This window comes from Streptomyces sp. NPDC051219 (assembly GCF_040682335.1).
In the GTDB taxonomy this organism is placed as follows: domain Bacteria; phylum Actinomycetota; class Actinomycetes; order Streptomycetales; family Streptomycetaceae; genus Streptomyces.
Genome location: NZ_JBFBAS010000020.1, coordinates 1 through 113868, shown reverse-complemented (window position 1 = coordinate 113868; position 113868 = coordinate 1). Strand labels below are relative to the sequence as shown.

At 70.5% G+C, this 113868-nt stretch carries 102 protein-coding genes (1 of these 102 only partly in view); 57 read left to right on the top strand and 45 right to left on the bottom strand.

What is annotated here, in order from left to right; genetic code table 11:
- Both AB0M62_RS22535 and AB0M62_RS22530 read left to right on the top strand, forming a co-directional pair.
- On the top strand, positions 1-1255 hold the 3' portion of the coding sequence (locus AB0M62_RS22535; protein WP_366076071.1) for a DUF3516 domain-containing protein. It extends 1259 nt beyond the left edge of the window; the window shows 1255 of its 2514 coding nt (coding positions 1260-2514); its start codon lies beyond the left edge, outside the window; it ends in the stop codon at positions 1253-1255.
- Between the two features lie 51 nt (positions 1256-1306).
- Positions 1307-2197: an acyl-CoA thioesterase II gene (locus AB0M62_RS22530; protein WP_366076070.1), complete on the top strand. Its 891-nt coding sequence runs from the start codon at positions 1307-1309 to the stop codon at positions 2195-2197.
- A 3-nt stretch (positions 2198-2200) separates the two neighbouring features.
- Here AB0M62_RS22530 and AB0M62_RS22525 read toward each other — a convergent pair whose 3' ends face one another.
- Positions 2201-3418: a helix-turn-helix domain-containing protein gene (locus AB0M62_RS22525; protein ID WP_366076069.1), complete on the bottom strand. Its 1218-nt coding sequence runs from the start codon at positions 3416-3418 to the stop codon at positions 2201-2203.
- A gap of 26 nt (positions 3419-3444) precedes the next feature.
- Positions 3445-3609 carry a hypothetical protein gene (locus tag AB0M62_RS22520; RefSeq protein ID WP_366076068.1) on the bottom strand — a complete coding sequence of 55 codons (165 nt, stop codon included), beginning with the start codon at positions 3607-3609 and terminating at the stop codon, positions 3445-3447.
- Between the two features lie 166 nt (positions 3610-3775).
- On the opposite strand from AB0M62_RS22520, the gene AB0M62_RS22515 reads away from it, so the two are divergent.
- The 10 genes from AB0M62_RS22515 to AB0M62_RS22470 all read left to right on the top strand — a co-directional run bounded on the left by AB0M62_RS22515 (position 3776) and on the right by AB0M62_RS22470 (position 15616).
- Positions 3776-4741 (top strand): DUF3068 domain-containing protein, encoded by a 966-nt coding sequence (locus AB0M62_RS22515; RefSeq protein ID WP_366076067.1) that lies wholly within the window; start codon positions 3776-3778, stop codon positions 4739-4741.
- Between the two features lie 163 nt (positions 4742-4904).
- Positions 4905-6062 (top strand): glycosyltransferase family 4 protein, encoded by a 1158-nt coding sequence (locus AB0M62_RS22510; RefSeq protein ID WP_366076066.1) that lies wholly within the window; start codon positions 4905-4907, stop codon positions 6060-6062.
- Between the two features lie 5 nt (positions 6063-6067).
- Positions 6068-6838 carry a class I SAM-dependent methyltransferase gene (locus tag AB0M62_RS22505; RefSeq protein ID WP_366076065.1) on the top strand — a complete coding sequence of 257 codons (771 nt, stop codon included), beginning with the start codon at positions 6068-6070 and terminating at the stop codon, positions 6836-6838.
- Between the two features lie 103 nt (positions 6839-6941).
- On the top strand, positions 6942-11147 hold the full coding sequence (locus AB0M62_RS22500; protein WP_366076079.1) for an alpha-(1->3)-arabinofuranosyltransferase: 4206 nt from the start codon (positions 6942-6944) through the stop codon (positions 11145-11147).
- Positions 11144-12544, top strand: a complete 1401-nt coding sequence (locus AB0M62_RS22495) for a condensation protein (RefSeq protein WP_366076064.1) — start codon at positions 11144-11146, stop codon at positions 12542-12544. Before AB0M62_RS22500 ends, AB0M62_RS22495 begins: the two co-directional genes overlap by 4 nt.
- Positions 12541-13260, top strand: a complete 720-nt coding sequence (locus AB0M62_RS22490; protein WP_366076063.1) for a methyltransferase domain-containing protein — start codon at positions 12541-12543, stop codon at positions 13258-13260. Before AB0M62_RS22495 ends, AB0M62_RS22490 begins: the two co-directional genes overlap by 4 nt.
- A 4-nt stretch (positions 13261-13264) precedes the next feature.
- Entirely contained in the window at positions 13265-14173 is a 909-nt protein-coding gene (locus AB0M62_RS22485) for a DMT family transporter (protein ID WP_366076062.1), read from the top strand.
- A complete protein-coding gene (locus tag AB0M62_RS22480) occupies positions 14163-14372 on the top strand; it encodes a Trm112 family protein (protein WP_366076061.1) in 210 nt (69 codons plus the stop codon). Before AB0M62_RS22485 ends, AB0M62_RS22480 begins: the two co-directional genes overlap by 11 nt.
- The gene (locus AB0M62_RS22475; protein ID WP_366076060.1) at positions 14369-15172 is read left to right on the top strand and encodes an FkbM family methyltransferase; all 804 of its coding nucleotides are present in this window, start codon (positions 14369-14371) and stop codon (positions 15170-15172) included. Before AB0M62_RS22480 ends, AB0M62_RS22475 begins: the two co-directional genes overlap by 4 nt.
- Before the next feature lie 12 nt (positions 15173-15184).
- Positions 15185-15616, top strand: coding sequence for a YchJ family protein (locus AB0M62_RS22470; protein ID WP_366076059.1), 432 nt, complete (start codon positions 15185-15187; stop codon positions 15614-15616).
- Here the strand turns inward: AB0M62_RS22470 and AB0M62_RS22465 are convergent.
- Positions 15580-16425, bottom strand: coding sequence for a DUF6397 family protein (locus tag AB0M62_RS22465; protein ID WP_366076058.1), 846 nt, complete (start codon positions 16423-16425; stop codon positions 15580-15582). The genes AB0M62_RS22470 and AB0M62_RS22465 overlap by 37 nt on opposite strands.
- An 86-nt stretch (positions 16426-16511) precedes the next feature.
- Positions 16512-16910 (bottom strand): roadblock/LC7 domain-containing protein, encoded by a 399-nt coding sequence (locus AB0M62_RS22460; RefSeq protein ID WP_366076057.1) that lies wholly within the window; start codon positions 16908-16910, stop codon positions 16512-16514.
- A gap of 100 nt (positions 16911-17010) precedes the next feature.
- Here AB0M62_RS22460 and AB0M62_RS22455 point away from each other — a divergent pair, with 100 nt between their 5' ends.
- Entirely contained in the window at positions 17011-17439 is a 429-nt protein-coding gene (locus AB0M62_RS22455; RefSeq protein ID WP_366076056.1) for a PPOX class F420-dependent oxidoreductase, read from the top strand.
- A 19-nt stretch (positions 17440-17458) separates the two neighbouring features.
- Here AB0M62_RS22455 and AB0M62_RS22450 read toward each other — a convergent pair whose 3' ends face one another.
- The 5 genes from AB0M62_RS22450 to AB0M62_RS22430 form a co-directional block, all read right to left on the bottom strand.
- Positions 17459-18076: an ATP/GTP-binding protein gene (locus tag AB0M62_RS22450; protein WP_366076055.1), complete on the bottom strand. Its 618-nt coding sequence runs from the start codon at positions 18074-18076 to the stop codon at positions 17459-17461.
- Positions 18057-18470, bottom strand: a complete 414-nt coding sequence (locus tag AB0M62_RS22445; protein ID WP_366076054.1) for a DUF742 domain-containing protein — start codon at positions 18468-18470, stop codon at positions 18057-18059. Before AB0M62_RS22445 ends, AB0M62_RS22450 begins: the two co-directional genes overlap by 20 nt.
- Before the next feature lie 4 nt (positions 18471-18474).
- Positions 18475-18912 (bottom strand): roadblock/LC7 domain-containing protein, encoded by a 438-nt coding sequence (locus AB0M62_RS22440; protein ID WP_366076053.1) that lies wholly within the window; start codon positions 18910-18912, stop codon positions 18475-18477.
- Entirely contained in the window at positions 18909-21527 is a 2619-nt protein-coding gene (locus AB0M62_RS22435) for a nitrate- and nitrite sensing domain-containing protein (RefSeq protein ID WP_366076052.1), read from the bottom strand. The genes AB0M62_RS22440 and AB0M62_RS22435 overlap by 4 nt, the downstream gene beginning before the upstream one ends.
- 106 nt (positions 21528-21633) lie before the next feature.
- Positions 21634-22410 carry an MHYT domain-containing protein gene (locus AB0M62_RS22430; RefSeq protein WP_366076051.1) on the bottom strand — a complete coding sequence of 259 codons (777 nt, stop codon included), beginning with the start codon at positions 22408-22410 and terminating at the stop codon, positions 21634-21636.
- Between the two features lie 149 nt (positions 22411-22559).
- Here AB0M62_RS22430 and AB0M62_RS22425 point away from each other — a divergent pair, with 149 nt between their 5' ends.
- A complete protein-coding gene (locus AB0M62_RS22425; RefSeq protein WP_366076050.1) occupies positions 22560-23159 on the top strand; it encodes a class I SAM-dependent methyltransferase in 600 nt (199 codons plus the stop codon).
- Positions 23160-23183: 24 nt separating this feature from the next.
- Here AB0M62_RS22425 and AB0M62_RS22420 read toward each other — a convergent pair whose 3' ends face one another.
- Positions 23184-24086: an oxygenase MpaB family protein gene (locus tag AB0M62_RS22420; RefSeq protein ID WP_366076049.1), complete on the bottom strand. Its 903-nt coding sequence runs from the start codon at positions 24084-24086 to the stop codon at positions 23184-23186.
- A gap of 110 nt (positions 24087-24196) precedes the next feature.
- Here AB0M62_RS22420 and AB0M62_RS22415 point away from each other — a divergent pair, with 110 nt between their 5' ends.
- Both AB0M62_RS22415 and AB0M62_RS22410 read left to right on the top strand, forming a co-directional pair.
- Positions 24197-24487: a hypothetical protein gene (locus tag AB0M62_RS22415; protein WP_366076078.1), complete on the top strand. Its 291-nt coding sequence runs from the start codon at positions 24197-24199 to the stop codon at positions 24485-24487.
- 461 nt (positions 24488-24948) lie between these two features.
- Positions 24949-25776, top strand: coding sequence for a hypothetical protein (locus AB0M62_RS22410; protein ID WP_366076048.1), 828 nt, complete (start codon positions 24949-24951; stop codon positions 25774-25776).
- Positions 25777-25793: 17 nt separating this feature from the next.
- Here the strand turns inward: AB0M62_RS22410 and AB0M62_RS22405 are convergent, their stop codons facing one another.
- Genes AB0M62_RS22405 through AB0M62_RS22395 form a run of 3 tightly spaced genes read right to left on the bottom strand, consistent with a single transcriptional unit; the run spans position 25794 to position 27367 of the window.
- Positions 25794-26339, bottom strand: a complete 546-nt coding sequence (locus tag AB0M62_RS22405) for an MOSC domain-containing protein (RefSeq protein WP_366076047.1) — start codon at positions 26337-26339, stop codon at positions 25794-25796.
- 42 nt (positions 26340-26381) lie between these two features.
- The gene (locus tag AB0M62_RS22400; protein WP_366076046.1) at positions 26382-26564 is read right to left on the bottom strand and encodes a hypothetical protein; all 183 of its coding nucleotides are present in this window, start codon (positions 26562-26564) and stop codon (positions 26382-26384) included.
- 41 nt (positions 26565-26605) lie between these two features.
- Positions 26606-27367 carry an acyl-CoA desaturase gene (locus AB0M62_RS22395; protein WP_366076045.1) on the bottom strand — a complete coding sequence of 254 codons (762 nt, stop codon included), beginning with the start codon at positions 27365-27367 and terminating at the stop codon, positions 26606-26608.
- A gap of 309 nt (positions 27368-27676) precedes the next feature.
- On the opposite strand from AB0M62_RS22395, the gene AB0M62_RS22390 reads away from it, so the two are divergent.
- Both AB0M62_RS22390 and AB0M62_RS22385 read left to right on the top strand, forming a co-directional pair.
- The gene (locus AB0M62_RS22390; RefSeq protein ID WP_366076044.1) at positions 27677-28315 is read left to right on the top strand and encodes a hypothetical protein; all 639 of its coding nucleotides are present in this window, start codon (positions 27677-27679) and stop codon (positions 28313-28315) included.
- A gap of 99 nt (positions 28316-28414) precedes the next feature.
- Complete coding sequence (locus AB0M62_RS22385) at positions 28415-28783, top strand: VOC family protein (RefSeq protein ID WP_366076043.1); 369 nt, start codon at positions 28415-28417, stop codon at positions 28781-28783.
- Between the two features lie 24 nt (positions 28784-28807).
- Here the strand turns inward: AB0M62_RS22385 and xylA are convergent, their stop codons facing one another.
- Positions 28808-29980, bottom strand: a complete 1173-nt coding sequence (gene xylA / locus AB0M62_RS22380; RefSeq protein ID WP_366076042.1) for a xylose isomerase — start codon at positions 29978-29980, stop codon at positions 28808-28810.
- Positions 29981-30093: 113 nt separating this feature from the next.
- On the opposite strand from xylA, the gene xylB reads away from it, so the two are divergent.
- The 6 genes from xylB (at position 30094) to AB0M62_RS22350 (ending at position 38331) form a co-directional block, all read left to right on the top strand.
- The gene (xylB, locus tag AB0M62_RS22375; protein ID WP_366076041.1) at positions 30094-31548 is read left to right on the top strand and encodes a xylulokinase; all 1455 of its coding nucleotides are present in this window, start codon (positions 30094-30096) and stop codon (positions 31546-31548) included.
- Complete coding sequence (locus AB0M62_RS22370; protein WP_366076040.1) at positions 31545-32723, top strand: ROK family protein; 1179 nt, start codon at positions 31545-31547, stop codon at positions 32721-32723. Before xylB ends, AB0M62_RS22370 begins: the two co-directional genes overlap by 4 nt.
- Positions 32724-32775: 52 nt before the next feature.
- Positions 32776-33375, top strand: a complete 600-nt coding sequence (locus tag AB0M62_RS22365) for a peptidoglycan recognition family protein (protein WP_366076039.1) — start codon at positions 32776-32778, stop codon at positions 33373-33375.
- A gap of 347 nt (positions 33376-33722) precedes the next feature.
- Positions 33723-35192, top strand: a complete 1470-nt coding sequence (locus AB0M62_RS22360) for an aldehyde dehydrogenase family protein (RefSeq protein WP_366076038.1) — start codon at positions 33723-33725, stop codon at positions 35190-35192.
- Positions 35189-36751, top strand: a complete 1563-nt coding sequence (locus AB0M62_RS22355; RefSeq protein ID WP_366076037.1) for an APC family permease — start codon at positions 35189-35191, stop codon at positions 36749-36751. The genes AB0M62_RS22360 and AB0M62_RS22355 overlap by 4 nt, the downstream gene beginning before the upstream one ends.
- A 14-nt stretch (positions 36752-36765) precedes the next feature.
- Positions 36766-38331: a GMC family oxidoreductase N-terminal domain-containing protein gene (locus AB0M62_RS22350; RefSeq protein ID WP_366076036.1), complete on the top strand. Its 1566-nt coding sequence runs from the start codon at positions 36766-36768 to the stop codon at positions 38329-38331.
- Between the two features lie 49 nt (positions 38332-38380).
- Here AB0M62_RS22350 and AB0M62_RS22345 read toward each other — a convergent pair whose 3' ends face one another.
- Both AB0M62_RS22345 and AB0M62_RS22340 read right to left on the bottom strand, forming a co-directional pair.
- The gene (locus AB0M62_RS22345; RefSeq protein WP_366076035.1) at positions 38381-39028 is read right to left on the bottom strand and encodes an MEDS domain-containing protein; all 648 of its coding nucleotides are present in this window, start codon (positions 39026-39028) and stop codon (positions 38381-38383) included.
- A 13-nt stretch (positions 39029-39041) separates the two neighbouring features.
- Positions 39042-40748, bottom strand: a complete 1707-nt coding sequence (locus AB0M62_RS22340; protein ID WP_366076034.1) for a helix-turn-helix domain-containing protein — start codon at positions 40746-40748, stop codon at positions 39042-39044.
- Positions 40749-40979: 231 nt separating this feature from the next.
- Between AB0M62_RS22340 and AB0M62_RS22335 the strand changes: the two genes are divergently transcribed.
- Genes AB0M62_RS22335 through AB0M62_RS22295 form a run of 9 tightly spaced genes read left to right on the top strand, consistent with a single transcriptional unit; the run spans position 40980 to position 50507 of the window.
- Positions 40980-41474, top strand: a complete 495-nt coding sequence (locus AB0M62_RS22335) for a general stress protein (protein WP_366076033.1) — start codon at positions 40980-40982, stop codon at positions 41472-41474.
- Between the two features lie 58 nt (positions 41475-41532).
- Entirely contained in the window at positions 41533-43446 is a 1914-nt protein-coding gene (dnaK, locus tag AB0M62_RS22330) for a molecular chaperone DnaK (protein ID WP_366076032.1), read from the top strand.
- Positions 43447-43455: 9 nt separating this feature from the next.
- Positions 43456-43980 (top strand): nucleotide exchange factor GrpE, encoded by a 525-nt coding sequence (locus AB0M62_RS22325; RefSeq protein ID WP_366076031.1) that lies wholly within the window; start codon positions 43456-43458, stop codon positions 43978-43980.
- 6 nt (positions 43981-43986) lie between these two features.
- The gene (locus AB0M62_RS22320) at positions 43987-44955 is read left to right on the top strand and encodes a DnaJ C-terminal domain-containing protein (RefSeq protein ID WP_366076030.1); all 969 of its coding nucleotides are present in this window, start codon (positions 43987-43989) and stop codon (positions 44953-44955) included.
- Positions 44952-45365: a chaperone modulator CbpM gene (locus tag AB0M62_RS22315; RefSeq protein WP_366076029.1), complete on the top strand. Its 414-nt coding sequence runs from the start codon at positions 44952-44954 to the stop codon at positions 45363-45365. The genes AB0M62_RS22320 and AB0M62_RS22315 overlap by 4 nt, the downstream gene beginning before the upstream one ends.
- Entirely contained in the window at positions 45356-47998 is a 2643-nt protein-coding gene (clpB, locus tag AB0M62_RS22310) for an ATP-dependent chaperone ClpB (RefSeq protein WP_366076028.1), read from the top strand. Before AB0M62_RS22315 ends, clpB begins: the two co-directional genes overlap by 10 nt.
- A 5-nt stretch (positions 47999-48003) precedes the next feature.
- Positions 48004-48447 (top strand): thioredoxin, encoded by a 444-nt coding sequence (gene trxA, locus AB0M62_RS22305; protein WP_366076027.1) that lies wholly within the window; start codon positions 48004-48006, stop codon positions 48445-48447.
- Positions 48448-48474: 27 nt separating this feature from the next.
- The gene (locus AB0M62_RS22300) at positions 48475-48738 is read left to right on the top strand and encodes a UBP-type zinc finger domain-containing protein (RefSeq protein ID WP_366076026.1); all 264 of its coding nucleotides are present in this window, start codon (positions 48475-48477) and stop codon (positions 48736-48738) included.
- A complete protein-coding gene (locus AB0M62_RS22295) occupies positions 48738-50507 on the top strand; it encodes an FAD-dependent oxidoreductase (RefSeq protein WP_366076025.1) in 1770 nt (589 codons plus the stop codon). Before AB0M62_RS22300 ends, AB0M62_RS22295 begins: the two co-directional genes overlap by 1 nt.
- Here AB0M62_RS22295 and AB0M62_RS22290 read toward each other — a convergent pair.
- The 6 genes from AB0M62_RS22290 to AB0M62_RS22265 form a co-directional block, all read right to left on the bottom strand.
- The gene (locus AB0M62_RS22290; RefSeq protein ID WP_366076024.1) at positions 50477-51556 is read right to left on the bottom strand and encodes a hypothetical protein; all 1080 of its coding nucleotides are present in this window, start codon (positions 51554-51556) and stop codon (positions 50477-50479) included. The genes AB0M62_RS22295 and AB0M62_RS22290 overlap by 31 nt on opposite strands.
- 161 nt (positions 51557-51717) lie before the next feature.
- Entirely contained in the window at positions 51718-51912 is a 195-nt protein-coding gene (locus AB0M62_RS22285) for a hypothetical protein (RefSeq protein WP_366076023.1), read from the bottom strand.
- A gap of 134 nt (positions 51913-52046) precedes the next feature.
- Positions 52047-52568 (bottom strand): hypothetical protein, encoded by a 522-nt coding sequence (locus AB0M62_RS22280; protein ID WP_366076022.1) that lies wholly within the window; start codon positions 52566-52568, stop codon positions 52047-52049.
- Between the two features lie 181 nt (positions 52569-52749).
- Positions 52750-53889, bottom strand: a complete 1140-nt coding sequence (locus tag AB0M62_RS22275; RefSeq protein ID WP_366076021.1) for an acyl-CoA dehydrogenase family protein — start codon at positions 53887-53889, stop codon at positions 52750-52752.
- Positions 53886-55097, bottom strand: coding sequence for an acyl-CoA dehydrogenase family protein (locus AB0M62_RS22270; protein WP_366076020.1), 1212 nt, complete (start codon positions 55095-55097; stop codon positions 53886-53888). Before AB0M62_RS22270 ends, AB0M62_RS22275 begins: the two co-directional genes overlap by 4 nt.
- The gene (locus AB0M62_RS22265) at positions 55097-56062 is read right to left on the bottom strand and encodes an NADPH:quinone oxidoreductase family protein (protein ID WP_366076019.1); all 966 of its coding nucleotides are present in this window, start codon (positions 56060-56062) and stop codon (positions 55097-55099) included. The genes AB0M62_RS22270 and AB0M62_RS22265 overlap by 1 nt, the downstream gene beginning before the upstream one ends.
- Positions 56063-56266: 204 nt before the next feature.
- Between AB0M62_RS22265 and AB0M62_RS22260 the strand changes: the two genes are divergently transcribed.
- Positions 56267-58105, top strand: coding sequence for a glycoside hydrolase family 15 protein (locus tag AB0M62_RS22260; RefSeq protein WP_366076018.1), 1839 nt, complete (start codon positions 56267-56269; stop codon positions 58103-58105).
- A 62-nt stretch (positions 58106-58167) separates the two neighbouring features.
- Here the strand turns inward: AB0M62_RS22260 and AB0M62_RS22255 are convergent, their stop codons facing one another.
- Genes AB0M62_RS22255 through AB0M62_RS22240 form a run of 4 tightly spaced genes read right to left on the bottom strand, consistent with a single transcriptional unit; the run spans position 58168 to position 61921 of the window.
- Positions 58168-58902, bottom strand: a complete 735-nt coding sequence (locus AB0M62_RS22255) for a PIG-L deacetylase family protein (protein ID WP_366076017.1) — start codon at positions 58900-58902, stop codon at positions 58168-58170.
- A 21-nt stretch (positions 58903-58923) separates the two neighbouring features.
- On the bottom strand, positions 58924-60225 hold the full coding sequence (locus tag AB0M62_RS22250) for an alpha/beta fold hydrolase (protein ID WP_366076016.1): 1302 nt from the start codon (positions 60223-60225) through the stop codon (positions 58924-58926).
- Positions 60222-60839 carry an MBL fold metallo-hydrolase gene (locus AB0M62_RS22245; RefSeq protein WP_366076015.1) on the bottom strand — a complete coding sequence of 206 codons (618 nt, stop codon included), beginning with the start codon at positions 60837-60839 and terminating at the stop codon, positions 60222-60224. Before AB0M62_RS22245 ends, AB0M62_RS22250 begins: the two co-directional genes overlap by 4 nt.
- On the bottom strand, positions 60836-61921 hold the full coding sequence (locus AB0M62_RS22240; protein WP_366076014.1) for an S-(hydroxymethyl)mycothiol dehydrogenase: 1086 nt from the start codon (positions 61919-61921) through the stop codon (positions 60836-60838). Before AB0M62_RS22240 ends, AB0M62_RS22245 begins: the two co-directional genes overlap by 4 nt.
- 125 nt (positions 61922-62046) lie before the next feature.
- On the opposite strand from AB0M62_RS22240, the gene AB0M62_RS22235 reads away from it, so the two are divergent.
- Entirely contained in the window at positions 62047-63210 is a 1164-nt protein-coding gene (locus AB0M62_RS22235) for a betaine/proline/choline family ABC transporter ATP-binding protein (RefSeq protein ID WP_366076013.1), read from the top strand.
- A gap of 21 nt (positions 63211-63231) precedes the next feature.
- Here the strand turns inward: AB0M62_RS22235 and AB0M62_RS22230 are convergent, their stop codons facing one another.
- The 3 genes from AB0M62_RS22230 to AB0M62_RS22220 are packed head-to-tail and all read right to left on the bottom strand — an operon-like array spanning position 63232 to position 65530.
- A complete protein-coding gene (locus AB0M62_RS22230) occupies positions 63232-64179 on the bottom strand; it encodes an ABC transporter substrate-binding protein (RefSeq protein WP_366076012.1) in 948 nt (315 codons plus the stop codon).
- Positions 64176-64850: an ABC transporter permease subunit gene (locus AB0M62_RS22225; RefSeq protein ID WP_366076011.1), complete on the bottom strand. Its 675-nt coding sequence runs from the start codon at positions 64848-64850 to the stop codon at positions 64176-64178. The genes AB0M62_RS22230 and AB0M62_RS22225 overlap by 4 nt, the downstream gene beginning before the upstream one ends.
- Positions 64847-65530: an ABC transporter permease gene (locus tag AB0M62_RS22220; protein WP_366076010.1), complete on the bottom strand. Its 684-nt coding sequence runs from the start codon at positions 65528-65530 to the stop codon at positions 64847-64849. The genes AB0M62_RS22225 and AB0M62_RS22220 overlap by 4 nt, the downstream gene beginning before the upstream one ends.
- 237 nt (positions 65531-65767) lie before the next feature.
- Between AB0M62_RS22220 and AB0M62_RS22215 the strand changes: the two genes are divergently transcribed.
- The 5 genes from AB0M62_RS22215 (at position 65768) to AB0M62_RS22195 (ending at position 70278) form a co-directional block, all read left to right on the top strand.
- Positions 65768-66526 carry a class E sortase gene (locus AB0M62_RS22215; protein ID WP_366076009.1) on the top strand — a complete coding sequence of 253 codons (759 nt, stop codon included), beginning with the start codon at positions 65768-65770 and terminating at the stop codon, positions 66524-66526.
- A gap of 314 nt (positions 66527-66840) precedes the next feature.
- Positions 66841-67179, top strand: coding sequence for an antibiotic biosynthesis monooxygenase family protein (locus AB0M62_RS22210; protein WP_366076008.1), 339 nt, complete (start codon positions 66841-66843; stop codon positions 67177-67179).
- Entirely contained in the window at positions 67176-68060 is an 885-nt protein-coding gene (locus AB0M62_RS22205) for an NAD(P)-dependent oxidoreductase (RefSeq protein WP_366076007.1), read from the top strand. The genes AB0M62_RS22210 and AB0M62_RS22205 overlap by 4 nt, the downstream gene beginning before the upstream one ends.
- The gene (locus AB0M62_RS22200; protein ID WP_366076006.1) at positions 68057-69037 is read left to right on the top strand and encodes an amidohydrolase family protein; all 981 of its coding nucleotides are present in this window, start codon (positions 68057-68059) and stop codon (positions 69035-69037) included. Before AB0M62_RS22205 ends, AB0M62_RS22200 begins: the two co-directional genes overlap by 4 nt.
- Entirely contained in the window at positions 69034-70278 is a 1245-nt protein-coding gene (locus tag AB0M62_RS22195) for a cytochrome P450 (protein WP_366076005.1), read from the top strand. Before AB0M62_RS22200 ends, AB0M62_RS22195 begins: the two co-directional genes overlap by 4 nt.
- A 121-nt stretch (positions 70279-70399) precedes the next feature.
- Here the strand turns inward: AB0M62_RS22195 and fxsT are convergent, their stop codons facing one another.
- Positions 70400-73327 carry an FxSxx-COOH system tetratricopeptide repeat protein gene (gene fxsT / locus AB0M62_RS22190; protein WP_366076004.1) on the bottom strand — a complete coding sequence of 976 codons (2928 nt, stop codon included), beginning with the start codon at positions 73325-73327 and terminating at the stop codon, positions 70400-70402.
- A gap of 291 nt (positions 73328-73618) precedes the next feature.
- Here fxsT and AB0M62_RS22185 point away from each other — a divergent pair, with 291 nt between their 5' ends.
- Both AB0M62_RS22185 and AB0M62_RS22180 read left to right on the top strand, forming a co-directional pair.
- Entirely contained in the window at positions 73619-75796 is a 2178-nt protein-coding gene (locus tag AB0M62_RS22185) for a glycogen debranching N-terminal domain-containing protein (RefSeq protein ID WP_366076003.1), read from the top strand.
- A gap of 108 nt (positions 75797-75904) precedes the next feature.
- Entirely contained in the window at positions 75905-77077 is a 1173-nt protein-coding gene (locus AB0M62_RS22180; RefSeq protein ID WP_366076002.1) for a glycosyltransferase family 4 protein, read from the top strand.
- A gap of 580 nt (positions 77078-77657) precedes the next feature.
- Here AB0M62_RS22180 and AB0M62_RS22175 read toward each other — a convergent pair.
- Positions 77658-77942: a hypothetical protein gene (locus AB0M62_RS22175; RefSeq protein ID WP_366076001.1), complete on the bottom strand. Its 285-nt coding sequence runs from the start codon at positions 77940-77942 to the stop codon at positions 77658-77660.
- 89 nt (positions 77943-78031) lie between these two features.
- Between AB0M62_RS22175 and AB0M62_RS22170 the strand changes: the two genes are divergently transcribed.
- From AB0M62_RS22170 to AB0M62_RS22160, 3 genes are all read left to right on the top strand, one after another.
- A complete protein-coding gene (locus tag AB0M62_RS22170) occupies positions 78032-79939 on the top strand; it encodes an MFS transporter (RefSeq protein WP_366076000.1) in 1908 nt (635 codons plus the stop codon).
- Between the two features lie 35 nt (positions 79940-79974).
- On the top strand, positions 79975-80469 hold the full coding sequence (locus AB0M62_RS22165) for an Hsp20/alpha crystallin family protein (protein WP_366075999.1): 495 nt from the start codon (positions 79975-79977) through the stop codon (positions 80467-80469).
- Positions 80470-80558: 89 nt separating this feature from the next.
- Complete coding sequence (locus AB0M62_RS22160; RefSeq protein WP_366075998.1) at positions 80559-80987, top strand: DUF2267 domain-containing protein; 429 nt, start codon at positions 80559-80561, stop codon at positions 80985-80987.
- A gap of 201 nt (positions 80988-81188) precedes the next feature.
- Here AB0M62_RS22160 and AB0M62_RS22155 read toward each other — a convergent pair whose 3' ends face one another.
- From AB0M62_RS22155 to AB0M62_RS22140, 4 genes are all read right to left on the bottom strand, one after another.
- Positions 81189-82421, bottom strand: a complete 1233-nt coding sequence (locus AB0M62_RS22155) for a cytochrome P450 (protein ID WP_366075997.1) — start codon at positions 82419-82421, stop codon at positions 81189-81191.
- Positions 82422-82444: 23 nt separating this feature from the next.
- Positions 82445-83839 carry an FAD-dependent oxidoreductase gene (locus tag AB0M62_RS22150; RefSeq protein WP_366075996.1) on the bottom strand — a complete coding sequence of 465 codons (1395 nt, stop codon included), beginning with the start codon at positions 83837-83839 and terminating at the stop codon, positions 82445-82447.
- Entirely contained in the window at positions 83829-84059 is a 231-nt protein-coding gene (locus tag AB0M62_RS22145; RefSeq protein ID WP_366075995.1) for a ferredoxin, read from the bottom strand. The genes AB0M62_RS22150 and AB0M62_RS22145 overlap by 11 nt, the downstream gene beginning before the upstream one ends.
- 98 nt (positions 84060-84157) lie before the next feature.
- A complete protein-coding gene (locus tag AB0M62_RS22140) occupies positions 84158-84790 on the bottom strand; it encodes a hypothetical protein (RefSeq protein WP_366075994.1) in 633 nt (210 codons plus the stop codon).
- Positions 84791-85007: 217 nt separating this feature from the next.
- Between AB0M62_RS22140 and AB0M62_RS22135 the strand changes: the two genes are divergently transcribed.
- On the top strand, positions 85008-86675 hold the full coding sequence (locus AB0M62_RS22135; RefSeq protein WP_366075993.1) for a multicopper oxidase family protein: 1668 nt from the start codon (positions 85008-85010) through the stop codon (positions 86673-86675).
- A 120-nt stretch (positions 86676-86795) separates the two neighbouring features.
- On the opposite strand, the gene AB0M62_RS22130 is transcribed toward AB0M62_RS22135, so the two are convergent.
- The gene (locus AB0M62_RS22130) at positions 86796-88514 is read right to left on the bottom strand and encodes an acyl-CoA dehydrogenase family protein (RefSeq protein WP_366075992.1); all 1719 of its coding nucleotides are present in this window, start codon (positions 88512-88514) and stop codon (positions 86796-86798) included.
- 86 nt (positions 88515-88600) lie between these two features.
- Complete coding sequence (locus AB0M62_RS22125) at positions 88601-89167, bottom strand: PadR family transcriptional regulator (protein WP_366075991.1); 567 nt, start codon at positions 89165-89167, stop codon at positions 88601-88603.
- A 981-nt stretch (positions 89168-90148) separates the two neighbouring features.
- Between AB0M62_RS22125 and AB0M62_RS22120 the strand changes: the two genes are divergently transcribed.
- The 5 genes from AB0M62_RS22120 to sbnA all read left to right on the top strand — a co-directional run bounded on the left by AB0M62_RS22120 (position 90149) and on the right by sbnA (position 99202).
- On the top strand, positions 90149-92668 hold the full coding sequence (locus AB0M62_RS22120) for a Pls/PosA family non-ribosomal peptide synthetase (protein WP_366075990.1): 2520 nt from the start codon (positions 90149-90151) through the stop codon (positions 92666-92668).
- A complete protein-coding gene (locus tag AB0M62_RS22115) occupies positions 92668-95916 on the top strand; it encodes an amino acid adenylation domain-containing protein (RefSeq protein WP_366075989.1) in 3249 nt (1082 codons plus the stop codon). Before AB0M62_RS22120 ends, AB0M62_RS22115 begins: the two co-directional genes overlap by 1 nt.
- A gap of 21 nt (positions 95917-95937) precedes the next feature.
- On the top strand, positions 95938-96930 hold the full coding sequence (locus AB0M62_RS22110) for a TauD/TfdA family dioxygenase (RefSeq protein WP_366075988.1): 993 nt from the start codon (positions 95938-95940) through the stop codon (positions 96928-96930).
- Positions 96927-97997, top strand: a complete 1071-nt coding sequence (sbnB, locus tag AB0M62_RS22105; protein WP_366075987.1) for a 2,3-diaminopropionate biosynthesis protein SbnB — start codon at positions 96927-96929, stop codon at positions 97995-97997. The genes AB0M62_RS22110 and sbnB overlap by 4 nt, the downstream gene beginning before the upstream one ends.
- Before the next feature lie 164 nt (positions 97998-98161).
- Entirely contained in the window at positions 98162-99202 is a 1041-nt protein-coding gene (gene sbnA / locus AB0M62_RS22100; protein ID WP_366075986.1) for a 2,3-diaminopropionate biosynthesis protein SbnA, read from the top strand.
- Positions 99203-99275: 73 nt separating this feature from the next.
- Here sbnA and AB0M62_RS22095 read toward each other — a convergent pair whose 3' ends face one another.
- On the bottom strand, positions 99276-99815 hold the full coding sequence (locus AB0M62_RS22095; protein WP_366075985.1) for a helix-turn-helix domain-containing protein: 540 nt from the start codon (positions 99813-99815) through the stop codon (positions 99276-99278).
- An 87-nt stretch (positions 99816-99902) separates the two neighbouring features.
- On the opposite strand from AB0M62_RS22095, the gene AB0M62_RS22090 reads away from it, so the two are divergent.
- Positions 99903-100814, top strand: a complete 912-nt coding sequence (locus AB0M62_RS22090; RefSeq protein ID WP_366075984.1) for an oxidoreductase — start codon at positions 99903-99905, stop codon at positions 100812-100814.
- Between the two features lie 49 nt (positions 100815-100863).
- Here the strand turns inward: AB0M62_RS22090 and AB0M62_RS22085 are convergent, their stop codons facing one another.
- Both AB0M62_RS22085 and AB0M62_RS22080 read right to left on the bottom strand, forming a co-directional pair.
- A complete protein-coding gene (locus AB0M62_RS22085) occupies positions 100864-101967 on the bottom strand; it encodes a histidine kinase (RefSeq protein WP_366075983.1) in 1104 nt (367 codons plus the stop codon).
- The gene (locus AB0M62_RS22080; RefSeq protein WP_366076077.1) at positions 101964-102629 is read right to left on the bottom strand and encodes a response regulator transcription factor; all 666 of its coding nucleotides are present in this window, start codon (positions 102627-102629) and stop codon (positions 101964-101966) included. The genes AB0M62_RS22085 and AB0M62_RS22080 overlap by 4 nt, the downstream gene beginning before the upstream one ends.
- A 173-nt stretch (positions 102630-102802) precedes the next feature.
- Between AB0M62_RS22080 and AB0M62_RS22075 the strand changes: the two genes are divergently transcribed.
- From AB0M62_RS22075 to AB0M62_RS22065, 3 genes are all read left to right on the top strand, one after another.
- A complete protein-coding gene (locus tag AB0M62_RS22075; protein ID WP_366075982.1) occupies positions 102803-104041 on the top strand; it encodes a DUF418 domain-containing protein in 1239 nt (412 codons plus the stop codon).
- A 128-nt stretch (positions 104042-104169) separates the two neighbouring features.
- Positions 104170-104826: a histidine phosphatase family protein gene (locus AB0M62_RS22070; RefSeq protein ID WP_366075981.1), complete on the top strand. Its 657-nt coding sequence runs from the start codon at positions 104170-104172 to the stop codon at positions 104824-104826.
- A 240-nt stretch (positions 104827-105066) separates the two neighbouring features.
- Positions 105067-105297 carry a helix-turn-helix transcriptional regulator gene (locus AB0M62_RS22065; RefSeq protein WP_366075980.1) on the top strand — a complete coding sequence of 77 codons (231 nt, stop codon included), beginning with the start codon at positions 105067-105069 and terminating at the stop codon, positions 105295-105297.
- A 224-nt stretch (positions 105298-105521) separates the two neighbouring features.
- Here the strand turns inward: AB0M62_RS22065 and AB0M62_RS22060 are convergent, their stop codons facing one another.
- The 3 genes from AB0M62_RS22060 to AB0M62_RS22050 all read right to left on the bottom strand — a co-directional run bounded on the left by AB0M62_RS22060 (position 105522) and on the right by AB0M62_RS22050 (position 109550).
- Positions 105522-107000, bottom strand: a complete 1479-nt coding sequence (locus AB0M62_RS22060) for a SulP family inorganic anion transporter (protein WP_366075979.1) — start codon at positions 106998-107000, stop codon at positions 105522-105524.
- Between the two features lie 62 nt (positions 107001-107062).
- The gene (locus tag AB0M62_RS22055) at positions 107063-107656 is read right to left on the bottom strand and encodes a carbonic anhydrase (RefSeq protein ID WP_366075978.1); all 594 of its coding nucleotides are present in this window, start codon (positions 107654-107656) and stop codon (positions 107063-107065) included.
- 928 nt (positions 107657-108584) lie between these two features.
- Positions 108585-109550, bottom strand: a complete 966-nt coding sequence (locus tag AB0M62_RS22050) for a pirin family protein (protein ID WP_366075977.1) — start codon at positions 109548-109550, stop codon at positions 108585-108587.
- Between the two features lie 101 nt (positions 109551-109651).
- Between AB0M62_RS22050 and AB0M62_RS22045 the strand changes: the two genes are divergently transcribed.
- The gene (locus tag AB0M62_RS22045) at positions 109652-110806 is read left to right on the top strand and encodes a methyltransferase (protein ID WP_366075976.1); all 1155 of its coding nucleotides are present in this window, start codon (positions 109652-109654) and stop codon (positions 110804-110806) included.
- Between the two features lie 47 nt (positions 110807-110853).
- Here AB0M62_RS22045 and AB0M62_RS22040 read toward each other — a convergent pair whose 3' ends face one another.
- Together AB0M62_RS22040 and AB0M62_RS22035 are read right to left on the bottom strand one after the other, a co-directional pair.
- Positions 110854-111651, bottom strand: coding sequence for a VOC family protein (locus AB0M62_RS22040; protein ID WP_366075975.1), 798 nt, complete (start codon positions 111649-111651; stop codon positions 110854-110856).
- A gap of 99 nt (positions 111652-111750) precedes the next feature.
- Positions 111751-113184 (bottom strand): NAD(P)/FAD-dependent oxidoreductase, encoded by a 1434-nt coding sequence (locus AB0M62_RS22035; protein ID WP_366075974.1) that lies wholly within the window; start codon positions 113182-113184, stop codon positions 111751-111753.
- A 116-nt stretch (positions 113185-113300) separates the two neighbouring features.
- On the opposite strand from AB0M62_RS22035, the gene trxA (AB0M62_RS22030) reads away from it, so the two are divergent.
- Positions 113301-113663: a thioredoxin gene (trxA, locus tag AB0M62_RS22030; RefSeq protein WP_366075973.1), complete on the top strand. Its 363-nt coding sequence runs from the start codon at positions 113301-113303 to the stop codon at positions 113661-113663.
- The last annotated feature ends 205 nt before the right edge of the window (positions 113664-113868 follow it).

Below are 113868 nucleotides of genomic sequence, written 5' to 3'. Positions count from 1 at the left end.
CTCCGACCCGGAGCCGCTGACCTCGCGCTTCCGGGTCACCCACACCATGCTGCTGTCGGTGATCGCCCGGCCCGGCAACGCCTTCGAGGCGATGCGGCGGCTGCTGGAGGACAACCACGAGCCGCGCCGGAACCAGCTCCGCCACATCCGCCGGGCGATCGCCATCTACCGTTCGCTGCTGGACGGCGGGGTGGTCGAACAGCTCGACACACCCGACGCGGAGGGCCGGACCATCCGGCTGACCGTGGATCTCCAGCAGGACTTCGCGCTCAACCAGCCGCTGTCGACCTTCGCGCTCGCCGCCTTCGACCTGCTGGACCCGGAATCGCCCTCGTACGCCCTGGACATGGTTTCCGTCGTGGAGTCCACACTCGACGACCCCCGGCAGATCCTGGCCGCCCAGCAGAACAAGGCGCGCGGCGAGGCGGTGGGCGCCATGAAGGCCGACGGCATCGAGTACGAGGAGCGGATGGAGCGGCTCCAGGACGTCTCTTACCCCAAACCGCTGGAGGAGCTGCTCTTCCACGCCTACAACCTGTACCGCAAGAGCCATCCGTGGGTCGGCGACCACCCACTCTCGCCGAAGTCCGTGATCCGGGACATGTACGAGCGGGCCATGACCTTCACCGAGTTCACCTCGTACTACGAACTCGCCCGCACCGAGGGCATTGTGCTGCGCTACCTGGCGAGCGCGTACAAGGCGCTGGAACACACCGTTCCGGACGACCTGAAGTCCGAGGACTTCCAGGACCTCATCGCCTGGCTCGGCGAGATGGTCCGCCAGGTCGACTCCAGCCTTCTCGACGAGTGGGAGCAACTCGCGAACCCGGAGGTCGAGACGGCCGAGGAGGCGCAGGAGAAGGCCGACCAGGTCAAGCCGGTCACCGCCAACGCCCGTGCTTTCCGCGTCCTGGTGCGCAACGCCATGTTCCGCCGGGTGGAGCTGGCGGCTCTGGACAACGTGGCCGAACTCGGCGACATGGACGCCGAGTCCGGGTGGGACGAGGACGCCTGGGGCGAGGCGATGGACGCGTACTGGGACGAATACGACGACCTCGGCACCGGCCCCGACGCCCGTGGGCCGAAGCTGCTGATGATCGAGGAGGACCCGGCGCACGGTCTGTGGCGGGTCCGGCAGACCTTCGCCGACCCCAACGGCGACCATGACTGGGGCATCGGCGCCGAGGTCGACCTCGCGGCGTCCGACGAGGAGGGCCGGGCAGTCGTCCGGGTCACCGCCGTCGGCCAGCTCTGAAGGCCCCGAAAGCTCTGCGAGTGTGAAGGTTCCGGGAGTGGAGAACTGCGGATGACGAACCCCGCCGAACGGCTGGTGGACCTGTTCGACCTCGAGCAGATCGAAGTGAACATCTTCCGCGGGCGCAGCCCGCAGGAGTCCCTGCAGCGCGTCTTCGGCGGCCAGGTCGCCGGCCAGGCCCTGGTCGCCGCGGGCCGTACGACCGAGGGCGACCGCCCGGTGCACTCGCTGCACGCCTACTTCCTGCGGCCCGGCCGTCCGGGAGTGCCGATCGTCTATCAGGTCGAACGGGTCAGGGACGGGCGTTCCTTCACCACCCGCCGGGTCGTCGCCGTGCAGCAGGGCCGCACCATCTTCAACCTGACGGCCTCCTTCCACAGTGCGGAGGCGGGCAGTATCGAGCACCAGCTGCCGCCCCGGCTGGACTTCCCCGACCCCGAGTCGCTGCCCACGGTCACCGATGAGATCCGCGAACATCTCGGCGCACTCCCCGAGGCACTGGAGCGCATGGCCCGGCGCCAGCCCTTCGACATCCGGTACGTGGACCGGCTGCGCTGGACCCCGGAGCAGGTCAAGGACGCCGACCCGCGCAGCGCGGTGTGGATGCGCGCGGTGGGGCCGCTGGGCGACGATCCGCTGGTGCACACCTGCGCCCTGACGTACGCGAGCGACATGACGCTCCTCGACGCGGTACGCATTCCGGTCGAGCTGCTGTGGGGCCCGCGCGGTTTCGACATGGCCTCGCTGGACCACGCGATGTGGTTCCACCGCCCGTTCCGGGCGGACGAATGGTTCCTGTACGACCAGGAGTCCCCCATCGCCACCGGCGGCCGCGGTCTCGCCCGCGGCCGGATCTACGACCGTGAGGGCAGGCTGCTGGTCTCGGTGGTGCAGGAGGGGCTGTTCCGCCCGTACGACCCGAGCCGGGCGGACGGGCAGTAAGGCTCACCGCCCGCGTCCCGGGGCGGCGCGTGCGGCGCGCAGGCGGCGGGCCCGTAACACCAGCTCCAGTTCGAAGCGCCGGTCCGGATCGTCCACCTCGTCGCCGAGCAGTTCGCGGATCTGGCGTAATCGGTAGCGCACGGTTTGCGGGTGGACCCCGAGCCTGGCGGCGATCTCGGGGGCGCCACCACGTGTCTCCAGCCAGGCGAGCAGGGTCTCGACGAGCCGCCGGCTGTGCGCCGGGGCGCACTGGTCGAGCGGTGCCAGGCAGCGCCGGGCCAGGTCCTCGATCAGTTCCTCCGGCGGCAGCAGCACCAGCGCCTCGGTGTGCTCGGTGCAGTGCAGGACCTGACCGGCCGGGAGGAGCCCGCGTTCCATCAGGCGTACGGCGGCCCAGGCCCAGTGCAGCGACTTGGCCGCCTCGACGAGCGGAACGGGCGGTCCTATCGCCCCGGACCAGCCCGTCATGGCGCGCCTGAGGAGTTCGGGGCGTCCGGCCGCGTCCGGCTCGGCGACGACCATGCGCGGCTGCTCGTACTCCATGTCGAGCAGCACGTCCTGCCCCACTGCCGGGGCGACGGACTCGGGGGCGGGGCGCAGGAGGACCCCGACGGCGACTCGTTCGGGCAGCGGCCAGCCGATGCGCCGGGCCTGCTCGGCGAGGGCGTCGGTGGGGTCGGTGCGGTGTTCGCTGAGCATCAGGGTGATCAGCCGCCGTTGCAGCCGCAGCCGTTCGCCGGCCTGGCGGGCGGCGGCCTCGGCGTAGCCGCGTACGGACTGCGCGACGAGCCCGTCGAGGTACTCGAAGCCCGACTCCACCAGCTCGTACATGGCCGGCGGCGGGATCTCGACCTGCTGCCCGATCTCGGCGAGGCGGCGCCACGCGAGCCGGACCCCGAGGCGGTAGATGGCCTGGAGCGAGTCGAGGCTGCGGCCCTGGAGCACCTCGCCGCGGCCGAACTCCTGGAAGACTTCGAGCCGTCGTCCGTTCGCTCCGTCCTCCTCCACGAGGTGGTCCACGAAGTCCTCCAGGGCCCGGCGGATGCCGACCAGGGCCATGGGCTCGCCCGAGTCGTCGACGGCGAGCGGCAGTCCCGGGTACTCCTTGCGGATCTCCGTCAGGATGGCCTGGGCCAGGGCGGGCACTTCAGCCATGGCGAGGGCGGCGAATCTGCGCGCACGCAGGCGGGGAACGTCCCGCCAGGCCGGGCGGACGGCCATGGGTTCCTCCCTCGCTGCTTGGTCGGCTACGGCTGCGGGGATGTCGGGGGCCGGCCCGTCTCGAAGGAGACGAGGGGCACATTGGGCTGCTCGGGGGTGGCGCTCAGGGCGGCGACAATGCCGAAGGCGGCCCCCACGGCGAGAACAGCGGCGGCCATGGTGGTCAGCACGGCAGCGGTCAGTCTGTGCATGGTTCAGCGAGCCTCTCGGTCGGAAGGCACCCCGCCCCGCGGCACCGGCTCGGCGACTGCCCAGTCTGTGAGGCCCATTGACACTCCGTCAAGAGGGCGCCTACGGTCCCTGGCCCGTACAGACGCACACCGTCCTGAATCCACCCTCGCGCCCGGGAGTACCCGAATGCGTCGTACCGCTTCGCCGTTGTCGCTGGTCCTGCTGGGTGTCGGCGTCTTTCTGCTCGTACTGGCTCCGTTGCTGGCCTGGTACGTGGAGCCCCGTGCCAAACGCACCCCGACCGATGTCGATGTCACCACCGTGTTCACCGGCAGCGGCGAGTACTTCGACACCAGGACCCTCAGACCCGTCAAGGCGCAACCGATCACCATCACCCGGCGGGTGCTGGGCGATGTCGCCGCGAGCGAGAGCAGCGGGCGGGCGGTGTGGGACGTCTCCACGACGATCGACACTCCCGACACGCTGGCCTTCCGCGATCCGCGCCGGTCGTACCAGTGGACGTTGGAGCGCTGGGTGACCGACCGCCGGACCAACGCTCCGGTGCACTGCTGCGGGGAGAGGCCGGAGTATCAGGGCGAGGCGTACCTGAAGTTTCCCTTCGATGTGCAGAAGCGGGGTTACCGCTGGTGGGACAGCACGCTGGGAGCGACCGTGCAGCTGGAGTTCAGTGGCACCAGGCGGGTGGCGGGGTACGAGGGCTACCGCTTCACGGGGGCCGTGAAGGACACCCGGACGGGCACGCGACAGGTTCCCGGGCGGCTGGTGGGCCTGCCGAAGCAGAGCCAGGTCCATGCCGAGGAGTGGTACGCCAACGCCGGTATCGAGCTTGTCGTCGACCGGCGTACCGGCCGCATCATGAACGCCACGATCGCCCCTCGCAAGACGCTGCGCGCCCCTGGTGCCGCTGAGGCCAAGGTGGTCCTGCTGGACAGCGCGGGACTGGAGTTCACCCCCGGCACCCAGCGCGAACAGGTGGACATGGCGAAGGCGGACAGCGGCAGACTGCGGGTGGTCGGGGTGACGGCACCGAGCGCCGGCGGAGCGGCCGGTCTGGTGTTGGCGGTCTTCGGGGCCGTACTTGTCACGCGCGGCAGGGAACGTCCGAATCCGCAGCAATCCGTCACAATATGATGATGTGTCAGCTCCCGGGCGGGTCAAATTTGTCACCGGGGTGAGTAGCGGCATCGAACAGCGGGGCGAACACTACGAACCCCAGGACCCCACCCCGCCGCAGCCCGCTCGCGCCGCTCACCCTCACCGACGTCCCCGCACCCCGAGACGAGTTGGAGCTCGAATGCCCCAGCACGTACCCCCCACGTTGCGCGCTCCACACCCGCACCGCCCCCTGAAGTCCCCCGAGTACGAAACGCCGTCCGGCCCTCCCCCGCATCCCCGCCGGATCGTCTTCCTCGCCCGCCGCGACCTGGGCAACCCCGCCGCCGGCGGCTCCGAACTCCTCATCGACCGCATCGCCGACGGGCTCACCGCCCACGGACACCAGGTCACGCTCCTGTGCGGCGGCCCCGCCGCCTTCCGCGACTACCGAGTGGTCTCCGCCGGCGGCGACGCCGGACACTTCCTGCACGCCCGCCGCGCCTTCGAACGACAGGTCGGCGACTGCGACCTGTTCGTCGAGGTGTGCAACGGCATGCCGTACCTCGCCCCGCTGTGGCACCGCGGACCGACGCTCTGCCTGGTCAACCACGTCCACACCGACATCTGGGGTGAGCGTTTCCCGGGCCCGGCCGCCCGGATCGGCCGAAAGCTCGAACGCTGGGCGCTGACCCGCGCTCACAGCGGCAGCCTGCTGGTCGCCGTCTCCGGTTCCACGGCTGACGCGCTCCATGGCCTCGGCGTCCCGCGCGACCGGATCCGCCTCGTCCACAACGGAGTCGAGGAGCCGGGACCGCTCGCCCCCAAGTCGGCGGAGCCGCTGTTCCTCGCGATGGGACGCCTCGTCGAGTACAAGCGGATCGACCTGCTGCTACGGCTGTGGGAGAGGGTCAGACCGGTGACCGGTGGCCGGCTCGTCATCGTCGGTGACGGGCCGGAACGAACCCGGCTGGAGGCCCTCGCGGGTCCGGATGTGACCTTCACCGGCCGGGTGACCGAGGCGGAGAAGCACCGGCTGCTGTGCGCGGCCTGGGTCCTGCTGCACCCCTCCCTCGTCGAGGGCTGGGGCCTGGTGGTGACCGAGGCGGCAGCCCGCGGTACACCCGCCGTCGGCTTCGACGTGCCCGGACTCAGAGACTCCATCGACGACGGGGTCACCGGTGTACTCGCCCGCGGCGAGAGCTCGTTCGCCGCCGCCTGGTGCACGCTGGCACTCAGCCCCGAGCGGCGTACCGCGCTCGGCCGCGCGGCCGGACGGCGGGCCGCGCACTTCCGCTGGGGCGCCACGGTCCGGCAGTTCCGGGCGGCGGCCGCGGAGGCCGCAATGCTGCGGAGGTGAACGGCTTGAGGGATCCCTCCATCCGTAGATCCGTCGCTCTGTTCCGGGCGTTCATGCGCGAGCAGACGGACCCCGAGCGCTGCTACACCCTGCTCGCCCAGGACGCGGCCGAGCAGATCGAACGCCGCATGCCGTTGCACAACCGGCTGGTGGTGGACGTCGGCGGCGGACGGGGCCACTTCACCGAGGAGTTCCGCCGGCGTGGCGCACAGAGCTACTTGTTCGAGCCCGATCTGCGGGAACTGGGCGCGCGGGGCAGCATTACGGCGGGCTCGGTGGTCGCCGACGGCTATCTGCTGCCTCTGGCCGACGGCGTCGCCGACGTCTGCTTCTCCTCCAATGTGCTGGAGCACGTCGCCGACCCGCAGACGTTCCTCAGTGAGCTGGTGCGCGTCACCCGGCCGGGCGGGCTGATCTATGTCTCGTTCACCAACTGGCTCTCGCCTTGGGGCGGTCACGAGTGGGCCCCCTGGCACTACCTGGGCGCGGACCGCGCCCGCGCCCGGTACCGGAGGCGGACCGGACACCCCGCCAAGCACACCCTCGGCGAGAACCTCTTCGCGATCCATATCGGTCCGACCCTGCGGCAGGTCCGCGCCCGCGACGACGTGAGCGTCGTATCGGCCCGCTCCCGGTACTGGCCGTTCCTCGCCGAGGCAGTCACCCGGGTCCCGGGCCTGCGCGAGATCGCCACCTGGAACCTCCTCCTCATCCTGCGGCGCCGTACACAGACGGCGGCAGCCATGAACAGCCCACTGGGAGGCACCCGTGGCTGAGACGACGACTCTCCCCCCGGGCGGCCGGCCAGGGCAGCCCCGGTCGGCTGCTGCACCCCCGCCACCCCCGCCGCCGGCCGGCCGGCCGCGGCGCAGATCGTGGCTGCTGGGCTTCTGGGCGGCGGTCTTCGTCGCGTTCCTCTCCGTGTCACCGGGCAGGATGACCTTCGAGACCAAACTCGGGGTGGTCGCCGACCCATGGAGGTTCATCGGCGACCTCGGTGAACTGTGGCAGAGCCGCGCCGGTTTCGGCGGGCTCTCCAACCAGTACGCCGGATACGCCTTCCCCACCCTCCCCTACTACGCGCTCACCGACCTCGCCCACATCCCGGTGTGGCTGGCCGAGCGGCTGTGGCTCTCGCTCATCGTGGCGACCGCGTTCTGGGGCGCGCTGCGGCTCGCCGAGCGGCTGGACATCGGCAGCGCGCGGACCCGGCTGCTCGGAGCCGCCTGCTATGCGCTGTGGCCGATGTTCACCATCGTCGTCGGCTCCACCTCGGCGGCCGCGCTGCCGGGCGCGCTGCTTCCGTGGGTGCTGCTGCCGCTCACCGGCACCCGCACCGGTCCCCGGGTGGCCGCGGCCACCTCCGCGCTGCTGATCCCCTTCATGGGCGGGGTCAACGCGGCGTCGACGCTGGCCTCGCTGCTGCCCGTCGGCCTCTATCTGCTGAGCCGGCCGGCCGGTCCCCGCAAGCGGGCCCTGATCGCCTGGTGGATACCCGGTGTCCTGCTCGCCACTGCCTGGTGGGTGGTCCCGCTGCTGCTGCTCGGCGTCTACGGCGAGGACTTCATGCCGTACGTCGAGCAGTCCGACACCACGACCGGCACCATGTCGGCGACCGAACTGCTGCGCGGCGCCGGCAACTGGGTCGCCTATCTCCACTTCGGCGAAGCGTGGCTGCCCGCCGGCTGGACCGTGGCGACCGCGGCGGTCACCATCCTCGGCTCGGCGTTCGCCGCGGCGCTGGGCCTCGGGGGCCTGGCCCGGCGCGATCTGCCCGAGCGCCGCTGGCTGTTCCTCACGGTGCTCGCCGTGGTCCTGATCGCGCTGGCGGGATACGCCGGCTCCTTCGGCGCCCCGTTCCACGACACCGTCCGGGACTGGCTGAACGGGCCGCTCAAGCCCTTCCGGAGCATCTACAAGTTCCAGCCGGGGCTGGCCCTCGCGCTCGCCTTCGGGTTGATGCACCTGGTGGCGGCGGCAGGGGTGAGCCGCGGGGCGCGGCCGTTCCCAGCGCGGCGCCACGCCCCCTTGATCGCCGCGCTGCTGGTCCTGCCGGGGCTGGCCTGGCCGTACGCCAACGGGTCGATCCTGCAGCCCGGCGCGTTCAAGAAGCTGCCGAGCCAGTGGACCCGGGCCGCCGACTGGCTGGAGAAGAACGGGGCCGACAGCCGGGCCCTCGTCGTCCCCGCCACCGCCCACGGCCTCTACACGTGGGGCTCTCCCATCGACCAGCCCTTCGACGTGCTCGCCGAATCCCCCTGGGCCCAGCGCGACTTCGTGCCCTTCGGCACGCCCGGCTCGCGGCGCGCCATGGACGCGGTGGAGCAGGCGCTCATGAGCGGGAGTGAAGTGCCTGGCCTGCGCGACTACTTGTCTCGCGCCGGCCTCCATCACGTCGTCGTACGGAACGACCTCGACCCGGACCAGATCGGTTACGTTCCGCCGATCACCGTGAAGCGCACCCTGGAGGCCTCCGGGTACCGCAGGGTCGCCGGGTTCGACCCGGTGCTCACCGGCGGCCGCATCCCCAGCGGCACGCCGTTGCAGGTCCAGGGCATCTTCCCGCGGATGCAGGCCGTCGAGATCTACGAATCGGCCGACGGGACCGGGCGGCCCGGCCCGGTCGGCCTGCAGGCGGTCGCCGACACCGCCGTGGTCAGCGGCGGCCCCGAGGCGCTGCTGCAACTTTCCGCCGATCCGCGGCTGCGGGACCGGCCCACCGTGCTCACCGGTGACAACCATCCGGGGCTCGGCGCACCTGCGGCGCAGTACGTCGCGGACGGGCTGCGCCGCGCCGACACCCGGTTCGGCCTGGTCAACAGCAATACCTCGTACACCTACACCGCCGACGAACGGAACCACCCGGGGAGTCTGCAGGACCCGGGCGAGCGCCCACGGCAGATCCTGCCCGCGCGGGGCATCGGCCACCAGACGACCGCCGTACTGCGGGGGGCCGACTCGGTCACCGCCTCCAGCAGCGGCAACTGGCTGTTCCACCTGCCGCAGTACGACCCGGTGAACGCCTTCGACGGCAACCCCCAGACCGCGTGGGCCGAGGGAAGTGCGGGAGACGCCGCAGGCCAGTGGCTGCGCATCGACTTCTCCTCGCCCACCGGCATCCCGGCCTCGCTGCAGCTCACTCCGCTGCCCGGCGACGGCATGCGGGCCGCTCCCACCCTCGTACGGGTCGAGACCGACCAGGGCTCCGAGGACAGCCCCTTGCAGCCGAACGGAAACCCGCAGCCGGTCACAGCTCCCGCCGGGCAGGCCGAGTGGCTGAAGATCACTGTACTCGCGGCGCAGTCCCCGAAGGCCGGCCTGGCAGGCGCGGGCTTCAGCGAGGTGTCCGTACCCGGTGTCCAGGTGACCCGGCTGCTCCGGCTGCCCACCGACGCGGGCGACACCGACGCCCGGGCGGACGTCTTCTCCCTCCACCGAGGCAGCGACCCCGGCGGTCTGTCGCCGGTATCTGCCGAGGAGGGCCTGCACCGCCGGCTCAGCGTCGGCCGGGGCGGGAATTACGCCGTCACCGCTCAGGCCCTGCCGGTCCCCGGTGAAGCACTGGACCGGCTCGTCACCAGTGCCGATCCGCGGCAGCGCCGGCAGATCACGGCGACCGCCGACTCCACGAGCCGGCTGGGGAACGGCCTCAGCCCACGCAATCTCGTCGACGAGGATCTGACCACCGCCTGGATCGCCGGCGACCGGCCCGTCATCCACCTGACCTGGCCCGGCCGGAAGACGATCGACGAGATCGTGCTCGCGGCCGCGGGCGGGCTCTCCACCCGTCCCGAGCAGATACTGATCAGCACCCCGAACGGCGCGGTGACGGCGGCCGTCGACGAGAACGGCCTCGCCCGCTTCGAGCCGATCACCACGGACCGGATCGACATATCCATCAGCCGGGCCGCGCCCCTGACCGTTCACAACCCCATTGCCGACAACCGGATGCAGCTGCCGGTCGGCCTCAGCGAGGTCTACATTCCGGCACTCGCCGAGCTGCGGACGCCCCCGCCGGCCCCGGAACTGCAGTTCTCGGTGCCGTGCGGCGAGGGCCCGCCGGTGGCCGTAGACGGCACCCTGCACGCGACGGGTGCGTCGGGCACGGTGCGGGATCTGACCGAGCGCAGGCCCGTCGAGGTCATGCTCTGCCGGACACCGGACGGCACTCTCCCGCTGGGCCGAGGGCTGCACGAGGTGGAAGCGGGCGACGAAGGTCCCCTCGCCCTCACCGACATCACGCTGACCCGCGGTGAAGTCCCGCCGCCCGCCGGGAGCGGACGGCGGGAGGCCACCGCGGCCGACTGGCACGGCGACCGGCGGTCCGTCACCGTCGGTGCCGGCGAGGCCGGGTACCTCCAGATGTACGAGAACGCCAACGACGGCTGGAAGGCAACCCTCGACGGCAAGAAACTGATCCCGTTGCGGATCGACGGCTGGCAGCAGGCCTGGCTGATTCCCGCGGGCGCGGGCGGCACGGTCGAGCTCGAGTACGAACCCGCGGTGCTCTACAAGGCGGGGCTGATCGGCGGCGCCGCGGCGGTGACTCTGCTGGCCGGTCTCGCATTGGTGCGCCGCCGTACGGGCACACCGGACGGGCCCGGGACCGAGCCGCCGGCGCCCGGATGGGTGCTGGGCTGCGTCACCCTGACCCTCGTGGTGGCGGTCGTGGCCGGCCCCTTCGCGCTGATCGTGCCCGCACTGGCGGTGGTTGCCCGCCTGCGGCACGCCCTGTTGGTGCCGATCGCACTGGTGGCGATGGCGGGCGCCGGGATCGTGGCCGCGGCGGGGGCCGGCGACCCGGTCTCCGCCGGCCGCGGCGCGTTCGGCCCGGCCGCCCAACTGCTGGCGCTCACCGCGCTGTGCGCGGCCCTGGTCACCCTGGACCGGCGGGTCCGCGGCGGGACACCGGTCCCCACGGCCGGCGAGCCGGATCCGCCGGCCCCGAGGCCCTCGCGGCCCCCGTGGTCTTCGGGGGCGCCGTACGCCAACGGCCCAGCCGCGCCACCCGGTCCGGGCACCGCACCCACCCAGGACCCGCCCGCCACCGCACCGCCCCGGCCGAGGGAGGCTCCGCCGAAATGACCGCCCTGCAGCCCGCCCGCCCCGGTCCACCGGCCGAGCCGTCCCCGGGCCGGACTCCGCGCCGGATCCCGTTCCCGACCGTGGACGAGGTCTCCCGGCACTGCCTCCGGGAGGACGAGCCCGAGACCGTACACATCGAGGTGCATCTGCCCCGGCAGCCGGATCCGGACCGGCTGCGGGCGGCGTTCGGCGAGGCGCTGCGCCGGCACCCGCGGATTCTGATCCGCGAGTCTCCCGGCCGCTGGTACCGGCGGCGCTACGAGTGGGAACTGACCGGCACCCCGGACGTGGATCCGGTTCGTTTTCCGGAGCCCCAGCCCGGCTCGCTGGAGCGGGCGAGGGCCGGAGCCCTGGCCGAGGCCCCACCGTTGTCCGCTTCCCCGCCGGTGCGGCTGGAGGTGGTGAGGCCGTCCGTGACGGACAGCGCGTGCGTGCTGCTGCTGACGCTCAACCACACCGCCCTTGACGGGCCCGCGTGTCTGCGCGTCCTGGCCACAGCCGCCGAGTTGTACGGCGGTGCGGCCGACTCCACGGCGCCACCCGTACGGAATCCGGCCGGCGCGGCAGGGCAGGCCGGGCCTTCGCTGCCCGCCCCGGCGGGCGGGCGGGCGCGCCCCGCCCGGGTGGCACCCGCGCGCGACGCCCGGGAGGACGGCGGAAACGGCCTGCTGCTGGCCGACCTGCCGGTGCCCCGCCGGCCGGCAGGTGTGGACTACACCGTCAACGACCAACTCCTCGTCGCCACCTGCCTGATGATCGCCCGCTGGAACCGGCTGCAGGGCGCGCCACCTCGCCCCATGCGCATCACCATGCCCGTCGACGACCGGCCCCGCGGCGCCGGGATGCCCATCGGAAACGGCACCCGTCTGGTCGAGGTCGCATTCGGGACACAGGAGTGCGCTCCGGAGCCGGGCCCCGAGGAAGTGGCCGCCCTGCTCCACCGCACCGCCGGGCGCACCCGCGCACTGAAGTCCGGGCCCCGCCCCCAACTCGGCTACGCGGCGGGCCTCCTTACGGCCCCCGTCCTGCCCGTCGGGCTACGGGCCGCCCTGACCCGCGGCCTCCGGCGGGCCGCCGCTCCATGGACGTCGACGACGCTGCTCAGCAACATCGGGCGGATCCCCTATCCGCTGGACTTCGCGGAAGCGGGCCGCGCTTCGGCCGTCTGGTTCTCGGCTCCCGCACGCATGCCCCGCGGGCTGACCGTCACCACCGCCAGCACGGGAGGACGGCTGCATCTGGCGCTGCGCTGGTCGCGGGTTCTGCTCGACGACGCGGCCGGGCAGCGCCTGTGCGACTTCTTCACCGAGTCCCTGGCGGCCGTATCGGCCCCGACCTCAACGGACTCAACGGCCGAGCCGACCAAGCCGGCCACTTCAGGAGGTGACGGGCCATGACGGGAGCCCTCCCGGCGGGCCTGCGCGGGTTCTACGAGAACCCGTCCGTTCCCGTCGCCTCCGGCGACGAGCGCAGCCGCCGCCAGGCACTCATGCTTGCCCGGGTACTGACCCATGAGCCCTCCCTCGTCGTGGACGTCGGCTGCGGCGACGGCTCGGCTGCGGCCACGGCCGGTCCCCTGCTGGCCGGTCACCGAGTGGTCGGCATCGACTGGTCCCAGGACGCCCTGCGCCGGGCAGTCACCCGGATGGACCATGTCGTGCGCGGTGAACTGACCGCGGGAGGTCTGCCGTTGCCGGACGCTACGGCCGACGCTGTGCTGTTCAGCGAGGTGGTCGAGCATCTGGCGGATCCCGACAGTGCCATGGACGAGCTGCGCCGGGTCCTCAGACCGGGCGGCCACCTGATGCTCTCCACCCCCAACCTGGCCGCCTGGTACAACCGCGTCCTGCTGTCCGCCGGGGTGCAGCCGGTCTTCTCGGAGGTCAGCCTGCGCGGCATCCACGGCCGGCCGGGGTCCCAGGTGGTGGGCCACCTGCGCCTGTTCACCGCCCGCGCTCTGCGGAGCTTCCTGACCGCAGCCGGGTTCGAGGTGGTCACCCTGGCCGGCGCCCCCTTCCATGGTGTCCCCCGACCGCTGCGCCTGCTGGACCGGGCCGCCTGTGCCGCGCCGTCCATGGCCTCCATCCTCCTGGTGCACGCAAGGCGGGTGTAGGGCCGTGTGGTGGGGGGTGGCCTCGGCCCTGCTGGCCAACGTCTTCTACAGCACCGGCTTCGTACTCGAGAAGCGGGCACTGTCCGCACTGCCACGACTGAGTACGGGGCGGCCCGCCCGGGTGGTACGGCTGCTCATCGGCAGCCCGTTGTGGCTCGGCGGTTCGCTGGCGCTGGCGGCAGGCTTCGCGGCGCAGCTCGCCGTCTACCGCACCCTTCCCATCGCCGCCGCGCAGGGCATCTTCGTCTCCGGTCTCGTGCTGCTCCTGCTCCTCTCCTCGGTGGTGCTGGGTGAGCGCCCCAGTGGCCGCGAGCGGCGGGGAGTGGTCATGATCACCGTGGCTCTGCTGATGGTCGTGGCCTCCCTCCAGGACTCCGACGCGGTCGGCGGTCATGCCTCGGCGAGCCGGGTCCTGCTGATCTGCCTGCCGGCACTCGCGGCGGGACTCTGGCTGTACTGGGCCGTGGAGCGCCGGGCCCGTCGCCGTCACCGGCTGCCCACCGCAGGCGTCGAATACGGCGTGGCTGTCGGCCTGTTGTACGGGGTCAGCTCGCTCGCCATCAAGGGCGTATCGGGTCATCTGACGACCCGTGGTGTGGGGGACGCGGTCTTCGCCCTGCTGAGGTCCCCGTATCCGTACATCCTGTTCTTTACCGGAGTCACCGGGCTGGTGCTGTCCCAGACCGCGCTCCAGCGCTGCCGGGCGTCTCTGATCGTGCCGGTGTGCACCACGGTGACCTGCCTGTTCACGGCCGCGCTCGGCACTTTCGCCTTCGGCGAGTCCCTGCCGGAGGACCCGCTGCGGCTGGCGCTGCGGCTCGGCGGCACCGCGCTCGCCGTCTCCGTGCTGCTGATGCTTCCACGCCACGACGAACCCCCTGCACCTGCGAAGGAACTGGCCCATGAAGCCTGACGACCCGCTGCTCCGGATCATCGCCTGCCCGATCGACAAAGGGCGGCTGACACTCCTCCTGCCGGAGGAGGTCCTCTACAACCCGAGGCTGCACCGCCGCTATCCGATCATCGACGGGATTCCCCAGCTGCTCCCGTCCTCCGGCGTCCGGGTGCCCGACGAGGAGCACGAGCAGATTCTCAAACGGATCGCCCCATGACGCTCGCCGCCCGGATCGCCCCTCGTCTGCCGCCCCGGCTTATCGCCAGGTGCGCCGATCTGCTGTATCCGCGGTATGAGCCGGAGCTGCGCCGGCTGGCCGACTTCTGTCCGCCGGGGGGCACGGCTGTCGATATAGGCGGCTGGTACGGCCCCTGGTCCCGGCGGCTCGCCCGCAGGGCCCGCCGGGTGGTGGTCGTCGAGCCGGTCCCCCACCTCGCCGGTCTGCTGGCCGCGACCACACCCCCCAATGTCGAAGTGGTGCACGCGGCGGCCACCGACCGCGACGGCGGCACGGTGCGACTGTGGCTGCCACCGGGCGACCGCGGCAACCGCGGTGTCTCGTCGCTCGTACGCAGGGACCTGCACGCCCGGTCGATACCGGTGCCCTGTGTCCGAGTCGACAGTCTTGGTCTGCACGGCATCACCCTGATCAAGATCGATGTGGATGGAAGCGAACTGAACGTGCTCCGCGGCGCCGAGGAGACCCTGCACGGTGTCCGGCCCGCGCTTCTCATCGAGCTGGAGGCCCGGATCGGGCCACTGGAACCGGTACTGAACCTGCTGGCCGCCCACGGCTACCGGGGCTGGGTGCTGCCGGGCCGCGACTGGCTGCCACTCTCCGCATTCGACCTGTACGGCCACCAGTCCCGCACCGCGCACGTCGCCGAACACGGCATTCTGCGGCGCACCCTCACCCCGTTCCGGCGGCGCTACGTCAACTCGGTGCTCTTCCTCCACGGTTCCCGACGCCCCGGCAGCGTGGAGGCAGCGGCTGACGCAGGAGGCCGGCAACGTTGACATAATCGCGGCGTGGCCAGACAGAACGCGCGCCGGCGGACGGCGATCGCCCCCGAGGTGCCCTGTCCATGCGGGCTGGGCATGCCCTACGAGAGCTGCTGCGGCCGCTTTCACCGTGGACAGGCCAAGGCGCCCACCGCCGAACTGCTCATGCGCTCGCGCTTCAGCGCCTTCGCGGCCGGCGACGCCGCGTATCTGCGACAGACCTGGCACCCCACGACGAGGCCGACCCACCTGGTACTCGACCCGGAACAGCGCTGGGTCCGGCTGGAGATCCTCGGCACGAAGGACGGCGGGCCGTTCGACAGCGAGGGCGCCGTGGAGTTCCGCGCCCATTACCAGGAAGGCGCGCACTCCCGGTCACTGCACGAGCGGAGCCGCTTCCTCCGTGAGGGCGGCAACTGGCTCTACGTGGGCCCCCTGTCCTCCGTCGTCGTGGTGTAGTTGCCCTGCTGCGCCCGGCCCGCCCCGCCGTCACCCGGCCGAGGGGCGGGGCGGGCGGAGCGCGCGTCGTCCACGGCGAGAGCGACGCTGACCCGGTGCCAGAGCAGCTCGTCCGGGTCGTCCGCGTAGAGCAGCCGTGCCGAGACCGCTTGGGCGGCGGGCGAGTCGGGGCTCCCCGGATCCGGAGGCGGGGCGAGCCGCTGCAAGTAGGCGCGTTCGTACGGATCCTCGATCACCTCCGCGAGCTGTACCGAGTCGAGTACGCAGGCCAGAGCCGCCGCCCGCGCCCATGGATCAGCGGTCTGCCGCAGCAGCAGTCCAACCCGGCGGCCGCGCCAGTTGCGCGGCCGGTGATCCTCCCCGGCCGCAAGTGCGGCGCGCATCTTCGGCGTGGAGCGCCCGCTGAGCAGTTGCGGCTCACGGGCCGCGAACTCCTCCAGCTCATGGGCGAGATAGAGCCAGACCACGGCCCGGTAGCGGTTGAGCCGATAGGTCACCGGACTGACGAGTCCGCAGCGGGCCAGCCGCGTCAAACGGTGCGGACTGATGCCGAGCAGCTGGGCCCCTTCAGCCGTGCCGACGGTCCGGACCCTGCTGCGCAGCGACTCGGGAAAGTCCTGCGTCGCCCGCAGGCGCTCGATCTCCTCCCGGGACACCGCTCTCCGTCGCCCGTGCTCATCGCCCTCCGAACTCGTGCGGATGATGCCCAGCCGCACAGCGAGTGCGAACTCACTTCGCCGCAGGGCCAGTTCACCAGCCGCCCGGGCCGGGCCCAGCAGCCTTCCCGCAGTCTCCGTCTGTAATTCCACGGCAGTCCTCCCCCATGAGGCACGGTTACTCTCTGTGAAAACCGTAGCCCAGCACGGAGAATCCCGTCGGCGCCTGTGGACAACCCTCAGTCGCGGCCCGGCTGCCTCGCGGCGACGCCGAGATGCTCACCGACCCGGTTGACGAGCAGGGTCATTTCGTAGGCGACCTGACCGATGTCCGCCTCGGCCGTACTCAGTACGCACAGACAGCTGCCGTCGCCCGCAGCCGTGACGAAGAGGACTCCCTCGTCGAACTCGACCATGGTCTGGCGCACCTTGCCCGCTCGGAAGTGGCGTCCCGACCCCTTGGCGAGGCTGTGCAACCCCGACGAGACCGCGGCCAGATGCTCCGCGTCCTCCCGTTCGAGTCCGGTACTCGCGCCGGTGACCAGACCGTCGTTGGACAGCACCAGCGCGTGCCGTACATGCTCGACGCGTCCCGTCAGATCGTCCAGCAGCCAGTCCAGCCCTCGTTGCAGTGCCATCTCCCGGTCCTCCCCGTTGGTCGGTCACCTGTGTCACGCGACGCGTGATGTGCCCGCAAGCCTTCACCAACGCCGTCCGACGGGCAAGGAGGATGTGTCCATGGCGAAAAGAATGACCCAGGAGGAATGGCGGGACTTCGTCTCGCACTCCACCCGCACCGGCAAGCTCTCCACCGTCCGTGCCGACGGGAGCCCGCACATCGCTCCCGTCTGGTTCCTGCTCGACGGAGACGACGTGGTCTTCACCACGGGCCAGAACACGGTCAAGGGCCGCAATATGGCCCGTGACGGGCGGGTGGCTCTGTGTGTCGACAACAACGCCCCGCCGTTCGCGTATGCCGTGCTCCAGGGACGCGCGCGACTGATCGAGGACGTGGATCAGGTGGCGCACTGGGCCGCGCGCATCGGTGCACGTTATATGGGCGAGGAACGCGCCGAGGAGTTCGGGGCGCGCAATGGCGTGCCGGGGGAACTCCTTGTGCGCGTACGGATCGAGAAGGTGGTCGCCGAGGCCGGCGTCGCCGACTAGAGCGCCCCCTGCGGCTCGCTCAGCCCGCCGGCTGCCCGACCGAGTCCAGCAGCCGAGCCGTGTGGACCCGCCCGGCGTACTCGACGAGACGCACCAGAACCTCCTTCCCCGAGTCGCGGTCGCGCGCGTCGCACAGGACCACCGGCGTGCCGCGTTCGAGGTCGAGGGCACGCGAGACGTCGTGCGCGCCGTACGTCCGTGCTCCCGCGAAACAGTTGACCGCCACGACGAACGGGATGTCCCGGTGCTCGAAGTAGTCCACCGCGGGAAAGCAGTCCTCGAGCCGCCGGGTGTCCGCGAGGACGACCGCGCCCAGCGCGCCCTGGGACAGCTCGTCCCACAGGAACCAGAAGCGGTCCTGGCCGGGTGTGCCGAACAGGTACAGCGACAGTCCGGACCTGATGGTGATGCGTCCGAAGTCCATGGCGACCGTCGTGGTGGTCTTGTGGCCGACGCCTCCGGTGTCGTCCACGGACTCGCCCGCCTCGCTGAGCTGTTCCTCGGTGCGCAGCGGGCGGATCTCGCTCACCGCGCCGACGAGAGTGGTCTTGCCCACCCCGAAGCCGCCCGCCACCAGAATCTTCAGCGCGAGGGCGGTGATGTCCTCACCCGTGCCGTCAGAGCGCTCGGAGCCCATCGATCACTTCTCTCAGGATCTTTTCGTCAGGTAGCTGTGCGGGGGGTACGGGCCGGCTGACCTTCACATAGCCGGCTTCCAGCAGATCGCCCAGCAGCACCCGCACCACGCCCACCGGAAGATCGGCGTCGGCGGCGAGTTCGGCGACCGACTGGGTCTCCGAGCGGCAGAGCGCGAGCAGCGCCCGGTGCTCGGGCCCGAGCAATGACTCGGCGGCGCTGTCGGCCGCGCTGTCGTCGACGACCACCAGCGCGATCAGGTCGAAGCGCACATTGCTGGGCCCCGGCTTGGTCCGGCCGCCGGTCATCGCGTACGGGCGTACGAGCGGACCCGCCTCGGCGTCGTACCACTGGCTGCCCGGCTGCCGCGGGCCGCCGTCCGTCTCCTCGGTCATGGCGTCATCCGGCGGCGGGCGGCCGCGCGCCGGAGCGCGGCGGCGTGTACAGATGCTCGCCGACACGCTTGACCAGCCGGGCCATCTCGTACGCGATGAGGCCGATGTCCGCGGTCACCGCGCTCAGTACGGCGAGGCAGGAGCCGTCGCCCGCGGCGGCGACGAACAGGAAGCCTTCGTCCATCTCGACCATGGTCTGACGCACGCTCCCGGCATGGAAGTGCCGTCCCGCCCCCTTGGCCAGGCTGTGGAAACCGGAGGCCACGGCCGCCAGGTGTTCGGCGTCCTCGCGGGTCAGTCCGCTCGACGCCCCCACTGCCAGGCCGTCGTTGGACAGCACCACCGCGTGCCGGACCTCTCCGACACGGACCACCAGGTCGTCCAGCAGCCAGTCGAGTTCCCCGGACCGCTGAGCGGTGCCCGTCCTCTGGTGCTCGATCATGTCTGTTCTCCTTCGCTGCCGCGCGCCCAGCCGTTGCGGTAGGCCGCCATACGGTCTCTGGCTTGTTCCGGGGTGCGCCGCCCTGTGTCCTCGCCGTCCGGACCCTGGTCGACGGCCTCCGCATCGGGTGCGGGAGCCTCGCGCAACTGCGGAACGAGGCTCGCTTGCCGGACCCTGCGCGGGAGTTCGATGGCCGCGCCCGGGATGTCCGGCGACGCGGGGCCCGGTCCGGGCGCCCCGCGCAGCCGCAGCGCGGTGACACCGGGCGGCGTCGGGTCCGGCGCCGTGCCGCCCGAGTGCTGCTCCGCCTGCGGAGGCGGGCCCGCGGTGGAGTGCGTGGCCTGTGTGCCGGGAACGCCGGCGAGCGCGGGCCGGGAGGCGGGCGCCGGCACTGACGTACTCCCGTTGCGCGCCGGCCCCGGCAGCGCCCCGTCGCCGAGGTACTGCCCCGGCGTCGCCGCGGACCCGTGCCGCTCCGGCCGGTCCTCGCGCTGGGCCGCCTGTCGCCGGGGCGGTTCGTCGGTCGCGGCAACGGGGCCGGTGGTGACGGCGCTCTGCAGCAGAGCGGTGGGCAGCAGGACGACCGCGGTGGTGCCACCGTAGGGAGACGTGCGCAGGTGGACCTTGATGTCGTGCCGGGCCGAGAGCCGGCTCACCACGAAAAGCCCGAGCCGGTCGCTGTCGAAGAGGTCGAGGGCTTCCGACTGCTGGATACGCCGGTTGGCGTCGGCCAGCGTCTCCTTGCCCATTCCGAGACCGCGGTCCTCGATCTCCAGCGCGTAGCCGTTGCCGACGGGTTCGCCGCTCACCCGCACCTTGGTGTGCGGCGGGGAGAACTGAGCGGCGTTCTCGACCAGTTCGGCGAGGAGGTGCGTGAGGTCGGCGACGGCCGCTCCCCTCACGGCGGCTTCCGGCAGCTGCCGCACCTCGACGCGGGCATAGTCCTCGATCTCCGAGACCGCGGCGCGGACGACGTTCGTCAGCGGTACGGGCATCCGCCACGCCCGCCCGGGCGCGGCACCGGACAGGATGATCAGGCTCTCCGCGTGCCGGCGCATCCGGGTGGTGAGGTGGTCGAGCCGGAACAGGTCGCCGAGTTCGCCGGGGTCGTCGGCCCGACGTTCCATGGCGTCGAGCAGGTTGAGCTGGCGGTGCACCAGGACCTGGCTGCGTCGTGCCAGGTTGACGAAGACTCCGGAGACTCCGCTGGCGAGTTCGGCGCGTTCCACAGCGGCGCTCAGAGCGGCCCGGTGGACCGTCGTGAGTGCCTCGCCGACCTGAGTGATCTCGTCCTCCGCCGAGGGACCGGGCGGGGTTTCGGCCCGTACGTCGATCTCTTCGCCCGCGCGCAGCCTGCGCATGGCGTGCGGCAGTTTCCGGTGGGCGATCTCCAGTGCGCTGTTGCGCAGGGTGACCAGTTCGACGACGAGTCCGCGGCCGATCCGGACGGAGATCACCAGGGACGCGGCAACGGCCCCGAGCCCCAGCAGCACGGCGGCGCCGGCCGGGGCGAGGACTCCGCGGGTCAGCGGGTCGGAGCGGTCGGCCGCCGTCCGGTGCGCCGCCGTCTCCATCTCACGCAATGCCGTTCCGACCGCGGTGAACGACTCGTCCCACGCGGCGGCGGGCACCGCCTGGGCCGCCTTCCGGCCGGGCGGGGCGGCGAGCACCTTGTCCTCGGCGGCGCGCAGCTTTCCGTACGCGCTCCCCTTGGACAGCACCCGCCAGGCGGCACGCTGGGCGTCGGGGAGGTCGGCGACCGCGGACTCGGTGAGTGTCCGCCGGGTCTCGACGGCTCCGGTGAACCGGCGCAGGCGCTCGCCGGAGAGGTTGCGGCTGAGCTGGGCGCCGGACAGCAGCGCGTCCTCGCGTGCCAGCATCTCGACCGCCCGTCCGAATTCCAGCAACACGCGTGCGTCCGAGCCGAGTTCGGCGTCCTGGATACCGGAGAGCGCGCCGCCGACGGCGAAGGCCGAGCCGATGGCCCGGGTGTACGCGACATAGGTCGCGTCCCAGCCCGCGCGCCGGTCCATCACGTTCTTCCGTACGCCCTGGAGCCCTTCGGCGCCGGCCACGAACTGCTGGAGCCGGTCGGCGACGCCGGCCGGCAGGTCGCCGGCGTCGGCAACGGTGTGGCGGTCGCCGAGCCGCAGCTTGGCGATCGCGCGGTCGGTACTCCCGGCCCGCTGTTCGAGTTCGGCTGCCCGTCCCGCGTCCGGTGCGGCCAGATAGCGGACGGCTGCCCTGCGTTCGGCCTGGAGTTCGGCGACGGCGGACGCGACGGGGTTGCGGACCTCGTCGTCGACGCGCTGAAGCTGCTGGAGCCGGGCCACGTCGTGGGCGGTGCTGACGGTGGCGAACGCCCAGAGCGCGAGCAGAGAGACCACGGGCACCATCAGCAGTGAAATGATCTTGGCTCGTACGGTGCGCGGACGCAGCCGCAAGCCGCGGGGCTTGGCCGCCGGCGTGTCGGCGGACCCGTTCGTCCGAACGGTCAGCTGCTCCTCCGCCGAATGTTCGTCGGCCGGCGGGCCGGCGTGCGCGCGGCGTCCGCGGGCCTGAGGCGCGGGAAGCGGCGCAGCCTCGGCGCCCGTTGTCCTGCGGGGTGTTCGCATGGCCTCCTCGTTCCGGATGGCTGGGGCGGATGGCTGGGGACGGGGGAGGCGGGGCGGTGGGCCGGGCGGTGGAGGGCAGGGCCGCGGCCCGGTCCGCGCCGGTCCCCTAGTGAGCTGCGGCGCTCCCGCCCAGCCGCTGTGCCGACGCGGAGGCCTCGCGCTCGCCCGCCGTCGGGGAGAGGGCGACGAAGGCGGACGTCAGGAACAGGTACGACCCGAGGCCGACGGCGAGGGGGAAGACGAACTGCATCGCCGTCGCCCCGGGAAGGTGCCCGTCCGAGGGGCTGACCCGTACACTCACCGCGATCATCCCGGTGTAGTGCATGCTGCTGACCGCCGCTCCCATGACGAGCGAGGCGAGGGCGACCGCGACGGGCGACTTGATGTTGAGGGCCGCCCAGAGGGCCGCGGTGGCGGCCACCACGGCGATGACGACGGAGAGCACGACCCGCACCGGGTCGTAGGCGATGTCACCGTGCAGCCGCAGCGCCGCCATGCCGAGGTAGTGCATGCTCGCCACGCCCAGCCCGGTGGTGAGGCCGCCGAGCACCAGCGCCCTGACCCGGTCCCGGCCGTAGCCGACGGCGAAGACTCCGCCGCCGACGACGACCATGGCGACCAGCAGACTGAGGATCGTCAGCGGCACGTTGTAGTGGATCTCGGTGCCGCTGACACTGAAGCCGAGCATGGCGACGAAGTGCATCGTCCAGATTCCGGTGCCGATCGCCGAGGCCGCGGTGATCAGCCAGTTGCGGCGCGACCGGCCGCTCGCGCTGAGCGCGCGTACGGTGCAGCGCAGGCCGAGGGCGGCGCCGATGCATGCCATCGCGTACGACAGCACGGGGGTCAGCCAGCCGAAGGCGGCGTGGTCCAGGTGTCCCATGGCCCAGGGACGCTAGTCCGGGTGAGGGCGCGAACAAGGGGCGCATTTCGAAAGCTGATGGAATATGACAGAGATACGTTCTCGAACGACCACGCCGAGTTCGAAGATGACACCGTACGTAAGGTGCAGGCTTGAGGGATCATGTGCGCATGAGCGAGGACCACACTCACGTCCAGGAGTTCTTCGGGGCGCGTGCCGCCGACTGGGACACCCGCTTCCCTGACGACGGACCCGCCTACGCCGCGGCCGTGGCCGAACTGGGACTGCGCCCCGGGGACTCCGTACTCGACGCGGGATGCGGCACCGGCCGCGCCCTGCCCGCGCTGCGGGCCGTGGTCGGTCCGGGGGGCACGGTACTCGGAGCGGACCTGACGCCGGCGATGCTCGTGGCGGCCGTACGGGCCGGGCGGGACCGCGGCGCGGGACTGCTGCTCGCGGACGTCGCCCGGCTGCCGCTGCGGGCGCGGTCGCTGGACGCCGTCTTCGCCGCGGGACTGATCGCTCATCTGCCAGAACCGGCTGCCAACCTGCGGGAGTTGGCCCGGGTGGTACGGCCGGGCGGTGTGCTGGCGCTCTTCCACCCCATCGGGCGGGCCGCCCTGGCCGCGCGCCAGGGCCGCGAGATCACCGCCGACGACCTGCGGGCCGAGCCCAACCTCCGTCCTCTGCTGGCCGGTTCGGGCTGGCGGATGACCTCGTACGCCGACGAGGACGCCCGCTTCCTCGCGCTGGCGGTGCGTCAGGACTGATACCAGGCCGGGCAGCGCCGGCGCTCAGTCGGCCGGAGCGGCCGGCCGGCCGGTGTGCGGCACCGGGCAGCCCCGCAGGCCCGGAACCGGGAACGTGCCCAGTTCGCCGACCCGGTAGCCGCCCGGGTAGCCCTTGATCTCCGGATTCTGGCGGGCGTAGTGCGGCTCGGTGCGTGGCGGCAGCAGCCGTACGGCACGGGCACGCAGGCGCAACGCGCCCCGGACCGCCGCGCGTGCGGCAGGCCGCGGCTGTTCGTATCGGAATGCCTTCAGCAGGGAGTCGTCGAGCAGCGCCAGACTCGCGCCGCGGAGCACCGGCGCGAGGACGCGCGGGTACCAGGAGCCCATCAGGTCCAAGGTCGCGTCGGAGACCTTGCGCCCTCCCTCGTCCCAGGCGAAGTGGGCGGCCTCGTAGTCGTCCAGGAAGCGCTCGAACTCCTCGTACGATCCGGGGATTCCGGTGATTCCCATGTGCCGTCCGAGGGTGCGGTAGTAGGCGGCGGACGCGCGTTTCTCGTGGTCGGACAGCCGGCGCCAGCCGTACGCGTCCAGCCAGCGCTTCGGCGTGACGACGAAGGTGCACAGCACGTAGCGCATGTCGTCGTTGCTGATGTCGTAGCCGCGGTGCATCCGGTTGATCCGGCGGAGAGCGGTACGGCCTTCCTCGCTCTCGAATCCGTGCTCCACCACGGCGTCGAGGAGCAGCGCGGTGTCGTCGTACCGCTTCTGGGGGCGGTCCGTGAACTCGGCGGTTTCCGCGAGCAGCCGTCCGATGGCGGGCACGGCATAGGTCCGGTAGAGGGCCAGTTCAAGAGCGCGGGTGAAGTCCCAGGGGAACTCGTAGGTCGCGGTGAGCCGGTAGATGGTGAGGAAGTCCCGCTCCGGGTCGAGCCGCAGGATCTCCTTCAGCCGGTCGTAGCGCTTCACCGCGCGATCCCCCTTCTGTCGACGGAGGTCCAACTCTACGTTCCTGGGGAAGACTTGAAAGATCGGGTGATCGCACTAGTGAGGGGCAGGTGATCGGGGTGATCGAGAAGATCCGGCAGTTCCTCGTACGGGACAGGGGTACCGGCGCCGCGAAGCGGCCGGGAGCGGCGCGCCCCTCAGTGCAGCGGCACAACCTCTTCGAGGCAGCAGCGACCTATGTGTCGGCCTGTGCCGAGGACGACCAGGACGGCATCGACGAGGCCGCGACCTGGGTTTCGCCCGAAGCGCTGTCCTTCGGTGTCAGCGAGCTGGCCTGCCGGGCCGTGATCGCCCTGGCCCGGGAGCGCGGGGAATCCCCGCAGACCGTGGCGCGTACCCTCCTCGGCCTGCCCGTTGCCTGACGTCGGTGCCCGTCGTGTCGTATCCGGAGAGCGCCTCGGACGGGCTGAGACCGGCCCGCGCCGCGTCCGCGAGCGCTTCGCGGACCTCTCGCGGGGTGCGCGGGCGGTGCCCCGGGCCACCGCAGCAGCCCTGCCTGAAACGCAGCCCGGCCAGCAGGACGGCGGTGAGTGCCCGCCACGCGGCCGTGTCGCGGCGCCTGGGAGCGGCAAGCGCGGAGCCGGCGTCGAGCAGCGGCCCGCCGCACCGCGGGCAGACGTCCTGGCGGACGCCTGCGTAGTCCGGGGCCTTTTTGAAGGAGACCCGGCACGGCAGGCAGACGAAGTGGGACCTGGCGGGGGGCATGCGCGTGATCGTAAACGTGGTGACGGGGCGAACCGAACGATTTTCGGCGGGCCCGCTCTCGACGGCCGGGTTACCGACTGGTTAGGGTGCGCCGACGACAAGCGATCGGGAGGATGCCGTGGCCGGGACGGACGACAGCGGCGGCAGCGGCGAAGCCGGCGCCGATGACTCGCTGTATGTGCTGACCGCTGTGCTGCTCACCCCGGCGCAGTTTCCGAGCGTGCTCGGTGACGACTTTCCCGAGGCCTGTGCGGCGCTCGGGCTGGAGGTGTACGAAGGCGGCTACGGACTGGTGCTCGGCCAGGACAGCGACGGCGCCCGGTGGACCGTCGTGATCGACGACGTGTCGCTCGTGGCGGTGGCCATCGCATCCTGGGACTGCGGCATGGAGTACGACCTGTCGCCGGACGAACGCTCCGTCGTCGTCTCCCTGGCCGGCTGGCCGCTGGCGGTCGCTGTCGCGGCTCCCGGACTACCTGCCCCGCACGACCCGGAGCCGGGCGCGGACGGCACCGGCCGGCCACCGCTGGCGCCGCCGGACGCCGGGCAGTGGGGTCCGCCGCAGAGGCGGCTCGGGGCCGATGAGATCGCGCTGCAGTGGGCCGCATGGCGGGAGCAGTTCGACGACACCGACGCCGTTCCTGCGGCGGAGAGCGCCGCAGGCGGTGCGACCGGTGGTCACGCGGGCGTGCGCCGCGCGCTGGCAGAGGCGCACGGCTACGCGGACACGCCCCCGCCCCTCGGCCGCGTCCGGTCGGCCTTCGCGTCGGGCGGTGCCCGTACGCTGCGCGCCGACGGCCCGGGCTGGTCCATGGTCGCCAGGACGGACGACATCGCGTTCATCCTGCTCGACGACGAGCCCGGCGAGGTACTGCCGGTGGGCCGCGGCCCGGCCCTGCCTGGCCTGCTGGAGGCCCTGGACAAGGTGGCGGTCCGACCGGCCTGAGGCGCGCCGCCCGAGGTTCACACCCGCCGGAGCGGCTGGTGCGGTCCCTCCGGGAGCTCGATCCTGATCCGGTCGCCGGGGCGCACCACCCCGCCCGTGTGCACCACGCTCATGATCCCGGCCTTGCGCACGATGTTGCCCACGGCGTCCCTGCCCACGACCCGCTTGAGCAGACCGTCCTGGAAAGCGTCGATCTGCAGGCACGGGTTGCGCAGGCCGGTCACTTCGACGACTGCCTCGGCGCCGAGGTGCAGCAGCGTGCCGGTGGGCAGTCCGAGAAGGTCGATACCGACGGTGGTGACGTTCTCGCCGAGCTGCCCCGGCTCGACCTTGAAGCCTTCGTCCGCCACTTCGTCGAAGAGTTCCTGATGAATGAGGTGGACCTGTCGGAGGTTCGGCCGGGTGGGGTCCTGCGCCATCCGGGAGCGGTGCTTCACCGTCACCCCCGCGTGCACGTCTCCTTCGACGCCGAGCCCGGCCAGCAGGGTGATGCCGTCCCTGTTCGGCTTGGTGAACGAGTACGTGTCGTTCCTGCTGACCGCCGTTATCGTTCCGCTGGCCATCGTGCGGACACACCCCCTGCCCAGTCGTGGCCGTCGGCTCCGTCAGCGGCCTATCTCCTTGCGCGTGACCCTGCGCAGCCTGCGCCGCTGCGAGGAGTCCAGCAGAAGATACGCGGCCACGGGCACACCGATCATCACCAGCAGTGCCGGCCAGAACCCGATCACCCAGATCAGGGCGATCCCTACCACCACGCCGCCGGTGGCGACCTTCGCGCTCTTCGACATCTCGGATGCCTCCTCCGCGGCTGCCGCCGCTTCCTGCCCGGTCAACGCCCGGCCACGGCCGCTGGTTCCCCGGACCGCAGGGACTCGCCCACGACGTGCAGATGGCGGAGCGCCTGCCGGTACGAGTCCACGAGTCCGGCCTCTGTGTAGGAGATACCCAGCGAGCGGCAGTGTGCGCGCACCAGGGGCTGCACGAGCCGCAGGTGTGGGCGGGGCATGCTCGGGAAGAGGTGGTGCTCGATCTGGTAGTTGAGGCCGCCGAGGAACCAGTCGGTGAGCGGTCCGGCCCGCCCCCTGGCCTGCCGCTGGGTGAAGACAAGGATGTCCGCGGCGACGTCGGGGTCCTTCTCCGTGTGGTTGGGATGGGCGTAGTGCCTGTTGTGCTTGTCGTTCCACCAGTACGCGCTCATGCCCAGCAGCAGGTTGGCGTGGACCAGCTGGATGACGCGGCTCCGGTGCCGGTCGCCGGTGATCTGCTGATGTCCGGCGTCATGGCCGAAGAACGCGGTGCGTGCGGACAGTACCGCCAGCAGGGGCGCGAGAAGCAGCACCCACCAGGAGTCTCCGAGGAGTGCCGTACCCGTCACGACGGCGGCCAGGGCGAGGAGATTGGCGATGATTCCGAGGGTGTACCAACCGGGCCGCCGCTCCAGGAGCCCCTGCCCCTTCACGGTGCGCAGCAGCGGTGCGATCGCTGCCAGTGGCTTGTTTTTCGAGCGTTGCGTGGGACATGTACGTCTCCGGTCTGCCGGCCGATGCGCTGACCTGATGAAACGTACGGATCGGTGACCCTGCGCAGCCATGGAGGCACCACCCGGACCGGTCTGGGCACAGCACCCGGGCCACGGGGTGGCGCTGGATACACCCCGGCTCCCGTGAGCCGCGTCACCTCGGCGCGCTCCCGCCGTCCGCCGGGGTCAGGTACGCTCGGCGACCCCACTAGTCAAGTTTGAGGAATGCGTCTTGGCTGTGCACACGCTCCCCGCGGCAACGCCCTCCCTGATCACCGAACTCGTCCGCTGCTCCGCCGTCTTCCACAGGTACGGAGCGTGTCGCGGGCGGCTCGGCGGCAGCCGCGGGGGGCGCGCGAGGATGACGACGCGCCGGGGGGCGTGCCCGCCGCGCAGGCCTTCGCGGCGCGCGATCTCCCGCCGCTGCCCGCTGTCCCCGCCCGCTCCGACGAGCCGGGCACACCCCCTCCGCTCGACACCGAGACGGATCCCGCACCGGGAATCGACGTGGCGGCACTGGAGTTCCTGGCCGCGGCGGCGGCCGCGACCGCACACCGGATGCTCGCCGAGGCGCTGACGCCCGGCCACGAACAGCAGCCCCTGGAGACCGCGTTGACCGCGGAGCAGGACGCCGTACGACTGGCCGCCCGCCGCCCGGGAGGGCACCTCTCCGCACGGCTCGCGGCCGGCACGGGACGGGAGCGAACCGAACTCGCCCTGGCCGTACGCGCCTGGGAGTACGGCGGCAGCGCCTCGCTCGCCGTACTGGAGGAGGAGTGGTCCCCCGGACCGGAGGCGCTGGCCCGCGCCCGCGCGTCGCTCGAGGCGGCCTGGGACGACGACGAACGGCCCCGGCTGCGCGCCACCCGAAACCGCTGGACCGTGGTGGGTACAGGCACGCGGTTGCGCTACGGGCACGACGGTCGCTGGTGGCCGTACCGCAAGGAGGGGGGCCGCTGGACCCCGGCCGGCCCCGCCGACCACGACCCGGCGGCGGCGCTCGCGATGCCGGTGGTCTGAGGCAAGGCGGGCCGGGCCGTTCGGGTGCGGGCCCGCGCGGCCGGACGTACGGTGGCTCTGTGGGTCAGATGGTCTTGGTACGGATGGCGGGAGCCCCCGATGGCCGGTGAGATCTCCTTCTTCGAACTGGGCGTGGCGGACGCCGAGCAGGCCCGCATCTTCTACGGCGGCCTGTTCGACTGGGACTTCCAGCCCGGACCGGCCGACGGCGGCGGCTTCGCGATCCGGACGCCCCAGATCCCCGGCGGCCTGCACGGCGGCGACGCCGGCGCGAGTCCGTACCTGTTCTTCAAGGTCGACGACATCGAGGCCGCGCTCACGCGCGTCCTCGAACTCGGCGGCACCGTCGAGGCGTTCGACTCCGGCGGCGACGCCGACTCGATCGCGAAATTCGGGCACTTCAAGCTCTGCCGCGACAACCAGGGCTCCCCGTTCGGCCTGCACCAGCCCCCCGCCGGGCAGTCCTGACGGCAGGGGGCAGGGCCCGGGGGATCAGCCGCGGGCCGCCAGCAGGTGGTCCATGGCGAGCTGGTCGAGGCGTTCGAAGGCCATTCCGCGGGCGGCGGCCGCTTCGACATCGAAGTCCTCGAACGCGCGTCGGTCGGCGAGCAGTCCGGCCGGCGTCTCGCCCTCGTCCAGCGTCGGGCGCGCGAGTTCGTCGAGACGTGAGGCGCGCAGGGCCTCCTGGACCTCCGGGTCGGCGCGGAAGGCGGCGGCCCGCTCCTTGAGGATCAGATAGTTGCGCATGCACCCGGCCGCCGATGCCCAGACGCCGTCGGAGTCCTCGGTACGGGGCGGCTTGAAGTCGAAGTGGCGCGGGCCCGCGTAGCCGGCCGTCTCCAGCAGGTCGACGAGCCAGAACGCGGACCGCAGGTCACCCGCGCCGAAGCGCAGGTCCTGGTCGTACTTGATGCCGTTCTGACCGTTGAGGTCGATGTGGAACAGCTTGTCCGCCCACAGCGCCTGCGCGACCCCGTGCGGGAAGTTCAGTCCCGCCATCTGCTCATGGCCGGTCTCCGGATTGACGCCGAACAGATCGGGCCGCTCCAGCCGCTCGATGAAGGCCAGGGCATGGCCGACGGTGGGCAGCAGGATGTCGCCGCGCGGTTCGTTCGGCTTGGGCTCGATGGCGAAGCGCAGCTCGTAGCCCTGCCCGGTGACGTACTCGCCCAGCAGGTCGAAAGCCTCCTTCATCCTGTCCAGGGCGGCGCGTACGTCCTTGGCGGCGCCGGACTCCGCACCCTCCCGGCCGCCCCACGCCACGTACACCCGCGCGCCGAGCTCGACGGCGAGGTCGATGTTGCGCATCGTCTTGCGCAGCGCGTACCGCCGTACGTCGCGGTCGTTGGCGGTGAAGGCCCCGTCCTTGAAGACCGGGTGGGTGAAGAGGTTGGTGGTGGCCATCGGCACCACCAGACCCGTCTCGTCCAGCGCCTGCCGGAAGCGTTTGACGTGCGACTCGCGCTCGGCCTCCGAGGCGCCGAAAGGAATCAGGTCGTCGTCGTGGAACGTCACGCCGTACGCGCCCAGGCCGGCGAGGTGCCGTACGGCCTCGACGGGGTCGAGGGCGGGCCGGCTGGCCTCGCCGAACGGGTCGCGGCCCCGCCATCCCACGGTCCACAGGCCGAAGCTGAATTTGTCCTCGGGGGTCGGCTGGTGGCTCATACATGCTCCCTCGACTATTTCGTCATGGCCCTTAACAAATTAGTATCCACGAGCATCGCTGGGAAGAGCCCCCATGGCCGAGAGCTCATGGCCTCGCAGGAACGGAGAGTCTGATGTCAGCACCCGAGGGGCCCGAGGGGCCGCTCGTCGTCGGCGTGGACAGTTCCACCCAGTCCACCAAGGCACTGGTCGTCGACGCCTCGACCGGCCAGATCGTGGCGAGCGGCCAGGCCCCGCACACCGTCTCCGGCGGCGCCGGCCGGGAGAGTGACCCCGAGCAGTGGTGGGAGGCGCTGTGCGCGGCGGTCCGGGCCTGCGGCCCGGCGGCGGGCCAGGCTGCCGCGGTGTCGGTGGCCGGGCAGCAGCACGGGCTGGTCACCCTGGACCGGGCGGGCCGGCCGGTCCGCCCTGCACTGCTGTGGAACGACGTACGCTCCGCCCCGCAAAGCGAGCGGCTGATCGAGCGGCTGGGCGGCCCGGGAGCCTGGGCGAAGCGGATCGGCAGCGTGCCGGGGCCGTCCTTCACCGTGGCCAAGTGGGCGTGGCTGACCGAGCACGAGCCGGAGGCGGCCCGCGCGACGGCCGCTGTCCGTCTGCCGCACGACTACCTCACCGAGCGGCTCACCGGACGCGGCACCACCGACCGGGGCGACGCCTCAGGCACCGGGTGGTGGGCGGCGGCCACCGAGGCGTACGACGAGGAGGTCCTCGAACTGGCGGGCCTCTCCCCCGCCCTGCTGCCCGAGGTGGTACGGCCGCGCGAGGTGGCCGGCACACTGCGGGACGCGTCCGGTCTCCCGTTCTCCAAGGGCATCCTGGTCGCCGCCGGCACCGGCGACAACGCCGCCGCAGCGCTCGGACTGGGCCTGGCCCCGGGCGGCCCGCCGGTGCTGAGCCTGGGTACGTCCGGCACGGTCTTCGCCGTTTCGGAGCGCCGGCCCGCCGATCCGACGGGCACCGTGGCCGGCTTCGCCGACGCCCGCGGCGACTGGCTTCCACTGGCCTGCACGCTCAACTGCACGCTCGCCGTCGACCGGATCGCCGCCCTTCTCGGCCTGGACCGGGAGGCGGTGGAGGCGGGCGGCGACGTGGTCGTGCTTCCGTTCCTCGACGGCGAGCGGACACCCCACGCGCCGCACGCGTCGGGGCTCCTGTACGGGCTCCGCCACGACACCTCACCAGGACAGGTGCTGCAGGCGGCCTACGACGGAGCGGTGTACGCACTGCTCGCGGCCCTCGACGGGGTCCGGGACGGCGGCGCCGACTCCGCCGCTCCTCTGCTGCTCATCGGGGGCGGCGCCCGCGGAACGGCCTGGCGGGACACCGTACGCAGACTCTCCGGACGTGCCGTACAGGTCCCGGACGCCCGGGAGCTGGTGGCGCTCGGCGCCGCCGCACAGGCCGCCGGGCTGGTGACCGAGGAGGACCCGGCGGCGGTGGCGCGGCGCTGGGGCACGGCGCACGGGCCGATCCACGCGCCGCTGCCCGTGGACAACGGGGCCCTGGACCGGCTGGGCTCCATACTCGCCGACGGCGACGCGCTCCTCAGGCAGGAGAAGGCCCGATGACAACCCCACTGCCTCACACCCAGCAGGACATACGCCGGCGGAACCTCTCCCTGGTGATGCACACCGTCGCCGCACAGGGGCCGCTGTCCCGGGCCACCGTCGCCGGCCACATCGGGCTGACCCGTGCAGCCGTGTCCTCCCTGGTGGACGAGCTCGTCCGCGGCGGGCTGCTGGTCGAGCTGGGCCCCGAGCAGCCGTCCGGTACGGTCGGCCGGCCCGGCAGCGCCCTCGCCCTCGGCAAGCGGGGGCCGGTCGGCATCGGCGCCGAGATCGGCGTGGACCACCTCGCGGTGTGCGCGGTGGACCTGTGCGGCAAGGTGCGGGCCCGGGCAACGGCCGAGGGCAGCAACCGGGGACGGCCGCCCGGACCGGTGCTGAAGGAACTCGCCGAGCTGGTACGGCAGGTGACGGACGCGGCGCGCGGATCAGGGCTGCGTCCGGCCGGGCTCGCCGTCGCCGTACCGGGACTGGTGGCGCGGGGCACCCGGACGGTCGTCCGCGCACCCAACCTCGACTGGACCGAGGTGGACCTCGGCGCCGCCCTCCCGTACAGCGGCGAGCTCGGCGTGGACAACGAGGCGAATCTCGGCGCGCTCGCCGAGCTGTGGATCGGCGGCGATCCCGCGCCGCAGGACTTCGTCCACGTCTCCGCCGAGATCGGCATCGGCGCCGCCGTCGTGGTCGAGGGCCGCCTGCTGCGCGGTACGCACGGCTTCGCGGGAGAACTGGGTCATGTGCCGGTCCGTCCCGAGGGGCCGCGCTGCCCCTGTGGCGGACGCGGCTGTCTCGAGCAGTACGCCGGTGAGGAGGCCGTACTGCGGGCGGCCGGGCTCACCGCCCGGGGCAACCCCATCGACCTCCTGGCCGACCGCGCGGGCGGGGGCGACCCGGCGGCCCGCCGGGCCCTGCGCGGGGCGGGCGCCGCACTCGGAATCGCGCTGGCGGGTACGGTCAATCTGCTCGACCCGCAGGCCGTGGTGCTCGGCGGCGCTCAGTCGCGGCTCGCACCCTGGCTGCTGCCTTCCCTGGAGAGGGAGTTGACCCGGCGCACGGCGGATCCGGCACGCCCTTCCCTCGTGGTCTCACGACTTGGCTCCGAGGGGCCGCTGCTGGGTGCCGCTCACTCCGTCGTACGGGCGGTCCTGGACGACCCGGCGGCGTACGCGGCATCGTAGGCCCGGGGTGTCCGTTCCGCCGGCGGGGCCGCGCCACGTACCGTTGCTTTCCATGGAGCGCCAGGACGAACAGCCCAGCCGCAGACGCCTGTTGCGCGGCGCCGCCCTGACCGCCGCTGCGGGGGTCCTGCTGCCCGGTTCGGGCGGTGCCGCATCCGCGGCCGACACCGACTACCCGCTCGCACGCTGGTCGGGGTCCTCGCCCACCAACTTCACGGCGTCGTCGCGTCCTTCGGAGTATCCCGTGCGGCGGGTGATCGTGCACGTCACCCAGACGACGTTCACCGGCACCCTCGGGATCTTCCAGAATCCGGCCAAGAAGGTCTCCGCGCACTACGTGGTCCGTTCCTCGGACGGATATGTCGCACAGTGCGTGCGCGAGCGGGACATCGCCTGGCACGCCGGCAACTGGGAGTACAACGCCCACAGCATCGGCATCGAGCACGAGGGCTGGGTCGACCGGCCCCGGTATTTCACCGACGCGCTGTACGAGCGGTCCGCGGCGCTCACCGCCACCGTCTGCGACACCTACGGCATCCCGAAGGACCGTGCGCACATCATCGGCCACCACGAGGTCCCCGGCGCCACGCACACCGATCCCGGACCGCTGTGGGACTGGGCCCGCTACATCAGGCTGGTCAACTTCGCCTGACCTCCCACAGCGCCGCGCCGGAGACGCGGAAAGGCGCCCACCACGGCCTGTCGGGCCCGGCGGCTCGGCCGGCACGGGATCCAGCCGTCCGGCGAAGCACCGCACCCGCGCCACGGTGCCCGCACGCCCCGCACACCGGCCGGCCGCCCGGGCCCGTGGACACCACGGCAGCGCCCCGGACTCCCGGGCGTGCGTCAAGGTGGCCGCCCGCGCAGCCCGGCCTGCTCTCCCGCACTGCGGATACGGCCCGTTTTCCTTACTGTCGGTGGATGGGCACACGGCGCGGCCGGTCCGGCCTGCCGGGCCCCTGACGGTGCACTCCGACTGTCGAACCCTCAGGAGTTCCCATGCCTCAGCTCTTCATCGGCGGCCAGTGGACCGTCGCAGTCGACGGGCAGGTGCGCGAGATCCGCTGCCCGGCGGACGGCACGCTGGTCGGGACCGTCGACGAGGCGGGACCGAAAGACGCGGCCGCGGCGATCACCGCCGCCCGTGACGCCTTCGACCGGGGACCCTGGCCCGGTACCCCGGCCGCCGAACGAGGTTGGCTACTGCTGCGCGTCGCCGACCTGCTGGAGCGCGACAAGGAAAAGTTCGCGCGGGCGGAGTCCCTGGACACGGGCAAACGTCTGGTCGAGAGCGAACTGGACATGGACGACATCGCGAAGTGCTTCCGCTACTACGGAAACCTCGCCGCCTCCGGTGGAAACGACCGGGTCGTCAACACCGGCGTGCCCGACGTGGACAGCAGGGTGGTGCATGAGCCGGTCGGGGTCTGCTCGCTGATCACCCCGTGGAACTATCCGCTGCTCCAGACCTCCTGGAAGGTCGCGCCGGCGCTCGCCGCGGGCAATGCGTTCGTCCTCAAGCCCAGCGAACTGACGCCGCACACCGCCATCGGCCTGATGCGGCTGCTGGCCGAGGCGGGCCTGCCGGACGGGGTCGCGAATCTCATCCTGGGCGCCGGCCCCACCGCGGGCGCGCCGCTCTGCGAGGACCCGCGGGTCGACATGGTGTCGTTCACGGGCGGCCTCGTCACCGGCCGGCGCGTCATGGCGGCGGCTGCCCCCACGGTGAAGAAGGTCGCCCTGGAACTGGGCGGAAAGAATCCGAACATCGTCTTCGCCGACGCCGATTTCGAAACGGCCGTCGACTACGCCCTGATGGCCGTGTTCCTGCACTCCGGCCAGGTCTGCTCGGCCGGGGCGCGGCTGCTGGTCCAAGACGAACTGCACGACTCGTTCGTCGCGGAGGTGGTCAAGCGCGCCCGCACGATCCGCATGGGTGGCCCGTTCGACGACCATGCCCGCACCGGACCACTGATCTCCGCGACGCACCGCGAAAAGGTGGAGGCGTATGTGGCGGCCGGCCTGGCCGAGGGAGCGGTCCTGCGCTGCGGCGGGTCCCGCCCGGACGACCCGGCCCTGCAGAACGGCTACTACTACCCGCCGACCGTGCTCGACGAGTGCACGCCGGCCATGTCAGTGGTGCATGAGGAGTCGTTCGGCCCGGTGCTCACTGTCGAGCGCTTCCGCAGCGAGGCCGAGGCCGTCGCACTTGCCAACGACACCGTCTACGGACTGACCGGCGCCGTCTGGTCCCAGGACATCGCCCGGACGCACCGGGTGGCCTCCCGGCTGCGAGCGGGAACCGTATGGATCAACGACTTCCATCCTTACGTGCCCCAGGCGGAGTGGGGCGGCATGAAGCAGTCGGGCTTCGGCCGGGAGCTGGGGCCCGCCGGACTGGCGGAGTACGAGGAGGCCAAACACGTCTGGCGCAACCTCGCGCCACAACCGCAGCGGTGGTTCGAATGAGTACGGAGTCTCCCGGCCGGGAGCCGGACCCCTCCGATGCCGTCCGGGCCCAGAGGCAGCAGGACGACGATTCGCTCGCCGAACTCGGCTACCGCTCCGAGCTCAAACGCACGCTCGGCAACTTCCACACCTTCGCCGCCGGGGTCAGTTACATCTCGATCCTGACCGGCACCTTCCAGCTCTTCTACTTCGGCGTGGCCTTCGGCGGGCCCGCCTACTGGTGGTCCTGGCCGATGGTGTTCGTGGGCCAGCTGATGGTGGCCCTCTGCTTCTCCGAGCTTGCGGCCCGCTATCCCTTGGCCGGGTCGATCTACAACTGGGCCAAGAGGATGGGCGGCCCGCACATCGGCTGGCTCGGCGGCTGGATGATGATGACGGCCACCATGGTGACGCTGTCGGCCGTGGCGCTTGCCTACCAGGTCACGTTGCCGCAGATCGACGACTGGTTCCAGTTCGTCGGGGACGGCAGCGGCGAGAACGACGCGGCGGCAAACGCCGTGCTGCTCGGCTCGGCGCTGATCCTCTTCTCCACCCTGGTCAACGCCTTCGGCGTCAGGCTCATGGCGCGGATCAACTCCGCCGGTGTGTTCATCGAGCTGATCGCGGCTGTCGCCCTGATCATCCTGCTCGCGGCGCACATCACCCGCGGCCCCGGCACCGTGCTCACGGAGACCTACGGGCTCGGCGAAGGTGAGCGACTCGGCTATCTGGGCGCGTTCCTGACCGCGTCGCTGGCATCCGCGTACGTGATGTACGGCTTCGACACCGCCGCCTCCCTCGGCGAGGAGTCGCACGACCCGTCCCGCAACGCGCCGCGAGCCATCCTGCGGGCGCTCATCGCGTCGTTCGTCATCGGTGGCCTGATCCTTCTCTTCGCCCTGATGGCCGTACCGGATCTCTATGCGAAGGAGCTGTCCACCGAAGGACTGCAGTACGTGGTGCTGGAGACTCTCGGACCGACCATCGGCGAGATCGTTCTGTGGTGCGTGGTCGTGGCGATCACGGTCTGTGTACTGGCGGTGCATGCCGCCGGCATCCGGCTGATGTTCGCCATGGCGCGGGACAACAACCTGCCGGCGGGCTCGGTGCTGGCCCGGGTCAGCCCCCGCTTCCATACACCGGTGGTGCCGGCCGTCGTGATCGGGGTGGTGGGTGTCTTCATCCTGGTGATCAACATCAACCAGCCCCAGATCTTTTCCGTGATCACCAGCATCGCGATCATCATGATCTATGTGGCCTACCTGATGGTCACCGCGCCGATGCTGGTGCAGCGGCTGCGTGGCCGGTGGCAGCCGCAGGAAGGCGCGTTCTCGCTCGGCCGGCTGGGTCTGCCCGTCAACATCCTCGCGGTGCTGTGGGGCACGGCGATGTCCGTCAACCTTGCCTGGCCGCGTCCCGAGGTGTACAACGCCACCGGTCCGCAGCACTGGTACCTGCGCTGGGGCGCGTTCCTCTTCGTCGGCGTCGTCGCGGGCGGCGGTTTCGCCTACTACTGGTTCGTACAGCGCAGTCGTACGGGCGTGCTCGAGTCCCACCGGGCCGACGTCCCCACCGCATGAGCTCTGGAGAGACGATGTCCGCTGCAAGCTCCCCCGCCGCGTTCGACTACGTCGTGGTCGGCGGCGGTACGGCCGGCGCCGTCGTCGCCGCGCGGCTGACCGAGAACCCGGACGTCAGCGTCTGCGTCGTCGAGGCCGGCCCCTCCGACGTGGGTGACGAGAACATCCTCAGGCTCGACCGGTGGATGGCCCTGCTGGAATCCGGATACGACTGGGACTACCCGGTGGAGCCGCAGGAGAACGGCAACAGCTATCTGCGGCACGCCCGCGCCAAGGTGCTGGGCGGCTGCTCCTCGCACAACTCCTGCATCGCCTTCTGGGCACCGGCCGAGGACCTCGACGAGTGGGTGGCGCTGGGCTGTACCGGCTGGAGCGCGGCGGACTGCTTCCCGCTCTTCCGGCGTCTGGAGAGCAACGACGCGCCCGGCGACCACCATGGACGGTCGGGCCCGGTCACCATCCGTACAGTCCCTCCGAAGGACCCGTGCGGGGCGGCCATCCTGGCGGCGTGTGCGGAGGTGGGCATTCCCACCACGCCGTTCAACACCGGCACCACGGTGGTGCGGGGCGCGCACTGGTTCCAGATCAACGCGCGTCCGGACGGGGTCCGGTCCTCGGCGTCGGTGTCCTATCTGCACCCGGTACTGGGCAGGCGCCCGAACCTCGAAGTACGGACCGGCCTGACGGCCAAGCGGCTTCTGTTCGAGGAGGGTGGCCGGCGCTGCACGGGCGTCGAGTACCTGGAACCCGACCGGATCCATACCGGCGAGGTCCGGGCACGGCGCGAGGTGATCGTCTGCTGTGGAGCCATCGACTCGCCGAAGCTGCTGATGCTGTCGGGCATCGGACCGGCCGGGCATCTGCGGGACTGCGGCGTGGAGGTACGGGCCGACTCCCCCGGGGTCGGCTCCCGCCTCCAGGACCATCCCGAGGGCGTGATCATGTGGGAGGCGAAGCAGCCCATGGTCACCTCCTCCACCCAGTGGTGGGAGATCGGCATCTTCACGACCACCGAGCCGGGCCTGGACCGGCCGGACCTGATGTTCCACTACGGCTCGTTGCCATTCGACCTGAACACCTACCGGCGCGGCTATCCGACCACGGACAACGCCTTCTGCCTCACCCCGAACGTCTCCCGCGCCCGTTCCCTGGGCACGGTCCGGCTGCGCACACGCGACTACCGGGACAAGCCCAAGGTCGACCCGCGTTACTTCACGCACGAGCACGACATCCGGGTGATGACATACGGGCTGCGGCTGGCCCGCGAGATCGCGGCTCAGGTCCCTATGGCGAACTGGACCGGAACGGAACTCGCTCCGGGACCCGGCGCGATGTCCGACGAGGTGCTCTTCGCCTACCTCCGCGAGACCCACAACACCGTCTACCACCCGGCCGGGACCGTGCGGATGGGGCGCCCGGAGGATCCCACGTCGCCGCTCGATCCGCAGCTGAGGGTCAAGGGCGTCGACGGGCTGCGGGTGGCCGACGCGTCGGTGATGCCGTTCCTGCCGGCGGTGAACCCGTGCATCACCACCATGATGATCGGCGAGAAGTGCGCCGACATGATCAAGGAGTCCTGAGCGGCTCAGCGGGCGGACGACGCTCCCCACGGCCACCACCGCGGGCGAGTCAGTCCAACCCGGCGACCGGCGGCCCGTACGCCGCTTCCGGAGCCAGGTAGTACGGGTTTTCCACGATCATGCCGCTGAACCAGACCATCGGGTGGGCCTTGACGAGCGGGATGATCAGGTCGCCGCTGAACAGGTCCAGGTCGTACATGCACATGGCCACCTGGGGACAGGACCTCAGCCAGCTCGTCGCCTTCACCTCGTACTGGATCAGGTCGTCGATGAAGGCGGGCTGCACCAGGGGCTGGGCCCAGCTCATGTCGGCCGCCACGCGGGCGAAGGCGCCTTTGCCGTTCGGGAACATCTCGGCGGACCAGGCGTAGAGCATGGCCAGCATGCGCTCGCCGTCGAATGTCCCGTTCTGGAGATAGGTCTCGTGCGGGCCCTGGATCTGGAGGCTGTCGCAGTCCTGGCCGGCCATGGGGGCGGTCCCCGCCAGCACGTCGCAGAACGTCCGGCCCTCGCCTTCCGCGGCCAGCAGGAGACAGGTGTGGCCCTCACTCAGGCCCTCCGCGAAGTACGGCGCAAGGAGCTGGTCTCGCTCGGCGCGCCCCCGGTGCAGGACGCAGATGTGATCCCCCGGAGTCAGCGGCACTCCGCCCACCGAAGCGGCAACCGGCAAGGGGGTTTCCGCACTCCGCTCGTTCATCTCTGCCTCCTGATCAGGCCGAGCCGCCCAGGATCTTCCACACCCGGGCGGCGACGTGCAGATTGAGCCGGCTGTCGACGTCCGCGAGATCGGAGCCGCTCACCTCGCGGATGCGCTGAAGCCGGTAGCGCAGGGTGCTGCGGTGGATGGCCAGCATGGCTGCCGTGCTGTCGTAGTTGCCGCCACACTCCAGGTACTGGGCAAGGGTCTGGACCAGCTCCGTGTGGTGTGCGGCGTCGTAGTCCAGGAGAGAACCGAGCCATTCACGGACGAACAGTTCGACCTCCCGGTAATCGCCGCCCGGTCCGAGGATGCGGTAGAGGCCGAGTTCGTCGAAGGCCGTGGTGCCGTGGGGTGACTGCGAGCGTTGGCGGACCTCCAGCGCCCGGAGCGCCTCCCTGTACGACCGAGGGATCTCGGCCGGGGTGTCGCAGCGGCCGCCCACGCCGATCGCCCCGGTGGGTGAGGCCAGTTCGCGGCCCACTGCCTGGTACAGGGCCTGCGCCGACGGACGCCCCTGAAGCACCAGGACGGCCAATCCGGACCGTCTGGCCAGCAATGACCGGATCCGCAGGCCGGCGGCCGACCGGCCGACCGCGTGGACGAACGCATCGTCGGTCGCCGTGCCCACCCATTGCACGACGGCCAGGTAGTGCGGCCCGTGCAGGTCGTGGCCGACAGCGGCGGCCCGGGCGTAGGCGCTCTCGTCGTCGGTACCGGTGACCAGGTCGTCCACCAGTTCACGGCGCAGCCGCAGCTCGACGTCGGCAAGGTTCCGCAGATGGGCCAGTTCCAGGGCCAGCGCGATGCACGCGTGGTCGAGGGTGAATTCCTCCTGCTCACCGATCCTTCCCTCGGTGTCGATCAGGGTCACGGCACCGAGGACCTCGCCACGGTGCCGGGCCAGGGCGATGAGCCGTCCCCCCACCCGCACCGGCCGCAGTCGGCGGGCCGCTTCCTGCAGGAGTTCCTCGTGCTGTTCCGCGTTGGGTTTCGGGTAAGGGTCGGGGCGGCCCGGTCCCGCCCATGCCTGGAGATTGCCGAAACGGTCCTCGATGGCGACGGGGTAGCCGGTGAGCCGGTGAACTGCCTCCGCGATGCCTGCCACACCGGCGCCGCTCGAGCATGCCTCGCTGAGCACCTCGTGGACGGAGCGCTGGCGCTCCAGGTCGGAGACGGACGTGGCCAGCCGGGCGTTCACGGCCGCACGGTCCTCGTTGAGCTGCCGCAGCTCACCGGCGTGGTCGCGTTCCGTCCGCCGTGCCATGGCGTTGGCCAGAGCGGCCGTGGTCTGCTGGACCAGCACATGGATCAGGAAACAGTCGTCGCTGGCGGGCCGTGATCGCGCGCTCACCACCAGGTAGCCGATGACACCGCCCCTGGCGTGCAGAGCGAATGCCCAGCCCCACTCCCGTCCGGGCACCGGGACCATGCCTTCCTGACCGCGCAGCCGCTTGACCTGGGCGTCCAGATGCGAGGTGGCGTGCGGCCATTCGGCGGGAGTGCGGACCGGGATCTGGCCCGGGGTGAGGAAGCCTGCCTCGGCGCGGCATGGTCCGACGGCGGCCACGGAGGTCAGCGCCAACCGCATGATGTCTCGCTCGTCCCGCCCGTCGTTCATGATCATTGCGAGCACGGACAGGCTGTAGAGGTTGGCCAGGTGCTCGCGGCCCCAGGTTGTCCGGTGGGACCGGTCAGCCTTGTCCGTGGTCGCGGTCATGGTGTGGTTCCGGGCCCTTTCCTGGAGAACCGCCCCTCACGCCCCTCGCCCACAGTACCCATATATGCACTGCTTGCCCGTATTTGTTACACCCTAGCGCTTGCACTGACAGGTCTAGAGCGCGTGCAGATTTGGGCCTCGTGGGCGCAGGTTCCGGGCTGCCCGGATCGCAACGCTGGAGCAGTCACGTGTTGAACCAGTGGCGCTGCGCACCCTTCGGAGGAGACGGTTATGGACCAGCTGAACGGTCGGACCACCATCGCCTCGTACAAGACCTACGCAGAGGCGGAACGCGCGGTCGATTACCTGTCGGACGAGGGTTTTCCTGTCGAAAGGGTCGCCATCATCGGTCAGGATCTGCAACTGGTCGAACAAGTGGTGGGCCGCCTCAACTACGGCAAGGCGGCGCTCAGCGGCGCGGCGTCCGGCGCTCTCCCCGGCGCCCTGATCGGCTGGCTCTTCGGCCTGTTCAACTGGGTCGACCCGATCCTGTCGTCCCTGCTGCTGGCTCTGTACGGGCTGATCTTCGGCGCGGTGGTCGGCGCACTGCTCGGAGTGCTCTTCTACGCCATGCAGCGCGGGCGCCGCGACTTCGCGTCCGTCAGCGGCGTGCAGCCCGCCCGCTACGAGGTTGTGACGGACGCCGAGGTGGCCGACCAGGCCGCCGTGCTGCTCGCCCGGCTCAAGAGCGGCAAGACTGCTGGGCCCACCGCCACCGATCGATGAGACACCTCGAGATACGGCGCGCGAACGCGTCCGCTGGCTTCGATGAAGGAGTTATTTCATGGCTAAGGCAGTCGGAATCGACCTCGGGACCACCAATTCGGTGATCGCCGCGTGGGAGGGCGGCGAGGCAACAGTTCTCCCCAACTCCGAGGGCAGCCGCACGACCCCTTCGGTCGTCGCGTTCACCGACACCGGCGAACGGCTCGTCGGCCAGCTCGCCCGCCGCCAGGCGATCCTCAACCCCAAGGGAACCATCTACTCGGCCAAGCGGTTCATAGGCCGTCGCTACGACGAGATCTCCGACGAGGCAAAGGCCGTCGGCTTCGACGTCGTCCCCGACGAGCACGGCAACGCGCGCTTCAAGGTGCGCGACAAGCTGTACTCACCGGAGGAGATCAGTGCGCTCGTGCTGCGCAAGCTCGCCGACGACGCCGGCAAGCAGCTCGGGGAGCGGGTGACGGAGGCGGTCATCACCGTACCCGCCTACTTCAACGACTCCCAGCGGCAGGCGACGAAGGACGCGGGGCGCATCGCGGGCCTGGAGGTGCTCCGCATCATCAACGAGCCGACCGCGGCGGCACTCGCCTACGGACTGGACAAAAAGGGACACGAGACCGTACTAGTGTTCGACCTGGGCGGTGGCACCTTCGATGTGAGTCTGCTCGACGTCGGCGACGGCGTGGTCGAGGTACGGTCCACCGCAGGAGACAGCCATCTGGGCGGCGACGACTTCGACCGGCGCCTCGTGGACCACCTCGCGGACAAGTTCCAGCAGGAGAACGGCATCGATCTGCGCCAGGACCCGCAGGCGCTGCAGCGGCTGTTCGAGGCCGCGGAGAAGGCGAAGACCGAGCTGAGCTCGGTGACCCAGACGCAGGTCAGTCTGCCGTTCATCACCGCGGACGCCGCCGGCCCGAAGCACCTGACCGAGACGCTCATGCGCTCCACGTTCGAGCAGATCACCGCGGACCTGGTCGAGCGGACCATGGAACCGGTGAAGCAGGCGATGGCCGATGCCAAGGTCAGCGAGAACGACATCGACGAGGTCATCCTCGTCGGCGGCTCCACACGCATTCCCGCCGTTCAGAACCTGGTCCGCCGGCTGACCGGCGGCAAGGACCCGAACATGAGTGTCAACCCCGACGAGGTCGTGGCCATGGGCGCCGCGATCCAGGCCGGCGTGCTCAAGGGCGAGGTCAAGGACGTCCTGCTGCTCGACGTGATTCCCCTTTCGCTGGGCGTGGAGACCCGCGGCGGAGTCATGACCAAGATCATCGAGCGGAACACCACGATCCCCGTGCGCCGTACGGAGACGTTCTCCACGGCACAGGACAACCAGGAAGCCGTCGACATAGTCATCCTGCAGGGAGAGCGCGAGCTCGCGTCGGAGAACCGCGTCCTCGGACGGTTCCAGCTCAAGGACATCCGCCCCGCGCCCCGCGGCGAGCCGCAGATCGAGGTCACCTTCGACGTCGACGCCAACGGCATCCTGCACGTCACCGCACGCGACAAGGACACCGGTGCCGAGCAGGGCATCACCATCAGCGAGGCGTCCAACCTCGACCAGAGCGAGGTCGAGCGGATGATCCAGGAGGCCGAGCAACACCGCGGCGAGGACAAGGCGCTGCGCGAGGCCGTGGACGCCCGCAACGAGCTGGACGCCGTGGCCTACCAGGTCGAACGCCGGCTGAACGAGCTGGGCGGCGCCGCGCCGGCGCACGAGAAGGCACGGGCCGAGATGCTTGTCACCGACGCCCGGGAGGCCATCAAGGAGGAAGCGCCCCTGGACAGGGTCAGGTCTTTGACCTCCGAGCTTCAGCAGGTCCACGCCTCACTCGCTTCGCATCAGCCGGCCACCGGTCCGGCCGCTGAGGAGCAGGCCGGAGCCGGAGTCGGCGCGGGGACGGCGGGCGCCACAAGCGGCTCCAGCGGATCCGACGACGTGATCGACGCCGAATTCGACAAGAGCTGAGGTGTGGTCGTGTCCACCGAACAGGAGCCGATGACGCCCCAGGACGAGCTGAACCAGGCCCCGCCCCCGGAGCAACAGGAGCAGCCGGAGGTGGACGACCATGCTGCGGAGCTCGACGAACTCCAGGACCGCTGGCGCCGTGCTCTCGCGGACCTGGAGAATCTCCGCAAGCGTCACGCGAAGGAACTGGAACGCCTGCGGAGCGACGAACGCGCCCGCACCGCGGCGGCGTGGCTGCCTGTACTGGACAATCTGGAACTGGCCCTCGAGCACGCCGGATCCGACCCCTCAGCCGTACTGGAGGGCGTCAAGGCCGTACGTGACCAGGCCGTCGATGTGCTCCGCCGACTCGGGTACCCCCGGTACGAGGACACAGGTGTGCCGTTCGGCCCGGCCAGGCACGAGGTCGTCGGTGTGGTCGAGGATCCCGACGCCGAGCCGAACACCGTGACACAGGTTCTTCGTCCCGGGTACGGCGAGGGTGAGAACCAGCTGCGCCCTGCGGCCGTCGTGGTCAGCAAGCGGCAGGAGTGACACCTGATGGCACGGGACTACTACGACGTGCTCGGGGTGCAGCGCAACGCAAGCAACGAGGAGATACAGCAGGCCTTTCGCAAGCTGGCCCGGAAGTACCACCCCGACATCAGCAAGGACCCGCAGGCGGAGGAACGCTTCAAGGAGATCAACGAGGCGTACAGCGTGCTTTCCGACCCCGACACGCGACGGCGCTACGACCGCTTCGGTGAGAACTTCCGGCAGATCCCGGAGGACTTCGAAGAGCGGGTGGGCGCGGGAGCGGGTGCCTGGGGTGGTGGTGGCAGGCCCGGCTGGAGCACCGGCGACGGCGGGGGCCGGGTCCGCTTCGTGTCGGACCACGGCGAGGGTTTCGACGACTCGGGTTTCGGCTTCGAGGATCTGTTCGGCGGGATGTTCGGCCGCGGCGGGGTCAGAAGCGGGCCTCGGGGCCCGATCCCGGGCGCTGACCAGGAGGCCGAGATCCAGCTCAGTGTCGAGGAGGCGTACCACGGCGGCAAGCGCAGCGTCACCCTGGCGGGCCCCGAAGGACAGCGGACCTACGACGTCCGGATACCGCGGGGGGTCGTCGACGGGCAGCGCATCCGACTGGCCGGAGAGGGCGGGCACGGAAGCGGCGAGGCGCCGCGGGGCGATCTGTACCTGCGCGTGCGGATCAAGCCTGACTCCCGCTTCCGCCTCGAGGGCCGGGACATCCATGTCGTGCTCCCGGTGACACCCTGGGAAGCGGCACTCGGAGCGACGGTGCCGGTCACCACGCCCGGCGGCGCGGCCAAGGTCACGGTCCCCGGCGGCTCCTCCAGCGGCCGCCGGCTGCGCCTGCGAGGCGAAGGCATGCCCAACCCCAAAGGCGCCGACGGGGACCTCTACGCGGAGGTCCGGATCATGGTGCCGCCCCGGCTCAGCGACCGCGAGCGTGAGCTCTTCGAGGAGCTGGGCACCGTTTCCCAATTCGACCCGAGGAAGCCAGGATGATCAACGATCCGCGGTCCGCCGCCGGCACCGGGCGGGACACCGGGAACCGGCAGGCCACGGCGTCGGTCCGACAGCCCGGCGTGAACGTCACCGTCCGCAGCTACGCCATCGTTCCGGTCCGCAGACTCAGCCTGGACGTCGCCGCCGGGCGCTCCGGCCTCCATCCCGGACTCGTCCGGCGGTTCGTCGCTCTCGGCCTCGTCGACGCCACCCGCGACGCCGACGGCCGGCTGTGGTTCGAGCCGACCGCTCTCCCCACCCTCGCCCGTATCCAGCGTCTACGGGCCGGACTCTCCCTCAACTACGCCTCCATCGGTCTGGTGCTCGATCTGCTCGACCGGATCAACGAGCTGGAGGCCGCCCTGAGGCGCAGCAACGCCGGCTCCAGGAGTGATGAATCGTGGATATGAACCGGCTCACCCAGAAGTCCCAGGAAGCTCTGCAGGAAGCGCAGACGATCGCCGGCCGGCTGAACCAGACCGAGGTCGACGGCGAGCATTTGCTGCTCGCCCTCCTCGACCAGCCGGAGGGACTCGTTCCGCGACTGTTCGACCAAGCGGGCGCCAACACACAGGCGCTGCGTTCCGCGCTGACGGCCGAACTGTCACGCCGGCCGAAGGTGACCGGCCCCGGCGCCACCCCCGGTCAGGTGTACGTCACCCAGCGGCTGTCCAGGCTCCTGGACAAGGCCGAGCAGGAGGCCAAGCGGCTCAAGGACGAGTACGTGTCCGTCGAGCACCTCGTCCTGGCCCTCGCCGACGAGGGAGCCGCGACCGCGGCCGGCCGCCTGCTCAAGGAACACGGCGTCACCAAGGACGGGTTCCTGGCCGCCCTGACCCGGATCCGCGGGAACCAGCGTGTCACGTCGGCGACGCCCGAGGTCGCCTACGAGGCGCTGGAGAAGTACGGCCGTGATCTGGTCCTCGAAGCGCGAAGCGGCAAGATGGACCCGGTGATCGGCCGGGACGCGGAAATCCGCCGGGTCATCCAGATCCTGAGCCGCAAGACGAAGAACAACCCCGTACTCATCGGCGACCCGGGCGTCGGCAAGACGGCCATCGTGGAAGGACTGGCGCAGCGGATCGTCCGCGGTGACGTGCCCGACGGGCTGCGCGACAGGACCATCTTCTCCCTCGACATGAGCTCACTGGTGGCGGGCGCCAAATACCGCGGCGAGTTCGAGGAGCGGCTGCAGGCCGTGCTCAGCGAGGTCAAGGCCGGCGAGGGACGCATCCTGCTCTTCGTCGACGAGCTCCACACGGTCGTCGGCGCGGGCGGAGGCGCCGAGGGCGCGATGGACGCCGGGAACATGCTCAAGCCGATGCTCGCTCGGGGCGAGCTGCACATGATCGGCGCGACCACTCTGGAGGAGTACCGCAAGTACGTCGAATCCGACGCCGCCCTCGAGCGCCGCTTCCAGCAGGTCATGGTGGACGAGCCGAGCGTGGAGGACACCGTCTCCATCCTCCGCGGGCTGCGTGAGCGCCTCGAGGTCTTCCACGGCGTGAAGATCCAGGACACCGCGCTGGTCGCCGCGGCGACCCTCAGCCACCGCTACATCTCCGACCGGTTCCTGCCGGACAAGGCCATCGACCTCGTCGACGAGGCCTGCGCGCGGCTGCGGACGGAGATCGACTCCATGCCGGCCGAACTCGACGAGATCACCCGGCGGGTGACCCGGCTGGAGATCGAGGAAGCCGCGCTGAGCAAGGAGACCGATCCGGCCAGCGCGAAGCGCCTGGAGGAGCTGCGCCGCGAACTGTCCGACCTGCGCGCCGAGGCCGACGCCATGCACGCCCAGTGGGAGGCCGAACGCCAGGCCATCAGGCGCGTACAGGAACTGCGCCAGGAGCTGGAGCAGGTCCGGCAGGAGGCCGAAGAGGCCGAGCGGAACTACGACCTCAACCGTGCCGCGGAACTGCGGTACGGCAAGCTCACCGAGCTCGAACGCCGTCTGGCCGCGGAGGAGGAAGCGCTCGCCTCGAAGCAGGGTGAGAACCGCCTGCTGCGCGAGGTCGTCACGGAGGACGAGATCGCCGAGATCGTCGCGGCGTGGACCGGCATCCCCGTCACCCGTCTGCAGGAGGGTGAGCGCGAGAAGCTGCTCCGCCTGGACGAGATCCTCACCGAACGCGTGATCGGCCAGGACGAAGCGGTCAAGCTGGTCACCGACGCCATCATCCGGGCCCGCTCCGGCATCCGCGACCCGCGCCGCCCCATCGGTTCGTTCGTCTTCCTCGGCCCCACCGGTGTCGGCAAGACGGAACTCGCCAAGGCGCTCGCAGCGGCACTGTTCGACAGCGAGGAGAGCATGATCCGCCTCGACATGAGCGAGTACCAGGAGCGGCACACCGTGAGCAGGCTGATGGGAGCGCCGCCCGGATACGTCGGCTACGAGGAGGGTGGCCAGCTCACCGAGGCGGTGCGCCGCAAGCCGTACTCCGTGGTCCTCTTCGACGAGGTCGAGAAGGCACACGCCGATGTGTTCAACACCCTGCTGCAGGTGCTCGACGACGGCCGCATCACCGATGCGCAGGGCCGCACCGTCGACTTCCGCAACACCGTGGTCATCATGACGTCCAACATCGGATCGGCCCACCTGCTCGACGGGGTGACCGCCGACGGCGAGATCAAGCCCGACGCCCGCGCGCTGGTGATGGGCGAGCTGCAGAGCCACTTCCGGCCGGAGTTCCTCAACCGCGTCGACGACATCGTTCTGTTCAAGCCGCTGGGCATGAGCCAGATCAAGCGCATCGTCGAGCTGCAGTTCAACGACCTGCGCCGGCGCCTGGCCGAACGGCAGATCACCGTCGAGCTCACCGAGGAGGCCCGGGAGCTCATCGCTCAGCAGGGCTTCGACCCCGTCTACGGAGCACGGCCACTGCGCCGGTACATCTCGCACGAGGTCGAGACACTCGTCGGACGGGCCCTGATCCGCGGCGATGTGCAGGACGGGTCGGTCATCCGCGTCGACGCCCAGAACGGTGAACTGGTCGTGACATACGGCGAGCCGCCCGAGGCCGCCGTCGGAAAGGCTGCGTGAGACCGGTGGCTGCGAGCTCGAGCCGGACGGTCGCCTGCGACAGGTGCGGCCGCAAGAACCGGGTGCCGGCGTCGGCGGACGGGCGTCCGAAATGCGGCAACTGCGGCGCGCCGCTCCCGTGGCTCGTCGACGCGGACGACGACGACTTCGCGGAGATCGTGGAGAAGGCCGCGCCGTTCGTGCTCGTCGACCTGTGGGCCACCTGGTGCGGTCCCTGCCGCATGGTCAGCCCCGCGTTGGAACAGGTCGCCCATGAGCTCGCCGGACAGATCAAGCTGGTCAAGGTGGACATCGACCAGGCGCCGGCGCTCGCCCAGCGATTCCAGGTACAGGCCGTGCCGACCCTGCTTCTTCTCGACAAGGGAGAGGTGATCGCCCGTCAGGCAGGTGCGGCGCCTGCACCCGCGCTGCGCCAATGGGTCGAGCAGAACATCGCCGGCCGCCGATGAACCCGCCCGCACGGAAGGACAACGACTATGACCGTGGCACCCGACCCGCACCTGTCGCTCGTGCGCCCGGTGACACCGCGCAATCCCCAGGGCTGTGAGGAGTGCCTGCGCCTCGGCTCTCCATGGGTGCACCTCAGACTGTGCCTGACCTGCGGGCACGTAGGATGCTGCGATTCCTCGCCGCTGAAGCACGCCCGGGGGCACGCCGTCGCCGTCGCTCATCCCATCGTGCAGTCCCTCGAACCGGGTGAGAACTGGCGCTGGTGCTTCGTCCACGAGGCAATGGTCTGATGAGCGCCGAAACCGCTGACCCGCAGGGGAGCGGGACGGTCCGCGAATCACCTGACCGGCATGGCGCTTATCCACGGCTGGCACCCGAACAGATCGAATCGCTGGCGCAGTACGGCGAGCGGCGTCCGACCGAGGCAGGGGAAGTGCTGTTCCGCGAGGGCGAGCCCTTCGAGGAGTTCCTCGTGATCCTCAGCGGCATGGTCGAGGTCATCCACGACTACGGCGGCCTGGACCCCCGCACGGTGGCCGTCCACGGCCCCGGCCGCTTCCTGGGTGAGCTCGGCCTGCTCGAAGGACAAGCAGCGTTCTACACCGCAGTGGTCCGCGAGCCCGGTGAGGTCCTCGCCATCCCGGTGGAACAGCAACGTGCCCTGGTGGCGAGCGATCCGGTCCTCGGAGATCTGGTGCTGCGCGCCTATCTGGGCCGCCGTTCGCTGCTCATCGGCCTCGGAGCGGGGTTCAGGATTCTGGGCTCGTGCTATTCGCCGGACACCCTTCGGCTGCGCGAGTTCGCCGCACGCAACCGGCTGCCCCACCGGTGGATCGACCTGGAGAAGGACCGGGAAGCCGAAGCGCTCCTGCGCCGGTTCGGCATCCGGCCCGATGAGACGCCGGTCGTCATCTGGAGAGGGCAGCAGGTGCTGCGCAATCCCAGCACCGCGGAACTCGCCCGCCTCGTAGGGCTTCCCACCCCTGCGCCCGACGCCACCGAATGCGATCTGCTGGTGGTCGGCGCGGGTCCGGCGGGACTCGCCGCCGCCGTTTACGGCGCCTCCGACGGCCTCGCCACCGTCACCGTTGACGCCATCGCCACGGGGGGCCAGGCCGGCACTTCGTCGCGCATCGAGAATTATCTGGGCTTCCCGTCCGGGATATCGGGCGGAGAACTCATCGAGCGCTCGGTCCTCCAGGCACGCAAGTTCGGCGCGCGGATCACCGTGCCTGCCGAGGCGGCCGGCCTGGAACAGCGCGACGGCCACTACGCGGTCACCTTCGCGGACGGCTCCGAAAGCGAGGCGGACACGATCGTCCTCGCTTCCGGGGTGCGTTACCGCAAGCTCGAAGTCCCCGGCATCGAGCCGTTGGAGGGCTCCAGCGTCTACTACGCGGCCACACTGCACGAAGCCAATCTCTGCCGTATGGACCCGGTGGCCGTGGTCGGCGGTGGAAACTCCGCCGGGCAGGGCGCTCTCTTCCTCGCGGGCTACGCGCCCAAGGTGTATCTGATCCTCCGAAGCGGCGATCTCGGCAAGGACATGTCGCGCTACCTGACCGATCAGGTAGAACGGCATCCGAAGATCGAGGTGCTGCTCCACACCGAGGTACGCCAGGTCCTCGGTGACGGCGTGCTGCAGTCGTTGGTGTTGGAGGACAACTTCTCCGGCGACAGCCGCGAGTTGCCGGCCCGCGCCCTCTTCGTCTTCATCGGGGCACGGCCGCACACCGAGTGGCTCAAGGACATGATCGCGTTGGACGCCAAGGGGTTCGTGCTCACCGGTGCCGATGCCCGGGCCGTGGCCGACAGGCAGCTCTGGGCCCCGCTCGGCCGTGGGCCGCTGATGCTGGAGACCACACTGCCGGGTGTCTTCGCCGCGGGTGACGTCAGGAGCGGGTCCGTCAAGAGAGTGGCCTCCGCATCGGGCGAGGGAGCCATTGCGGTCCGGCTCGTCCATGAGCACCAGGCGCAGGAGGGCAACCTGGACCGCGTCGCGACCGGCGCGGGGCGGCGGGCTGCGGGTCAGCCGGCGCCGGGCCAGTCGGTGTCCTGACGCTGGCCCCTGCGCTGGCGTTCGCCGTAGGCCGCCTGGCGGACCGCCCGGTCGTCCTCCAGTCCGGCGCCCAGCGCGCCGCCGACTGTTCCCATCGAGGTGATGAACCAGGCAAGCGACAGGTAGTAGGCCGCGTTCGGCTCGTGCCCGATGACGGGACGCAGCGAGTCGGGCGTGAGCACGAACACCGCGGTGACGAGGACCAGGACGTACAGGGCGGCGTACAGGCAGGCGATGCCGATGTACAGCGTCACGACCGTGGCGAGGTTGTAAAGCGCCGCCCGCTGCCGGGCGACCTCGCTGCTCGGCTGCTCCCACAGTTCGTGGTCGATGATGAGCCAGGCGACCAGGGCCGTGATCGACGCGAACGTGAGCACGGTGTCGCGGGCCGGGCCCAGGTGCAGACTGACCTCCCACACGTCGCTGCTGATGATGCCGAACGCGGCGGTTGCGAAGACGCCGGCGAGCGCCCGCGACAAGCCGGTGAAGAGAAGCCAGGGCCGGTTGGCCCGCACCATTCCCCCCAGCAGGCGCAAACGGCCCCAGGCGCCGGGCAGGACGTAGTGCCGCCGCTGCCCGGTGTCCTGAACCCGCCCGGGAAGCGAAGTCCTTCCGGACTCCACCGGAAGCAGTTCGCCGATGATGCCGAGTACGGCATCGCGGACACGCCGGGGAACGCGGAACAGGCCCAGAGAGGGCAGGGACAGCAGCGCGATGCGCTCCGACGGGCTCAGCATCGCGACAACCGGCCGGGCATGGTCACGGTACGGCAGGTCGGTCACGAACACCGCCGTGTCCCAGGTCTTGTCCTGCAGGCGCTCCTTGAGGGCCTGCACCATCCGCGGAAGATCGGTCTGAGCGACCACGCCCAGGGGACTCGACTCCACACGTACCGTCCACCGCACGTCCGGCGACACGTCGCCGAGCAGATCGGCGAGGTTCTTCGACAGTTCCTTCGCGACCTCGGTCGGCCAACCCGGGTCGGCGATCAGAACGACGTCGTGCGCCGGGCGCCCGGCCGGATCGGCCGACTGTGGTGGTCTGTTCATCGGACGGCCTGTACGCGGAGGGTGTGTGGCGCGGTCGGGCCAAGCACTTTCGTCAGCATGCTAGGCGAGGGCCGGGGCTTTTTACGCGAGGTCCGAGCGCTGCGGGCAGGGTGTCGAGATGATCGAGGCTGCGCTTCCGCCTGTTGGATCAGGCCTGGCGCTCAGGGCTGGAGACTGCCCACGACGTTCGCGGTGGCCGCGATTCCCTCCTGGATGGTCGGCGCCATGCTCGTGCCGGCCAGGTAGAAGCCGAGCAGTGCGCAGACCAGCGCATGCGAGAGCTTCAGTCCCCCGTTGCGCAGGAAGATCACCGCGAGGATCAGCAGCAGCAGCACCACTGAGATCGAAATGGCCATGGACATCCTCCTCCGCCGCGCCACAACTGCGGCATTCGGGCGCAATGGTGGCGTAGTGGAGGGGCCGTCCGGGCGGATGACGTGTCCGCCGTACGGGTGTTGACTGCCTGTGACCGTGCGCCGGGCGCGTTCGGCTAGCGCCGGGTGCGCAGGAAGCGTTCGAGCCCCGCCAGGTCATCGGTGTTGAGGTGATCGACCCCTGCGGCGAGCAGCTCGGCCCAGACCGCGTCGCGCGCCGGGCCCGGCGCGTCGGGTGTCGCCCAGAAGCGGACCCGCTGCCGGGCGGCATGTGCCCGGGCGACGAGCGTACGCAGCTTCTCGCGTTCGGCCGTCGGCATGGGTCCCACGCCGTGCCAGCCGAAGCTGTGCGTCCAGTTGCTGCTGATCAGCGGGATGAAGGAGGCCGGGGCGGAGGTTCCCAGGTCGTCGAGCCGGCCGTCGTAGAAGGCATGGCGCACATGCTGCGCCTCCATGGGCGCACGGGCGGCGCGGTCGCCGGAGACGACGGGGGTCACCGCGTGCGCGTGGGCGCGGCGCAGCGGACGCGTGCGGCCGCGCTCCTGCTCGGCCGCACGGTCCTGCGCAGGCAGTGCGACCCCGCCGATCAAGGCGGCTGCGAGGGTACTGACGGCTCTGCGGCGCGTGGTGAGGGCCATGGGGCGAGTATGCCGTCGTCCGAGGCTCAACGCCCTTGCGCTTCATGGAAGTTGGCGAACCGGTCAGGGCTCGTCCGGCCACGGCCGGAGAGGCCGCCCACGCCCCGGCCGCCGCGCTCGGATCAGCGCGGCGGCCGGGGTCATAGCGGGCCGATTGCCCGTACCGATCGGGCCGTCGGGCCTACTCAGGTGCCGGCAGGTCTGCCAGGGACCCCACCGTGTCCCGGTGCATGCCGGCCGTACCGAGGGCGATCGCGTCCGCCTTGGCGCGCTTGAGGTACAGGTGTGCCGGGTGCTCCCAGGTCATGCCGATACCGCCGTGCAGCTGGACGCACTCCTCCGCCGCGCGCACGGCGACACGGGAGCAGTACGCCTGGGCCACGGCCACCGCGAGCGGTGCCTCCGGGCTGCCCGTGGCCAGCGCGTCGGCGGCGTTGCGCGCTGCGGCGCGAGCGGAGACGACCTCCAGCCAGAGCTGCGCAAGCCGGTGCTTGAGCGCCTGGAAGGAGCCGACGGGGCGGTTGAACTGGTGGCGTTCACGGGTGTACCGGACGGTTTCGGTCAGGCACCAGTCGGCCAGTCCCAGCTGCTCGGAGGCGAGCAGTCCGGCGCCTGCCAGCAGGCCCCGCCGCACAGCGGCGTGCGCGGTCGCGGAGTCGGCGAGCAGTGTGCCGCGGGTTCCGTCGAGGGTGACCGAGGCCAGCGGACGGGTCAGGTCGAGAGGAACGAGCGGCACGACGGTGGCGTCGGCCGCGTCCACCGCGAACAGACCCGTGTCGGCGACGACGAGCAGGACATCGGCCGCGGCGGCGTCGGCGACGCCGGTGACCGTGCCGGTCAGCACTCCGCCGCCCGCGTCCCGTACACCCGTGGCCGGCACGGCCCCGGGCGCCGCGGACCACGGAAGGGCGAGTACGCCGACGGACCGGCCGCCGGCCAGCGCGGCCAGCGGGCCGGCTGCCTCGCCGTCCTCGGCGCCGAGTCCCAGCAGGGTCTCCACCGCGATCACGGCGCTGGTCAAGTACGGCACGGGCGCGACGGTCCGGCCCAGCTCCTCCAGCACTACGGCGGCCTCGCGGTGCGTGGCCCCCTGGCCGCCGAGCTTCTCGGGGACCAGCAGGCCCGCCGTGCCCATGTCGGCGCCGAGCACCTTCCACAGGCCGCGGTCGACCGGTTCGGCGCTCTCGGTCCTGGCCAGGACGGAAGCGGCGTCAGCCCGGTCGGCCAGCAGCGCGCGTACGGCCGCCCGCAGGTCGTCCTCGGCCTCGGAGTAGAGCAGGTCGGGGGCGGGCTCGCCCAGCGACGCCTTCGTCCCGGTCATCGGGCCAGGTCCTTCCATGCGACGTCCTTGTCGTTACGGGGCTCCGTGGGCAGTCCGAGGACGCGCTCGGCGACGATGTTGAGCAGCACCTCCGACGTACCGCCCTCGATGGAGTTGCCCTTGGAGCGGAGGTAGCGGTAGCCGGCGTCGCGGCCCGTGAAGTCGACCAGCTCGGGACGGCGCATGGTCCAGTCCTCGTACAGCAGCCCCTCCTCACCGAGGAGTTCGACCTCCAGGCCGCTGATCTCCTGGTTGAGACGGGCGAACGCGAGCTTCATGCCCGAGCCCTCCGGGCCGGGCTGGCCGGCAACGAGCTGCTGGCGCAGGCGCTCGCCGGTGAGCCGGGCCACCTCGGCGTCCACCCAGAGGGTGAGCAGGCGCTGATGGAGGTCGTGGGTGCGCAGTCCGGGGCGATCGCGCCAGGTCTTGGCGACCGGCCCGATCATGCCGCCCTCGCGCGGAATGCGGGAACCTCCGATGGAGACCCGCTCGTTCATCAGCGTGGTCTGGGCAACCCGCCAGCCCTCGCCGACCGGGCCGAGGCGATGCGCGTCGGGGATGCGTACACCGCTGAGGAAGACCTCGTTGAACTCGGCCTCACCGGTGATCTGGCGCAGCGGCCGCACCTCGACGCCCGGGTCGGTCATATCGCAGACGAAGTACGTGATGCCCTGGTGCTTGGGCAGGGCGGGGTCGGTACGGGCGATCAGAATGGCCCAGCGGGCCAGATGGGCACTGGACGTCCACACCTTCTGCCCGTCGACGACCCAGGTGTCTCCCTCCCGTACCGCGCGGGTGCCGAGCGCGGCGAGGTCGGAGCCCGCTCCCGGCTCGCTGAACAGCTGGCACCACACCTCCTCCCCCACCCACAGCGGCCGCAGGAAGCGCCGCTTCTGCTCGTCGTTGCCGTACGCGAGGACCGTCGGCGCGGCCATGCCGAGGCCGATGCCGATGCGGCGCGGGTCGTTGTCGGGCGCGCCCGCGGCCGTCAGCTCTGCATCGGCCACCACCTGGAGGGAACGTGGCGCGTCGAGCCCGCCGAGCCCCACGGGGTAGTGCACCCAGGCGAGTCCGGCGTCGAAGCGGGCGCGCAGGAAGTCGGTACGGTCGGTGGTGGCGGGCGGGTGCGCGGCCAGCAACTCACGGGTCAGGCGGCGCACTTCGGCGGCGTCCGGCGCGGGCGTCGTGGTGGGCGGGTGCACGGACATCAGGACACCCCTTCCGGGACGACGACCAGCCGTCCGGTGGTCGTACCGTCGGCCACCCGCTGCACCGCTTCCGCCGCGTCCTTCAGCGCCACGCGCCCGCTGACGAGGGGCTTGATCGCGCCCTGCGCGGCGAGCCTGGTGAGCTCCTCGTGGCAGCCGCGGACCGCGGCCGGGTCCTGGGTGTTGTACAGGCCCCAGTGCAGCCCGACGATCGAGTAGTTCTTGACGAGCGCATGGTTGAGGGCGGGCGAGGGGATCGAGCCGCTCGCGAACCCGACGACGAGGATGCGGCCCTCGAAGGCGACGCACTTGGCCGACTTCGCGTACGCGTCGCCGCCCACCGGGTCGTACACCACATCGGCGCCCTTGCCGCTCGTGAACTCCTTCACCCGGGCGACGAGGTCCTCGGTGTGCCGGTCGATGACCAGGTCACACCCCAGCTCCTGCGCCGCCTGGGCCTTGTCCGCCCCTCCGACGACCCCGACGACCGTCGCGCCGGCCGCCTTGCCGAGCTGTACGGCCGCGCTGCCCACGCCGCCCGCCGCGGCATGTACGAGCAGGGTTTCGCCCGCCTGCAGGCGGGCCCGCCGGTGCAGTCCGAACCACCCCGTCTGGTAGCCGATGTGGAGGGCGGCCGCCTCCGCGTCGTCCAGCGCTTCGGGCGCGGGCAGCACGGCCCGGGCGTCCACCGTCACGTACTCCGCGAAGCCGCCGTTCGGCAGCAACGGGTTGGCGATCACCCGGCGGCCGTCCTCTGTCTCCCCGCAGATCTCCACTCCCGGGGTGAACGGCAGCGGCGGCCGGACCTGGTACTGGCCCCGGCAGAGCAGGGCGTCCGGGAAGTTGATGTTCGCGGCGCGGACCCTGAGCCGCAGCTCCCCGGGCCCCGCCACGGGTTCCGCCACCTCGTCGAGCCGCATCACCTCACGCGGCTCGCCATGGGTATGCACTCGCCATGCCTGCATCAGGGGCCTCCACCGGCTGTAGACAGAACCACGCTCGAGGCATACTAAGCGGTCGCTTGCTTCGATGGGAACAGCTGGGACCGGGGAGTCCCGGGCGGGGTGCAAGCTGCGCGAGACCAACGACAGCGGCCGACCTCTCATCAACCCGCGAACGTGTCTAGGCTCGAGTCATCGGGGGCGGCTCTGCGGCGGCAGGAGGCTGCTGTGACGGTTGAGAACTCGAGTGATGGTCTGGGCCCTGCGGGCCCCCGCTATCTGCCGATCGCCGAGCACGGGCTGATCGGTGATCTTCGCAGTGTGGCCCTGGTGGGCACCAACGGCACCATCGACTGGTACTGCTGTTCACGTTTCGACGCCCCCAGCGTGTTCGCCTCGATTCTCGACGCCGACCGTGGCGGATCGTTCGAGCTGGCCGCCGACGTGCCGGCGAGAACGAAGCAGTTCTACTTTCCCGACACGAACGTGCTGATCACCCGGTTCTTCGCCGCCGACGGGGTGGGTGAGATCCAGGACTTCATGCCGGTGGTCGACAGCTCCCGCGAGGCCGGGCGGCACCGTCTCATCCGGCGCGTGCTCTGCGTGCGCGGATCGCTTCCCTTCCGGGCGCGGGTGGCCCCACGGTTCGACTACGGGACGCAGCCGCACTCCGTCCGCCTGGAACAGGGCCGGGCGGTGTTCGAAACCCCGGCGGTGTCCCTGGCACTGACGGCCACCGAGCCGCTCGAGAGCGACGGACAGGATGTCTGGGCGGAGTTCAAGCTCCTCGAGGGCGAGTCCGCGGTGTTCGCACTCGACCGGGTCGGCGACGACGTCGTGCCGCGCGGCTGTCCGCAGGCCGAGGCGGCCGAGCAGTTCGCCGCCACGGTGGCGTTCTGGCGGCGGTGGCTGTCCGAGTCGCGCTACAAGGGCCGCTGGCGGGAGATGGTGCACCGCTCCGCACTGACACTGAAACTCCTCACCTACGTCCCCACCGGCGCGATCGTGGCCGCCCCGACGACCAGTCTTCCCGAACAGATCGGCGGTGAGCGCAACTGGGACTACCGGTACGTATGGATCCGCGATGCCGCGTTCTGCACATACGCGCTGCTCAGACTCGGGTTCACCGAGGAGGCAGAGGCCTTCATGAACTTCCTGTTCGAGCATGTCAGCCTGAACGGCTGCGGCCCGTCGGGTCCGCTTCAGGTCATGTACGGCATCGACGGCCGCAGCGAGCTGCCCGAACGCGAGCTGGACCACCTCGAGGGCTATCAGTGCTCCGCCCCGGTACGGGTCGGCAACGCCGCCACCGAACAGCTGCAACTCGACATCTATGGAGCGCTCATCGACTCCATCTACCTCTACGATCACTGGGGCCAACCCATATCCAGCGACCGATGGGACGGGGTCTGCGCCTTGGTGGACTGGGTCTGCGGCAACTGGGACCAGCCGGACGAAGGCGTCTGGGAAACCCGCGGCGGACGCAAGAACTTCCTGTACTCGCGGCTGATGTGCTGGGTGGCGATCGAACGGGCCATGCGGATGGCCGGCCGCCGCGGCCTGCCCGCCGATATCCCGCGCTGGCGGCGGACGCGCGACACGATCTACCGGCAGATCATGCAACGCGGCTGGTCCGCCGATCGGCGAGCATTCGTCCAGCACCAGGACGGGGACGTCCTCGACGCCTCGGTTCTGATGATGCCCCTGGCCAAGTTCGTCTCCCCCACCGACCCGAAATGGCTCTCCACCCTCGACGCACTCACCGAGGACCTGGTCACCGACTCCCTGGTCTACCGGTACGACCCGGAAGCCAGCCCGGACGGACTGCGGGGCGAGGAGGGTACGTTCTCCATCTGCTCGTTCTGGTACGTCGAAGCGCTGGCCCGCGCCGGGCGCACCGATGCGGCGCGGCTGGCCTTCGAGAAGATGCTCACCTACGCCAACCATCTCGGCCTGTACGCCGAGGAGATCGGCCGCACCGGAGAACAGCACGGCAACTTCCCGCAGGCCTTCACCCACCTCGCCCTGATCAGCGCCGCGTTCAACCTCGACCGCGCCCTCGGCTGACGCGACTCGGATGACGGGACGCGGGAGGGAGAACCACCCCGGACGGCTGGGCGAGGCGCGCGTCAGCGGGAGAAGACCTCGAAGGTGACGGCCGGCCTGCCGCCGAAGCGGGCCGCCGCCGCCTGCGCGCTCCCGGTGAGGAAGGTCCGGCAGTACTTCTCGGGGTCCTCGTCCGTCAAGGCCTCGATGTACGACCGGTGTTCCAGCAGCGACCGCACCGAGCGCTCCAGACCCGGCGTCGCGTCCACCGCGTGCGTGGGCGAGACGGATCCCGCGACTGCGACCCAGCGGACGCCGTCCCACGGCTGAAGGCCCTGTCCCGTCAGTTCGGGGAAGATCCAGCGGTTCCCGGCGTCCCCCGCCGCGTCGAGGGTGGCGCGGCCCACGGCCCGGTGGTCGGGCGAGTTCCACGCGACCCCGCCCCAGGTGTCACGGTGGTTGAGGGTGATGACGAGCTCCGGGCGGTGCCTGCGGATGGCCGCGGCGATGTCACGCCGCAGTGCGGTGCCGTACTCGATCACGCCGTCGCGATGATCGAGGAACTCGACCGCGCTCACCCCGACAACGGCCGCGCTCGCCCGCTGCTCCCGCTCGCGCAGCGGCGCGCATGTGGCGGGATCAATGCCGTCGATGCCCGCTTCACCGCGGGTGGCGAGGAGGTACGTCACCTCCCGGCCGCCGTCCGTCCAGTCGGCGACCGCGGCGGCGCAGCCGTACTCGAGATCGTCGGGATGCGCCACGACGGCCAGCGCGCGTTGCCAGTCGGTGGGCATGGGTTGCAGCAGCTGATCGGTCATGCCAGCAGCGTAATGCGCCGGTTACGCCTCATCTCGCGCGAGCGCGAGCAACCGGTCCAGGACCCGGCCGCCGCCCGCCCGGACACCGTCGTGTTCGTACTCGTCGGTGACCCACGTGCGCAGGCCCCGGATCGCGCGGGCGGTGCGCGACGAGTGTTCCGTGTCGACGTACATGTCGTCGTGGTAGACGGCCGCCGCGACCGGCACCTGATTGGCGGCCAGCCGGTCCTGGTCGTACAGGGGGGTCCAGTCGGCCCGTTCGGCGAGCAGCCGGCCGGTCTCGCGGAGCGGGGCGAGCGACGGGTCGGTGTCGAAGTGCCAGGGGTGCACGGTCTCGCCGGTGAACAGCAGTGGCTCGTCGCCGGCCAGTGTCTTGGCCGCGTCGAACTGCGGGAATTCGGCGCGTACCCGGTCCGCCGCCCAGCGGGTGGGCCGGTGGTCCTGGGCATAGATCGCCTCGTGCAGCAGGGCGTACAGCGGGTGTCCGGCGTACGAGAGCACGGCGTGGACGTTCTCCTGGAAGGCGTCGGAGAGGGCCGGCCCCGAGGGCGTGCGTACGAAGGCGTCCTCGAGCAGGTAGTGCAGCTGGTGGCTGCCGTCGCCGGTGCCGAGCAGGATGCCGAGGGACTGGAAGGCCTCGGGGGTGAGCCGGTAACCGCTGTTCAGTACCGGCTGGTGTTCCGCCAGGTGGCCGGCGATCCGGCGGACGCGCCGGACATCCTGGGGGTAGCGGGCGTAGTGGGCGGCGTTCTTCCGTTCGATGCGCGGGTACGCCGCCCGGTAGACCTCGTCCGCGGTGGCGTCCAGCGCGGGCAGTCCGCCGGTGATCAGAGCCATACGCAGGCCCTGCGGAGCGGAGGAGAGGTAGTGCGTGGCGCAGAAGCCGCCGAAGCTCTGCCCGAGTACGGTCCAGGGGGCTCCACCGGTCAGCGACGGCCTGACCGTCTCGCAGTCCCGGACGATGGAGTCGGCCCTGAAGTGCGCCAGGTAGTCGCTCTGCTGCTGCGGGGTGCCGCGCGTCGGGAGGGTCTGCCGGTTGGCCGGCGTGGACCTGCCGGTGCCGCGCTGGTCCAGCAGCAGGACCCGGAACTCCTGGAGGGCACGGCCGAGCCAGCTCTGCCGGCCGGTGAAGCGGCGGGCGCCGAAGCCGGGGCCGCCCTCCAGGTAGACCAGCCAGGGCAGTCCGGCGTCGGCCTTGTCGCTCGCCACGGCTTCCCGGCCGAACAGCTCGATCTGCTCCCCCGCCGGATCCCCGTGGTCGAGGGGCACGGTGAACCAGTGGTCGGTGAGGACTACACCAGGCTGCCGGTAGCGGGTGGTCATGCGAGGATTCCCGGTGCTTCGGCGGCGACGGTCGTGCTGTCGCCGTGTCCGGTGCGGACGACCGTGTCGCCGGGGAGCGTGAGCAGTTTCGTCCGGATCGACTCGATGATCGTCGGGTGGTCGGAGTACGAGCGTCCGGTCGCCCCGGGGCCGCCCCGGAAGAGCGTGTCCCCGGAGAAGACCGTGTTCAGCGTGGCCAGTCGCAGGCAGACGGCGCCCGGACTGTGGCCGGGGGTGTGCAGCACCTCCAGCACGCCGTCGCCCATGGCGAGTTGGTCCCCGTCGGCGAGCGGGAGGTCGGGCTTGCGCTCGGGATGGGTCATCCGCCAGAGCACCTCGTCGTCGGGGTGCAGCAGGATGGGCGCGCCGGTGCGGTCCGCGACGGCCGGGGCGGCGTCGATGTGGTCGTTGTGCGCGTGGGTGCAGATGATGCCCAGCAGCCGGCGTCCCCCGACCGCGGCGACGACGGCGTCGGCGTCGTGCGCCGCGTCGATGACGTAGGCGTCGGTGTCGTCCCCGACGACCCAGACGTTGTTGTCGACCTGCCATTCGCCGCCGTCGAGGGCGAAGACCCCGGACGTGACGGTCCTGTCGATGCGCAGCGCTCCGCTCACAGCTGCACCACCGAGCGGAGGACCTCGCCGCGCTCCATCTTGGCGAAGGCCTCCTCCACGTCCCCGAGTCCGATGGTCTCCGAGACGAAGGCGTCGAGGTCCAGCCGGCCCTGCAGGTAGAGGTCGATCAGCATGGGGAAGTCCCGCTCGGGCAGGCAGTCGCCGTACCAGGAGGACTTCAGGGCGCCGCCGCGTCCGAACACGTCCAGCAGGGGCAGTTCGAGCTTCATGTCGGGCGTGGGAACGCCGACGAGGACGACCGTTCCCGCCAGATCGCGGGCGTAGAAGGCCTGTTGATAGGTCTCGGGCCGGCCGACGGCCTCGATGACGACATCCGCGCCGTTGCCGTCGGTCAGCGCCTGGACCGCCTTGACCACATCGTCCGTCCGCCCGTTCACGGTGTGCGTGGCGCCGAGCGCGCGGGCCTGCTCCAGCTTGCGGTCGTCCAGGTCGACCGCGATGATCTTCGCCGCGCCGGCCAGCCGGGCCCCTGCGACGGCGGCGTTGCCGACGCCGCCGCAGCCGATGACGGCGACCGAGTCGCCACGCCCGACATTGCCGGTGTTGAGAGCGGCGCCGAGGCCCGCCATGACTCCGCAGCCGAGCAGGCCCGCGGCAGCCGGCGAGGCCGCCGGGTCCACCTTCGTACACTGCCCTGCCGCGACCAGGGTCTTCTCGGCGAAGGCCCCGATACCGAGGGCGGGCGACAGCTTCGTGCCGTCCTCCAGAGTCATCGGCTGCGTGGCGTTGTGCGTGGCGAAGCAGTACCACGGGCGGCCGCGCCTGCAGGCGCGGCACTGACCGCAGACCGCGCGCCAGTTGAGGATCACGAAGTCGCCGGGCGCGAGGCCGGTGACGTCGTCGCCGACCGCCTCCACCACTCCCGCCGCCTCGTGGCCCAGCAGGAAGGGGAACTCGTCGTTGATCCCGCCCTCGCGGTAGTGCAGATCGGTGTGGCAGACCCCGCAGGCCTGCACCTTGACCAGCGCCTCGCCGGGCCCGGGATCCGGTACGACGATGGTGGTGAGCTCCACCGGTCCGCCCTTGGTCCTCGCGATGACACCCTGCACGCGATGCGCCACAGTCCACCCGCCTTCGTCGGCTTCCACTGGAAATGCGAACGTATCAGCCGGAACGGGGGCTCAGCGATGCCTCGGACAGGCCCGGCCGGTGTGCGGCGCGGGCCCCTGGCTCCTAGCGTGGGGACATGATCCGGTTCGAGCAGGTGACCAAGCGGTATCCGGACGGCACGACCGCTGTGGACGACCTGTCCTTCGAGGTCGCCGAGGGGGAACTGGTGACCCTGGTCGGCCCTTCGGGGTGCGGCAAGACGACGACGATGATGATGGTGAACCGGCTGATCGAACCGACCTCGGGCCGGATCTACGTGGATGGCGAGGACGTCGCCGGCGTCGACCCGGTGCAGCTGCGCCGCCGGATCGGCTATGTGATCCAGCAGGTCGGACTCTTCCCGCATCGCACGGTTCTCGACAACACAGCGACCGTGCCGGCCCTGGTCGGCTGGAAGAAGAACAGGGCGCGGGCGCGGGCCGCCGAACTGCTCGACCTGGTGGGACTGGACCCCTCGACGTACGGCCCGCGCTATCCGGAACAGCTTTCCGGCGGCCAGCGCCAGCGCGTCGGCGTGGCCCGGGCGCTCGCCGCGGATCCGCCGGTACTGCTGATGGACGAGCCGTTCGGCGCGGTAGACCCGGTCGTGCGCGAACGGCTGCAGAACGAGTTCCTCGGCCTCCAGGCAGCCGTGCGCAAGACGGTCCTGCTGGTCACCCACGACATCGAGGAGGCGGTCCGGATGGGCGACCGGATCGCCGTCTACGGGCAGGGGCGCATCGAACAGTTCGACACCCCGGCCGCGGTGCTCGGCACGCCCGCGACGCCGTACGTCGCCGAGTTCGTCGGCTCCGACCGGGGTCTGAAGCGGCTCTCCGTCACCGAGATCGAGCCGGCCGACCTCGAGCAGCCGCCGGTCGCCCGGCTCGACGACCGTGCCCATGACGCGGCCGCCCTGCTGCGCGGACAGGACGCCCGCTGGGCGGTGGTGCTGTCCGACCGCGGCGAACTGCACGGCTGGGTCTCGGCCGAGGCCCTGGCACTGGCTGGCTCGGCCGGGACGGTCGGAGAGCTGGCCCGCCGGATGGAGGCCTGGGTGCCGGTCGGCGCCCCGCTCAAGCAGGCCTTCAGCGAGATGCTCCAGCACGACGCGGGCTGGGTGGCGGTCCTGGACGGCCACCGGTTCCTGGGCGTGCTGACCCCGGCCAAACTGCACGAGGCCCTGCGCCGCTCGGTGGACGCGGAGGCTCAGGGGGTGCGGCGGGACCAGGTCCGGTTCGACTCGGTGGCCGACGCGTAGAGCGAGCACCGCAAGGCGCGGCTAGATCAGCTTCTTGGACTTCAGGTACGCCTCGGCGACGTCCTCCGGGAGCCGGCGCCAGCTGTCGACCTGTTCGTTCATGGCGGCGAGGTCCCGGGTCGTCAGGACGGTGTTCAGCTTCTCCAGCGCCTGGGTGACCCCGCTGCTGCCCGCCCTGGCCCGGTTCACCACCGGGACGACGTAGTCGGCGTTCTGCAGGTGCTTGTCGTCGGCGAGGAGCACCAGGCCGAAGTCGTCCAGGGTGGCGTCGGTCGTCGTGGTGACGACCATCTGGTCCTGGCCGTTCTGGACGGCGAGCTTGGCGGGGGTGGTGCCGATGCCCTTGGGATCGATGGCGGTGATGTCGATCCCGTACGTCTTCTCCAGTCCGGGCGCGCAGTAGGGCCGCTGCACACATTCGTCGCCGGCAGCCAGCCGTACGGGCAGTTTGGCCGCCCCGAGATCGCTGAGTGTCTTCAGACGGTGCTGTGCGGCGTACCGGGAGGAGACGGCGAAGGCGTTCTGGTCGACCGCGCGGCCGGGCGCGAGGACCGTGAGCCCGCGCCGAGTGGCCAGCCTGCGCAGCGCGCTCATGGTGACGCCGAGGTCCGGCGAGCCGACCGGCGCGGCGTCAGGGCCATTGGCCTTGGTGTTCAGCCAGTCGGCGAACGTGGCCGCGTACTCGGCGACGACATCGATCTGGCCGCTCTCCAGGGCGGGTTCGTACAACTCCCGGTTGGTGACCGTCAGGACCTCGGTGGAGTACCCGGCCTTCTCCAGCAGCAGCGCGTACATCCGCGCCAGCAGCTCGCTCTCGGTGAACCCGGCCGACCCGATGACCAGATGGCGGCTGTCGCCGGTAGAGGCGGTGACCTCTCCCTGTTCCTCCAGGGAAGGCCCGGTCGTGCAGCCGGCCGTCGCGAGCAGGAGCGCGAGGGCCGCGGCTGGGGCGGACCGCCCCCGGCTCATCCCATCCTCCCTCTGGCCCACAGCGGGGCGAATCGCTGCGCCAGCTCGAAGGTGCCCTCCACCAGCAGCGCGAACACCGCGACCAGTACGGCGCCCGCCACCACCTGGGGTGTACTGGCCAGGTTGAAGCCCGCCGTGATGATCCGGCCGAGGCCGCCGCCGCCCACCAGCGCGGCGAGAGTGGCCGTGGCGACCAGCTGGACGGCCGCGATCCGTACGCCGACGAGGATCAGCGGCGCGGCGAGCGGTACTTCGACCCGCCACAGCAACTGGCGCCCGGTCATGCCCATGCCGCGGGCGGCCCGGACGGTGTCCTGGTCCACGCCACGCATGCCCACGTACGCGTTGGTGAGCAGCGGGGGGACCGCAAAGAGCACCAGGGCGATGACGGTGGGCCACTGCGCGTTCGTTCCCAGCGGGGTGAGGAGCAGCAGCACGAGAACGGCGAACGTGGGAACCGCCCGGCCGACGTTGGAGATGTTGACGGCGAGCGCACCGCCCTTGCCGAGGTGGCCGAGAACGATCGCGACGGGCAGGGCGATCAGGCAGCTGATGACCAGGCAGACGACGGTGAGGACGAGGTGCTCGGCGAGGCGGTTCCATACACCGTTCCCACCGGTCCAGTTGGCGGGCGTGGTGAGCCAGTCCCAGGTCGCGGACAGGGTGTTCACCGGGCGGCCCTCGCCCGTTCCCAGGGGGTCAGGAGGCGCTGCACGCCGAGGAGCAGCAGGTCGGCGGTGATTGCGATGATGACGCAGAGGACGGAGGCGGTGAGCACCTGCGCCTTGAAGAAGGTGTTCATGCCCGCGTAGATCAGGTTGCCGAGGCCGCCGTTCCCGACGATCGCTCCGATGGTGACGAGGGAGACCGCGGAGACGGTGGCGATGCGCAGCCCCGCCATGGCGGCTGGTACGGCGAGCGGCAGCTCGACGCCGAGCAGCAGCCGGACCGGTCCGTAGCCCATCCCGCGGGCGGCCTGCCTGGTGTCCTCCGGTACGGCGCGCAGCCCGGCGAGGATGTTCCGTACGAGGAGGGTCAGGGAGTACAGGACCAGGCCCGCGATGACGACCGAGGCGGAGAGTCCGTACACCGGGAGCAGCAGCGAGAACATCGCGAGCGAGGGGATCGTGTAGAGCACCGTGGTGACGGAAAGCACCGGGCCCGCGGCCCATTTCCAGCGGCGGGCGAGTACCGCCAGGGGGACCGCGAGCAGCACGGCGGTCAGGATGGATGCGAAAGTGAGCTGGAGGTGCTGGAGGATCGCGTCCCAGAGGATCTCGCGGCGGGTGCTGAGATAGTCGCCGCAGATCCATTCGTTGCGCGCGAGGCAGTCTTCCGGGGGCGCCGTCACCCGTCCATTGCAGCCCGGGGGCCGGGTGCCCGCGCGTCCGGCTGGACTGTTCGGGGGCTGTCGTCACTGGGCCCTGTCCGGCAGAGCGCTGCCGCTGCAGGCCGACGGGAAGACGCATTGGCGGCGTTGCGCGTGAGGCGACGGAATGCCTCACCGGCCGCCGGCGTTTGTGCTGGACGAAGGCGACCCTCGTCCATGGGGGTGGCCCGCCCCACCCGGCTCCCGACCCGGAATGCCATGTCCACTCCCCGTACGCTCCTCGGCGCGGCCGCCACCGCGCTCGTCGTCACGCTCGGCGGCTGTTCCGCCGGGGCCGGAGACGCCACGGCCGACAGGCCCTCCGACGCCCGCCCGGCCGGCGCCTCGGCGACGACCGCCGCACCGGCCCCTGCGCCCCCCACCCCTTCCGACGCGGCCGGCTCCAACGCGACCTCCTCCGAGGAGCCGCTTGTCCGCCGGAGCGACACGCAGCCGCGGACTCGGACCGCCGTGCTGGCCATTCCGTCGATCGGGGTGAAGGACCTGCGCGTCGTGCCGTACGAGGGGACGACCGACGACTGGCCCGGTACGCGGATCCAGGACCGTGGTGTGGCCGCCAGTCCGTACGGCGACGAGGGCGGCGTCGGGCCCGGCGAGACGGGCAACTACCTCGTGACGGCCCACCGCCTCTCCGCCGGCGGCCCGCTGCGTGATCTCCCGGCCGTCGAAAAGGGTGACTCCGTCTTCGTCACCTCGGGCGGGATGGTCTACGAGTACACGATCACCGGGACCAGGCAGACGTCCTTCCGTTCCGAGCGGTCCCTCGCGGAGCAGCGAGCCGCCGTTCCGGGCTCGCCGGGCGAGCGCCCCACCAAGGCGATGATCACGGTCTCGACGTGCGCGACGCCGGAGGACGACGCCGCCGGCAACTTCTGGCGCGACGACAAGAACAACCCCGAGCACCGCATCGACAAGATCGGCGAGCTGACATCGTCCCGCAAGGCGCCGCAGCAGTAACCCCGCCGGCCCCGGCGGGCCCCGGACGAGGGCAAGTTGGACTCGGCTGAACGGGTAGGGGCCGTCCCGGACGGACACGGTCGTCGCAGCCTCGCCGAATTGATCGTCAACGGGCGGGCGAGCCCCCGTCGATGAGGCATGACGCGTCCAGGAACACCTCGGAAAAGGGCTCTTCACTTCTCACCCGTATGGGCTAGCAACCGCACGGGATCCCTTGTCCCCCTTGGGCTGTCCCCACCTCGGAGTTGCGTGGCCACTGGCGCCATGAGTCGGTTGGAATCGTGTTCTGCCAGATCTCACCACCAGGAGGAGACATGGACACAACGCGAAAGGGCCAATCGGCCGACAAGCTGTCCGTGGTATTCGCGGTCCGGGTCATCGAGGGCGGCGAACAAGGGTTTCTGGAGATGTACGAGCGAATACGGAAGTCCGTCGCCGCCGTCCCCGGTCACCTCATCGACCGACTGGGCAAGCCCATCGACGGCTCCCGGCAGTGGGTGATCACCAGCGAGTGGGAGACGCCCGAGCACTTCTTCGCCTGGCAGAAGGGCGAGGACCACCGTGCACTGGTGGCTCCGCTGCGCGAGTGGGTCGAGGACACCCAGTCGCTGCGGTACCAGGTCATCCAGGAGACCGTCGGGGAGAAGGCATGACGCGCCCCACCGGCCCTGTGGCCGTCCTCGGTCTCGGCACGATGGGCACCGGCCTCGCCACCCGCCTTCTCGACCAGGGCATTCAGGTGCGGGTCTGGAACCGCACCGCCGAGCGGACCGAGCCGCTCGCCCAGGCCGGCGCCTTCGCCGCCGACCACCCGGCCCACGCCGTCGAAGGTACGACCGCTGCCATCTGCGCCGTGGCCGACGGCGATGCCCTCGGCGCCGTGCTGAGGGGGCCCGACGGGGTCCTGGCCGGAGGCCCGTACCCCGGCGCCCTGGTCTGCGCCAGCACAGTCGCCCCCGAGGAGGTCGTCCGCCTCACCGGGAACGTGCCCTCCGTTCTGGACGTCGGCATGCTGGGCAACCGGGATCACGCCCGCAACGGCGAACTGCGGTTGTTCGTCGGCGGCGAGGAGCGGGCCTTCACCGCGGGGCGACCACTGCTCGAACTGCTGGGCAAGCAGGTCGTCCACCTCGGTGAACTCGGTTCCGGCATGCGGATGAAGCTGCTTCTCAACCTCCTGATGGGGATCGAGGTGCAGGCGCTCGCCGAGGCCGTCGAGCTGGGGGCCGCCACCGGACTCGACCGGAACGTCGTCCTCAGCACGATCGCGGGGAGCGGCTTCGCCTCGCCGGTCATGGCGTTCAAGTCGAAGCGCCTGGCAGCCGGGCGCTTCGACCAGCCCGACTTCCGGCTGCGCCTGATGGCCAAGGATCTCGCGCTCGTCGCGGATCAGGCCGCGGAGGCCGGGCTCCGGCTTCCGCTCGCGGTCGCGGCCGCAGAGGCACACGTCCGCGCCACCGAGCAGGGCCACGGCGACGAGGACTGCGTCGCGGTCGCTCACGCCCTCACACCGAACCCGGGAACCGACACATGATCATCGACATCCACGGGCATTTGTCCCCACCCGAAGCCGCCAGACGCTTCCCCATGCCTCCGAGCCTGACCGACGTCGACGGAATGCTCGCCGCCCGAGCTCAGGCCGGAATCGACCTCACCATCATCGGCAGCCCGGTGGGCGCCGGCGCGATGGCGCGAGTCCCGGGCGTCGACAACTACGCCCAGCCGCGCGACCGGCTGCGAGGCTTCCACGACTGGATGTCTGGCCTGATCGCGTCGTTCCCGGACCAGTTGCGCGGGTACGTGTACGCCAACCCGTTCGGCGACGACGATCACCTGGAAGGAGTCCGGGAGACGCTGGCGGACCCCGCCTTCGTCGGCCTGATCACGACCTCCAGCGTGCACGGCGAGCTGCTCGGTTCTCCACGGGCCGACTCCTTCTTCGCGCTGGCCGCCGAGATGGAGGTGCCGGTCCTGGTGCACGCCCCGGCCGAGCCGATCGGCACGGAGCGGGTCGACGACGTCGGCTTCGTCGAACAGATCGGCCGGTTCGGAGACGTCACCGTGGGCATGGCCATGATCGCGTTCGCGGGATGGCTGGAGAAGTACCCCGGCCTGCGACTGATCGGTGCCACCGGCGGCGGCGCGCTGGCGCTGCTGCCGGAACGCCTGCAGACGGCGGCGCGCCCCCGGCACTGGGGCGGGGGCGCGCCGTCCGCACAGTCCTCCGCCCCGGCCACCTCGACGTCCTCCGCCCCGCCGGCGGCCGACCCGGGCGCGGCGCTGCAGCGCATGTACGTCGACACGAGCCCCTTCAGTCCGGCGCACCTGGGCCTCAACGCGGAGGTGCTGGGACCTGAGCGGATGCTCTTCGGCAGCGACTCACCGCCGCTGTCCGCGCCGCTGGAGGAGCTCATCCGCATGATCGAGAAGCTGCCTGTCGACAAGGCGTCCCAGCAGCTCATCCTCGGCGGCAATGCCGAGGCCCTCTTCGACCTCGGGAGGCGTCCGTGACCACCCTGGAAGACCCCGCCGCCGCAGCCGAGCGGTGCACGCCCGAGTTCCGTCGGAACCCGCATCCGGTCTACGCGGGCCTCCGGGACGTGGCGCCCGTCTGCCCCATGCGGCCGCCGCACGGCATCGAGACGTACCTGATCACGCGGTACCAGGACGCGCGGGCCGCCCTGGCGGATCCGCGGCTGAGCAAGGACATGTACGGGGCCATGGACGCCTACCGGAGGATCTTCGGTGACTCGTCCGTGGCGCTGGACGACCACATGCTCAACTCCGACCCGCCCAAGCACACCCGGCTGCGCAAGCTGGTCAGTTCCGAGTTCACCCCGCGCCGCGTGGAGGCGCTGAGGCCGCACATCCGGAACGTCGTCGAGACGCTGCTGGACGGATGCGCGACCCGGGAACCGGTGGACCTGCTGCCCGCGTTCGCCTTCCCGCTGCCGATCACCGTGATCTGCGAGCTGCTCGGCGTGCCGCCGGACGAGCGGTCGGAGGTGCAGGGCTGGTCCACCACGGTGGCGCAGACCGGGTTCAGCAAGGAATCCAAGCTGGCCCAGCAGAAGGCCGAGGAGAGCCTGCACGCGTACTTCGCGGATCTCCTCAGGCGTAAGCGTGGCCGCCCGGGCGAGGACCTGCTCAGCGCGCTCACCGAGGTCCGGGACAAGGACGGCGGGCTCACCGAGAACGAGCTCATCTCGACGGCGTTTCTGCTGATGTTCGCGGGCCACAAGACGACCGCCTACCTCCTCGGCAACGCCGTCTACCATCTCCTCGACCATCCTGAGCAACTCCGCGCCGTGCAGGAGAACCCGGATCTGGTCGGACCGGCGGTGGAGGAACTGCTGCGCTACGACGGCTCGGTGGAGAGCGCGACGTTCCGCTACGCGACCGAGGAAGTGGACATCGCCGGGACACGGATTCCGAAGGGCGCCCTGGTGCAGATCGCGCTCACTTCGGCCAACCGCGACCCGCTGAAGTTCGACGACCCGGACCGGTTCGACGTGACGCGACCGGAGAACACACAAAGTGCCCATCTCGGGTTCGGGCACGGCATTCACTACTGTCTGGGAGCGCCGCTCGCCAGACTGGAGATGCAACTCGCTCTCACCGGCCTGTTCAGCCGGTTCCCGCGGGTGGCCCTGGCCGACCCCGCGGGTGAGGCGCCCTGGATGACCGTGCCGTTCCCGGCCTTCCGCGGCCTCACGGAGCTGGCCGTTGTGCTCGATCCTGCTGTGCCGTGACCGACAGCGGGGGGCGCCGGCATCCCTCATGCCGTCGAGGGGAATCCGGTGGTGTCTCTGCCGGTGCGCTGGTCACCCAGCGCACCGGCAGACGCTTGTTTCCCCCTGAATGCCAGGTCCGTCAGGCAGCCGGCCCGCGGCCCAGTTCTTCGTCCAGCTGCCGCACCAGCGGATGGTCGGCCGGATGCACGCGGAGATAGATGTCCAGTGCCGCTTCGAGGTCCTCGGTCGCGCCGGCCCGCTGGCCGAGCGCCTCACGGATCAGTGCCCTTCGGCTGCATGCCTCGGCGACATACGGATGCAGCGACCCGTACGTGTCGGTGTAGATGCGATGAGCGTCGTCGGCCTGGCGTATCGCTGCCTCGTCGTCGCCCTGGTCGTGGAGGAGATGCGCGTAGCGGACCAGGGTGCAGGCCCGGTCGGGGTGATCCGTCGTCATATGGGGTGCGGACAGCACCTTGTCGAAAATCCTCTTGGCCTCGGTGAGCAGACGCTCGGCCTCCCGGTCGCCGGGTGTCGAACGGTCCCACGCGGAACGCCGGTCCGGAGCGCCCAGATGCTTCGCGGCCCGTTGTCTGAACGTCTCGCCCAGATGGACCAGCGACGAAAGGACGACACGGTGGCCCTCGGGGTAGCCCGCGGTCTCCAGCACCCTCAGCGCGCTCCGCAGGTGTCCCTCCGCCGCGTCCAGATCACCCGAGTCCAGCAGCGCGAGCCCCAGCGCCTGGTGCACGAACCCCGAACGATTGCGGCCCACGGGCTGGTCACCGCCGCGGGCGTCCTCCAGCAGCCGCAGCGCCTCCTCGTGGTGCCGGACGGCCTCGTCGAGGCGGCCCTGCCGCCAGCGGACCAGCCCGAGGTCGCAGAGGCTTTCGGCCACCCTCACCGGGTCCGCCCCGAGCTGTCTGCGCAGCCGCCGCAGCGTCTGCTCGGCGGCCTCGGACGCCCCGGGGAAGTCGCCCAGCTCCCTCAGTACCCGCCCCAGCTGCGAGTGGCTGTCGAGGGTGAGGGAGTTGCCCTCACTGAGCCAGCTCGTGCGGATGGACAGTGCGCGCTCCGCGTACAACCGCGCCTCGGACAGCTCGGCGCGCTGCACGCTCAGCCTGCTGAGGCACACGAGGGTGTCGGCGACGAGCGGGTGCGAGGGCCCCCGGAGCTGCTCCCGCTGGCGCAGCGCCTGTGTCAGGAGCCGCTGTGCCTCGTCGTGGTCGTCCTGGACCCGGAAGTACTCGCCGACGCTCTGCAGCAGGGCGGCGGTGTTGTCGTCGACGACTGCGTGGTCACGGCAGTGGTCCAGCACCGCGCCGGCATGCAGGAGGAGTTCGAAGCACTGGGGCCAGGTGCTCTCCCGGCCGGGATCCTCGGGGAACCAGCCGTTGACCAGGCGTGCCGCGTCGGTGGCGTGAGCGGCCCGGTCCTCCGCCGTCATCGTGCCCCGGATGGTGTCCTGGACCCGGGCGTGCATGGCGAGGAAGCGTTCTCCCGTCAGCAGCGAGTACCTCCGTGCCGTGTCCATCACCCTGCGGTGACGTACCTGGTCGGCCGCCGCCCCGGCCAGGGGGCGGGGCAGCAGGTCGGTGCGGTCCCCGGCGAAGTCGAAGAAGTAGCCCGGGATGCCCTGGGGGGCGAGGAATGCGCACAGACGCAGGAGCAGCCCGGCCACCGCGTCGTCCGCCTCCACCTGGTTGAAGGACACGATCCAGGCCTGGTTGCCCGGGGCATCCAGCAGCTGCAGATACCCGTCGATGTCGCGTGAATGCCGCAGATACGCCGCCGCCGGCCTCAGGAGCAGGGGCAGGCGTCCCAGCCGCTCGGCAATCCGCGCCAGCCCCGGGCCGTCATCGATCCCGGTCTCGTCCCGGAGGAAGTCCGTGGCCTCCTCCGCGGTGAAGACGTCGAGGGCGATGCGGTTCGGGGCCGCCCGTTGCCAGGCGGGGTTGACCGAGGTGATGAGAACCTGGCCGTTGTTCCTGACGTCCGGCAGCAGGTCCCGCAGGGCGGAGTCGCTCTCGGCTCCGTCGTAGACGAGCAGCCACTTGGCCGTTCTCGGTAAGTCGTGGGTGAGGAGCCGGCGCAGAGTCTGCTGGGGGTCCGAGTCGTCCTGACGTCCGTTGGCGGCCTGGGGGTCACGGTCGCGCTGCAGTTCATGGGCCAGGGTGAGCAGGCTGGCCCGGGTCGTGGGCGGACGGCCCGCGTCCACGAGCCAGACGACGTCGAACAGGTCGCCGAAGCGCCACGCGTACTCCAGCGCCAGCTGCGTCTTGCCGACACCGCTGAGGCCGTGGATGACGCACGTGCGGTCGTCACCGGAGATGTTCGCCTTGCCCAGAACGGAGCGGAGCAGGACCAGCTCCCCGCGGCGAGCGGAGAAGTGCGAGCTGCTGCGCGGGCCGAGATTCGACACCCGCGGGTTCTCGCCCGGATAGCGCGGCTCGGCCGAGCCGGTCATCTGCGACGCGGTGTACTCCGGTGAGGGGACCGCGCCCGAGTGGTGCAGCCGCGCCTCGACGGCGTCGGACGCGTCGTCCGCCGTCCGGCCCGCGAGGCTCAGTACCTCGCATCCCGCCCAGGTCGCCGTGTCGGTCTCGCGGTGTGCCGTGACCAGGGCCAGGGTGTTGCGCGTGCGGCCGGCCGGGGGCGGGGCGGCGGGCGCGTGCCCGGACTCGAGCAGAGTCCTGGAGACGATCACCAGTTCGTGGTCGGGAGGGACGTCGGCGGTCGGCGGAAGCGGCCGTTCGGACGCCTGCCAGGGACGCGTGGAGGTGAGGTACCCGATGCGGCGCAGCCGCCAGGCCAGCCAGCGTGCCCACAGGTCGTCGCCGTACGGGTGGCTGATGAGGATGTGCGGCGGAGGGCCCGAGCGGCCCGGCCGGAACGAACTCATCGAGTACGCTCCGAGTGCCGCGCCGGCCGCGAGGAGGCAGAGCATCAGTATCTGCACACCGCCGTCGAACAGCTTGACGCCGGAGCCGGCCGCGGCCGCGACGCCGGCCCCCGTGAAAACCAGCCAGGTGTCCAGACGTCGCCTCGCTGCACTCCGACGGCGCATGGGGTTCCCCCTTGTCCACGCCCGACGCTTGTCCCCCTGCCGTACAAGTATTGTGTGTGCGGCGCATTCTGACGAGCCGTCTGCCGACATTCCGTTGAACATGCGAACGGGACGGATCCGGGCCACAACGGCATTGCCCGGCAACCGTTCGGGTGACGCGTTGCCGGGCGGGCGCTCCCGGAGTGTCCTGGCGGCGCCCCGTTTCGTTCGTTGGGGGGACGCCGCGTGCCGAGACGGTTCACACTGACGAAGGCGCGCAATGACTGTGCGGTGCTTCGGAAAGGTGCGCCAGTGAAGGACTCCCACGCCCCCCGGACGCTTCAACCGTTCCTGCACCGGACGGTGGTGTGCCTGGCCGCGCCGTACTTCGCTCTGTCGAGCGACGACGGACAACTGCGGGGTACCGGAGTCGACGGCTTCTACGGTCAGGACCGGAGGCTGCTCCACACTCTCCGCCTGCTCGTCGACGGCCAGGAGCCGGAACCCGTCTCCCACACTTCGCGGGACGCCGGCGAGACGCTGTTCCGGGCCGTGCGCCGCTATCCCGACGATCCGACGCCCGACCCCTGCCTCGTCGTCGAGCGCAGACGTGCCGTGGGCCGGCCGGGCGTGGTGGAGTGCGGTGACGGCATCCGCCTGCACAACGCCGGATCCCGGATCCTGCGGTGCTCGGTCTCGGCCGAGGCGGTCACCGACCTCGCGGACGTGGCCACCGTGAAGGCCGGACGGTCCGCGGGCGACGTTCCCTGCAAGCCGACGGAGAACCCGACCCACGGCGTCCAATGGACGTGCCCGCGCGATCAGAGCCGTGTGCTCCTCCGCGCGGTTTACGACGACGGCGGGACGGAGGACAGGCCCGAGCCGCGGATCGTGCTGGACGAAGAGCGCCCCGGAAGGGCGGAGTTCCGCTGGGACGTGGTCCTCCCGCCCGGCGCGGAGTGGTCCGTACGCCTGCTGGTACAGGGCAAGACGGCCATGGTCGCCGGCTATCCGGTGGCACCCCGCCAGGACGCTCCCTGGCAGCCACCCGAGGTGCGCGGGCACGACCGCCTGGCCGCCCTGCTGTCCCGGGCACTGACCGATCTGGACGCGCTGCGACTGGCTGAGAGCGCGACGGCCGAGGGCGAGCGCGAGGACCAGTTCCTCGCCGCAGGATGCCCCTGGTACCTGAGTCTGTTCGGGCGCGACAGCATCTGGGCGGCGAGGATGATGCTGCCCCTGGGCACGGACCTGGCGCGCGGGACGCTGTGGGCCCTGGCCCGGCGCCAGGGGGTGCGGGACGACGCGTTCACCGAGGAGGCGCCGGGCAGGATCCTGCACGAACTCCGGGCCGCCGACACGCACCATGGCGGCGGCATGGTCCTTCCGGCCCGCTATTACGGGTCGATGGACGCGACACCGCTGTTCGTCGTCCTGCTGTACGAGGCGTGGCGGTGGGGACTGGCGGAGGACGAGGTGCGCCGGCTGCTGCCGTATGCCCGGGACGCCATGGCGTGGGTGGAACGGACGATCGGCGACGACGGTCTGGTCCGCTACGCCAAGGGGCGCTCGGACGGCCTGGTCCACCAGGGATGGAAGGACTCCACCGACGCGATCCGGGACGCCGGAGGCAGGCACGTCGAACCGCCCATCGCGCTGTGCGAGGTACAGGGGTACGCGTACGAGGCGGCGACGGCCCTCGGCGCCATGCTCGCGGCCCTGCTGCCCGGGGAGCAGGCGGGAGAGCGGTGGGAACGCCTCGGAACCCGACTGCGCCGCGCGTTTCACCGGCACTTCTGGATCGAGGAGCCGGACGGCTGCCGATACGTCGCCATCGCCGTCGACGCCGACGGCCGGCCGGTGACCGGCCGTGCCTCCAACATGGGACACCTGCTGGGTTCGGGGATCCTCGACGACAAGGACTGCTACCACGTGGCCGCGGCCCTCGTCTCGGACGGAATGCGGACCCCGTGGGGAATTCGCACCCGGTCCGCGAAGTTGGCCGGATTCAACGCGAACAGTTATCACGGCGGATCGGTGTGGACACACGACTGTGCCATCGTCGTCCACGGTATGGCCGCCAGGGGCTTCACCGAAGAGGCGGCCGCACTGCTCGGCGGACTGCTCGGTGCGGCAGGGCACTTCGGCCACCAGCTGCCGGAACTCTACGTCGTGTACGCGAATCCCGACGGCTTCCAGGGGCCCGCCCCGTACCCCGCGGCCTGCCGCCCGCAGGCGTGGGCCGCCGCCTCGGCGGTGCTGCTCTGTTCCGCGATGCTGGGTACCGAGGTGGACGTCCCCCGGCGCCGGCTGTCGGTACGTCCAATTACGCCCTCACTGATGGGCCTGGAATCCTCCTACGCTGTCCGGGGACTGAAGGTCGGCCGGCACACCGTCGACGTGCACGTCGACCGGGAGGGCCGCGTGGAGGTCACCGGCATCGACGACGAGGACTGGGAGATCTCGGTCCACGAGCCCTGCACGAAGTAGACAACGACGGTCCTGCGGAGAGGGGAACACGTGGCCGGCGGCAGGCCGTCGCACTCCCGGGGTTCCATAGCCATCATGCACTGGGCCTTTCCACCCACCGTGGGAGGCGTGGAGTCGCATCTCGGCGACTACGCGGGCCTGCTGGCGCGTGCGGGCTACACGGTGACGGTCCTCACCGGCGAGGCCCGGCCGCAGCCCATCGACCAGGTGCACATCCTGTCGCACCCGCTCCTGCGTCTGTCGGAGCACAGGCGTGCGGCCCAGGCCGGGGAGCGTGACGGCAGAGGGCTATCGCAGGCGGAGCACCAGCAGACCGGCGAACTCCACCGCTGGCTCCGCGAGGTGGTCGAGGACCGCGCCGTCAGGCTCCTGCACGGGCACAACCTGCACCACTTCTCGCCGGTTCCCGCGCTGGCCCTCAACCGGCTCCGGGAACAGACGGGGACGGCACTGTTCCACACGTACCACAGCATCTGGCCGGACGACCCCTGGACGGCGCAGTTCTGCCGCTCCTGGGACCGCCACTACGTGGTGTCCGACTACTTGGCGCGTGCGTGCCGGGAACACCTCGGCATTCGCGCCCGCCGCACCTATCTGGGAATCCCCACCCACCGCTTCCAGCAGCTCGGACACCCGCCACCCGGCGACGAGTTCCGTGTGCTGCTGCCCGCTCGCCTCATCCCCGACAAAGGGGCGGAACTGGCCGTCGAGATGCTGGCCAGGCTCAGGGCGTCGGGTCTGCGCGTCCGGCTCGTACTCACCAATCCGCCGGAGGTCGTGGACTGGCACGGGGAGCAACAGGGCTTTCTCGATCAGCTCGACGAGCTTGTCGACGCGAGGGGCCTGCGGTCCCACGTGGATCTGGTGAAGGCCGCCCGCGAGGAGATGGCGCAGTTGTACGCCGGCGCCGATGTCGTCGTCTATCCCTCCAACTATCCCGAGCCGCTGGGACTTGCGCCGTTGGAAGCGATGTCCGCAGGGCGGCCCGTCGTCGTCACCGGCATCGGCGGGTTGCCCGAAGCGGTGAGGGACGGGGAGACCGGCTATGTCGTGCCTGCGGGTGACCTCGACGGACTCAGTGACCGCGTGCGGAGGCTGCTCCTCGACCCGGAGCTGTCCCGGAGAATGGGTGTGCAGGGCCGCGCGCATGTCGACAGTCGTTTCAATCTGCGTACGTACGCACAGGCCATGGATCAGGCGTATGCCACCTTCCTGGAGGGTCCGGCGCGTATTCCCGCTCCCCAGCGGCTGAACCAGCGGTCGCTGCGACGCCCGGCCTGATCGGGAAGACGCTCGCAGCGTGAGCCAGGGTGGACGCGGACCTGCCGAATCGCGTGTCAGCCGCCAAGGTGCCGGCACGCCCCTGCGCCACGCAGTTCACCGCCGCCGGAACGATCGGCTCGCCGACGCTTGCGCCCGGGCGTCGTACGGGCACCCGGATGTATGGCCGTCACGGCGCCGGCCGGCTCGATCGCGGACAGCGTACTCACGTGTCGCTGTCTTCACCGTGGCAAGCACGCCGGTCCCGCACCTCCGCCTACGGGGTGAAAGCCCTCCGCGCAACTCGACCTCCGAGCGCAGGCGGCCTTCCGTGGGATCGGCCGCAGCCGCCGCTACGCCTGCCCGTTCGTCCGCCGTGGACCTTTTTACCGCACCTGCAATAAAATGGTCCTTGGCCGTCACCTCCCGTACGACGTGGCTCTCTGCGCCCCCCTCGCGGACCGCAGACCGCGACGAGGCTCCGATCAGAGCTCGAGGTGAGGGCATGAACGCCAACCCGCTCGTCTCTCTCGCGCGCCGCCATCGGGCATGCCGGTGTTGCACGTCCTCCCCCTGCGGAAGCTCAGCACCCGATGAGGCGTCAGTGTGTCGGAGGCTCCGGGCCGGGTCCCGGAGCGGTTTCCTTCTTGCGCCGCAGGCGCACGGCACGCAGCAGCCGCAGCGGGAACAGCCCGACGAGCGGGGCTCGACGGCCCAGATCCTCCGAGTCCTCGCGGTCGAAGGCCCGCGCATAGCGCTCGGCGTCCTCGGCCGCCGGATAGCGCTTGGCACCCCCGGCCCCGCATCCGCGGGCACAGTGCCAGCGCATGGTTTCGCCCTCGCTGAGGAAGCGGAAACGGTGTCCGAGAATTCGGCAGCGCAGCATAGAGAGTCACTTTATTCGGAGCGGGGCATTCCGGCCCGTTCGCCGGCCCCTCCCCCACTGTGCCGATGCGCCCGACAGGGTGCGACGCCATGACCACCAGCACCGAACTCCGCACCGTCACCACACGCGTCCCGGCGCGTCTCGACCGGCTGCCGTGGTCGCGCTTCCACTGGCGGATCGTGATCGGACTCGGAACCGTCTGGATTCTCGACGGGCTGGAAGTCACGATCGTCGGTGCGGTGGCCTCGCGTATGACCGAGCCGGGCAGCGGCATCGATCTCACCAGCGCCGACATAGGAACCGCCGCCGCGATCTACGTGGCGGGGGCCTGTTTCGGCGCCCTGCTCTTCGGCCGGCTCACGGACCGCTACGGCCGCAAGAAGCTGTTCATGCTGACGCTGCTGATCTACATCGTCGCCACGGTGGCGACGGCGTTCGCCCACGAGGCCTGGTACCTCTTCCTCGCCCGGTTCATCACCGGTATGGGCATCGGCGGTGAGTACGCCGCGATCAACTCGGCCATCGACGAGCTCATTCCGGCTCGTAACCGCGGCCAGGTGGACCTCGCCATCAACGGCAGCTACTGGGTGGGGGCGGCGATCGGCAGCCTGGCCGCCCTGCTGCTCCTCAACACGGAGATCTTCGCAGCGGACCTCGGCTGGCGGCTGGCCTTCGGCCTCGGCGGCATCCTCGGGCTGGGCATCATGCTGGTGCGCCGCCACGTCCCGGAGAGCCCGCGATGGCTGTTCATCCACGGGCGGGAGGAAGAAGCCGAACGCATCGTCGACCAGATCGAGGCCGAAGTGCGGGAGGAGACCGGCCAGAAGCTGCCGGAGCCGGGCGAGGCCATCACCGTGCGGCAGCGCGACGTCATCCCCTTCACGGAGATCGCCCGCGTGGCCTTGCAGCGGTACCCGCGCCGCGCGGTTCTCGGACTGGCACTCTTCATCGGACAGGCGTTCCTGTACAACGCGATCGTCTTCGACCTGGGCACGATCCTGAGCGGCTTCTTCGATGTGCAATCGGGCTCCGTCCCGTACTTCATGGCCATCTTCGCGATCGCCAACTTCCTCGGACCACTCCTCCTCGGCCGTCTGTTCGACACCGTCGGCCGGAAGCCGATGATCGCGGGCACCTATTTCGGCTCGGCGGCCGTCGCCGTCGTGCTCGCCATCCTGCTGATCAACGGCACACTGACGGCATGGTGGTTCTTCCTGCTGGTCTCGGTGATCTTCTTCGTGGCCTCCGCGGGAGCGAGTTCGGCCTACCTGACGGTCAGCGAGGTCTTCCCCATGGAGACCCGCGCACTGTCCATCTCGCTGTTCTTCGCGGTCGGCACGGGCATCGGCGGTATCACCGGACCGCTGCTGTTCGGCCATTTCATTCACAGCGGCAACCCCGAACTGATGGCCCTGGGCTTCATCATCGGAGCAGCGGCCATGGTCCTCGGCGGGCTGGCCGAGGTGTTCTTCGGCGTCAAGGCCGAGCAGCAGTCCCTCGAGAACATCGCCAAGCCCCTCACCGCCGAGGAAGCCGAGGCGGACTGGCGGAACGAGCCCTCCCCGGAGGCCGCCCGCGAGCGTGCCCGCCCCGAGAACGTCCGGCGGGCGGCCCGCGAGCGGGAGCAGCGGATCGCCGACCGCACGGCCCGCCGCGAGGAACGCGAGAGCGCGGGCGGACGCCGGTACCGTCCCGGAACCGGCAGTTCGTTCTACTCGCCGGGCATGGTCGGCACCACGGGCACGGCAAGCCGGACCGCGGCCATGGCGGACCAGAGCCTCGACCACGAGATCGAGCAGGTCGCCACGGCTCTCGCGGAGCGCGGCCCGACCTCGCTCGCCGAGCTCGAGCGCACCGTCGGGGGCCGGTCGTGGGGTCCGGGCCGCTTCCGCAAGGCGCTGCGCGAAGCCGTCCGGGAGTCGCGCGCGAAGAGTCTGCCCGATGACGTCTACGCTCCGCCCGGCCCGGCGAGCCGGCCTGGCGGAGGGCACAAGTAAACCCCGAACAACCGAGATTATGGAGGTGATGGGTGATGACCGCACCCGTCCGACGACAGCGTGGGAGCGGAACGATGGAGCGGCCGGTCTTCCGGGCGCGGAATCCACTGGCGGAGTTCGACGACCTGATCAGCCAGATGGGCGGGCTGCTCGAGTCCACCGTGGGAGGCGCTGCCCCGAGCACGGTCGTCCCGACGTGGACCCCGCTCGCGGATGTGACCGAAACCGATGACGCCTACCAGGTCGACGTGGAACTCCCCGGCATCAAGAGCAAGGACGTCGACGTCGAGGTCAGCGGCCAGGAACTGGTCGTTTCGGGCGAGATCAAGGAACGGGAGCGCAAAGGCATCCTGCGTCGCGGCACCCGTCGTACCGGTCGCTTCGAGTACCGGATCCTGTTGCCCGGCGAGGTGAACACGGAGGGCATCAAGGCGAACATGACCGACGGCGTGCTCACGATCACGGTTCCGAAGGCGGAGGTCGCAAAGCCCCGTCACATCGAGATCACCGAAAGCGGCACCGGCGACTGAGGAGGCCGGAACCGGCTTTCCGCCACGGCCCGTGCGGCCCACACGGCCCGCGGGCCCGGCGTCACCGCAGCCAGCGGAAGGACCACGAGATGGTTGAGACAGGCTTTTCCTCGTTCGACACCATGGTGGACAAGGCCAACGGACTCCTCAAGGAGATCGAGGAGGCTTTCGGCTGGCCGAAGGACCGCCGCAAGCAGTCGTATGCCGCCCTGCGCGCCGTACTGCACCCCCTGCGGGACCGTCTGACGGTCGACGAGAGCGCGCAGTTCGGCGCTCAACTTCCGACGCTGATACGGGGCATCTACTACGACGGGTGGAGGCCCGCCGAGACACCCGTGAAGATGGACAAGGAGGGGTTCCTCACACGCGTCCGGCAGGAGTTTCCCTACTCGATCGAGGGGGACACGGAACAGCTCGTCCGCACCGTCGCCGGAGTCGTGAAGGGCCACGTCAGCGACGGTGAGTGGGCGGACGTCAAGGCCGGTATGCCCACGTCGCTCGCTGCCGTTCTGCCGTAGCCGGGCGCGAGGGCTGCACCGGCATGGCTTCCACACCCCCTGCGCCGGTGGTGGGCCTGGTCGGGCGACGCAGGGAGCCCGTCGTCGTATGGACGCTGCGCTCCACCGTCGCCGCGGTCCTCGCCCACCTCGCGGGGCTGTGGATGTCCGACAACCCGCAGCCGCTGCTGGCGACAGACCGGTGTACTCCGGTGAGCATGCCTACGGCCGGATGCCGTCGCAGGCGATCGGCAGATGACGCGGGCCTCGCAGGACCGCGTTCTGCCGGTACGGGGGCGGGTCCTCCAGCAGGCGCGGGTTCTCCAGCCTGCGGGCCAGCTCGCTCAGCGCGAGCTGAGCCTCCAGCCGGGCCAGCGGCGCCCCGAAGCAGCCGTGGATGCCGCTGCCGAAGCCCAGGTGCTCGATGTCCTCGCGGTCCGGGTCGAAACGGTCCGGCTCTTTGAAGCGCAGAGGGTCACGGTTTCCGGATGCCAGGATCAGCCAGAGCGACGCGCCCTTGGGGATGGTGACGCCGCGGACCTCGATGTCGGCGAGCGTGCTGCGTTGCGGCAGCAGCTGCACCGGCGGCTCGAAACGCAGCAATTCCTCGACGATGGGCACGGCCAGCTTCGGGTTCTCGCGCAGCCGCCGGAGGACTTCCGGGTTCCGCAGCAGGGTCAGCATCCCGTTGGTGATGAGGTTGACCGTCGTCTCATGGCCCGCGATCAGCAGCAGCGCCGCGGTGCTCAGCACCTCCATCGTCGTCATGGCGCCGTCCGGCCCGTGCGCGGTCGCCAGCTCGGAGAGCATGTCGTTGCCGGGCTTCTTGCGGCGCTCCTCGATGAGCCCGGCCAGGTACATGCCCAGCTGCATGCGGGCGTCGTGCGAGACCTTGGCACGCTCGTCGGCATCGGAGTCCGGGTCGGGGTCAAGACTGGCGGCGATGGTGTCCGCCCAGCTGTGGAAGCGTGCCTCGTCCTCGCGCGGCACTCCCAGCAGCCGGCAGATCACGGTCACGGGGAACGGGTACGAGAACTGGTCGACCAGGTCGATCCGCTCCGTACCGCCGATGCCGTCGATGAGGCCGGACACGATGCCGCCCAGCTCGCCGCGCATGTCATGGACGCGCCGGGGGGAGTGCGGCGGCCCGAACGGCCGGTTCGTCATGCGGCGCAGCCGGTCGTGTTCGGGAGGGTCGAGCCGCAGGAAGCTCGGCGGCAGGGCCGCCTCCTCCCCCGTATCGGCCAACGGGTCGCCGGACGACGATGCCAGATTGCGAGCGTCGGAGCTGATCCGCGGATCGTGGAGAAGGCCCCGGATGTCGTAGTACGTGCTGATGACGTACGGCCCGTCCGCCTCGTGGAACACCGGCGTCCTGCGGAGCTCCTCGTACAGCGGATACGGGTTGGCGCGGTTGGAGTAGGCGATGATCTGCCGCAGGTTGGCTTGCGTCATGAGCGGTCCTCGTGGGCGTCGGATCAGTGCCCGGCGGGGGTGAACGTCATCCGCCGGTCGGCCGGCGAATATCCGCTGAGAGTCACGGTCGGGCCGTGCGTGGGCACTGACGGGTCGGGGAAGTCCGCGGGCATCGGGCGCTGCCCCTCCGGGCGGCGGTCCACCGTGGGGAACGGCAGCGGGAACGGCGCGGTGGTCTCGATGAGCTGCTGGTAGAACGGCAGCCACTTCGACTGGTCGAAGGTGACCGCGCCGATGACGCGCCCCTGGTACCCGTACACGCCGGTGAACCTGCGCTCGTCGCGCGAGCCCTGCGCGATGAGGATCTCCGTCCCCATGGACGGCACCCCCACCGACTTGATGTTCACACCGAACTGGGAGGACCAGAAGGCCGGCACCCACATGTGGGGGCGGCGGTCGACGCTCTCGCTCAGCATGTTGTGCGCCGCGATCTCGGCCTGGGCGACCGCGTTGCCCCAGTGCTCCAGGGACAGGAACTGGTACCCGAACAGCGGATGCGGAGACCGTGCGACGTCACCGGCCACGTAGATGTCGTCGGTGACGATGCCGCGGATGTCGAAGGCCCGGCACCCGGCGTCGCAGGCGATTCCCCGGGGCCCCGCGCCCAGTCCTGATCCGGCGAGCCACTCGGTGTTGCGCGTGGCGCCGAGCGAGACGACCACGACCTCTGCCTCGAGGGTGGTGCCGTCGGAGAGATGGGCAACGCGGACCCGTCCCGCTGAGTCCCCCTCCAGCCTGGTCACCATGATGCCGCAGCGCAGATCGACGCCGTGTTCACGGTGCAGCCCGGACGCGACCTCGCCGACGACTCCGCCGAGCGCCCCCACCAGGGGTGCGGCGCCCCGTTCGGCGACGGTGACCGCAAGCCCGCGTTCCCGGCAGGCGGAGGCGATCTCCGAGCCGGTGAACCCGGCGCCGATGACGAGCACGCGGCGGGGACCTTCCGCGAGCCGGCGCTCCAGCGCGGTGGCGTCGTCGCGGGTGCGCAGGACGAACACCCCGTCGAGTTCCGCCTCGTTCTCCTGCGGCCACGGTCTGGCCCGTACACCGGTGGCGATGAGCAGCCGGTCGTACTCCACCTCGTCGCCGTCGGCCAGCCGTACCCGCCGGGCCGCCATGTCGAGACCGGTGGCCGGGACCCCGATGCGCCACTGCGCTTCGATCGCCCGTCGCCGGGGCAGTACGGTGCGATCCGCCGTCGCCTTGCCCAGCAGGACCTGTTTGGACAGTGGGGGCCGGTCGTACGGCTCGTACGGCTCGTCGCCGATCATCGTGAGCGAACCGGTGAAGCCCTCCTCGCGAAGGGTCTCCGCGGCGCGCAGGCCGGCCAGTGATGCTCCGACGACGACGAACCGCCCTTCGCGCCTGAGTCGGTCCAGCTCGCCGTCACCGTTCATCGGTCGCCTCCGGTGCCGGCGCGGCCTCGTCCGCCCATTCCACGAGGATGGCCTGCACGGGGCACGCGGCTACGGCTTGTGCCACTTCGTCGCGTTGCTCCTCGTCGGCCTGCGGGCTGTACAGCAGGGACTCCTCGCCGTGCATGGCGAAAACGCCGGGTGCGAGGAACGCGCACTGCGCGTACCCCTGGCACCGGTTGAGATCGACGACAAGCCTCACCGCGGATCAGCCCTTCCGTGTCCCCGCTCGTCCTGCCTTTCCAGCATGCGCGTGAGGCAGCGGTACCGCTCGCCGGGAAGCCCGTTGGGGCGATGGCCTCAGCCCTTGCCCTCGGCGCCGGACCGCTGCCGGAGACCGATTCGGAGGATGTGGACACTGACGATCAGCACCCAGGCCGGGAAGACCAGCTCGGACCAGGGCGCGCTTGATCCCACGACGAGCAGGATCAGCCCCGCGAGGTAGCCGATGAGCGCGAGCGGGCGTGGGAAAACGCCGAGGCGGTGTCCAATGGTCGATGCCGTGAAGATGAACACGGCCGCCATGCGCAGCGCGTAGGTCGTCAGCAGCGTGTAGGCGTAGTGGCGGCCGAAGTCGGAGGGACGGCCCTCGTTCAGTACGGTGCCCGCCGCGGCGGCGGCTCCGAACAGGGTGGCCACGAAGACCAGTCCACTGCCCAGGAACACGGTGGCGACGAACCTGTCCTCGACTTCGCCGACCTGTGTGCGCAGGGCTCCCATGAACCACAGGAAGGAGATTCCCGCGAACGGGACGATCTCCAGTGCCGTGCGCACCGCCCAGCGCTCGTCCGGATCGACGGCCGCGTCGGCAACGTTTCCCGAGGGGACGGCGATCCGCATCAGCACGATGGCCGCCGCGAGCAGCAACGCGAAAACGGCCCCTGCCATCCCGGCCGCCCGGGGCGTCCGCAGCCGCTCGCTCTTCGGCTCCATGGACGATCGCCTTCTTTCCCGGTTCCCCTCTCGGTCCAGCAAGCAGTCACGACTGCGCCCTCGCCACCGGGGACACCCGTATGGGGGACGGGCCCGCCTATGCCGCGCGCCCGGCCGCGCGTACGGAGCGGCCGTCGCGGTCCACACTTCTCACAAGGAGCGGACGCGCCGACTCAGTTGCTCGCACGCACCGTCGTGAATGGTGTGTTATTCGGTCATGAATGCACATACGCGTCGTACTGTGCTCGGTGTTCCCCTCGCAGTCGCCGCCTCGGCGGTGGCCGCCTGTTCAGGTCCCGGGTCCGGCTCGCGCTCCGGATCGGGCTCCCCCTCCGGCTCCGGCTCGCCCTCCGGCTCCGGGGCGCGGTCGGGATCCGGCGGACACAGCGGCGGCTCGTTCGTCCCCAAGGGACCGGCGGGGTACGTGAACCCGTCCGACCCGGAGGTTCTCGCCGCCGAGAAGGAACGCGGATCCGGCCCCGTCCGGACGGTGAAGCTCGTCGCCACGGCGACAACCTTCGACCTGGGCGGGCGCACCGTCAGGTCCTGGGCATACGGCGATACGCTGCCGGGCAAGGAAATCCGGGTCACCGCCGGCGACATCCTGGACCTCACGCTCGCCAACCACCTGCCCGAGACGACGACGCTGCACTCGCACGGCATCCGTCTGCGCTGCGACATGGACGGTGTGCCCGGCCTCACCCAGCCTTCCATCAAGGCCGGCGCGGACTTCAGGTACCGCTTCGCCGTGGCGCACCCGGGCACGTACTGGATTCACTCGCACTCGGGCATGCAGCTCGACCGGGGTCTGTACGCACCACTGATCGTGGAGGACCCCAAGGAGCCGTTGTCCTACGACAAGGAGTGGGTCGTCGTCCTCGACGACTGGGTCGACGGCGTGGACGGCTCGACGCCGGACGGTGTGCTCGAGCAACTGAGCGGCGGCAGGGGCATGTCCATGATGGACATGGGCGAGGAGAGCAACGGCGACGGCTCCGGCCATCACGTGTCCGGGAAGCACTCCTCGGCTCCCGAAGCCCCCGCCGGTCCCTCCCGCATCCTCAGGAACGCCAGGAGCCGCCTGCTCAGAAGTGACGGCGGCAATGTCGACTACCCGTACTACCTGGTCAACGGCCGTATTCCGCAGGCGCCTTCGGTGTTCCGGGCGCGCCCCGGGGACCGCATCCGGCTGCGGATCATCAACGCCGGGGGCGACACCGCATTCCGCGTGGCGCTCGGCGGGCACACGATGACCGTGACGCACACGGACGGCTACCCCGTCCGGCACACGAAGACCGACGCTCTGCTTCTCGGCATGGCCGAGCGGTACGACGTGCTGGTCACCGTCAAGGACGGGGTCTTCCCGCTCGTCGCGCTCGCCGAGGGCAAGAAGGCCGTGGCGTTGGCTGTCCTGCGCACCGGCAGCGGGGAGGCCCCCGCACCGTCCGTGCGTCCGTCGGAGCTGAACGGGCGAGTGATCCCGGCCAGGCGCCTCCTGCCCCATGAGTCGGTGGCCTTGAGCCGGCGCGAACCGGACCGCGAGATCCGCATCAGACTCACCGGTGGCATGAAGAAGTTCGACTGGGCCTTCGATCACGAGCCCTACTCCGTCGAGCAACGCCATCCGGTCCGCAGCGGCGAGCGGGTCCGGCTGACCCTCATCAACGCGACGAACATGTGGCACCCCCTCCACCTGCACGGGCACACCTTCGCCCTGGCGGGCATCAACTCCGTCGGCGCCCGCAAGGACACGGCGCCGGTGCTGCCGCACCGCAAGCTGGTGGTGGACTTCGATGCGGACAACCCGGGCCTGTGGATGCTCCACTGCCATAACCAGTACCACTCGGAGTCCGGAATGATGACGCTCCTCGGCTACCGGAAGTGACACCCCCAGGGGGCAGGGGCATGGCCCACCGCGCGGATGCCGCACGGTGGGCCGTGCCAGATGAGGCACTGCTCCCGGGCGCCTGACCGGCGACTGCCGACCGGCCCGGGGGCCACGTTGTTACGGCGCCATCTCGTACGCCCCGGCCAGGGCCTCGACACGTTCCCAGACGCGCGCCGAGCGCGCTTCGTCGACAACGGGGCGCCGGACCGCACCGAGCGCCCAGCGCTGCTGTTCCGCGGTGGCGGAGTCCTTGCCGTGCAGCTCGACGGCGTGCGCGGAGAAGTCGCGCACGAGAACGGAGAACAGCTCGTCGAGCACGTCCTCGTCCAAGCCCGTCAGACGGGCCTGCTCCAGGATCAGCTGTCCGTGTACCACCAGCGCGAACAGCTGGCCCACGGAGAGAAGGAAGTCGAGGTCGCGGCTCTGCTCCTCGTCGGGGGCGGCGGTGGCGACGAACTCGCACAGGGCGTCGGCCTGCTGCCGGAAGCGGGCGACGTTCGGCACCTCGGCGTACGCGTCGTAGGCGGTGCGCCAGTCGTGGAAGCGTATGGATCCCAGGCCGCGGGCCGGTCCCTGCCGGAAGAGGAAGGCGTCGTCGGCCGCGTCGAGGCGGGACGGCACGGGCGCGTACTCGGCCGGGTCCAGCAGGTGGTTGCGCATGAACTTGAGGATCAGCGCGAGGTTGACGTGGACCGTGCCCTCGAGCTTGGGCAACCCGCGGATCTCGACGGCGGCCTGGGCGAAGTAGGTGTCCTTCTCGAAGCCCTTGGCGGCGATGACGTCCCACATCAGGTCGATGACCTTCTCGCCCTCCGTGGTCACCTTCATCTTCGTCATCGGGTTGAACAGCAAGTACCGGCGGTCGTCGGGCCCGGCTGAGCGGAAGTAGTCGACGGCGCGGTCGCTGAACAGCTTCATGCCGACGAGGCGGACGTAGGCGTCGGCCAGCTCGCGGCGCACGTGCGGGAAGGCGGTGACGGGGCGGCCGTAGAGGATGCGGTTGTGCGCGTGGGTGACGGCCTCGTACATCGCGTGCTCGCAGATGCCGATAGAGGCGGTGCAGAGGTTGAACTTGCCTACGTTGACGGTGTTGAGGGCGGCGTCGAAGGCGGCGCGGCCGGTGTGCAGGACGTCGTCGGGGCCGACCGGGTAGTCGTCGAGGCGGAACTCGCTGACGTACTTGGAGGAGTCGACGACGTTCTTCACGAGGTGGTACGCCGGGTGGCGGCTGTCCGCGGCGAAGAAGACGTAACCCTCCGGGCCCTCGATGTCGGTGCGGCGGCCGAAGACGGAGACGAGTCCGGCGGCGTTGCCGTTGCCGATGTAGTACTTGGAGCCGCTTGCCCGGAAGCCACCATTGCCGTCGGGGTCCAGCAGCATGTCGGTGGAGTAGATGTCTGCGCCGTGGGTCCTCTCGGACAGGCCGAAGGCGAACACCTCGCCCTGGGTGAGGAGTTCCGCCGCGCGCGTGCGGGCAGCGGTGTTGTCGCTCTGCCAGACCGGGCCGAGGCCGAGGATGGTCACCTGCCACGCGTACCAGTAGTCGAGGCCGTAGAACCCGAAGATCTCGTTGAGCGCGGCGATCCGGGCTGTGTCCCAGCGCTGGTCCTTCTGTCCGGCGGCGGAGGACGGGGTGAGGAAGGTGGCGAACAGCCCTTCCTTGGCGGCGAACGCGAGGAAGTCCGACAGCCAGGCGCGGGAGCGGTAGTCCTCGATCAGCTTCCGCTTGCCGCGGTCCTCGAACCAGTCGACGGTGGCGCGCAGCAGCCTGCGGGTCTCCGGGTCGAAGTGCGCCGGGTCGTACGTACGCGGGTTGAACAGCAGGGCGTCGGCCATGGAGGTTCGCCTTCCGAGGGGTGAGTTGAAAGGTGCGGGTTGCTGGTTGCCGGATGCGTGTTGCGGATGGACAAGGGCGGGGCAGTTCAGGTGCGCGGGCGTGCCGCGCCGAGCCGGTGGACGGTGGCGAGTACGTCGTCGAGCCAGGCGATCGTCATGCGCTCGTACGCGATGCCGCCGCGCAGCACGACGTGCTGCAGTTCATGACCGGCGTCGGGCGGTGCGGGAGCCCCGGGCCCGGTGAAGTCACGCAGCTCCCCGGCGAGATAGTGCGCAAGCCGGTCGCTGTGCACCTGACGGTGGCGCTCGACCTCGCGGATCAGCGCGGCCGGGTCGTCGAAGGCCGCACCACGGATCTTCACGGCCAGGTCGTGCCGGAGGCTCTCGGGTTCGATCGGCTCGTGCAGCCACTGAGAGAGGGCGGCGCGGCCGAGGCCGGCGACGGAGTACTCCTTCTTGTCCGGCCGTCCCTGCTGTGGCACCTCACGGACGGCGAGCAGGCCGTCGGCCTCCATGCGCTTGAGCACGCGGTAGATCTGCTGATGGGTGGCGGTCCAGAAGTAGCCGATGGACCGCTCGAACCGCCGGGCCAGCTCATAGCCGGAGCCCGGCTTCTCCTGCAGCGAGACGAGGATCGCGTGTTCGAGCGCCATACCCCGATGTTTCTATGCAACGAGTTGCATAGACAAGCGGCAGCGCCGGGATGAGACACGGCTCACCCGGGGTGAGAGCAGGGCGGCGAGGCCCACGTGACGCTGCCGCGGCTCCTTGCCGACCGGCCCGGTGGGCGTCGACGCCGAACCCTGCCGGGCGCTCGCGTGGCCGACGAGGTGACGTCCCAGCTGCACCCGGACGAGCGTGCGGAGTTGGCCATGCCGCCCTCCGCCGCGCGTCCTCCGGCGTTCGGCCGCTGCTGATACGCAGGGAGGCCCTGTTGAAGGCTAAAGGCGTAGGATTGTATCAGGACCCGGGCCCTCACATATGTGGGCCCGGGTGACCGACCGGCCGCGCAGCAGGCGTGGTTGCTTGCTGATGTGGCGACGGAGCCGCGGTTCGCGGCAGCCGTCGCCGTGCGGCTGCCCGATTGTGCGTAGAGTTCTGATCACGACCATCATCGGTACTCGGGGGCATTGGGCAGGGCGATGCCCGCCCAATGCGACAGAATCCGAGGTCGCCATTCCCCATGGACGACGTTGCAATAGCGAAGCCCGGTGATTTCCGCCGGCGCTCGTCTCGCCGCAGGACCACGTCGAGGGGTTGCAGGGGTCCTCACTCACCACTCCGGTCCTCGGTACGGATGTCACAGTGGCCGGGAGATTCGCAGAGCGTAGCGGCCATGACACCGTCAGGATCTCCGCAATCCAAATTGCGAGACGGGTGCTCACGAGGCAAGAAAAAGTGCCGCTGTACCCATACGTCGTCCCGGCAGCCACGAATAAGAGTCATGACGACCGACTATCGCGCGCTTCGAGCCCACACGGCAGTTGCGGGCCTCTGTCCAGTCGGGTCACCGTCCGTGCTCGGCACGCTGCCCATCGTGCGTTCCGCCCAATCCGGAGTTCCGGAGCACGCGCGAACACGCGGAGTTGCGTGGCTTGGGCGACAGTGGTCTTAGACGTCCCCAGGGAGCCCTCATGGCCGGAAAGCCAGTCGAAGCGTTGCCCTCCGCGCGGCAGCAATCCTCTTTCCTCCCCCACGAATTTGCGGACCCGCCCGTCGGCGCCGAAGAGATGCTCGCCGAGTTGCTTGCCGACGTCGCGTGCGTCGACGAAGTGCCGGTGGACAGTCATTTTTTCGACGAACTGGGTGCCGACTCATTGGTGATGGCGCATTTCTGCGCACGGGTGAGGAAGCGGGCGGACCTGCCGTCGGTGTCGATGAGGGACGTGTACCGGCACCCGACCATCAGAGCTCTTGCGACGGCACTCGCCGACTCCGTGCCCGCTCCTCCGGTCGAACCAGCCGTCCCGGAGCCGGCCGTCCCGACGAGCAGGCGCCGCTACATCCTGTGCGGCGCGTTGCAGATCTTGAGTTTCCTCGGGTACGCCTACCTCGTCGCACTCGTCGCTGCGCAGGGTTACGAATGGATCTCCGCAGCATCGGGTCCGTTCGACACCTACCTGCGAGCAGTCGTGTTCGGTGCCGCGGCCCTCGTGGTCCTGTGCAGCGTGCCGGTCATCGTGAAATGGGCGCTTGTCGGCCGGTGGCGGGCCGTGCAGGTCGACATCTGGAGCCTGGCGTATGTCCGATTCTGGATCGTCAAGACGCTGGTCCGGTCGAATCCACTGGTCCTTTTCGTCGGTTCGCCGCTCTATTCGCTCTATCTCAAGGCGCTGGGCGCGAAAATCGGGCGAGGCGTCACCGTCTTCTCACGGAACGTTCCAGTGTGCACCGACCTGCTGACAATCGGTGACGGGGCGGTCATCCGCAAGGACTCGTTCTTCAATTGCTACCGGGCTCACCACGGTCTGATTCAGACGGGGGCGGTCACCCTCGGCAGGAATGCGGTCGTCAGCGAGGCGACCGTCCTCGACATCAACACCTCTCTGGGCAACGGTTCCCAGCTCGGCCACGCATCCTCGCTGCACAGCGGCCAGGCCGTCCCCCACGGTGAGCACTGGCACGGTTCACCGGCTCAGCGAACCGAGGTCGACTTCCAGGCCGTGGCCCCTGCCAGGTGCGGTGCCCTGAGAAGGTCGACCCACAGCATCCTGCAGTTGCTGACCGCGTTGCTCCTTTACGTGCCCCTCGCTGCCGGCGGTATCGACTTGCTGCTTGCCGAGGCACCACAGCTCGCCGTGGCGCTCGAACCCGGACCCGCGGTCCTTACCAGCTGGTTGTTCTACCTCGACATCCTGGCGGTCACGGCCGTAATGTTCTTCGGCGCCATACCCCTCGCCCTTCTTGTGGCCGCTTCCCCTCGGCTGGTCAGCCGGATCGTGAAACCGGGCAGGGTGTACCCCCTGTACGGTTTCCACCACGGGGTGCACCGGGCCATCGTATTCATTACCAACAGGCGCTTCCTGACACGTCTGTTCGGCGACAGTTCCGGAATCGTCCACTATCTGCGCTGGATCGGCTACTACCTTTCGCCGGTCGAGCAGACCGGGTCGAACTTCGGCACCCTGGTGAAACACGAGAGCCCGTATCTGACATCCGTCGGAACCGGAACCATGGTCGCCGACGGGCTGTCGATCATAAACGCCGAGTATTCGAGTTCGTCCTTTCTCGTGTCCCGGACGTCGATCGGAGCAAACAATTTCCTCGGGAACAGGATCGCGTACCCATCGCGGGGCAGGACCGGCGACAACTGCCTCCTCGCCACAAAAGTAATGGTGCCGGTCGACGGAAAGATTCGTGAGGGGGTCGGGCTTCTGGGCTCGCCGAGCTTCGAAATTCCGCGTTCGGTCCAGCGGGACAGCACCTTCGACGAGCTGAAGAGCGGCGAGGAACTCCGCAGCCGCCTGTGGGCCAAGAACCGGCACAACGCAACCACTATGGGGCTGTACCTGCTGGTGGGATGGATCTATTTCTTCTGCGTCACCGTGCTCTACTCGGGCGCCGCTGACTTCTACTCACAATTCGGTGCGGCTTCCATCGCCCTGGCAAATGTGCTCATGCTCGTGTTCACGACGATCTACTTCGTGCTGGTAGAGCGTGCCGTCACGGTTTGCCACCCCCTGGCTCCGCTGTTCTGCTCGATCTACGATCGCCGCTTCTGGCGAATTGAGCGCCTGTGGAAGGTGCCGTCGGAGGCATATCTGCTGGTCCTCAACGGGACACCCTTCAAAAACGTGGTCCTGCGCATGCTGGGCGTCCGCATCGGCAGCATGGTGTACGACGACGGCTGCAATCTGACCGAACGCATGATGGTTACCATCGGCGACCGTTGCACGCTCAACGCGGGAAGCGTCGTTCAGTGCCACTCGCAGGAAGACGGCACTTTCAAGTCCGACCGCAGCACGCTCGGCTCCGGCTGCACCCTCGGTGTCGGTGCCTTTGCCCACTACGGGGTGTTTATCGGCGACGGCGCCCTGCTGGAGGCGGACTCGTTCCTCATGAAAGGCGAAGTCGTCCCGCAGGGCGCGCAGTGGGGAGGGAATCCGGCCCGGCCGATCCGCCTGGACGGTGGCGGGAGTGGAGGTAGGTTCTGATGGCAACGCCTTCGACCCCACACGTGGAGTTCCGGCGCGCAGCGCTCGGCGACGGCGCCTTCACCGCGGTGCCACGATGGGCCGGCGCACGGGTGCCTGGCAGCGCCGTACACGAAACGGCGATCCCCGAGGGCCTTGTTGGGGCGTTGCACCGGCTGGCCGATGAACTGGGCGTGTCGCTCAGTTCGGTGCTGCTGGCCGCGCATGCCAAGGTACTCGCCGCGCTCTCCGGTGAACGGGTCGTCACGAGCGGTTATGTCGCCGCGGCGAAGGGCCGGCCGTTGCCCTGCCGGCTGACGACCGCAGCCGGCACATGGCGCGAGCTGCTGCTCGACACCCGGCGGGCCGAGTCCGAGCTGCTCGCGCGCCAGGACTTCGCCGTGGCTGAACTCGGTCGCGAGCCGGCCCCGAACGGAGGGTGGCCGGGGGCGGTGTTCGATCCGGCCGGTGACGGCCGCGGTCCCGCCGAGGACTCCGTGCTGTGCGTGGCGGTCCCGCACCGGGACGGCCGGCGAATCCTGCGGCTGCGGTACCGGACCGATGTGCTCGACGAGGGCGCGGCGGCAAGGATCGCCGGCTATCACCTCACCGCGCTCAAGCTGATGGCCGACAGCCCGGATGCCGCGCACGGGCGCCAGAGTCTCCTGTCCCACGAGGAGCTCCGGTTCCAGATCGACGGGCTCGCCGGGCCGCACCGTGAACTGCCGGACCGGCGGTTCCACGAGCTGTTCGAGCAACGCGTGCGGGCGCACCCCGACGCCATCGCGGCCGTACACGCCGGCCGGCCGTGGACGTACCGGGAGCTCAACAGGCGCGCCAACCTGCTGGGGCACGCCCTGCTCGCGGAGGACTTGCGCCCCGAAGATGTCGTCGCTGTCGTGACCGAACGCAATCTGGACTGGATGGCCGCTGTCCTCGCTGTCTTCAAGGCCGGGGGCGTCTACATGCCCGTCGAACCGCACTTCCCGGCCGACCGCATCGCCACCATGCTCTCCCGTGCCACATGCGGGCTCGTACTGACCGAGCCCGGCAGCAGCGCCAACCTGGACCGGGCCCTGGTCTCACTGCCGGGGACGCGAAGGTTCTTCATCGATGCAGTCTGCGAAGGGAGTTCGGCCGACGGCGACCTCGGCGTCCAGGTCGCCTCCTCTCAGCTCGCCTACCTCTACTTCACCTCCGGCTCCACGGGCGCCCCCAAGGGCGCGATGTGCGAACACGCCGGTTTCCTGAACCACCTGTACGCCAAGATCGACGATCTGGGGATCAGCGAGGGCCAGGTCGTCGCGCAGACCGCACCGCAGTGTTTCGACATCTCGCTGTGGCAACTGATGTCAGCGCTGCTCGTGGGCGGACGGACCCTGCTGGTCGAGCAGGAGGCGATCCTCGATGTCCACCGGTTCCTCGACACGATCGTCGACGGGCGGGTCGGCGTCCTCCAAGTGGTGCCGTCGTATCTGGACGTCGTGCTTTCCGGCCTGGAGCGAAACCCTCGCCCTCTGCCGGACCTGCGGTGCGTTTCGGCCACCGGCGAGGCGTTGAAGAAGGAACTCGTCCAGCGTTGGTTCGCGGCCGAACCCACGATCCGACTGGTCAACGCGTACGGGTTGACCGAGACGTCGGACGACACCAACCACGAGGTGATGGACCGAGTGCCGGACACGGAGCGGGTGCCGCTCGGACGTCCCGTCAACAACGTACACATCTACGTCGTCGACGAGAACCTGTCACCGGTCCCTCTCGGCGCCCCCGGTGCGATCGTCTTCTCCGGCGTCTGCGTCGGCCGCGGTTACATCAACGATCCGGAGCGTACTCGGACGGCCTTCATGGCGGATCCACACCGGCCGGGCCAACGGCTGTTTCGAAGCGGGGACTTCGGCCGCTGGCTCCCGGACGGCAAGCTGGATTTCCTCGGCCGCCATGACGCACAGGTCAAGATCCGTGGGTTCCGCATCGAGCTCGGCGAGATCGAGAACACCTTCCTGGAAGTGCCCGGTGTCCGAGACAGTGCGGTCGTTGTCACGGAGCGGGCGGGCCGCAAAGACCTGGTCGGGTTCTACTCGGCCGGGGCCCCGCTGCACAGCGGCGTCCTGCGGGACCGGCTGGCCGAGTCGCTGCCCGACTACATGGTCCCGACGACCCTCCACTGGCGGGACAGCCTGCCGCTGACCGCGAACGGCAAAATCGACAAGAAGGCGCTGACGGCAACGGCCGAGGAACTCGACGCGGTCAAGGACGGCTACCACGCGCCCAGCACGCCCACCGAACAGCGCCTTGCGGCGGCTTGGGCCAGGGTGCTCGGTATCCCGCAGGACCAGGTCGGCCGACGGGACCACTTCTTCGACCGTGGTGGCACCTCACTGTCGGCGGTAAGGCTCGCGATCTCCCTGGACCGAACCGTCTCCCTCGCCGACCTGACGAGCCACCCGGTCCTCGCCGATCTGGCCGGCCTGATCGACGCGCGTACCGAGCGGAGTCCGGAGCTCCTGCAGCCGCTTACGGATGCGAACGGCGCCCGGCCCGGTGCTCTGATCGGCTTCCCCGGCGCCGGCGGGGACGCGGCGGACTTCCAACCGCTGGCCGACGCGCTGCACGGCGGCGGACCGGCGGTCTACGCCGTTGCCCCGCCCGTCCCCGGCACCGCCGGCGGCACCGAGCCGTTCGCGCCCATGGCCCGAATGGTCGAGCAGGTGGTCGCCGAGATCACCCGGCTCGGGCACACCAGGCTCCTCCTGTGGGGTCACTCCTCGGGCACGGCGTCGGCGGTGGAGACGGCCAGGAGGCTGCAGGAGCGCGGTGTGCACGTCGAGCGGGTGTTCCTCGGCGCGCAGCTTCTGGGTGACGCCGCCGCCCGGCGTGCTGCGATCGCCGAGCCGGCCGGGCGCGGCGACGACAGGGCCGGTACGTGGCGGGGCACGGAAGGTTCCCTCGGGTCCGAGGGGCCCGGCGTACAGGGCGGCGAACGTGCCCGTGCGGCATACCGGCACGACTGTTCGACCGCGCACCGCTATTTCGCGGACCTCCTGGAAGCCCCGCCGGCCGTGAAACTGTCCACGCCCCTCACCGTGGTCGTCGCCGCCGACGACCCTGACACGGCGGACTTCCGACAGAGATACCTCGACTGGCAGCTCCTGGCCGAACACGTCGGCCTGCACGAACTCCCCGGCGGGGGCCACAACTTCCTGCGCACCCGTGCGGAGGAGGCGGCCGACGCCGTGCTCCACGCACTGACATCACCGGCTCGCTCCTGAGCCACGACGAAGGGAAGAACGATGCCTTCCGCACTCCTCCAAGTGGAGACAGACCCCGGCGCACCAGCGACCCTGCGGGCGGAAGCCGGCGCCGACCCGGCGCGCTGGGCAGCCGGACAGCGGGACGCGCTGCGTGCCCTCGTCACCGAGCACGGTTCGCTCCTCATCCGCGGCCTGGATCTGCACGATGCCACCGAGGTCGCCTCGGTCGTACGAGAGCTGACCACCGCACCCGTGACCGAGAGGGAGGCCTTCGCCGCCCGTCAGACCTACTCCGAGGGTGTGTACTCCTCGTCGAAGTGGCCGCCCAACCAACCGATGTGCATGCACCACGAGCTGAGCTACACACGTGAGTTCCCCGGCATGATGCTGTTCGCCTGCCTCGACGCGCCCACCAGTGGCGGGGCGACCGCAGTGGCCGACTCGGCCGCCGTACTCGAAGCGCTACCGACGGAGCTCAGGGGCCGCTTCGAGCAGGAAGGCTGGCTTCTCACCCGTAGCTACAACGACGAGATCGGGGCCACCGTGGCCCAGGCATTCGGCACCGAGGACCGGAACGCAGTCGAAAGCTACTGCCGCGCCAATGCGATCGAGTTCTCATGGCAGCCCGACGGCGGACTGCGCACCCGACAGCGCCGCAGCGCGGTGGTCAGCCACCCGGTGACCGGCGTGCGCTGCTGGTTCAACCAGATCGCGTTTCTCAACGAGTGGACGATGGCCCCCGAGGTACGGGAATACCTGATCGACGAGTACGGCGCCGACGGCCTCCCTTTCAACACCCGCTTCGGCAACGGCGACCCCATCGCCGAGGATGTCGTGCAGCTGCTCAACGAGATCTACGAGGCGCACACCGCACGCCGCCCATGGCAGGCCGGTGACCTGCTGCTCGTCGACAACGTCCGTACCGCGCACAGCAGGGAGCCCTTCGAGGGACCACGGAACGTTGTCGTGGCGATGGCGGATCCGGTCCGCCTGGACGACTGCTCACCGGCCTTCGGGAGGGTTGCCACATGACCACCGCCCGCTCCACCACACCGGAGTCCGCCATGACCGGACAGCCCGCGGTCCCCCCGTTCGCGGTGATCCCAGGAGCCCAGGTCAAGAAGGCGCTCCAAGGACGGGAGAAGGCCGTCGTGGAGTTGGTCGAGGCCACCTACCGGCTGCACGGCACCGGTCGGTCGGTGAATCCGCCGTCCTCCTTCCTGCGCCTCCCCGACAGGCCCTCGTCTCGGATCATCGCGCTTCCCGCCTCGCTGGGCGGAGGCGCGCGTGTGGACGGTCTGAAGTGGATCTCCAGCTTCCCTCAGAATGTTGCATCCGGCATACCAAGGGCCTCGGCCGTGCTCATCCTCAACGACCACGACACCGGCTACCCCTTCGCCTGTATGGAGAGCTCGATCATCAGCGCCACCAGAACGGCCGCGTCCGCCGTGTCGGCAGCCGACTGGCTCAGCCGTGACCGGCCGCGCCCCACCCGCGTCGGGTTCTTCGGGGCAGGCTTGATCGCCCGCTACATCCACACCTTCCTCGAGGGCACCGGCTGGTCGTTCGACGAGATCGGCGTGCACGACGTGTCGGCCGACAGCGCGGGAGGCTTCCGCCTCTACCTGGAGCAGTCGGGCACCACCGGACGGATCACCGTGCACAACAGCGCAGAGGACCTGATCGGCCAGAGCGACATCGTCGTCTTCGCCACCGTCGCCGGTCAGCCGCACGTCCACGACCCTTCGTGGTTCGCCCACAACCCGGTGGTGCTCCACGTGTCCCTGCGCGATCTCGCACCGCAGATCCTGCTCTCCGCGACCAACATCGTCGACGACATCGATCACTGCCTCAGGGCCGCCACCTCACCGCATCTGGCCGAACGGCTCACGGGCAACCGGAACTTCGTTCACGGCACGTTGTACGACGTGATGTCAGGACAGGTGGCCGTGCCGGCGGGCCGCACTGTTGTTTTCTCGCCCTTCGGTCTCGGAGTGCTCGACCTCGCGGTCGGCAAGTACGTCTACGACGAGGTGGTCCGCTCGGGAGAACTGCAGACCATCGACGGCTTCTTCCACGAACTGCGCCGATACGGATGACCGGGCGGGGTTTCGCCCGGTGACGACAAGGAGACCCATGCACACCATCCCCACAAGAGACGAGCGGCTCTGCCGCCGCACCTCAGCGCACACCACACCGAAGCCCCCAGCCCAGCTCCCCCATGGGATCCCGAAGGTGCTCCGCCACAGACGAGGAGACCATCGTGCCAGTCATATCCGTCCCCCAGGACTTCAATGAGGAGGAGCTCTACGTCGACCTCCGGTCGATTGTCGGGCACCCCCTGTTCCTCAAATGCGAGGGATTCAACTTCGCCGGCTCGATCAAGCTGAAGGCCGCGACAGAGATGGTGGAATCCGCCGAGCGGAGCGGGACTCTGAGGCCGGACTCGGTCCTGGTGGAGTCCTCGTCCGGGAACCTCGGCGTGGCACTCAGCATGATCGCGGCGAGTAAGGGCTACCGATTCATCTGCGTGACGGACTCCCGCTGCAATCTGGCCAGCAGGCTCATGATGGAAGCACTGGGCAGTCAGGTGCATGTCGTCTCCGCAGAAGGGGCCACCGGCGGGCTCCTCGGTGCGCGGCTCGCGTACGTCCGCGAGCTCTGCGCCTCGGACGACCGGTGTGTGTGGCTCAGCCAGTACACCAATCCGGACAACTGGAAGGCCCATTACTCGAGGACGGCACCGGCGATCGCCCGCGCGTTTCCGCAACTGGACGTTCTGTTCGTCGGTGTCGGGACCACCGGGACCCTGATGGGCTGTGCGCGCTACTTCCGGACGTGGCACCGCTCGGTGCAGATCGTCGCGGTGGACAGCGTCGGGTCGGTCACCTTCGGCGGTCCACCCGGTCGCCGGATGATCCCCGGCCTGGGCATGAGCGTCCGGCCGCCACTGCTCGACGAGTCATATGTGGACGAGGCCGTACGCGTCGAGGAAACGGACACCATCCGCGCCTGCCGCCGGCTGGCCAGAAAAGGCTTCCTCTTCGGCGGCTCCACCGGCACCGTGGTCAGCGGCGCCATGGGCTGGCTGGCCTCGCATTACACGCGCGGGCTCACTGCGGTGGCCATCGCCCCGGACCTCGGTGAGCACTACCTCGACACCGTCTATCACACGAACTGGGTGCGGGAACTCTACGGCGAGGATGTCCTCGCCCCCGAACCGCCGGCCGGCGCGGATGTCCTCACGGCAGACACGCCTCACCCGGCAGGTGCAGCCGGCCCGCAGTCGCGCCCACGGCGTTGACCACGAGAGAGCCCGAGGCGCGGCGCTGCGCCGCACCGCAGGCCCGGGACGGACGCTACTGCCGGGCGAGGAGTCAGGCCAGGACGGAGCGGAGTGCCAGCTCGATCCAGCGGTCGCGTGCTGCCTCGGGCAGCGAGTCGTCGGGCGCGGTGGCTGCGATGAGCGCCAGGTCCCCCGTGGTGACGTCCGGGTGGAGCAGCCCACGGGCGTGGGCGACGACGGTGATGCGATCCAGTTCCGCGAAGCCCCGGCTTTCCATCTCCTGAAGGGCGTCGGCGGCCAGGCCAGTGGCCGCGGCCTTGATCGCTTTGTCGGCGGCTGACTTTCCGGTGAGCCACTCGAGGAGACCGCGGAGCTCCTCGACGGGGTCGGCGCCGCTGTCGACCCGATCGGCTGCGGCCCGTACATCGGCGACGACTCGCTCGGTCAGTTCGGCCAGAGCGGCGGCGATCAGGTCGGACTTCGTGGGGAAGTGGCGGTACAGCGTCCCCACAGCGACACCTGCCGTCGCGGCGATCTCGTCCATGCCGACTGCCTCGCCACGGGAAGCGAGCAGCGTGCCGGCGGCGGCCAGAATGCTCTGCCGATTGAGCGCCGAGTCGGCTCGAACCATGGATCCATCCTCGTCTTGCGCTTGACCTAACATGAACGTCGGTTCACTATAGATGGTGAATCGACGTTCATGTTAGGGAGAGGCGTCATGGCCGGCTGGACCGAGGAACACGTCCCCCACGTCACCGAGGGCTGCCTGGCCGTGGTGACCGGCGCGAACACAGGACTGGGCCTCGCCACGACCCGCGTCCTCGCCCAGCGCGGAGCCACGGTGGTGATGGCCTGCCGCAACCAGGAAAAGGCCGGCGCTGCCCGCCGGTCCCTCATCGATCGCGGGATCGCTCCGGCCCGCCTGCGGACGGCGTCCCTGGATCTCGCGGACCAGTCCTCGATCACCGCCCTCGCCGAAGAACTGGCCGACGACCGCATCGACCTGCTGATCAACAACGCGGGCCTGATGGCGGTACCCGAGTCCAGGACCGTTGACGGCTTCGAGACCCAGTTCGGGGTCAACCACCTCGGCCACATGGCGCTGACCCTCCGCCTGCTGCCCAGGCTGAACGCCACACCGGGTGCCCGGGTCGTGACCCTCACCAGCATGGGACACCGCCTGGGCCGTATCCGCCTGGACGACCCGAACTTCCGGCGCGGCCGCTACAACCGCTGGACGGCATACTTCCAGTCGAAGCTGGCGAACATGCTTTTCGCCGCCGAACTCGCCAGGCGCAACGCGGGCCGTGGCGCACTCTCCATGGCCGCACACCCCGGTTACGCGGCCACCGAGCTCGGCAAGGACACCGGCATGCAGGCGCGAGCCCTCTCGGTCTTCGACAAGGTCGCCGCCCAGCCCGCCTCCGCCGGAGCCTGGCCCACTCTGCGCGCCGCAACCGATCCGACCGCCCTCAACGGCACCCTCTACGGCCCCCGGAGACTGGTGTTCGGCACCGCCGTCCCCGAAACTCCCAGCAGAACGGCACTGCAGGAAGACCTCGCCGTCCGACTCTGGGATCTCTCTCTTCACCTGCTGTCGCCGGCAAAGGTCACCGACCCCCTGGCATGAAGGCCGCAGCGCCGTCCAGGCTTTGGCGGCTCGCACTCGCGCCACCTGGTCACGACGCGCCCTCGGCCGGAAGCTCCAGACGCAGTTCGTACCCACCGTCGGCCGTCGGGCCGGAGGCGACAGTGCCACCGAGGAGCGCGGCGCGCTGACGCAGGCCTACCAGGCCGTAGTGCGCACTGGGCAGGGGGAGAGCGGGCCGGATCGGTGCGGTATTGGTGACCGTGACGCGGACGGCTCCGTCCCCGTGGCGCACGCGAACCGTCGCGGTGGCGCCGGGGGCGTGCTTGCGTACGTTCGTCAGCGCTTCCTGGACGCTGCGGTAGATGGCGCGCTGGACGGTCGGCGGAAGTCCGTCCGGCAGGTCCGTCTGCAACTCGGCCTCGATGCCGCTGGTCTCGACCAGCCGCTGCAGGTCGGCCAGGGACGGCTGAGGAGTCAGCTCCGTGGGGCGGCCCCCGGAGGCGCGCAGGACGCTGACCATGTGCCGCAGTTCGTCCAGGGTCTGTACGCTCAGCCGCCGGATCGTGGCTGCGGCTTCCTTCACTTCGGCGTCCTGAGTGCCCACCTGGAGCGCTCCGGCCCGCACCGCGATCAGGCTGACCTGGTGGGAGACCACGTCATGCATTTCCCGGGCGAGCTGCGCACGTTCGCCGGCCAGCACGGTCTGGGCGGTCAGCAGCCGCTCCTGGTCACGCGCCTCGGAGATTTCGGCGAGCCGCAGCGACAGGTCACGCCGGGCCTGGACGAGCTGGCCGAGGAAAACGAAGGCGGCCGCCGTCGCGGTGGTGTAGCCCAGTGTGATCAAGGTCGAGGGGTCCGACAGGTCGAACGCCGGTGACGGCCATGTGGTCATGTCGCTGATCGTGAACGCCATGGCGCACACGACCAGCAGGGTGCGGCGCCGGGTGAGCGAGGCGAGGGTGTACAGCGCGGCCAGCGCGGCGACGACCGCGTCGGAGAGCATGACGGCGGGCAGGGTGAGCAGGAAAGTAATCAGCGGCAGTCGACGGCGCAACAGAAGAGAGAAGGCAGCGGCCAGAGCGAAGGCCAGGCGCAGCGGCTCGTCAGTGGCGACATTGACCCAGACGTCGAGCAACGAGGCGCCGACGAGGGCGACGTCCAGCAGCGGGGCGGGGATGCGGCGGGGGCTCATACCTCCTCCTCGTCCCGCGGCGGCTTGAGAAGGCCCGCCCGTTCGGCGAGCAGGGCGGCCTGGACGCGGCCGCCCACCTCCAGCTTGGTGAGGATGGCGCTCACATGGTCCTTGACCGTGCCGGTGCTCAGGTGCATCCGTGTGGCGATGTCGGTGTTGGACAGTCCCTCGGCGATGAGGACGAGTACGGCGCGCTCGCGGTCGGTGAGCCGGTCGAGGCTGTGGACGGCGGGTTCCTGGGAGCCGGCGTCCAGGTAGCCGTCCACGACCGTCCGGGTGACCTTGGACGACAGTACGGTGCCACCGTCGGCCAGGGTCCTCACCATGAACGGCAGTTCCTCGGGGTCGGTGTCCTTGAGCAGGAAGCCGGCGGCGCCCGAGCGAAGTGCCCTCGCCACGTACTCGTCCATGTCGAACGTCGTGAGCATGGCGACCACCGGAGGGTGGGACAGCCGACGGAGGGCGCCCAGCACGGTGAGTCCGTCCACGTCCGGCATCCGGATGTCCAGCAGCACGACATCGGGACGCATCTCCTGTGCCGTCCTGACCGCCTGGCCGCCTGGAACCGCCGCCACGACCTCGATGTCGTCCGCCGCGTTGAGGATGTGCTGAAAGCCCGTACGGATCAGGGCCTCGTCGTCGACCACCATTACCCGGATCACGTGTGCTCCACTCGCCATCGGACCACTGTCCGATTCGTACCACGCCGAGGGACGCCCTGCGGGTGCCCGACACCAGATCCGGCCGGGCGGCGGGGCTGCGGCAGCCAGTCGGCGGGCCGGTTCCGGACACCTGCCGGATGGTTGCGTCGGGCAGCTTCCTCAACCCTGAGCATATGACGCACGACGTGTCACCAGCCGTGCCGTCCGAGGTGGCACCCGCGGCCGGGACAGGCCGCTCCCACCCTCGTACGCCCCCGGCAGGACGGCTGATCGGCCTCGACCTGGCCCGCGGGCTGGCGATCCTCGGCATGTTCGCGGCCCACGTCGGTCCCGAACCGTCGGTGGGTGGCCCCCTGGGCTGGACGATGGAGTTGGCACGTGGCCGGTCCGCTGCCCTGTTCGCCCTGCTCGCCGGGTTCACCCTCGTACTTCTCACCGGCCGGCCGCAGCCACGGACGGGGCGCGCGGGGAGCCAGGCCGTGCGGAGGGTACTGATCCGCTCCGCCGTCCTGATCGCCCTTGGATACGCCCTGACCTCCATGGACACCGACGTCGACGTAATCCTTGCCTGTTACGGCCTGGTCCTCGTCCTCGCCCTTCCGCTCTACCGGCTGCGGGCCGTCACGCTGGCCGTCCTCGCCGCGTCGACCGCGCTCGTACTGCCCCAGGTCCTGTATGTGCTTCGGGCTGCGGTCGAGGGCGGAAGCTGGGCCGATGTCGTCATCGCCCGTGATCCACTGGCCCGGATCAGCGGTACGGACGGGATCGTCGAGCTGTTCATCACCGGTGCGTACCCGGTACTGACCTGGCTGCCTTTCATCATCGCCGGAATGGCGGTCGCCAAGCTCGACCTCACCCGGCCCGGCGTTCCCGCCAGGATGGCCCTGACCGGCGGCGCGCTGGCCGTGCTCGGCTATGGAGGCTCGTGGCTGGCCCTGCACCTGGTCGCGGGCGCGCGGGCCGGCGTGAACGCGGCCACGGACACCGGGGCGGCCGCATCGGCCTGGTGGTCCGACGCCGTCGGCGAGGACCCCGCCGCCGGCATTCCCGCCTGGCTGCTGGTGGCTGCACCGCACAGCCAGACGACCTGGTCCATCCTGGGCAACACCGGCGTCGCCGTCGCGGTTCTGGCCGCTTGCCTCGTCGCCACGGACCGGTCTGCGCGCCTGCGATGGTGGGCCGCGCCCGTCATCGCGGTCGGCACGATCTCCCTGACCGCTTACGTCGGTCACATCCTCGCCCTCAAGGCCCCGGCCATCGACAACCTCTCGGACTCCGCAGCCCTGCCGACCCTCCTGGTCTTCGCCGCAGGCGCCATGCTGCTGGCTCTCGCCTGGACCCGGGTCTTCCGGCGAGGACCACTGGAATACATGCTGCATACCGCCACCAACCCCGCCCGCCTGATCAGATGACCGGCGGCAGACCATGAAAACCCGTGCGGGACACAACCTTCACCGACGACCCCTCACCGGGCCCCCGAGGGTTTGCGACCGTCTCGCACCGTCCGGCGTCATGCCGGGCCAGGAAGGAGGTGAGCCGCATGACGGTCCACCTGACATTTCTGTGTGCGACGGCCGGGGACCCGACCAGGGACGCGGTCTTCGGCAGCGGTCTGCTGAGTGAACGCGCTCTGCGTGCGGCAGGCGCCGCCGGAGCGGCACTCCCTCCGTACTCGCAGGCCGTCCGGGCGCCTTCCGCCCGCTGCGCGCAGCTCGCTGACGCCCTCGGTCTGGAGTCAACACTCGAGCCCGCGCTGCGCGACTTCGACTACGGCAAGTGGCGCGGCCGCACAGTCGGCGAAGTCGCCGCCAGCGACCCCTACGGGTTCAGTGCCTGGCTTACGGACCCGGATGCCGCGCCACACGGAGGCGAGTCCGTATGCCGGCTCTGCCGCCGAACCGCGAACTGGCTGAGCAGCCTGCCACCTGACACGGGCCACGCATTGGCCATCACCGAACCAGCCGTTATCCGCGCGTCGCTCGTCTTCGCTCTGTCCGCACCGGCAAGAGCCTTCTGGCATCTCGATGTGCCGCCCCTGACAGTCACCTTCACATCGCGCGGTGGCGGCTGGAACGTCTGGTTCAACCGCGTCACCCCGGCCCTGGCCCGGCGAATGAGCACGCGCCGCACCCGGGCTGCAATCTCTCCCAGCTGGGAGCGCCGCTGCGGCCATCTGTCGCATTCAGTGGCCATGTAGCGATCGGTGATCTTCTGGTCACGGAAAGCGTCCACCAGCCATACGGCTCTTCTGCGCGCTCGCGTAGCCGGCGCGCTCCGGACGTGTCCTGTGACGCGGCTGTGACAGTCGGCGGACACCGCTGTGAAGTCGCCCGAGCAAGCTTTTCAAAGAGGACAAAACAGCCGCATTCGGGCATATGTCCCCTGCTTCCGAGGGCGTGAGCAGAGTTGACCGAGCCGATCCGCCGGAGGAAGTCCCATGAGCCTCGCACTCGCCACGCCGTACACCGAAGCTCCCGCCCCTGCCCTCGCCCCCCGTGAGCAGGAGACCCTGCGGCACATCGCCGCAGGCCGCACCTACCTCCAGACGGCCCGCCACATGGGACTCTCCAAGCACACGGTCGACGCCTACCTCCGCCGCATCAAGGCCAAGCTCAACATCAACAACACGGCGGAACTCACACGCCTGGCCGTCTCCCTGGGCCTGTGACACCCCACCCGGGACGGCGCCGGATTGAAGACGGTGGTCGTGACCGCGGCGACGGGGAAGGGTGCCCCGTCTGCGCGGGGCACCCTCGCCGCTTCCCACGCGCTACGGCCGGCTGCGAGCATCATCCGGTCTCCGACTGCCGGTGGAGACCAGGGACTTGCACCCGGGCCGTACGGCGAACCCTGTCAAGGAGCCGTACGGCCCGAGCCGTACGCGGGGGCGCTTCAGGCCGACGGCATCAGCACACGCGCCGCTCCTTTCTCCTTGTTGTGCCGGTCGGCCCAGTTGGTGAGGGCCGTGCTGCACGCGTGATCGACATGCCGCAATTCGAGCAGGTCGAGCTCGATGTGCCGGTCCTTCGGCAGTCCTTCGAGGGTGTCGAGGATCCGCGGCAGCCGGAGGAAGGTCGCGTTCCCGGAGAGGACCACTCGCAGAGGCCTGTTCCGGTCAGAGCCTTCGTCCACCTGCACATGGACGTGCGACGTCTCCCAGGCCGTCTTGGCGACAGCGAGCAGCAGCCCGGCCAGCACGCCCTCGAACATGCTGGTGGCGATGATGGCGACCGCGGTCGCCACCAGGATCACCGCTTCCCCGCGGTGCTCGCGCCACAGCGGCCCGAGTTCCTTCAGCGGGATGAGCTTCCAGCCGGAGTAGACCAGGATGCCGGCGAGCGCGGCGACCGGTATGAGGCCGAGCGCGGCCGGTACGAGCGCCGCGAAGAGCAGCAGCCAAACGCCGTGCAGCACTCGTGACGCCTTGGTTCGGGCACCCGCTTGCACATTGGCCGCGCTGCGCACGATGACGGCGGTCATCGGCAGCGCCCCGAGCGCTCCGCACAAGGCGTTGCCCGCTCCCTGCGCCATCAGCTCCTTGTCGTAGTCGGTACCGGGCCCGCTGTGCAACCGGTCGACGGCGGCGGCACTGAACAGACTCTCCGCCGAGGCGATGAGCGTGATGGCGACGACCGTGCCGAGCGCCGCGACCACTCCGGCATTCGTGATGCTGCCGAGGTCGTCGAGCGACGGTGGCCGGATCGCGCCCAGCAGCCCCTGCACATCGACCCGCTTCACGGACAGTCCGAACAGCGCGACGACTGACGTGGTCAGAGCGACGGCGGCCAGCGGGGCGGGGACCACTCTGACCTTTGGCGGCAGATGTTTCCACACTGCCATCAGCACGACGGTGGCCGCACCGAGACCGAAGGCGGTCAGCGCTTCGGGCGAGCGGGCCGTACGGATGAGCAGCTCGGGCAGACCCAGCAGGTTGGCCGGGCCCGAGCCGGGCGCCTTCGCGTCTGCCATGGCGTAGAACTGACCGGCGATCAGCACGAGACCGATCCCGGCCAGCATCCCTTCCACCACGGCGATGGAGATGGCGCGGAACCAGCGGCCCAGCCGCAGTGCTCCCATGACCAGTTGGAGAACGCCCGCCGTGAGGACGAATACGCCCAGGGCCCCGAGTCCGAACTCGTTGACGGCTTCGAGGACGAGAACCGTCAGCCCCGCGGCGGGTCCGCTGACCTGGAGACTGCTACCGGGGAGCAGCCCGGTGACGAGCCCGCCTACGATGCCGGTGACCAGGCCGAGTTCAGCCGGGACGCCGGAGGCAACGGCCACGCCCACGCACAGCGGCAGGGCGACGAGGAAGACGACGACGGACGCGGTGAGATCGGCTCGCAGGGTCGAGGTGGAGGGTCGCTCCACGTGCTGCGGCGTGGCCCGCCGGTGGCGTCCGCGGTTCCCGCGTTCGCGGGTGTCGGCGGCGCTCACAGCGGAAGGAACGCGTCGTCGTGCGGCCGGTGGACGAGCACGGAGCCGGTGTCTATCTCGTAGAACCATCCGTGCAGCCTCAGCCGTCCCTCCGCAGCCCGGCGGGCGACGCAGGGGTAGGCGCGCAACCGCCGGAGCTGGCGCAGCACATGGTGCTGGACGGCCTCGGCGATGGCGGGGGACGAAGCGTCGGCGAAGAGAGGCGGGGGTGACGCACTCTCGAGCCAGCCGCGGACCGCGGGCACGGCGGAGAGGTCTTCGCGGCGCACCATCGCGCCGACGGCACCGCAGTGGGAGTGGCCGCAGACGACGATGTCCGCGACGCCCAGCACTTCTACGGCGTACTCGATGGTGGCCGCCTCGCTCGAGTGCCGGTCGGGGTCGTGTTCGGGGAGGATGCTGCCCGCCGTGCGGAGTTCGAAGAGCTCGCCGGGGCGGGCCCCGGTGATCAGCGAGGGGATCACCCGCGAATCGGAGCAGGTGATGAACAACGCTTGTGGGGACTGACCGTCCGCGAGGCGGCCGAACTCCTCGGCCTGGGCGGCGGCCCGGTGCCGGAAGGCGCGGGCATTCTTCATGAGCATGTGCATGGGGGTGTTCCTCCAGCGCGCCGGGGCGCGCGGTGGTGAGCCGTCATGTCGGATCGGATCGCAGTTACTTGGTGGGGGGCGTGCGGGATTCGACGCATCGATCAGAGGCGGAGTGGTGCCCCGTGCACGGGGGAGGCGGCGGAGCCGCCCTCACCCGTGAGGGCCGATGAGGGGGGTGGCTTGTCCAGGGGATGCGGATCGTCCCGGGACGGGTCGGCGGGTGAGCCGCGCAAGCCGGGTCCGTCCGTCGGGTCGGACTCGCCTGGTGCCCCGGGTGAGGAGTCGGCGTCTTCGGAAGTCCCTCCGGCGCTCGGCTCCCCTCGCCCGGCGGCGAACACGGGTGCCTGGCAATGCGCAAGGACCGCGAGCAACAGGGTGCACAGCGCGGCGAGTGCGTACGGTGCCGCGTTTCGCCGCGTCATTGTCCCTCCCGAGTTCGGCCCTCAGCACTTGGTCCAACTGGTCAGTAACTCCAGCCTCTTCAGTCACTGTGACACCACGGAGTCGAAAAAGTCGGCGATTCGTTAAACATTCGTGAGCGTCACACCTCTTGACAGTCACCCATCGGCGGGGCTACTGAGGGTCACCCCAGTTGAGGCGCTGTTGGCGTCCGGCATGGCCGTGGGACGAATTCCCGCGCAGGCGGCCGGGACGGCGGCTCCGGCGGACCTTCCGGGGCGGGCGACCCTTGGCACCCGCGATCAGCGGGCGCGCCCCGGGCCCGTCTGGCCCTCGGGCAGGGGTGCGGCGCCATCTCGGTCACTGCGCCTGCTCAGTGATGAGAACTGGTCACAGGCGCAGGCACCTGCAACTTGGCGCACCGCGACCGAGTGGATCACTGCAACGCGCGGGCGCCCCGTCGGGATGGCAGGCGAAGAGGCGCGAGACCCACACTCGCGACCATGGCACCGACGCCTATAACCGCAGGTCAGCGCACCCGTCCACGCGGCTTCAGCGCCACCGGCGGAAGTTCGGGGGCCGGCAGCCGGCCACCGTCGTACCCCTTCACCTCGCCGAAGCGGGAGCCCCCCGTCCAGTCCTGCCGGGCCTCCTCGATCTCCTCGTGGGAGCGCCCGATGAAGTTCCACCACATGACGATCTCCTCTTCGAACGGCTCGCCGCCGAGCAGCATCAGCCCCGCGTCGGAGGCCGCGCGCAGCGGCAGTTCGGCGCGCCCGCAGCCGAGGTAGAGCATCGAACCGGGAAGCATGGGGACGCCGTCGACATGCGCCTCGCCCGACATGGAGAGCACGGCGTACTCGAAGTCCGGGTCGAGCGGCAGCCTGATTTCGGCGCCGGCCGACAGCGCCAGATCGGCGCCGACCAGCGGGGTGAACGTGATGCCGGGCGAGGCGGCTCCGTCGAGTTCGCCGAGGATGACGGTGGCGGCGAGGCCGGGAGCGGTGACGACGGGCAGGTCGGCGTGGTGCTGGAAGTGCGGCTCCATGTCGCGGTGGGCGTCGGGCAGCGCCACCCAGAGCTGGGCGCCGTGCAGAAGCCGGGCGTGCGGCTTCGGGCTCTCCTCTGAGTGGCTGATCGCCCGGCCGGAGGTCATCAGGCCCAGTTCGCGGGGGCGGACCGTCTGCAGGCTGCCGAGGCTGTCGCGGTGCAGGACCTCGCCGTCGTGCAGCCAGCTGACCGTCTGCAGACCCATGTGGGGGTGTGGCGGGACCTGCATGCCGGGCTCGTCCGTGATGTCGTCGGGCCCGTAGTGGTCGACGAAGCACCAGGCTCCGACCATCCGGCGGCCGAGGTTGGGCAGAAGTCTGCGGACCTCGGTGGACCCGCCCAGCCGTACCTGGCGGGCGCTGAGGAGTTCACGTACCGGCTCGGCGACGACAAAGCCGCGTCCGCCGCACACGGAGAGCGTGGCCTGGCGATCGAGATTGCTCATGGCGCAAACCTATTCCCGCGGGGGCACGGGCCTCGGCGGACCGCGCTGCCAAAACTGTAGTGGAACGCGTGGTCGCGGCACTCGGTTAGCCTGGGCGCACAATGAACCGTTTGACGACGTCATGGGGGAACTTCACCCTCACCCGCTTCCCCGAGGACCCCCGCGACCCGCTGCGGGCCTGGGACGCCGCCGACGAGTATCTGCTCCGGCATCTCGCGGGCATCGATGCCGGACCGGTAAACCTGTCGGGCACCGTCGCCGTGCTGGGCGACCGGTGGGGCGCCCTGGTCACCGCGCTGGCGGAGCACCGGCCCGTACAGATCACCGACTCGTACCTGACTCAGCAGGCCACCCGGGCGAACTTGTCGCGGAGTGGTGCCGAGGCGGACGCGGTCCGACTGCTGACGACGAGGGACGCGCCGCCCGAGCGCATCGACGTGCTGCTGGTGCGGGTGCCCAAGAGCCTCGCACTGCTGGAGGACCAGCTGCACCGCCTGGCGCCTCAGATACACGCCGGCACCGTCGTGATGGGCGCGGGGATGGTCAAGGAGATCCACACCTCGACGCTCAAGCTTTTCGAGAGGCTCCTCGGCCCGACCCGGACATCGCTGGCGGTGAAGAAGGCGCGGCTCATTCTCTGTGCGCCCGACCCGCAACTCGCCCGGACCCCCAGCCCGTGGCCGCGCCGCTACGCGCTGCCCTCCGACGTCAGCGCCGCGCCGGGCATGCCCGTCACCAACCACGCGGGCATCTTCTGCGCGGAACGGCTCGACATCGGCACCCGGTTCTTCCTGAACCACCTGCCGCGCAGCCGCGGTCCCGAGCGGGTCGTCGACCTCGGGTGCGGCAACGGAGTGGTCGGCACGGCGGTGGCGCTGGCCAACCCTGAGGCCGAACTGGTGTTCCTCGACGAGTCGTACCAGGCCGTGGCATCGGCGGAAGCCACGTTCCGGGCGAACGCCGGACCGGAGACCAAGGCCGAGTTCACGGTCGGCGACGGACTGGCCGGGATTCCGGCCGGCACGGTCGACCTGGTACTGAACAACCCGCCCTTCCACACCCACCAGGCGACGACGGACTCGACCGCCTGGCGCATGTTCGCCGGCGCCCGGGACGCGCTGCGCTCCGGGGGCGAGCTGTGGGTCATCGGCAACCGGCATCTCGGCTACCACGTGAAGCTGCGCCGGCTGTTCGGCAACTGCGAAGTGGTCGCGAGCGACCCGAAGTTCGTCGTCCTGCGGGCCGCCAGGAACTGACGGCCCGCTGCGGCCGGGCAAACCCCTGAAGCCCTGCGTGCCCAGGCCTAAGAGACGTCGGACAACTTCGGCATGTCGCCCCGAGTCGTCGTCAGGTCGATGACGGAGAAGGCCGCGCCCTGGGGGTCGGTCAGCGCCGCGAACCGGCCGAACGGCGTGTCCATCGGCCCGAAATGCAACTGGCCGCCGCGCTGTGTCGCCTTCTCCACCGCCGCGTCGCAGTCTTCGACGGCGAAGTACACGTTGATGTACGGCGGCATTTCGGGCGGGAACTCCTCGCCCATCTTCATGCGCCCGAGGACGGTGTCGTCGCCGAGCTTGAACAGTTTGAAGTCGACCGCGTCGTCCTCCATCCGCTGTGTCTTGTACCGGAAGACGGCGGGGAAGAACGCGTCCGTCTCCTCGGGCTCGCGGGTGAACGCCTCGGCCCAGGCGAAGGAGCCGCTCTCGCCGCGCCTCTCGAAGCCCTCATGAGTGCCCGCCTGCCAGACCCCGAAGGACACACCGCTGGGGTCGCGCGCGATGAGCATGGTGCCGAAGTCACCGACCTCCATGGGTCCCATGTCCACCTGGCCGCCGGCGTCACGGATCCTGTCGGCGGTGGCGGCCGCGTCGGCGGAGGCGAAGTACAGGCACCAGGCCGACGGGCTCTCCTGGCCGGGCATCGGGGGCGCGAGGGCGGCCACCGCCTTGCCGCCCGCGTACGCCTGCGTGTAGTCGCCGTACTCCGGCGAACTCTCACCGTAGGTCCAGCCCAGCAAGTCGGCGTAGAAGCTCTTGGCGGCCTCCAAATCGGTGAACGTCGCGTCGACCCAGCACGGGGTGCCTTCCGGTTGCACGGCCATGACTCTCCACTTCCTCCTGCGCGGCGAATGTCCGATTTGTCACGCTAACCAGTCACCCAGGGATGCGCGCGCGGAAGGGCACCCGGTCGGCCGCTGCCCCTATTGGTCCCGGTAGGTCTCCAGCAGACGCAGCCATACCTCGCTGATCGTCGGGTACGACGGAACGGCGTGCCACAGGCGATGCAACGGCACCTCTCCGGCGACCGCCACAGTGGCCGAGTGCAGCAGTTCGCCGACGCCGGGACCGGCGAAGGTGACGCCGAGCAGGATCTCCCGGTCGAGGTCCACGACCATCCGGGCCCGGCCGCTGTAGCCGTCCGCGTACAGTCCCGCTCCTGCGACGGCGCCGATTTCGTAGTCCACGGCCCGCACCCGGTGGCCGGCCCCCTCCGCCTCGGCGAGGCTGAGCCCGACCGCGGCCACCTCCGGGTCGGTGAACACCACCTGCGGCACGGCGGCGGTGTCCGCGGTGGCAGCGTGCGCGCCCCACCGTTGCGTATCCAGCACGGGTACGCCCTGGGCGCGGGCGGCGATGGCCGCTCCCGCGATGCGCGCCTGGTACTTGCCCTGATGGGTGAGCAGCGCGCGGTGGTTGACGTCGCCGGCCGCGTAGAGCCAGCTGCTGCCCGTCACCCGGCAGCTGTCGTCCACCGCGAGCCAGGAGCCCGGCTCCAGGCCCACCGTGTCCAGACCGATGTCCTCGGTGCGCGGGGCCCGGCCGGTCGCGAACAGCACCTCGTCCGCCTCGACCGGCTCGCCCCCGCGCAGTACCACGGTCACCGGGCCCGTCCCCCCGTCACGCACGACCGCCTCCACCGACGTGTGCGTACGGACGTCGACGCCGGCCTCCTCCAGGCTCCGCGCGACCAGCCCACCCACGAAGGGCTCCATTCTGGGCAACAGGCCCGCGCCGCGCACCAGCAGCGTCACCCTCGAGCCGAGGCCGTGCCACGCCGTGGCCATCTCGGTGCCGACGACCCCGCCGCCCACCACCACGAGCCGCTCCGGGGCGTGCTGGGAGCTGGTCGCCTCACGGCTGGTCCAGGCCTTGGCCCCCGCCAGACCGGGCAGGTCGGGCAGCACCGCCCGGCTGCCGGTGCACACCACGACGGCATGGCGGGCGGTGAGCACGTGGTGCTCACCCTCCGGACTGGAGACGGTCACCTTCCTGGTGCCGTACAGGCGGCCGTGCCCCCGGTACAGATGAGCACCGAGGGAGTCCAGCCAGCCGACCTGGCCGTCGTCCTTCCAGTGCCCGGCCTTCTCGTTGCGGTGGGCGAGGACGGCCGCCACGTCGAGCGGGCCCTCCACGGAACCGCTCACCCCCGGCACCCGCCGGGCCTCGGCCCGCGCGATCACCGGGCGCAGCAGTGCCTTGCTGGGCATGCACGCCCAGTAGGAGCACTCGCCGCCCACCAGCTCCTTCTCGACCACCGCCGTATTCAGTCCGGCGGCGCGGGTGCGGTCCACGACGTTCTCCCCGACCGGCCCCGCGCCCAGGATCACGACGTCGTACTCAACGGCTTCAGTCATGCAGTCAGTCTGGTGCCGGGTGTGGGCCCTGGCCACATGGGCAGCCGGAATACGAGAGTGCCGTGCGCCGTTGTGCCGGACGGCTTCACCCGCAGGCCAGGAAGAGAGACCACGCGATGGCCACTGTTGAGCTCACCAAGGAAAACTTCGACCAGGTCGTTTCGGACAACGGCTTTGTCCTGATCGACTTCTGGGCGTCCTGGTGCGGCCCGTGCCGGCAGTTCGCGCCGGTCTTCGAGAAGTCCTCCGAGGCTCACCCGGACCTGGTCTTCGCGAAGGTGGACACGGAGGCCCAGCAGGAGCTCGCGGCGGCCTTCGAGATCCGCTCCATTCCCACTCTCATGATCGTCCGCGACAATGTGGCGGTCTTCGCCCAGGCCGGGGCACTGCCTGAGGCACTGCTCGAGGACGTGATCGGGCAGGCGCGCGGCCTGGACATGGACGAGATCAAGCAGAAGATCGCGCAGGAGTCGAAGTAGGCGGCTCTGTACGTGGCCCGCGGCCGCTGCCCCATGGCAGCGGCCGCGGGCCGCTGCCTGTCAGAAGGGGTAGCGGGCCGGATCGCGGCGGACCGTCGTCCAGCGCAGGTCCTACCAGGCCCTGCGGATCGCGATCACCGATGCCACCGAGTCCGTCCCGAACACCGACCCGGACCGAGCCAGCTTCAGCATCGCCCTCCAGACC

Bases quoted from the DNA above. Each gene is read 5' to 3' on its own strand.
- AB0M62_RS22255 (WP_366076017.1), bottom strand. From the start codon at position 58,902: ATGACCGATCAGCTGCTGCAACCCATGCCCACCGACTGGCAACGCGCG.
- AB0M62_RS22135 (WP_366075993.1), top strand. From the start codon at position 85,008: ATGAATGCACATACGCGTCGTACTGTGCTCGGTGTTCCCCTCGCAGTC.
- AB0M62_RS22455 (WP_366076056.1), top strand. From the start codon at position 17,011: ATGGCGAAAAGAATGACCCAGGAGGAATGGCGGGACTTCGTCTCGCAC.
- AB0M62_RS22360 (WP_366076038.1), top strand. From the start codon at position 33,723: ATGCCTCAGCTCTTCATCGGCGGCCAGTGGACCGTCGCAGTCGACGGG.
- AB0M62_RS22295 (WP_366076025.1), top strand. From the start codon at position 48,738: ATGAGCGCCGAAACCGCTGACCCGCAGGGGAGCGGGACGGTCCGCGAA.
- AB0M62_RS22050 (WP_366075977.1), bottom strand. From the start codon at position 109,550: ATGAGCAATCTCGATCGCCAGGCCACGCTCTCCGTGTGCGGCGGACGC.
- AB0M62_RS22270 (WP_366076020.1), bottom strand. From the start codon at position 55,097: ATGTCCGTGCACCCGCCCACCACGACGCCCGCGCCGGACGCCGCCGAA.
- AB0M62_RS22115 (WP_366075989.1), top strand. From the start codon at position 92,668: ATGGCAACGCCTTCGACCCCACACGTGGAGTTCCGGCGCGCAGCGCTC.
- AB0M62_RS22335 (WP_366076033.1), top strand. From the start codon at position 40,980: ATGGACCAGCTGAACGGTCGGACCACCATCGCCTCGTACAAGACCTAC.
- AB0M62_RS22040 (WP_366075975.1), bottom strand. From the start codon at position 111,651: ATGGCCGTGCAACCGGAAGGCACCCCGTGCTGGGTCGACGCGACGTTC.
- AB0M62_RS22370 (WP_366076040.1), top strand. From the start codon at position 31,545: ATGACAACCCCACTGCCTCACACCCAGCAGGACATACGCCGGCGGAAC.
- AB0M62_RS22385 (WP_366076043.1), top strand. From the start codon at position 28,415: ATGGCCGGTGAGATCTCCTTCTTCGAACTGGGCGTGGCGGACGCCGAG.
- AB0M62_RS22075 (WP_366075982.1), top strand. From the start codon at position 102,803: ATGACGCACGACGTGTCACCAGCCGTGCCGTCCGAGGTGGCACCCGCG.
- AB0M62_RS22175 (WP_366076001.1), bottom strand. From the start codon at position 77,942: ATGCTGCGCTGCCGAATTCTCGGACACCGTTTCCGCTTCCTCAGCGAG.
- AB0M62_RS22125 (WP_366075991.1), bottom strand. From the start codon at position 89,167: ATGGCGCTCGAACACGCGATCCTCGTCTCGCTGCAGGAGAAGCCGGGC.
- AB0M62_RS22445 (WP_366076054.1), bottom strand. From the start codon at position 18,470: ATGACCGAGGAGACGGACGGCGGCCCGCGGCAGCCGGGCAGCCAGTGG.
- trxA (WP_366075973.1), top strand. From the start codon at position 113,301: ATGGCCACTGTTGAGCTCACCAAGGAAAACTTCGACCAGGTCGTTTCG.
- AB0M62_RS22290 (WP_366076024.1), bottom strand. From the start codon at position 51,556: ATGAACAGACCACCACAGTCGGCCGATCCGGCCGGGCGCCCGGCGCAC.
- AB0M62_RS22035 (WP_366075974.1), bottom strand. From the start codon at position 113,184: ATGACTGAAGCCGTTGAGTACGACGTCGTGATCCTGGGCGCGGGGCCG.
- AB0M62_RS22525 (WP_366076069.1), bottom strand. From the start codon at position 3,418: ATGGCCGTCCGCCCGGCCTGGCGGGACGTTCCCCGCCTGCGTGCGCGC.
- AB0M62_RS22320 (WP_366076030.1), top strand. From the start codon at position 43,987: ATGGCACGGGACTACTACGACGTGCTCGGGGTGCAGCGCAACGCAAGC.
- AB0M62_RS22340 (WP_366076034.1), bottom strand. From the start codon at position 40,748: ATGACCGCGACCACGGACAAGGCTGACCGGTCCCACCGGACAACCTGG.
- AB0M62_RS22210 (WP_366076008.1), top strand. From the start codon at position 66,841: ATGGACACAACGCGAAAGGGCCAATCGGCCGACAAGCTGTCCGTGGTA.
- dnaK (WP_366076032.1), top strand. From the start codon at position 41,533: ATGGCTAAGGCAGTCGGAATCGACCTCGGGACCACCAATTCGGTGATC.
- AB0M62_RS22355 (WP_366076037.1), top strand. From the start codon at position 35,189: ATGAGTACGGAGTCTCCCGGCCGGGAGCCGGACCCCTCCGATGCCGTC.
- AB0M62_RS22315 (WP_366076029.1), top strand. From the start codon at position 44,952: ATGATCAACGATCCGCGGTCCGCCGCCGGCACCGGGCGGGACACCGGG.
- AB0M62_RS22055 (WP_366075978.1), bottom strand. From the start codon at position 107,656: ATGCACATGCTCATGAAGAATGCCCGCGCCTTCCGGCACCGGGCCGCC.
- AB0M62_RS22425 (WP_366076050.1), top strand. From the start codon at position 22,560: ATGAGCGAGGACCACACTCACGTCCAGGAGTTCTTCGGGGCGCGTGCC.
- AB0M62_RS22160 (WP_366075998.1), top strand. From the start codon at position 80,559: ATGGTTGAGACAGGCTTTTCCTCGTTCGACACCATGGTGGACAAGGCC.
- AB0M62_RS22395 (WP_366076045.1), bottom strand. From the start codon at position 27,367: ATGGCTGCGCAGGGTCACCGATCCGTACGTTTCATCAGGTCAGCGCAT.
- AB0M62_RS22405 (WP_366076047.1), bottom strand. From the start codon at position 26,339: ATGGCCAGCGGAACGATAACGGCGGTCAGCAGGAACGACACGTACTCG.
- AB0M62_RS22170 (WP_366076000.1), top strand. From the start codon at position 78,032: ATGACCACCAGCACCGAACTCCGCACCGTCACCACACGCGTCCCGGCG.
- AB0M62_RS22285 (WP_366076023.1), bottom strand. From the start codon at position 51,912: ATGGCCATTTCGATCTCAGTGGTGCTGCTGCTGCTGATCCTCGCGGTG.
- AB0M62_RS22350 (WP_366076036.1), top strand. From the start codon at position 36,766: ATGTCCGCTGCAAGCTCCCCCGCCGCGTTCGACTACGTCGTGGTCGGC.
- AB0M62_RS22345 (WP_366076035.1), bottom strand. From the start codon at position 39,028: ATGAACGAGCGGAGTGCGGAAACCCCCTTGCCGGTTGCCGCTTCGGTG.
- AB0M62_RS22510 (WP_366076066.1), top strand. From the start codon at position 4,905: ATGCCCCAGCACGTACCCCCCACGTTGCGCGCTCCACACCCGCACCGC.
- AB0M62_RS22070 (WP_366075981.1), top strand. From the start codon at position 104,170: ATGACGGTCCACCTGACATTTCTGTGTGCGACGGCCGGGGACCCGACC.
- AB0M62_RS22275 (WP_366076021.1), bottom strand. From the start codon at position 53,889: ATGACCGGGACGAAGGCGTCGCTGGGCGAGCCCGCCCCCGACCTGCTC.
- AB0M62_RS22515 (WP_366076067.1), top strand. From the start codon at position 3,776: ATGCGTCGTACCGCTTCGCCGTTGTCGCTGGTCCTGCTGGGTGTCGGC.
- AB0M62_RS22085 (WP_366075983.1), bottom strand. From the start codon at position 101,967: ATGAGCCCCCGCCGCATCCCCGCCCCGCTGCTGGACGTCGCCCTCGTC.
- AB0M62_RS22450 (WP_366076055.1), bottom strand. From the start codon at position 18,076: ATGGGCTCCGAGCGCTCTGACGGCACGGGTGAGGACATCACCGCCCTC.
- AB0M62_RS22530 (WP_366076070.1), top strand. From the start codon at position 1,307: ATGACGAACCCCGCCGAACGGCTGGTGGACCTGTTCGACCTCGAGCAG.
- AB0M62_RS22365 (WP_366076039.1), top strand. From the start codon at position 32,776: ATGGAGCGCCAGGACGAACAGCCCAGCCGCAGACGCCTGTTGCGCGGC.
- AB0M62_RS22215 (WP_366076009.1), top strand. From the start codon at position 65,768: ATGTCCACTCCCCGTACGCTCCTCGGCGCGGCCGCCACCGCGCTCGTC.
- AB0M62_RS22300 (WP_366076026.1), top strand. From the start codon at position 48,475: ATGACCGTGGCACCCGACCCGCACCTGTCGCTCGTGCGCCCGGTGACA.
- AB0M62_RS22150 (WP_366075996.1), bottom strand. From the start codon at position 83,839: ATGAACGGTGACGGCGAGCTGGACCGACTCAGGCGCGAAGGGCGGTTC.
- AB0M62_RS22090 (WP_366075984.1), top strand. From the start codon at position 99,903: ATGGCCGGCTGGACCGAGGAACACGTCCCCCACGTCACCGAGGGCTGC.
- AB0M62_RS22110 (WP_366075988.1), top strand. From the start codon at position 95,938: ATGCCTTCCGCACTCCTCCAAGTGGAGACAGACCCCGGCGCACCAGCG.
- AB0M62_RS22490 (WP_366076063.1), top strand. From the start codon at position 12,541: ATGACGGGAGCCCTCCCGGCGGGCCTGCGCGGGTTCTACGAGAACCCG.
- AB0M62_RS22155 (WP_366075997.1), bottom strand. From the start codon at position 82,421: ATGACGCAAGCCAACCTGCGGCAGATCATCGCCTACTCCAACCGCGCC.
- AB0M62_RS22235 (WP_366076013.1), top strand. From the start codon at position 62,047: ATGATCCGGTTCGAGCAGGTGACCAAGCGGTATCCGGACGGCACGACC.
- AB0M62_RS22495 (WP_366076064.1), top strand. From the start codon at position 11,144: ATGACCGCCCTGCAGCCCGCCCGCCCCGGTCCACCGGCCGAGCCGTCC.
- fxsT (WP_366076004.1), bottom strand. From the start codon at position 73,327: ATGCGCCGTCGGAGTGCAGCGAGGCGACGTCTGGACACCTGGCTGGTT.
- xylB (WP_366076041.1), top strand. From the start codon at position 30,094: ATGTCAGCACCCGAGGGGCCCGAGGGGCCGCTCGTCGTCGGCGTGGAC.
- AB0M62_RS22130 (WP_366075992.1), bottom strand. From the start codon at position 88,514: ATGGCCGACGCCCTGCTGTTCAACCCGCGTACGTACGACCCGGCGCAC.
- AB0M62_RS22265 (WP_366076019.1), bottom strand. From the start codon at position 56,062: ATGCAGGCATGGCGAGTGCATACCCATGGCGAGCCGCGTGAGGTGATG.
- AB0M62_RS22095 (WP_366075985.1), bottom strand. From the start codon at position 99,815: ATGGTTCGAGCCGACTCGGCGCTCAATCGGCAGAGCATTCTGGCCGCC.
- AB0M62_RS22520 (WP_366076068.1), bottom strand. From the start codon at position 3,609: ATGCACAGACTGACCGCTGCCGTGCTGACCACCATGGCCGCCGCTGTT.
- AB0M62_RS22460 (WP_366076057.1), bottom strand. From the start codon at position 16,910: ATGGCACTGCAACGAGGGCTGGACTGGCTGCTGGACGATCTGACGGGA.
- sbnB (WP_366075987.1), top strand. From the start codon at position 96,927: ATGACCACCGCCCGCTCCACCACACCGGAGTCCGCCATGACCGGACAG.
- AB0M62_RS22250 (WP_366076016.1), bottom strand. From the start codon at position 60,225: ATGACCACCCGCTACCGGCAGCCTGGTGTAGTCCTCACCGACCACTGG.
- AB0M62_RS22045 (WP_366075976.1), top strand. From the start codon at position 109,652: ATGAACCGTTTGACGACGTCATGGGGGAACTTCACCCTCACCCGCTTC.
- AB0M62_RS22400 (WP_366076046.1), bottom strand. From the start codon at position 26,564: ATGTCGAAGAGCGCGAAGGTCGCCACCGGCGGCGTGGTGGTAGGGATC.
- AB0M62_RS22430 (WP_366076051.1), bottom strand. From the start codon at position 22,410: ATGGGACACCTGGACCACGCCGCCTTCGGCTGGCTGACCCCCGTGCTG.
- AB0M62_RS22480 (WP_366076061.1), top strand. From the start codon at position 14,163: ATGAAGCCTGACGACCCGCTGCTCCGGATCATCGCCTGCCCGATCGAC.
- AB0M62_RS22205 (WP_366076007.1), top strand. From the start codon at position 67,176: ATGACGCGCCCCACCGGCCCTGTGGCCGTCCTCGGTCTCGGCACGATG.
- AB0M62_RS22280 (WP_366076022.1), bottom strand. From the start codon at position 52,568: ATGGCCCTCACCACGCGCCGCAGAGCCGTCAGTACCCTCGCAGCCGCC.
- AB0M62_RS22435 (WP_366076052.1), bottom strand. From the start codon at position 21,527: ATGCGAACACCCCGCAGGACAACGGGCGCCGAGGCTGCGCCGCTTCCC.
- AB0M62_RS22165 (WP_366075999.1), top strand. From the start codon at position 79,975: ATGACCGCACCCGTCCGACGACAGCGTGGGAGCGGAACGATGGAGCGG.
- AB0M62_RS22200 (WP_366076006.1), top strand. From the start codon at position 68,057: ATGATCATCGACATCCACGGGCATTTGTCCCCACCCGAAGCCGCCAGA.
- AB0M62_RS22230 (WP_366076012.1), bottom strand. From the start codon at position 64,179: ATGAGCCGGGGGCGGTCCGCCCCAGCCGCGGCCCTCGCGCTCCTGCTC.
- AB0M62_RS22475 (WP_366076060.1), top strand. From the start codon at position 14,369: ATGACGCTCGCCGCCCGGATCGCCCCTCGTCTGCCGCCCCGGCTTATC.
- xylA (WP_366076042.1), bottom strand. From the start codon at position 29,980: ATGAGCCACCAGCCGACCCCCGAGGACAAATTCAGCTTCGGCCTGTGG.
- AB0M62_RS22140 (WP_366075994.1), bottom strand. From the start codon at position 84,790: ATGGAGCCGAAGAGCGAGCGGCTGCGGACGCCCCGGGCGGCCGGGATG.
- AB0M62_RS22440 (WP_366076053.1), bottom strand. From the start codon at position 18,912: ATGATCGAGCACCAGAGGACGGGCACCGCTCAGCGGTCCGGGGAACTC.
- AB0M62_RS22120 (WP_366075990.1), top strand. From the start codon at position 90,149: ATGGCCGGAAAGCCAGTCGAAGCGTTGCCCTCCGCGCGGCAGCAATCC.
- AB0M62_RS22065 (WP_366075980.1), top strand. From the start codon at position 105,067: ATGAGCCTCGCACTCGCCACGCCGTACACCGAAGCTCCCGCCCCTGCC.